Raw genomic sequence first — 111,200 nt, forward strand, 5'->3', positions numbered from 1 at the left:
GGGAGCGCCCGCTGACCGTGCAGGTGACCTCGGTGGGGGTTCCGCCGGTGGCGACGATCTCGCAGGCGGGGCCGGGGTTCTGCCAGTCGACGAGCCAGTCCCCGGCGGCGCGCAGGAAGGTGGTGGCCCGGTCCCGGCCGGCGCCAGCCGGGGCGTCGAGCCCGCGCTGGGCGTTCACCCCGCTCTGCGCCGCGTTGAGGGCGGTGGACCGGGCGACGAACCAGACGGCGAGCTGGATCGAGGCGAAGAGCAGCACGAGGATCGCCGGCATCACCACCGCCAGCTCGACCGGGTTGGCTCCCCGCTCGGACCCGCCCGCGGCGAGCCGTCCGCGGAGGACGCCGGTGATCCGCCCCGGGCCGCAGCGGCCGGTGGGCCGGCCGGCGGCTGCCGGCCGGCTCCGGTCCGTACGGGCGGGGCGGGGCATCACGGGGCCTGCGGCGCCGTGTTGTTGGGGATGGCGTTCATCCAGTTGTTGGCCTTGGCCAGGGCGAGCGCGGTGACCGCCATGGCCACCGCGACCAGGCCGAAGATGATCACGGCGGTCGGCACGGGGCTGTCGCCCCGCTCGCCGTCCCGCCGCAGCTCGGCCAGGCGGCTGCTCACCGCGGCGTAGAGATAGGTGTAGAGGTGCACGGTCGTCTCCTTCTCGGGGTCGGTTCACAGGCGGGCGAGGAACGGGTAGACGGCGAAGCCGAGCAGGACGAAGACCAGCAGCGAGCCGGGGATGTCCAGCCGGCTGGTCACCCCCTCGGCGCGGGCCAGGTTGTCGGTGCGGATCTGGTCGCGCAGCGAGTCGGCGCGGCTGCGCAGGGTCTCGTGCACCTGCGCGCCCTCGCTGCCGGAGGAGCGCATGATGGCCCCTACGTCGCCCAGCTCCGGGATGCCGATCCGGTCGGCCAGCTCCTGGAGCTCGTCCCAGGGGGAGTGCATCTGGAGCTGGGCGATCCGCAGCGCCTCCCGGATCCGGTCGAACACCCAGCCGTCGCAGACCGCCGCCGCGCGCTCCAGCGACTGCACCGGTCCGTGCGCGGCGGAGAGCTGCAACGCCACCAGGTCCAGGTAGGTGCAGACCGCCTGGCGGAACTCGTCCCGTGCGGCGTCCGCCCTGGCCAGCACCGCGCGGTGCGCGAGCAGGCCGGCCACCAGGGCCAGCCCCAGGCTGCCGAGCACCGGTACGACCACCGGCAGCCCCACCCCGCCCAGGAAGAGCACGGCCGAGGCGACCACCGGGGTGGCGAACCCGACCAGCGCGGAGAGCAGCACGGACAGGGCGTACTGCTCGGGGGTCCGGTCGAGCAGCGCGAGCTGCCGGTGCGGCGGACGCAGCCAGCGGGAGACCCCGCCGAGCCAGTCCGGCCCCCTCCCGGCGACCGCGGCCTGGCCGGGTGGCTGGTGCAGCCGGCGCAGCGCCGGACCGAGCGCGGGGGTGGCCGGCAGCGCCTCGCGCACCACCAGGAACAGGCCCAGCCCCACGGCCACCCCGCCGAGGACGGCGACGGCCAGCTGCCAGTTCAGGATCATGCGATCGCCTCCTCCGGGTCGGGCTCCGGCAGGAAGCGCGCCGGGCGGGGCGGCTGGCTCATCGACCGCACCCAGACCAGCAGCCCGACGAAGGCCGCCCCGAGCGCCCCCATGACCAGCTGCCCGAAGACCGTCCCGTAGGGACGGACGTAGTCGCTGTTGACCAGCCCGTACGCGAGCGTGGCCAGGGTCATTCCGGTGAGGAAGCGGACGGCGAACCGGGGCTGGGTCCGCTTCGCCTCGACCTCCCGCCGGGTGGCCACCTCGGCCGACGCGGCGGTGGCGATCGAGCCGAGCACGTCGCCGAGGCGCTCACCCCGGTCGGTGAGGTGCAGGATCAGCGCTGCGACCACCTGGTCGCAGACCGGGTCGGCGATCTCGTCGGCGAAGGCGAGCAGAGCCGACTTCGCCAGCCAGCCGGCCTGGAGGCGGGCTGCCAGGGTGCGTACCTCGTCCTGGATCTCCTCCGGCGCGGTGGCGATCGTGCCGATGATGGCCTGCTGGAGACCCTGCCCGGTGCCGGAGATGTCCTTGAGCCGCCGGGTCCACTCGCCGACGGCCTCGATGCGGGCGATGGCCCGCTGCTCGGCCCGGCCGACCGCGAACAGCCACGGCACCCCGGGCACCGCCAGCGCCACCAGCAGACCGACCACCGGCAGCCCGGTGAGCAGGAAGGCCAGCGCGCCGACGACCACGGCCGCACCGAGCAGGAGCCGGTGGCGGCGCCGGTCCTGCCGGCTCGCGCCGGAACCGGTCCAGAGCCGGCTCAGGCCCGGCCCGGCGCCCGGAGCCGAACGGGGCGGCCGGCGGGTGCCGACCAGCGCGACCGCCGCCAGGACCAGCCCGGCCGCGCACGCCGCGCCGGAGACCAGCGCGATCAGCTCGATGGAGGTCATGGGGTCACCGCCGTCCGAGCCGGGTGTGCCGGGGACGCCGCCAGGCGCCCGTGCCGGCCTCGATGAACCGGGTCAGCAGCCGGGCGTCATACCCGACCCGGAGCAACTGGTCGCGGATCCGCTCGGGGAGGTGGCGGGGCACCGCCCGGCCGTCCGGACCCGGGCCGAAGACGCTGGTGGTGGTGATCCGGTTGCCCTCGCCGACGCCGATGACCTCCTCGACGTGCGACACGAAGCGGTGCTTGCGGCCGCCGATCGCGGTCTCGTCCTCGACCGTCACGTAGACGATCAGGTCCAGCGCGTTGCCGGCCATCCGGCGGGCCTGGTCGACCGTCATCTCGCGGCCGTGGGCCAGCGCCAGCTCGATGATCCGCTCGCCCACCCCGGCCGGGGTACGCGCGTGGATCGTGCACATCGACCCGCGGCTGGTGGTCATGGCCTGGAGCATCGGCACGATCTCCCGGGACCGCACCTCGCCGACGATGATCCGCAGCACGCCCATCCGCAGCGACACCGGGATCAGGTCGGCGATGCTGACCTCACCGGCCGGGCGACCGTCGAGCCCGCGCTCACCGTGCCCCTCCCGGGACTCGAAGCTCATCACCGCCCGGTGCTTGTGCCCGCGGCGGGCCGGCAGCAGCTCCCGGCTCTCCTCCAGCAGCACGTACGGCTCGTCGGCCGGGATCTCGTCCATGAGCGCCCGGATGACCGTGGTCTTCCCGGCGCCGGCCAGCCCGGCGACCATGATGTTCAGCCCGGCCCGCATGGCCGCGCGGAGGAAGTCGCGCAGCAGCGGGTCGATCATCTCGTCCAGGTCGGCCCGGCCGCCGGCGATGTCCTCCAGGCTCACGGTGAGTGTGTTGTGCTTGCGGATCACCGCGTACGGGCGGTGGCTGACCAGGAACACCGCGGCGAGCCGGCTGCCGTCGGGCAGTTGCAGGTCGAGCGTCGGCTTCGAGGTGGACAGGGAACGCTCGGTCGCCCCGGCCCGGCGGGCCGCCGCCTGGAGGATCTCCACGAGCTCGTCGTCGCTGTCGGCGATCGGCTCGGCCCAGTCGACGCCGCCGCCGTGCCGGGTGATGCGCACCTGGTCGCAGCCCAGGATGTGCACCTCCTCGATGGTGTCGTCGACCAGCAGCGTCTGGAGCCGGCCCAGGCCGACCAGCTCGGCGGTCACCTGGTCGAGCAGCAGCCGTTCCTCGTCGGCGGCCATCGGCGTGCCGGCGCGGCGCACGGAGTCCGCGTACGCGGAGACCACCGCGACGGCCAGCCGGGCGCGCTCGACCTCCTCGGCGTCCGCGTCGAACTCCCGGCCGCGCTGCCAGAGGGTGAGCCGCTCGCTGAGTTCCCGGCGTAGCTCGCGGACCACCGCGAAGTCGACCCGGGGACGGGGCGGCGGGGGCGGTGGTGCGACCGCGGCGGCCGGCGCGGACAGGTGTTGCCGCCCGTTCGGCGGGGCCAGCGGCGGCGCCGTCGAGGTGGCGCCGGGCTGCTGCCCGCGGGGGTCGTGGGAGACCGGTTCAAACCGCACCGGACACCCCCGGCGTGCTCGGGGCGGTCACCGCGCGCGGGGCCGGGCCTCCCGGCCAGGCCAGCCGCGCCCGCCGCCGGTCCAGCAGCGCCCGGACGGGCACCTCCAACTGGCCGGCCGCGCGCATGAGGGGCCGGTTGGCGCGCACGGTGCCGCCGTGGGTGAGCACCCCGGCGGTACGCGGATCGTGCGGCAGCCGCGCGATCACCGGCAGCCGCAGCGCCTTGCTGATCTCGCTGCTGCCGTGCCCGTCCCCGACCACCAGCAGGCGGAGGGTGCCGGGCGGGATCCGGTGCTCGGTGAAGTCCCGCTCGATGGCCTTGACGGTGGCGCGGGTCGCGGACAGGTCGGGCAGGTGCGCGCGGGTGACCAGCAGCACCACGGCCGCGGCGCGCAACACCGGCCACGGTGGACCGCCGACCTGCAACCGGCCACAGTCGACCAGCACGTCGTACGGCGGAACGCCTCTCTCGAGGCTCGTGAAGAAGTCGGCGAAGCGCTGCCAGAGCGGGGTGACGCTGCCGGCCTGGGCCGGGTCGACGACGCCGGGCAGCAGCAGCCGCTCCCGCCTGGGCGCGTCCAGGTCGACGAGCTGCGACCAGAAGGCGCTCTCCAGGTTGCCGTCGCGCAACTCCCCGACCGCCAGCTCGCCGAGGCCGCGCGGGCCGTCGAGCGCGCCGCCCAGGTAGCCGGCCAGGACCGAACCGCCCGCCGGGTCGCACTCGGCCAGCACCAGCCGCCGGTGCCAGCTCAGCGCGGCGGCCAGCGCGGCCGTGGTGACGCCCGGCGAGCCCTTCGCCGAGACCAGGGCGATGACCGCCATCAGGCCGCTCCGGTGAGCACGAGCGCGATCCGGTCGTCCGCGGCGAGCGCGACCACGGCCGGCACGTCCCGGACGGCCAGCGCCAGGTAGACGATCACGTCGTCGTTCTCCGGCACGGCGGTGTCGATGACCGTGGCGTCGAACCGGGTGCCGCCGCCGCGGTTGGTGCCGGCGCTGCCGGCGCTGGTGTCCGGGGTGCTGATCAGGAGCACCGTGTCACCGGGGTGCAGCTTGCGGGCGGGCACCCGGCTCGGCTCCAGCCCCAGCGCGAGCTGCTGCTGCCCGGGGCCGAGCAGCGGCGCCTCGGTGAGCTGGGCCGGGGTCAGCAGCGTGCCGGGGGTGAGCCGGACGGCGGCCCGCAGGCCCAGCACCTCCTTGATCCGGTCGGCGCGTACCGGCTGGAGTTCCCGCCCGCCGGAGACGCGCACCGGGACCAGGTCGTCGGCGGTGAGCTGCCGGCCCGCCTCGACCGGCCGGGCCACCGCGAGGTAGCTCCCGGTGGACCGGACCGAGGTGACCGCGAACGCCGCACCGAGGCCGCCGAGGGCGATCAGCAGCACGGCCAGGCCGAGCAGGCCGGGACGGATCCGCCGCTGCCGGACCACCTTGGGCGGCGCCACGGGCGCGTCCAGGGGAGTCCCGTTCCGCGTCACCACACTCATCGCGTCACCACCTGCAGTTCGTTGATCTGGACCGGGACGGTTCCGCTGACCCGGCTCTGGGCGATCTCGCCGCTCTCGCCGCCGCCGGACCACTCGACGGTCCAGAACGTGGTGGCGCTGACCTGGTAGGTGCTGGCCTTCGGGTAGCCGAGGTCGTAGCCGCAGTCGGGCGAGGTCCGCCCGGCCCGCGGACCGTCGGCGTCGTACGGCGTGCCCGGCCCCGTGCAGGTGACCTCGGTGCCGTCGCCCATGTCCCAGACGATCCGGGTCACGCTCGCGGTGATGCGGACGGTCAGCCCGCGGTCCGAGGCGGAGGCGTGCAGCGGCCCGAAGTAGGAGGCCCCACCGCTGGCCCACATCCAGACCGGCAGGCCGACGAGACCGGGGCCCTTGCTGCGCCGGGGCGCCACGGCGACCCGGGGCGGCAGCAGCGAGATCGAGGCCAGCGCGCGGCGGGCCAGCTCCTCCGGGTCGGGCGGCGCGCCGAAGCCGGGCGGCGGCGCGGCGAGCAGCACCACGGTCTGCGCGCCCAGGTCACCGCCGTTGCAGGTTCTGACGTACCACTGCCGGCCCTCGGGAGCCGCGGGCTGGGGCTCGGCCAGCTTGTAGTAGCAGCCGTCGCCGTTGTTGAACCAGCCGAGATCCGGGTTGTAGCAGGGGATGACCCGGCCGTTCCACTGGCACTTCGCGGCGGCGCCGCCGTCTCCGCCGCCCCCGCCACCGTTCCCGCCCCCGCCGCCGCCCGGACCGCCCGGAGTGCCGGGCTCGTCGTCCCAGACGTTGCAGTCGTCCTGCCCGGGCGGGCACTCGCCGCCCGGGTTGCCGGCGCGGGCGGGCGAGCCGGTCACCAGCAGCGCGGGCGCGCAGGTCAGGGCGAGCAGCAGCGCGAGGCCGGCGGTGAGCAGCAGCCGCCGGGGCGTCCCGGCCCGGGTCGGGCGGGCCGGGACACCCCTTCCTCCCCAGGTCAACACGGCTGGTCCTGGTGTCCGGCGCCGGCGCTGATCAGCCATCGGCCGTCGGGGTAGCGGGTCGCGGTGGCGGTGGCCAGGTAGCGCCCGCCGCGGGTGCCGGGGACGACCCGGTGGTCCTTGGCGTAGACGAGGCGGTAGCGGGTCGCGTCCAGGCAGTCCTGGATCTCCACGGTGGGCGGATCGGCGGCCAGGTCGACCGACACCACGGTGGGATCGGAAACAAGCGTTCCGGTACGCATCGCGCCGTGCTCCTTCGCGTTCCGAATTGCCACCCGCACCCGGGTCAGCAACGGATCCGCCACGAATCGGGTCAGTGCGGGATGGCCCGGATCGCTGCGCGCGCTCGCCGCCCGGGACGCGTCGAGATAGCCGGAATAGGTGGCGAGAGCGGCTTTTCCGGCCGCCTCCTCCTCGGCGGTGGAATGCGCCGCGGGCGCGGCGGCGCGCCCGACCAGCGGGCCGGCCGCCGCCTCGGGCTCGCTGCCGCAGCCGGGGGTCGCGGTCAGCAGAGCAAGGCTGAGCAGGCAGATTTCCCATCGGCGGGAATGCCGTGTGCGCAACGCCGGGCCCTCCTCGGTGCCGGCCCGGAGCCGTCGCGTCAACGAACTCCGGGCATGCGGAAGCGCGCCCGGATGTGTACGGCCGGGTCGCAACTGCTACCGCTGCATTTACCTGTACGGATCTCTACTGAATTCGAACGGTGAAGTCTCCGGTTGGCCTCCGACGCCAATTGCTCGGGGGTTGCGTCGTACCCAAGGGGCGAGCATAGGCTGACGTCCGCCGATGCAACAGAGGCAATTCACTCGAACACTCTCAGTGATGACAGGTGGTGGCGACCGGTGGGTGTCCGGACGGCGACGAACGGCCCTCGGGCGGGTCGGCCGGCGGCAGGAGTACGTTCACCCGCACGCGACATCCCGTGTCCCGGGTGCGGGACACCGGGCGGTGGAATGGGGGGCAACCGCCCCGCTGGTCCGATCCGTCCCCCCGGTCGCCGGGCCGCCCGGCCGTCGCCGGCCGCCGGCCGCCGCGGCCCCGCCCGCCCTCGGCAGGACGCCGGTTTCCGCGCCATCCGCGACACGGCAACGGGGCCGGTTTCACTCTGCGTGCTCCAGAGTGGAACACTCCGCGACCGTTGGGGGGAACCGGCGTGACCGCCGAACGGCTCCGCGCCGACGCTCCGCCGGCTCCGGCCCGCCGCCCGGGCGTACGGCTGCTGGCCGCCCTGACGGTCGTACCGCTGCTGCGACTCGCGGTCGCGCGGTACGCCGTACCCCCGGGGTCGCCCGACCGGACGGGGTGTGACGGCTGCGGGGTGCCGGTCGGCCTGGACCGGCCACTGCCGGCGCTCGGGCCGGCCGCCCGCTGCCCGACCTGCCGGGCGCGGGTCGGCGCGGCGCCGATGGTGGTGGAGGCCGCCCTGGTCGCAGCGGCGGTGGCGCTGGCGCTCACGGGCGGGCCGCCCGCCGCACGGGTGGCGGTCGCCTGGTGGCTCGCCTGGGCGGTGCCGCTGGCCCTGGTCGACGCGGCGGTGCACCGGCTCCCCGACCGGCTGACCTGGCCGGCGGCGGCCGGCGTGTGGGTGCTGCTCGGGGTGGCCGCGCCGGCCGGGGCCGGGCCGGAGCCCTGGCTGCGGGCCACGGCCGCGGGGCTCGCCCTCGGCGCGGGCTTCGCGGCGACCACCCTGCTGCTCGGCCGGCGCGGGTTCGGCCTCGGCGACGCCAAGCTGGCGCTCGGCGCCGGGGCGCTGCTCGGCTGGTACGGCTGGCCGGTGCTGGTGGCGGGCCTGGTGCTCGCGGTCACGCTCTCCGCGGTGGCCGGCCTGGCGTTGCTGGCCGCCCGCCGGGTCCGCTGGTCCAGCCACCTGCCGTTCGGCCCGTTCCTCATCCTCGGCACCGCCGTCACCCTCGTCCTGACGACGTGAGCGCCGGCGAGGGAGTCAGCGCCGGGCGGGCCCGACGGCCGGACGGGCGGAAGCACGGCGGATCCGCCGGCGCAGGACCTCGGCCACCGGGCGGGCCAGCACCGGGGTGAGCAGCGTGCCCACCAGCGCGCCGAGCAGCAGCCCGGCGGCCACGTCGTGCGGGTAGTGCACGCCCACGAAGGTGCGCGAGACCGCGGCCAGCACGGCGAGCGGGACGGCCACCAGGCCGATCCGGCGGTGCAGCAGCAGCGCGGTGGCGGCCAGCGCCCCCGCGATGGTGGCGTGGTTGCTCGGGAACGACCAGTCGCCGACCGGCGGGCAGTGCCCGGCCACGATGACCAGGTCGGCCGGGCTGCGGCACGGCCGGTCCTCGGCGATCAGGGTCTTCAACCCCTCACTCGACAGGTACGCGCAGACCACCGCCAGCGGGGCGGCCAGAGCGAGCGCCCGGCCCCGGAGGTCGCCGCCGACCAGCCGGGCCAGCGCGGCCACCACCAGCAGGACCCCGAGCAGGACGATCGCCCCCTCGGTGAAGTGCACGGCGAACCAGTGCACCGGTTCCGGTGTGCGGTCGGCGAACTGGACGATGTCGTGGTACCAGTCGGTACTGACATCCGGGACATCGGTCACCAGGGCGTCGGTCATGAATCACCTCACCAACTGTTCATACTCCGTTCACCTTGAGGGTGGTGGGGGAATGACTGTCGGGGCACCGAAGTCTCAGCCGCCTCTCAGCCGCGTCTGATTCGGTGGCCGCGACGCACCGACCTCGGGAGGACCCGTGCCGCACCGGCCCCAGGGCGACGACAGCTGGCGGATCCGCCGCACCGGGGCGGACCTGCACCGGCTCGGCGAGACCGAGTCGATCTTCGCGCTGGGCAACGGCTGGGTGGGCTGGCGCGGCACCCTCGACGAGGGCGAGCCGTACGAGATGCCCGGCACCTACCTCAACGGGTTCCACGAGCAGCGCGAGGTGAGCTACCCCGAGAGCGGGTACGCCTTCCCCGAGCACAGCGACACCGTCATCAGCGCCCCGAACGCCGCGCTGGTCCGGCTCTGGGTCGGCGGCGAGCCGCTGGACCTGCGGACCGGGACCGTCCGGCGGCACGAGCGGATCCTCGACCTGCGCGCCGGGGTGATCCGCCGGGAGACCGAGTGGATCTCGCCGGGCGGGCAGGGCGTGCGGGTGCGCAGCACCCGGCTCGTCTCGCTGCCCCGCCGGCCGGTCGCCGCCGTGGACTACCAGGTCGAGCCGCTGGACGGCCCGGTCGAGGTGCGGGTCGACGCCGACCTGCTCGCCAACGAACGGGTGCCGGAACGGGCCGACGACCCGCGCGCCGCCTCGGTGATCCACGACCCGCTCGTCGCCGAGGCCGGCCGGCACAACGGCACCGACGCCGTACTGGTGCACCGCACCGAGCGCAGCGCCCAGCGGGTCGCCGTCGCGGTCGCCCACCGGGTCGACGCGCCGGACACCGCCGCGACCGACACCGAGCTGACGGCCGACCGGTTCCGGCTGGCGGTCACCGGCCCGCTGCGTCCCGGCGAGCGGATCCACGTCACGAAGTTCGCCGCGTACGAGTGCGCCCACGTCGACGGCACCCCGGCCGGCGAACTGGCCGACCTGGTCGTCGCCGAGGCCGACGCGGCCCGGGCCGAGGGGTTCGCCGCGCTGCTCGACGCGCAGCGCGCCGCCCTCGACGCCGCCTGGGCCACCGCCGACGTCGAGCTCGACGGCGACCCGGAACTCCAGCAGGCGCTCCGGTTCGCGGTGTTCCACCTGCTCCAGTCCGGCCGGGCCGACGGCGACCGGACCATCCCGGCCAAGGGCCTGACCGGCAACGGCTACGACGGCCACGTGCTCTGGGACACCGAGGGCTACGTGCTGCCGGTGCTCACGTACCTGGCGCCCGGGCTGGCCCGCTCGGCGCTGCGCTGGCGGCACGCGCACCTGCCCGAGGCCCGGGACCGCGCCGCCGAGCTGCGACTGGCCGGAGCCACCTTCCCGTGGCGGACCCTCGGCGGCCGCGAGTGCTCCGGCTACTGGCCGGCCGGCACCGCCGGGCTGCACGTGAACGCAGACATCGCCGACGCCGTGCTCCGGTACGTCGCGGCCACCGGCGACATCGGGTTCCTCGGCGAGTGCGGCGTGGAGCTGCTGGTGGAGACCGCCCGGCTCTGGCACGGGTACGGCCACTGGTCGGACACCGGCACCTTCCACCTGACCGGGCTCACCGGCCCCGACGAGTACTCCGCGCTGGTCGACGACAACCTCTTCACCAACCTGATGGCCCGGCGCAACCTGCGCGGCGCGGCCGACGCCGCCGAGCGCTTCCCCGAGGCGGCCGCCCGGCTCGGCGTCGACACGGCCGAGGTGGCCGGCTGGCGAGCCGCCGCCGACGCCGTGCACGTCCCCTACGACGGCAAGCGCGGGGTGCACCAGCAGTCGGCCGGCTTCACCGAGCAGCCCGAGTGGGACTTCGCGAACACCCGGGCGGACGACTACCCGCTGCTGCTGCACTTCCCCTACCTGGAGCTGTACCGCCGGCAGGTGGTCAAGCAGGCCGACCTCGTGCTGGCCATGCTGCGCTGCACCGGCGAGTTCACCGCCGAGGAGAAGGCCCGCAACGTCGCGTACTACGAGGCCCGGACCGTCCGGGACTCGTCGCTGTCGGCGTCCGTGCAGGCCGTCCTCGCCGCCGAGGTCGGCCACCTGGACCTGGCGTACGACCTGTTCGCCGAGACGGCCCTGCAGGATCTCGAGGACCTCGGCGACAAGACCGCCGACGGGTTGCACCTGGCCTCGCTGGCCGGCGCGTGGCTGGTGGTGGCGCAGGGCTTCGGCGGGCTGCGCGACGACCGGGGCGTGCTCTCCTTCGACCCGCGGCTGCCCCGCCGGATCACCCGGCTCGCCTTCCACCTGCGCTGGCACGGGCACCGGCTGCGGATCGAGCTGACCCCGGACACGGCCCGCTACGAGCTGCCCGACGGCGGCCCGGCGGACGCGGTCGAGCTGTGGCACCACGGCGAACGGATCCGGGTCACCGGGGCGGCGCCGGTCACCCGGCCCATGCCGCCCGTGCCGGACCCCGGGCCCGAGCCGCCGTCACCACCCGGCCGCCGGCCGGCGCGGCGTGCTCAGGCGGAGGTGGGCGGCGCCGGCTGACTCGGCACGCCGGACATCCGCCCGACGATCTCCTCCAGCGCCTCGAAGGCGTACGCCCAGTTGTGGCACTTGAAGCTGCGCAGCCCCTCGATCGGGGTGCGGCAGTCGGCGCAGTGCACGCCGGGGATGGCCTCCGGCACCTCGGTGTTGACGTACTTGCGCTCGCCGAGGATGACCCGCGCGATCATGCCCCGGTCGTGCACCCCGTGCAGCGCCGAGGACACGATGTCGTACCAGTTCACCCGGCGGCCGCACTTCGGACAGTCCGGCTCGTCACCGCTGACCCAGAGCGGGGCGCCGATGCTGCGCGCCGGCATGTTCAGCAGCTTCTCCAGCCGGCGTACGTCCGGCTCCGGCGTCGTCCAGCGGTGCCGGCCCGGCAGCGAGGCCGGCGAATCGTAGACGGCGCGGAACACTTCCGGGCCGACCTCCACGGTCTCCCGCCCACTGGTCATCGGTACCTCCTCGGCTCGGCTGGTCCCACCGTCGTACCAGGTGGAGGCCGCCCACAGCCGGATCACGGACACGACGCGCCCTCGACGGGGCCACAAGCATCCGATGGTCGCCTCTCCGGTCAGTTGCCGGTCGACACCATCCGGGCAGCCGTCGCCGACCGGCCGGGCAAGATCTCCCGGAAAACTTTCCCCGTGGCAACAATTCTCGGCATCCCGGCTCTACGATCTTGGCGCCCGTGCGTCGAGCAGGGCATCCCGTCGGCGATGGGTTCCGCCGGCGGCGACTTCCCAGTACAAGGGGGAACCACGTGAACAAGCGATTGATCAGCATCGTTTCGGCGCTCGCCATCGCGGTGGGCGGATCCCTGGCCGCCGCTGCGCCGGCCCAGGCCGCCACCCCGCCGGTCATGATCACCAAGGTCTACTACAACTCCCCGGGCAGCGACACCGGGTCGAACACCAGCCTCAACGCGGAGTACGTCCGGCTGACCAACAAGCGCAGCACGGTCATCAACCTCAAGGGTTACTACGTGCGCGACAAGGCCGGTTACGTCTACTCCTTCACGAGCGACTTCAAGGTCGCGGCCGGAAACAGCATCCTGATCCACACCGGCAAGGGCACCAACGCCGGTACCCACCGCTACTGGGGCCGCTCCTGGTACGTGTGGAACAACACCGGCGACACCGCGTACCTGCGGAACTCGTCCGGGACGCTCGTGGACAGCTGCTCGTGGGGAAGCAGCGGTAGCTACACCAACTGCTGACGGCACGCCGCAGGCGCCCCTGGCCCCCGTGGCCAGGGGCGCTTCCCGTCACCCCGGCGATCCCACCGGCTCCGCCAAGCCGCCATCGATGCGTGTGGCGTCACAGGGGGGAGCGGACGGTGTTCGCGGGGCAGCGCGGAGTGGTCGAACCTGAGATCATTGACGCCGCTCGCCGAGGCCGGCACCTGGGGCCGCGAGCACGGCGATGGAACGCCCGTCGCGAAGGCGCAGGAAATCGGGGGAGATCTCGTTGCGTACCAGAACGTCCATTGTGTTGGCTGCTGTCCTCGGCCTCACCGCCGCCCTGCCGGTGGCGGCGGGGCCCGCCCAGGCCGCGTCCACCCGATCGACCGCCACGGTCGCCGACCGGCTCGTCCTCGAACCGACCGACCGCGGCTACCGCGGTTCGCTCGAGGTCGACCTGACCTACCGTGGTGCGGAGCCCGGCCGCGCCACCTATGTGGTCACGGAGCCGATCCCCGGTTCCTACGAGAACGTCGCGTGGGGCGTCAACTGCTACAGCGGTGGTGAGCTCCTGCCCGACGGGCGGATCCGGGTGGAGTGCGACGTCCCGGGCGGTGAGCTGAGTCCGGGCGAGCAACGGACCTTCACCGTCGACTTCCAGGTGCTGACCACGGTCCAGCCCTACGCGATGAAGGCCGGTGACGGCGAACTCGCCGTGAAGGTCGACGGCACGGAGGTCACCGACGAGCGCTTCTCGACCCGGTTCCGCTCCACCACCGGCTCCCTCACCAACCCGGTGCGTTACGTCCAGGACCAGCAACCGGACGCCGCGGTCACCGTCTCGGGCGACCTCGTCATGGTCCGGCAGCCCGAGGGCTACTTCGAGGGTCGCCTGCCGGTGACCGTCCGGTACGACAGCGACGCCCGGCACGGCACGATGTCCATCGTCGGCGTGAACCTCCCGGCGGGCTTCGGCCCGCCCTGGTCGCTGGAGTGCAGCCACGAGTGCGTGCCGGGTGGCGAGTTCATGGAGGGCGAGGAGCGCACCTTCGACCTCTACTTCTCCGCTCCGCCGGACACCCCGATCGGCGACCTGGGTCAGGCCGGCGTCGAGGTGAGCGCCACGGCGTGGATCAACGGGGCCCCGGACTCCGACCCGGCCGACAACGTCGCCACCTTCTCCATCATCACGACCGAGGCGCCCTGAGCCCGCTGCGGGTACGCGGCCACGGCCGCGTACCCGCAGTCGTCAGGCGTCGCTTCAGACCTTCTGCTCGGTGAAGAGGCGCTGCACGTCGACGTCGCTCAACTTGCCCTGGTACACGCCGAGGTCGTCGACCTGGCCGTACAGCCATCCGTCCGGTCCCGCCGGCGTGGTCGACCGGCCGACCAGCATCGCGCCCGGCGCCTGCCGGGGCTGCCAGGCGGCGTTCAGCCCGACCGTCTCGGCCAAGGTCCCGTCGACATAGAGCCGGGCCTGCCGCTGCGTGGCCTCGAGGACCGCGACAAGGTGGTGCCACTGGTCGACGCCGGTCGCCGGCGCGGCCGCGTAAGTGGCAGCGGCGTCATCCGCGCCGGCCCTCACACCGAACACCCACTGCCCGCCGTTGTCCGGCTCGTACCCGAGCCGGAAGGCGCTGCGCTCGGCGTCGTCCTGCGAGATGACCGTCTGCGCGCCGCGCGCCGGGTCGAGCCGCACCCAGGTCGCCACCGTGAACGACTGGTCGGTGCGGAGCACCGGCCCGTCCTGCCAGACCGGGTTCCAGTCCTCGCCCACGTTGTGCTGGGTGCGGGCGTACTCCCGGGTGGCCTCGCCGTAGTGCGGGTCGGACGGGTCGTCGATCCAGTGGGTGCCGTCGAGAGTGAGGGCCAGGCCCCGGTGGCCGGAGTCGACAAAGCTGCCCTGCGTGAGGGCGAGCTGGCGTCCAAAGGCGGTGAAGTCCGGTGCGGAGCAGAGGGTCGGGTCGAGGTTCTCCTCGTAGCACGGAGTCGCCGCCTCGAAGTTCCACCCACCGACCTGCCAGGGCCGCAGCAGACCCGGCTCGTTGAAACCTCCGGAGGCCGGGTCGTCGGCGAACCAGCCGGTGAAGTCCTGGCCGACCAGCACCCGGTCGTACACCCGGACGTCGGCCAGGTTGCCCTGCCACCAGGCGGTGTCACCGCGGCCCAGCCGGAACTCGCCGGCCGGGTCGTTGACGGCGGTCACGTTGCCTACCGTCGCCTCGGCCACCCCGTCCACCCACACCGTGAGCGTCCGTGCGGTGGCGTCGTGCACAACTGCCAGGTGCGTCCAGAGCCCGACCTGAGGGGCGGAGGTCGACCGGGCGACGGACACCTTGCCGCCCTTGCCGGTCTTCGACGGCATCTGGACCTGCCACCGGTTGCTGGCCTTGTCGTAGCCGACGGAGAGGGTGGCCTGGCCGGCGCCGGCCTTACTGGCGAAGACCCGGCTGGCCGAGGTGTCGGTGAGCCGCACCCAGGCCGCGAGAGAGAAGGACCCCGCCGTGCTCAGGGTCGAGGGCGACGCCGACAGGTACGACGACGTGCCGTCGAAGGCGACCGTCTCGCCGCCGAGGAACCGGGCGTCGTTCTGCCAGCCAATGCTGGTGCCGGTCAGCGGTGTGTCGCCGCCGCGCGCAGGCTGCCGGTCGGCGAGCCCTTGCGCCTGGGTGATCCCCGGATACGCCTCCAGCCCCCACATCGCCGTCGCCGCGGACGGCCGGTCGACGGTGGTGGTGGCGCGGGGCTTCGCGTCCGCCGAAGTGGCTGCGGCGAGGGGCAGCAGCGCGGCGGCAGAGGCCACAGCAAGGCGCAACGCGGCCCGACCGGCCGGACCCTGGACCGGGCCGAAGATAGAGTTGTTGTTGGTCATCGAACCTTCCCCGTGAAGATCTTTGGGCGGGACCGGCCGACAATGATGATCATCTAACCGGGTCGCGGGACAGTGTCACAGGACGGCAGGCGCGCCGCCACCCCCTATTCGCCCTGACTGCATCGACGACCGCCCACCCGCTCCGCGGGGAGCAGCTTCGACCCCCGCCAGGTGAGTGAGCCCACCCGCCGCCAGGCTTCCCGTCCCGGTGCCCGGCTGCCAGGGTGGCGTCATGATTGACAGCGCGGTGACCCGTCGCGTCGTGGGCGACTTCCTCCGGTACGTACGCTCCGGGCAGGAGCCGCAGCGGGCGGCGGAGTTCATGGCACCGACGGTGCGTGCCCACCAGGTGCAGTCCGAGGACCTGGCCACGGTTGAACGGACTCCGGACGACTACGCCGAGCACGTCCGGGAGATGACCGCCACCTGGGGCGCGTTCGACCTCACGATCGAAGAGTTCCTGGTCGACGGTGCGCGGGCGCATGTCCGGCTGGCCCAGGTGGGCCACCACCTCGCGCCGGTGGACGGCATCGCGCCGACCGGCCGGACCGTCCGCCAGATCAACTCGGTCGTCTATAACGTGGAGGACGGACTGATCACCGAGTACTGGATCCAGATCGATCGAGCCGGTCTGCTGGCCCAACTCAGGGACGGTTCCTGACGGCATCGCCCCAGGTGCGAGTGCAATCTGTCCGAGAATGTATGCCGACCCCGTGCAGGACCCGAGGATGCCGCAGCGGTCGGCAGTGAGCGAGGACAGACGATGACGCGGGTGGGCACGGCGGAGACCGGACACGGCGGCGCCGGCCGCCGGGACACCGAACTCCGTACCTGGCGCGCGCACCTCCGCCGGGCGATGACCGCCCTCCGCCGGCCCGGCCCCTGGAAGCGCGGCCGGGTGCTCGCGGCGCTGGCCCTGCTGCTCGGGCTGCTCATGCTGCTGCACGCGAAGGTCCCGAACCGGATCGGAAACCTCGGCAGCCTGGTGGAGACCTTCCTGCCGTGGTTCGGCCTGTTCATCCCCGTACTGCTGATCGGGGCGCTGTGGCGCCGCTCGGCCTCCGCGGTGGCCGCGCTGCTGTTGCCGGTCCTGGTGTGGCTGAACCTGTTCGGCGGGCTGCTCGGCGACAGGTCCCACCCGGGTGGCGGCCTCACCGTGGCCGAGCACAACGTCGGCGCCGGCAACCCCGACCCGGCCGGCACCGCCCGCGAGCTGGCCGCCTCCGAGGCCGACGTGCTGGCCCTGGTGGAGGTGACCGAGCAGGCCCGGGGCACCTACGAGAACGAGCTGGCGAAGGCGTACCCCTACCACGCGGTGCAGGGGACGGTCGGGCTGTGGAGCAAGCTGCCGCTGTCGGACACCCAGCTGGTCGACACCAAGATGGACTACGGGCCGCTGGCGGAGACCAAGCCACTCGACGTCAAGATGGCCTACAACCGGGCGCTGCGCGCCACGGTGACCACGAACCAGGGCCCCGTGGCGGTGTATGTGGCCCACCTGGGGTCCGCACGGGTGAACCCCCGGGCGGGCTTCTGGACGACCCACCGGGACAGGAATGCGCAGGCGCTCGGCGAGGCGATCGCCGCCGAGCGGAACGAGCGGGTGGTGCTGCTCGGCGACCTGAACGGCGCCATGGACGACCGCGCGTTCGCCGGCATCACCGCGCAGCTGCGCTCGGCCCAGGACGAGGCCGGGAACGGCTTCGGCTTCACCTGGCCGGCGCAGTTCCCGGTGGTGCGGATCGACCAGATCCTGGTGCGCGGCGTACAGCCGGAGAGTTCGTGGGTGCTGCCGGCCACCGGCAGCGACCACCTGCCGGTGGCGGCCCGGATCACGCCATGATCACCGAGGCCCGGTCAGGACGCTGACCAGCGGAGGAGTGGGCCGCCAGGGACTCGAACCCTGAACCTATGGATTAAAAGTCCACAGCTCTGCCATTGAGCTAGCGGCCCGTCCGACCAGGCTACCGGAACCCGCCCGTGCGGGCCTTCCGCCTCCGCCACCTGTCGATCTTCAGACTGCCAAGGAACGCCGGGTGGGCATGACACCGCCCGCCGGGGGAACCGGGACACGCATGAGGGTGGGCAGCACGGCCGCGGTGGCGGCATCCGGCGAGGTGGCCGGGGACGACGGCGTACGCCGTCCCGGTGGCGAGGTGCACGCCTGGTTGCCGGGCCAGAACCAGACCGTCTGCGGGCTCCAGCTCAGCCGCACCCGGCTGCGCCGCTTCCCCCACGTGCCGTTCGACTACTCGGGCACCGACGTGCTCACCGAGGCCGACCCCGAGGGCTACATCTGCCCCCGCTGCCTGGCCGCCGTGTCGGGCCGCCGCGAGGGGGAGAAGGGCTGGGTGCGGACGAACCCCCGTCCGTGAGCGGTTGCTGTCCGCATCAACGGGTACGGCACCGGTATGCGGATCGTGATCGTGGGGGCCACCGGCAACGTGGGGACGGCGCTGCTGCGCCGGCTGCGGCGGGAGGCCGGGGCGGAGCTGGTCGGGGTGGCGCGCCGGATGCCCGGTCCGGACGCCGGTGAGCCGTACGACGGGGTGGAGTGGCACTCCTGCGACGTGGGGGCGCCGGACGCGGTGGAGAAGCTGTCGGTGGCCTTCGCCGGGGCGCGGGCTGTCGTGCACCTGGCCTGGCAGATCCAGCCCAGTCACGACCAGCGCATTCTGCACCGGACCAACGTCGACGGCAGCCGCGCGGTGGTCGAGGCGACCGTCCGGGCCGGTGTGCCCGCCCTGGTGTACGCCTCGTCGGTCGGCACCTATGCGCCCGGCCCCAAGGACCGTCCGGTGAGCGAGAACTGGCCGGCCACCGGGGTGGAGACCTCGTCGTACAGCCGGGACAAGGCCGAGGTGGAGGAGCTGCTGGACGTGGTGCAGCGGGAACACCCGGAGCTGCGGGTGGTCCGGCTGCGGCCGGGGCTGACGTTCCAGCGGGACGCGGGCACGGAGATCCGCCGCTACTTCATCGGCCCGCTCGCGCCGGTACGCCTGCTCCGGTACGGCCGGATCCCGCTGGTGCCGACGCACCGGCGGCTGCGCATGCAGGCGGTGCACGCCGACGACGTGGCTGACGCGTACGCCCGGGCGGTGCTGGGTGACGCGCGCGGCGCCTTCAACGTGGCCGCGGACCCGGTGCTCACCCCGGAGCTGCTGGCCCGGCACTTCCACGGCTGGACGGTGCCGGTGGCCACCCCGGTGCTGCGCGCGGCGGCGGCGCTGACCTGGCGGGCGCGGCTGCAACCCATCGACACCGGCTGGGTCGACCTGGCGTTGAACGCCCCGCTCATGTCCAGCGAGCGCGCCGAGCGCGAACTCGGCTGGACCCCGAAGGTCGACAGCGTCACCGCGCTGAAGGAGCTGTTCGACGGCATGTCGAGCCGCACCGGCACCACCAGCCCGCCGATGTCGGCGAACCCGACCCTCCCCGGCCGCCCGAAGGCCCTCCTGAAGGCCCGCCTCCCCGGCCACCCCAACCCCTACTGAGGCGCACGGGGTCAGCGGGTCAGCCGGGAGCCGGTCACCGTGGGTGGGCGGGCGCCCAGGAAGAAGATGCCGGGGTAGCCCTTCGTCTCGAAGCCCTTGCTCGGGTTGCGGCGGAGCGTCGACGCTTCGATCTTCATGGTGCCGGTGCGGTTGTTGCTGACGAAGAAGACGGCGCCGCCGCCCTCGTTCGCCGTGTTGCCCTCGATGATCGTGCCGGCGATCCGGACGGTGAACTCGTTGCCGTCGCAGTAGATGGCGCCGCCGCTGCCGCCGCCGGGGGTGCCGGCCCGGGACGGGTTCGCGCCGGTGCCGACCGCCCGGTTGTCGCGGAAGACGCTGTTCAGCACGGTCCAGGAGACGCCGATGCTGCTGGTCGCCGCGCCGTTCGCGCACACCCCGCCGGTGAAGGTGCTGTTCACGACGTACACCGGCTTGTTCTCGTGCTGGCTGAGCACGCGCAGCGCCGCGCCGCCCAGGTCCGGGCCGGTCCGGTCGCAGCGGTTGTCCACGAAGCGGCTGTTGACCACCTTGAACCGGCCGCCGCGTACGAAGATCGCGCCGCCCCCGCCACCCTCGGTGCGGTCGCCGGTGGAGTTGCCGTCGGCGAAGGTCAGGTTCTGCACGGTGAGCTGCGGGTGGTCCTGGTTCTGGCAGTGCGAGGTGGTCCAGCCCTGGGCCTGGTCGCAGGTGTTCTGGTAGAGGATCCGGCGCTGGCCGCCCCCGCTCAGGGTGACCTTGCCGCCGCCGTCCAGCACGACGCGGGGGCCGTGCGAGTTGACCACCTTCGCGGTGGCCGTCATCCGGATGGTCACCGGGGCCGGGCCGCAGTCGAAGGTGATGATCCCGCCAGCGGCAACGGCCTTCACCACGGCCTCCGAGGTGCAGCTCGCCGGGGTGCCGGTGCCGACCGTACGGGTCGGGCGCGACGTGTCCACGGCCCGCGCCTCGGCGGGCACGGCGGCGTGCCCGTCCGGGTTGCCGGCGTGGAACGCGGCCGCCGAGGGAGCGGTGCCCGGCTTGGCGGTGCCGAGACCGGCCCGCGCGCTGGGGACGCCGGTCGCGGGTGGCGTCGGGCCGGCGGCGGCGGTGCCGGTGGCGGCGACCGGCGCGGGCGAGCCGGCCGGATGGTCACCCCCGCACGCCGGCAGGGTCGCGGTGGCGACAGCGAGGACGAGGAGGGTGACAGCGGACTTCACGCGCACCGCCCGATGCTAGGAGGACCGCCCGCCGCCGCACGACTCCGGACGCGATCCTTAACCCGCCGCTAAGCCGCGTCAGGCGTGGGACAGGGCGAACGCCACCAGGAAGCCGAGGACGGTGATGAGGCCGACCAGCAGGTGGGCGTCCTCGTACGCCTCCGGGACCATGGTGTCGGTGATCATCGCGAGGATCGCGCCGGCCGCGAGCGCCGTGATGCCCGCCAGCAGCGCGGGCGGGGCACCGCCGAGCAGGGCATACCCGGCCAGGGCCGCCGCGCCGGAGACCAGGGCGATCGCCGTCCAGAGCAGGAAGACGTAGCGGCGGCTCCGGCCGGCCTGGCGCATGCCGGCCGCACTGGACATGCCCTCGGGCACGTTGCTGAGGAAGACCGCGAGCACCGTGACCAGGCTGACCGGCCCGCCGGCCAGCAGGCTCGCGCCGATGACCACCGATTCGGGTACGCCGTCCAGCACCGCGCCCACGGCGATGGCGGCACCCGAACCGGGCTGCTCCTGTTCGGAGGGCTGCTCGTCGCCGGAGCGCTTGCGATGCCGCGCCCCGCGCCGGGCCAGCAGGATGTTCGCTCCGGTGTAGGCGAGCGCCCCGAGCGCCGCGCCGATCACCACGGGCCTCAAGCCGCCCTGCTCGTGCGCCTCGGCGATCAGCTCGAAGGAGACCGCCGAGAGCAGCACCCCGGCGCCGAACGCCATGACCGACGCGATGGCGCGCCGGGGCACCCGTGCGAAGAACCCGACGGCCGCCCCGATCAGCAGGGCGGATCCGGCGACCAGCCCCCAGAATCCCGCTTCCAACCACTCCGGCACCCGCAGGACCCTACCCCCGGGCCGAGATCGGAAACCGGCTCAGAAGTCGGCGAACAGGTACGGCAGCTCCCGCGGGAAGATCCGGCGCAGCTCGGCGGCCGCGTCGGCCGGCACCTCGCCGAGCCCGCGCACCGCCACCTCGGCCGGGTCGAGCACCCCGTACGCCAGGGCGGAGAGCCCGGCGGCGGTGAGCCGTGCCGCCGGCACGGTGCCCGCGGCGGCGGTCTCCGCCGGCAGCACCTCCAGCGTGCCCGTGGCGCCGTCGAGCAGGTGGGTGCCGGCGAGCCAGCGGTCGCCGACCAGGTCGACGGTGACCCGGCCGGTGCCGACGGGCCGGCCGGCGAGCGCCTCCAGGCTGAGCAGCCGGGCCATGGGGGCCGGTGAGCCGGGCCGGGACACCCGCGCCTCCACGTGCACGGCGAGGTCGGTGAGCCACAGCTCGGGCAGCTCGTCGGCGGGCAGCTCGACGCTGATCCGGTCGACCTGGTCGACGTGGCGGGCGAAGAACTGGAGCAGCGACGCCCGGGCGTACGGGTCGGCGGCCAGCAGGTCGTCGGCGATCAGCGTGCCGCCGTGGTCGTCGATCCGGTAGGTGACCGCGCCGACCGTCTCGCCGTCCCGGACGGCGGTGAGCAGCCACCGGTCGTCCCGGTCGCGCAGCCCGGCCGCCCGGAAGTCCGGGAAGATCGCGAACCCGTGCCGCTCGCGCAGGCAGCGTTCGGTGTACGCCCGCCACCGCTCGTAGCCGGCGCCGATCCGCTCCCACACCACCTCGCCGGGCAGCTCGGCCCGGAGCAGCGGGGCCAGGTCCGCGGGGGAGAACACCGCGGTACGCCGGCGGGGCAGCCCCACGTAGCCGAAGCGCTCGTAGAACGAGGCGCGGAACGGGTAGAGCGCGGTCAGGGGGTGCCCCTCGTCCCGCATCTCGTCGAGGAGCCGGTCCAGCAGCGCGCGCACGTGCCCGCGCCGGCGGGCCAGCGGGTGGGTGGACACCCCGGCGACGCCGGCCATCGGCAGCACGGCCCCGCGCAGGTTCTGCCGCATCGGGACGGCCGAGACCGCGGCCGTGGTGACCCCGTCCTCCTCGACCACCAGCGTCCGGTTGCCCGCGTTGTACGGCAGGTACTCGCGGAACTCCTCGGTCCGAGACGCCGCCATCGGCGATGCCTCGAAGGCGTACGCCTGGAGGGGGAAGCTGGTGGTCAGGCGTTCCTCGGCGGCCAACCGGCGAATGCGCATCCGTTCATCCCAACGGCACCGGCCCGGTGGCGCAACCCGAATTGAACGGGGTCAGGCCTCGGTGACGTCGGAGACGACCACGGTGACGTTGTCCGGCGCGCCGGCCTGGTGGGCGAGCTTCACCAGTTGCTCGCCGCACTGCTGCCGGTCGCCGTAGGTGCCCAGCGCCGAGGCGATGGCGGCGTCCTCCACGTAGTCGGAGAGACCGTCGCTGCACAGCAGCAGCCGGTCGCCGGCGAACACGGTGAGCACCCCGATGGCCGGCGGCGCGTCCGAGCCCTGCACCGCCCGGGTGACCAGCGACCGCTGCGGGTGGTGGCGGGCCTGGTCGGGGGAGAGCGCGCCCTGGTCGACCAGCGCCTGCACGAAGGTGTCGTCCCGGGTGAGCTGGGTCAACTCGTTGTCGCGTAGCAGGTAGCAGCGGGAGTCGCCGACCTGGGCGAGGACCAGGGTGTCGCCGGCGAGCAGGGCCGCCGTCAGGGTGGTGCCCATGCCGTCGCGGGCCGGGTCGACCGTGATGGCCGCGCGGATGCGCTGGTTGGCGGTGCTCACCACGGCGCGCAGCGCGTCGGCGGCCTCGTCCGGCACGGTCGGCGGGGTGAGCTCGTCCAGGATGCGGATGACGATCTCGCTGGCCACCTCGCCGGCCGGGAGGCCGCCCATGCCGTCGGCCACCGCCACCAGGCGGTCACCGGCGAGGGCGGAGTCCTCGTTGTTGGTCCGGACGAGGCCGACGTCGTTCAGGATGGCCGAGCGGAGGATCAGCGTCATGGGGACAAGCTTGCCAAGAACACCCGCTCCGCGTCTCTACGGACTGCGGGGTCTGCGGAAAGAAATGTCATCGGCTTGCACACGGGGTATGTATCAGGGCTCCACTGTGGCCGGTCGCGGGTAGCGCAGCAGCAGGCTCGCCCGGACCTCCTCGTCGCCCACCGCGGCGTAGCTGTGCGGCACGTCGGAGGCCCAGCGGAGGTATTCCCCCGGGCCGGCGGTGAGCGGGGCGGTCGCCGGGCCGGCCCGGAGCACGCCGGAGAAGACGGTGACGTGTTCGGTGACACCGGCCTGGTGCGCGGGGGAGAGCTGCGCCGGGCCGGGGCTGACCCGCATCCGGTACAGCTCGTAGGTCGCGTCGGTGTCGCTGAAGACCTCCAGCAGGGTCGCTCCCACCGCGGCACCGCGGACGGTCGGCGTCTCGGCCGGCCCGGAGAGCACGGCGGTGAGGGGCACGCCGAGCTGGGCGGTGATCGCGTACAGGGTCTCCAGGGTCGGGTTTCGGGTGCCGTTCTCCAGGCCGGAGAGGGTGGCCTTCCCGACGCCGGCCAGCCGGGCGAGGGTGGACAGGGACATGCCGCGCTCCTCGCGGAGGGCGCGGATCCGCCGGCCGACGGCGTCGGTGGTCCGGTCACCGGCTGGTGGGGCAGCTGCCATGGGGCTATGGTGCTACATCGGCTCGTTCCGTAAACGGAACGGTGGTGAGGGAGGCAAGCATGGCCGGTCGGCTGCAACCCGTTCTGGCCGGCGTGGTGACCGCCCTGGTCGGCTTCGCCAGCTCGTTCACGGTCGTGCTGGCCGGGCTGCGCGCCGTGGGCGCGGACCAGGCCCAGGCCGCCTCCGGCCTGCTCGCCCTCTGCGTCGCCAGCGGCTGCTGCGCCGTCTGGCTCGGCCTGCGGCACCGGCTGCCGCTGGCCATCGCCTGGTCCACCCCGGGCGCCGCGCTGCTCGTCGCCACCGGGCCGGTGCCCGGTGGATGGCCGGCCGCGGTCGGCGCCTTCCTGCTCGCCGGCCTGCTGATCGTCGCGGCCGGGCTCGTCCCCGCGCTCGGCCGGGCCGTCGCCGCGATCCCCGCCCCGATCGCCAGCGCCATGCTCGCCGGGGTGCTGCTGCCGCTCTGCACCGCGCCCGTCCGGGCCCTGGTCGAGGTGCCCCGGCTGGCCGGGCCGGTGGTGCTCGCCTGGCTCCTGCTGCACCGGTTCGCCCGCCGCTGGGCGGTGCCGGGCGCACTCGCCGTGGCGGTGGTGGCGATCGCGCTGACCACCACCGGGCCCGCCCGGATCGACGCCGCGCCGGCCGTCGTGCTGACCGCGCCGGCCTGGACGCTGCCGGCGATCGTCGGGCTGGCCCTGCCGCTCTTCCTCGTCACCATGGCGGCGCAGAACGTGCCGGGGACGGCCGTGCTGGCCGGCTACGGCTACCGCGCCCCGCTGGGCTCGGCGCTGCGGGTGACCGGGCTCGCCACCGTGCTGGGTGCGCCGGCCGGCGGGCACGCCGTGAACCTGGCCGCGATCACCGCCGCGCTGGCGGCCGGCCCGGACGCCCACCCCGACCCGGAGCGTCGCTGGATCGCCTCGGTCACCGCCGGGATCGGCCTGGCGCTGCTCGGCCTGGGCGCCGGCGTGGCGACCGCCCTGGTGCTGCTCTCCCCGCCGGTCCTCGTCGAGGCGGTGGCCGGGCTCGCGCTGCTCGGCGCGCTGGCCGGTGCCGTCGCGGCGGCGGTCGCCCAGCCGGACGCCCGGGAGGCCGCCGTGGTCACCCTCGTGGTCACCGCCTCCGGGGTGAGCCTGCTCGGTGTGGGCGGCGCGTTCTGGGGGCTGGTCGCCGGCTGGCTTATGCTCCTGCTGTTCCGCCGTCGCCCGGCCCCGCCACCGGCGCCCGAGCCGGAACCGCAGCCGGCCGCGCCGGCCCGCGTGGGCTGATCAGGAGGTGCCTTCCGCTTCGACGCCGATCTCCATGATCCGTAGGCGGGCGCCGCTGACGTTCTCCTCGACCATCCGCCGGAGCGCCCGCGCGTCCTCCAGCGTGTCGAGCACGACCAGCACGTGGCTGAGGTCGGAATCGTCGTCGTCCGAGCCCCACCAGCCCCGGACGAAGCCCGGGCTCCGCCGGGTCACCTCGGCCATGTGCGCGAACTGGGCGGCCCGCGCCGCCGCCTCGGTCGGCGTGCCGCCCTGCTCTCCGATCACCATCCACATGCCGCCCACCGTAGGCGGGAAGTCACTCCTCCGGGGGGAGTTCGCCGGCCGGGACGGTGAGGCGTACGCCGTCGTCGGTGACCGCCGCGATCCGGTCGGCCAGCACGTAGACGGCGCCGGTACGGGCCAGTTCGGTGGAGACCTTGAGGTAGCCCTCGCGCAGCAGCCGGGCGGCCAGGTCGGCCGGGACGTCCGGTTCCTCGGCGGCGGCCGACCCGATCAGCTCGTCCAGGCTGCTGCCCGGGTCCACCGGGGCGGGCGCCTGCACGGTCACGGCGGCCGGGTCGCCGCGCTGGACGAGATCCACGGTGCCCACCTCGACGCCGGTGGAGTCGATCACCCGCATGCCGGTGGTGACCCGGGAGACGGTGTCCTGCTGCTGGCTCATACAGGCGCGGTTCCCGGGGCGCGCGGGCGCTAAACGGGCGGGGCCCAGCCGCTCGGTGGGCGGGGGGACAGCTCGCGCCAGCTGTCCGGCCCCTCCAGCAGGGCCCGGACGGTCTCCTCGGCCTCGTCGACGCTGGCGTACTCGTAGAACTGGGAGACCCCCTCGGCGCCGCCGGCGCGCTGCTCGACGTGCCAGCGGTCGCCGTCGACCCGGAGGAAGACGTCCCGCCGGGCCAGCCGCCCCCATTTCCCGTTCCACCAGTGCCTGCGCTGCTCCATGCCCGGACTCTATCGAACATGTGTTCGACACGCGTCGGCCCCCGCGGGATTCCCACGGGGGCCGATCGGCTATGGGTCAGCGCGCGGCCGGGGGCTCCTGCCGGCGGCCGAGCACGTCGTCCAGCGCGCCGCGCTGGCCCGGGGTGGCGTGGTTGCCGGCGAGCAGCGCGTCCCGGATCTCGGTGAGCAGCCGCACCTCTTCGCTGGGGGCCTTCGGCGGCGGCTCCTCGCCGCGCTTGCGCCGCTCGGCGAGCCGGTTCATCGGGTAGACGACCAGGAAGTACAGCGCCGCCGCGGTGAGCAGGAAGGTGATCGCGGCGTTGACGAAGGCCACCCAGTCGAACGGGATGCCCCGGAACTTCGGGGTGGAGCCGCCGATGCCGTCCTCGCTGCCGGTGATCAGCGCGATGAACACCCGGACCAGCGGTTCCAGGAACGACTTGGTGAGCTGGGTGACCACGCCGGTGAAGGCCGCGCCGATGACGACACCGACCGCGAGGTCCACGACGTTGCCGCGCATGATGAAGTCTTTGAAGCCCTTGAGCATCCGCTCTCCCGTGCTGTCCGGATTTCTGTCCGGGACAACCTACGCCCCGGAGGGGGCCTCGAGAAAAGCACCGGCCTCGATCGCCGCCCGGGCCGGGTCGCCGTCCCGGATGGCCGCGACCAGCCGGCCGTGGTCCACGTACCGCTCGGGCTCCAGGGTCTCGCCCATCGCCTGCGCCACGGTGCTGCGCAGCGCGGCGCCGACCGAGGCGTAGAGCTCGGCCAGCATGGCGTTGTGCGCGGCGGCCACGACCGCGGTGTGCAGCGCGGCGTCCGCCTCGACGAACTCACCCACCCGGCCGGAGCGCCAGGCGGCCTCCCGGGCGGCGAGCGCGCCGTCGAGCGCCGCCAGGTCATCCGGGGTACGCCGCAGCGCGGCGAGCCGGGCCGCCTCCACCTCGAAGGCGCGCCGGACCTCGATCACCTCGGCCATCCGGTCGTCGGTGAGCCGGCGGGCCACCACCGGGGCCAGCTCGTCGGTCGACACCACGTAGGTGCCGGAGCCCTGCCGGCACTCCAGCACCCCGGCGTGCACCAGCGCCCGGACCGCCTCGCGGACCGTGTTCCGCCCGACGCCGAGCGCGGCGACGAGCTGCGGCTCGGTGGGGATCTTCCCGCCCACCGGCCACTCGCCGCCGAGGATCCGGGCCCGGAGCTGCTCGATCGTCTGGCGCACGCGGTGGCCGCGCGGCGGCACGGCGACGGAATCGACGGCGGGTGTCACCGGTTACACCTCCTGCCGAAATTCATCCCATGATTGTAGGTTCGAGGTCATGACCCCGCCACCCCCGCCCACCGCGGCCGCCGTCACCGACGCGCCCACCACCGACGTGACCCCCGGGCCGGCCCCGGCCGCCGCACCCGTGCCGCAGACCACCCCGGTCCGCGGCGGGCTGCTGGTCCTGGTCGGCATGCTGCTGGTCGCCGTCAACCTGCGCGCCGCGGTGACCAGCCTGGGTGCCCTGCTCGACGAGATCCGCGACGGGCTGGGCCTCTCCGGCGCGATGGCCGGCCTGGTCACCACGCTGCCCACCATCGCCTTCGCCGGGCTCGGCGCGCTCACCCCGTGGCTGGTCCGCCGCTGGCCCGCCGCCCGGGTGCTGGTGGTGGCCATGCTCGCCCTGACCGTCGGGCAGGTGCTCCGCGTGGTCACCGGCTCGGCGGCGGTCTTCGTGCTCACCAGCGCGCTCGCGCTGGCCGGCATCGCGGTCGCGAACATCCTGCTGCCGATGCTGGTCAAGCAGCACTTCCCGCACCGCACCGGGCTGGTCACCGGGGCGTACACCATGGCCCTGACGGTGGGCACGACGGTGGCGGCCGCCTCGGCGGTGCCGATCGCCCACGCCTTCGGCTCGTGGCGGGCCGGGCTCGGCGTCTGGGCCGGGCTGGCCGCGGTGGCCGTACTCCCGTGGGTGCCGTTGGCGCTGCGGACCCGGGCCGCGCGACGCGCGGCGAGCCCCGCGGCGGCCGCCGCCGGGCCGGCGCGGGTGCGGCCGGCGCGGACCCGGCTCGGCTGGGCCATGGCGGTGTACTTCGGGGCGCAGTCGCTCAGCGGGTACGCGATCATGGGCTGGCTGGCTCAGCTCTTCCGGGACGCCGGCTACGCGCCGGAGGCGGCCGGCCTGCTGCTCGCCGGGGTGACCGCGCTCGGCGTGCCGGTGGCGCTCATGATGCCGGCCCTGGCCGGCCGACTGCCCACGCTGCGCCCGCTGGTCCTGTCGCTGACCGCGTTCTCGACGGCCGCCTACGTCGGCCTGGCGCTCGCGCCGCACGGCCTCGCGCCGCTCTGGGTGCTGCTGCTGGCCTTCGGTCAGGGCGCGTTCCCGCTGATCCTCACCACGATCGGGCTGCGCGCCCGGACCGCCGAGGGCACCGTCGCGCTCTCCGCCTTCGCGCAGAGCACCGGCTACGTCATCGCCGCGCTCGGCCCGCTGCTGGTCGGCATCCTCTACGAGGCGACCGGGGGCTGGACCGCGCCGATCGGGTTCCTGCTGGTGGCGCTGGCCGTGCAGACGGCGGCGGGCATCGTGATCGCTCGTCCCCGCTACATCGAGGACGAGCGCTGAGGAGGAACGGTCAGGAGGAGGCCGGCGTGGGGTCGCCCGCCACGGCCTGCTCCACCGTCGGATAGGTGTGCAGCACCTCGACCAGGCCGCTCACCTCGAGGATGCGGAGCACGCCGCGCTGCGGGGCGGCCAACCGGACCACGCCGCCGGCCTCGTCGCAGCTGTTCTTGGCGCGCACGAACACCGACAGCCCGGTGGAGTCGCAGAACGACACCTCGGCCAGGTCGAACACGAGGCGGTTGCGCCCCTTGTCCAGCAGGTCCGTGATCTGGTCCTGGAGCTGCGGTGCCGTCGCCATGTCCAGCTCGCCCGCGACCGACACGACGACCACGTCGCCGCGCTGTTCCGTGTGCACCGTCAGGGACATTCGCCGACCTCCTGTGTTCGGTGGAACCGTATCCCACGAAGCTGGCAACGTGCAGAACGGGAGCGGAGAAGGGTGCCGACGATCATTCCTTTGCTCTGCGGCAACTAGTGCCGCAGGCCCCGGTGATAGAGTCCGCCCGTCCAAAGTTCAGGGAGGTCAAGATGGCGTTGAGCGCCGAACAGAGTGGTCGGCTCGCCCGCCTGCTGACTGAGCACGCCGACCGGCTGATCGTGCGCTGGACGGAGATCGTGGCCGGCTCGCTGCGCGGCCGGCTCAGCCAGGCGGAACTGTCCCGGCAGGGGCGGGAGTTGCACCGCAGCATCGTCGACGCCGGGCAGCACGGTCTCACCGACCTTGCCGACGAGCACGGCGGCGAGTTGCGGGCCGTGCTGGCCGAACTCTCCGCGAGCCGGGCCCGGCAGGGCTTCAGCGCCACCGAGACCGCGATCAGCGTGTTCGCGCTCAAGGACGCGCTGCTGGAGCTGATGGAGGAGAGCAAGGACGCGGACACCCTCCGCGACTTCGTCGCCTACTCCGCCCTCGTCGACCAGATGGGGCTGTTCACCTTCGAGAGCTTCGTACGCACCCGCGAGGGCCTGATCGCCGACCAGGCCGAGCAGCTGCTGGAGCTGTCCACCCCGGTGGTGAAACTGTGGGAGGGCGTGGTCGCCGTCCCGCTGGTCGGCACCCTCGACTCGGCCCGCGCCCAGGTGGTGATGGAGCGGCTGCTCCAGACGCTGGTCGACACCGGCTCGCCGTACGCGATCATCGACATCACCGGCGTGCCGGCGGTGGACACCCAGGTCGCCCAGCACATCCTCAAGACCGTGGTGGCCGCCCGGCTGATGGGCGCCGACTGCATCATCTCCGGCATCCGGCCGCAGATCGCCCAGACGATCGTCGCCCTCGGCATCGAGTTCGGTGACATCGCCACCAAGGCGAGCCTGGCCGACGCGCTGCGCCACGTGCTGCGCCTGACCGGCGTCGAGACCACCTCCCGCCGCGCACGTCGGGAGTCCTGATGGAGCGGGTGCCGATCCTCAAGATCGGTGACATCCTGCTGGTCTCCATCCAGGTCGACATGTCCGACCAGACGGCGGTCCAGCTCCAGGAGGACCTGGCCGAGCGGATCGTCGCCACCGGCTGCCACGGCGTGATCATCGACATCACGGCGCTGGACATCGTCGACTCCTTCGTCGGCCGCATGCTCTCCACCATCGCGTCCATCTCCAAGGTGCTGGACGCCGAGACGGTCGTGGTCGGGATGCGTCCCGCCGTCGCCATCACCCTGGTCGAGCTCGGGCTGTCGCTCAACGGCATCCGTACCGCGCTGAACGTCGAGCGCGGCATGGAGCTGGTCGCGGCGAGCCGGGCCGACGAGTGGGACGAGGCGGACGTCGACGAGGACGCCGAGACGACGGCCACGTCATGACCTCCGGCGTCGACCTGGGGGTGCCGGCGACCCAGGCGATCCGCAGCGACGAGGACGTGGTCCGGGTGCGGCAGCTGGTACGCACCACCGCCGTCGCGACCCGGCTCTCGCTGGTCGACCAGACCAAGCTGGTCACCGCCGCCAGCGAGCTGGCCCGCAACACGCTGATCTACGGCGGCGGGGGCAGCGCCGAGGTGACCACCGTGGAGGACGGCCGCCGCCGCGGCGTCCGCATCGTCTTCGCCGACCAGGGGCCGGGCATCCCCGACCTCGACGCGGCCTTCACCGACGGCTTCACCACCGGCGGCGGGCTCGGCCTGGGGCTCAGCGGGGCCCGTCGGCTGGTCGACGACTTCGACATCTGGACCGCCGTGGGTGAGGGCACCCGGATCACCGTCACCAAGTGGTCCCGATGAACGCCGACGTGGTCGCCGACCACGGTCTCTGGTTCCGGGTGGAGAGCGGCGCCACGGCGAGCAGCGTGCGGCGGGCCGCCGAGCGGCTCGGCCGGCAGGTGGAACTCTCCGAGCCGCGCGTCGCCGATCTGGCCATCGTCACCGCCGAGATCACCAGCAACCTGGTGAAGCACGCCCAGGAGGGCGCCCTGCTGCTCCGCCCGGTGCGCCGGGGCGGGCGGGCCGGCGTGGAACTGGTCGCCATCGACTCCGGCCCGGGCATGGCCGACCTCGCGCTCTCCTCGGCCGACGGGCACTCCACCACCGGCACCCTCGGCATCGGCCTCGGCGCCATCGTCCGGCAGGCGAGCCGGTTCGACGGCTACTCGCTGCCCGGCCGGGGCACCGTGCTGACCGTCCAGGTCTGGGACGGTGCGGTCCCCGAGCCGGACTGGGCCGGTGCGCTGGCCCGGCCGATCACCGGCGAGCAGGTCACCGGCGACGGGTACGCGGTGCGGGTGACCGACGGCCGGCGGCAGGTGCTGGTCTGCGACGGCCTGGGACACGGTCCGTTGGCCGCCGCCGCGACCGGTGCCGCGCTGGCCGCGTTCCGGGCCGCGCCCGCCGGCTCGCCGGGCAGCGTGGTGCAGCACCTGCACCGCTCCATCGCACACACCCGCGGCGCCGCGCTGGCGGTCGCCGAACCGGATCCCGTGTCGGGCTTGCTGCGGTACGCCGGGCTGGGCAACATCGCAGCCATGATCGTGGCCGCGGGCGAGCGGCGGCGGGGCCTCGTCTCGCTGCCCGGCATCGCCGGACACCAGCGCCCCTCGGTGCGGGAGTACGACTACCCGTTCCCGTCCGGGGCGACCCTGGTCATGCACAGCGACGGCGTGGTGGACCGCTGGGACCTGGCCGACTACCCCGGCCTCACCGGCCGCGCGCCGCTGCTGGTCGCCGCCACCCTGCTGCGTGACGCCGGTATCCGCCGCGACGACGCCTGCGTCCTGGTCGCCCGGGCCGAGTCATGACCCGCCCCGACGGCCCGGACCCGCTGCTGCAGATGGCGCTCCGGGTGGAGCACGACATCTTCCTGGTCCGGCAGCGCGGCCGGGAGGTGGCCGCCGCGGTCGGGCTGGAGCACCAGGACCAGGTACGCCTGGCCACCGCGCTCAGCGAGGTGGCCCGGGACCTGCTGCGCGCGGTCGACGGCGCGGACGTCACCTTCACGGTCGTCCTCGACACCCACACCGGCCAGCGGGTGCTCCGGGTCGACCTGGCGCCGGTGCGCCCGCTGCCCGGCGGCCGGTACGAGCCGCAGTCCGGCGCGGTGGCGCGGCTGGTGGACATGCTGGGCGTGGCGACCCACGAGGGCGATACGGTCGTGAGGATGTCCCGACGAATTCCGGCAACCGCGTCACCGCTCACGCCGGAGCGCCTCGCCCAGCTCCGCGCCGAGCTGGCTACCAGCGCTCCGGGCACCGCGCTGGACGAGCTGGCCGCGCAGAACGCGCAGCTCATCGCCGCCCTCGACGAGGTGCGCAGCCATCGCGACGAGCTGGAGGTGCTCAACTCCGAGCTCCAGGAGACCAACCGGGGCGTGATGGCGCTCTACAACCAGCTCACCGAGGAGCTGGAGGAGACCAACCGCGGTGTGGTGGCGCTCTACGCCGAGCTCGACGAGAAGTCCGCCCAGCTCCGCGCCGCGAGCGAGTCGAAGAGCCGGTTCCTGGCCAACGTGAGCCACGAGCTGCGCGCCCCGGTGACCGCGGTCATCGGGCTGGCCCGCCTGCTCGCCGACTCCGCCTCCGACCCGCTCACCGGCGAGCAGGCCCGGCAGGTGGGGCTGATCCGGTCGTCCGCGGCCGACCTGCTCGGCCTGGTCAACGAGCTGCTCGACCTGGCCAAGGCCGAGTCCGGCCGGCTCGAACCCAACTGGGCCGAGGTGGACCTGCGCGGGCTCTTCGGGCAGCTCCGCGGCACGCTGCGGGCGCTGGCCACCCGGCCCGAGGTGGAGCTGGTGGTGGAGGAGCCGCCGGCGCCCGTGACCCTCCGCTCGGACGAGGTGCTGCTCGCCCAGGTGCTGCGCAATCTCCTGCACAACGGTCTCAAGTTCACCGAGCGGGGTGAGGTGCGGCTGCGGGCGGAACGCCGGGGCGACCTCTGGGCGCTGTCGGTCACCGACACCGGTGCGGGCATCCCGCCGGAGCTGCACGAGCGGATCTTCGAGGAGTTCTACCAGGTGCCGGGCGCGACCCGGGTCGGCGGCACCGGCCTCGGCCTGCCGTACGCGCGGCGGCTCGTCACGCTACTGGGCGGAACGCTCGAGCTGGCCAGCCAACCGGGCCGGGGCAGTACCTTCACCGTGGTCCTTCCCGTGGGCGGAGCGTGACGGTGGAGGGCGGCCCGGCGACCGTGCTGGTGGTCGACGACAGCGGTCCGAAGCGGTACCTGCTGGTGAACTGGCTGACCCGGGCGGGCTTCACCACCCTGGAGGCGCAGAACGGCGCCGAGGCGCTGGACCGGGTGCGCAAGGACCGGATCGACCTCGTGGTGCTCGACGTCCGGCTGCCGGACATGAGCGGCTTCGAGGTCTGCGAGCTGATCAAGGACTTCCGCCCGTCGACCCCGGTCATCCACGTCTCGGCACACGCCGTGGACGTGGTGGACCGGGCGCACGGGCTGACCCGGGGCGCCGACGCGTACCTGGCCGAGCCGATCGAGCCGGAGGAACTGGTCGCCACCGCGCACGCGGTGCTCCGCTACTACCAGGCCCGGCAGCGGGCCGAACTGCTCGCCGAGCGGCTCGCCGCGCTGGCCGACGCCACCGTCGAGATGCACGCCGCGCCGAACTTCGTCCGCCTGCTGGAGAAGGCGACGGCCGGTGCGGCGCGGATCTTCAAGAGCCCGGCGGCCGTCGTCGCCGAGACGTTCGACGGGGACTGCCTGGCGGGCGTGACCGTCGGGCCGGAGGCGCCGCCGGTGATCGTGCCGTGGACGGTGGACGACACCGGCCAGCCGATCGGCACCCGGGTCCGGGTCGACGAACCGGACGCGTGGGACCTGACCGCCTGGCCCGACGGCGACACGGTGACCGTGGCCGCGACCCGGCTGCGCGAGGACCGCGCCCCGCTCTACGTGGTGGTGCCGACCGCCACCCAGACCGTGCGCACCCCCGTGCTGGTGCAGCTCGCGCAGGCGGTCGCGTCGGCCGTCGAGGCCCAGCGCTCCTTCGACCAGGAGCACCGCATCGCGGTGACCCTCCAGCGCAGCCTGCTGCCCCGCCGGCTGCCCGACGTCGCCGGTCTCGACCTGGCCGTCCGCTACGAGCCGGCGAGCTCGCAGACCGAGGTGGGCGGCGACTTCTACGAGCTGGTGGTGCTCGACGGTCAGCTGCTGGTGGCGATCGGCGACGTGGCCGGGCACTCCCTGCACGCCGCCACGGTGATGGCCGAGCTGCGGCACGCGGTGCGCGCGTACGCGGTCGAGGGGCATCCGCCGGGGGTGATCCTGGACCGGGTCAACGAGCTGATGCGTACCCTCCTGCCGACCGAGCTGGCCACCCTCTGCGTGCTGCTGCTCGACCCGGGCAGCGGGCTGATCCGCCTGGCCAGCGCCGGGCACCTGCCCGCCCTCATCAGCAACGACGGGCGGATCGAGTTCGTGCAGCAGTCCGCCGCGCTGCTCGGGGTGCGCGCGCCCCGCCCGCCGGACCTGGAGTTCGTGCTGCCGGCCGGGGCCACGCTGGTCCTCTACACCGACGGGCTGATCGAACGGCGGGACGCCACCATCGACGAGGGCATGGCGGCGCTCGGCGTGGTCGCCACCCGGGTGGACGCCGACCTCGACCAGTTCTGCCAGCGGCTGCTGGTCGAGCTCGCCCCGCCGGAGATCCAGGACGACGTCGCGGTGGTCGCCGTCCGCCGCCGCTGAGCCGTCACCCGCCGCGCGAATCGGCCAGCGAGCGGGCGTACGCCGCCGGCGACACCCCGGCCACCGCGGTGAACTCGCGGACCAGGTGGGCCTGGTCGGCGTACCCCAGGTCGGCGGCGACCCGCGACCAGTCCAGCGGCCCGGCGGCGGCCTGCTCGATCGCCTCCTGGAGCCGATAGCGGCGGATGACCCACTTCGGACCGACGCCCACCTGGTCCAGGAACAGCCGCTGGAGGCGCCGGGTGGAGGTCCCGTGCCGCCGGGCGAAGTCGTCGACGCGCAGGACGCTCCGGTCGGCGCGGATCTCCTCGACCAGGGCGGTGGCCTCGGCGGCGAGCGGGTCCGGCACCGGCTGCCAGGCGGTGAGCAGCTCGTCGAGCCGGCGGCACCGCTCGTCGTCGGAACCGGGGCAGACCGGCCCGGCGGCGAACGGCGTGCCGGTGAGCGGTGACCCCGCGGGCAGCGGGAGGCGCCGGCCGGTCAGCTCGGAGACCGGGCGGGGCCAGAAGGGGCGGAAGCCGCCCGGCCGGAACTGCACGCCGGTGACCCGGCCGGTGCCGTGCAGGGTGACGGTGAACAGCCCGGTGTCCACGCCGGCGATCTCGCCGTGCTCCGCCTCGACCTCCCGGGCCTGGAACACCAGGTTGACCGCCGGGTGCGGGACGATCCGCTGGTCGAACGGGTCGGTCAGCGCCCAGTCGATCAGCCAGTAGTGCTCCACCCAGGGGCGCAGCGCCGGTGCGGGCAGCCGGCGTCGGAAGTGGACCCGCCGCCGGAGCCGACCGGGGTCGAGGATGCCCCGGTTGTCCCGCCGCGGTTCGTGTCGCATTTCTTCAAGACCGCCCTCATACGCTGGCCCTATGACCACGAAGACTAGTGAGCTGCTGGCCGCCGCCGCGCCCCGGACGGTGGCGGTGGTCCAGGGCATCTCCGACGACCAGCTCGGCCTGCCCACCCCGTGCCCGGACTACACCGTGCGCGACCTGCTCAACCACCTCTTCGACGTGGTGGTCAACTTCCAGGCGCTGGCCGGCCGGCGGGAGGTCGACTGGGCGGCCAAGACCGACCACCTCACCGAGGGCTGGCGCGACCGGTTCGCGACCGAGGCCGACCGCCTGACGCGGGCGTGGTCGGACCCGGCGGCGCTGGAGGGCGTCTCGCCGGGCATGGGGCTGCCGCAGGAGACCGTCGGCGACATGGCGCTCATCGACCTCACCGTGCACGGCTGGGACCTCGCCCGGGCCACCGGCCAGCGGCTGGAGGTCGACCCGGCGGTGCTGGCGGCGGGGCACGGCTTCATGGACCGGATGGGCGACACCGGGCAGAAGATGGGCGCCTTCGGCGAGCCGGTGCCGACGAGTGGAGAGCCCACCACGCTGGACGCCCTGCTCGGGCGGACCGGCCGCGACCCCGCCTGGACCCCCTGACCCGACCGGCTACCTGCTCGTCCGGGGTCTGTTCCCCGCACCGAGGGGCGGGGGCTACGCGCAGGAGTTCTGCGACGCGGGCGAGCGGCTCTGCGGTGACCCGGCCACCCGCGCCCGCTACGTCCGCACCGAATGGGTGCCCGAGGTGACCGTCCCGCCGCACGTACCGTGGGAGCAGCTGGCCTGGTTCGCGGCCGGCGGGCTGGCCGCGGTGCTGCTCACCGTCGGCGTCGGCCTGCTCTTCCTGCGTGCCGGCACGACGGTAGAGGAGCTGCGCGCGACCTGACGTGACGCGAACGGCGCCGGCGGCGCTGTTTGCGTCGGGAGGCCCGGGGAGTGGCCTCCCGAGCCGGCGCCCAGCCGGCGGGAGCGCGAACAGCGGGAGACCAGCACCATGCCGAACCAGCCGAACGCCGCGCCGCCGGTGTTCGTCGACCGGACCGGCCGGCGTCGCCGGCTGACCGTGATCGCCGGCGTGGCGATGGGCCTCGGCCTGCTGACCAGCTTCGGTCTGATCCTGGCCGGGCTGTTCTTCGACTCGACGGTGCCGCTGCCCGGCTGGTCCGACACGAAGCCGCCGCCCATCGAGGCCGGGGTCGACGCGCCGCCCCGGGACCGGGAGCCGACCGCCCCGAGCCCTCGGCCCTCGTCGGCCACCCGCACCGGCCCGTCGGCGTCCGCGCCGTCGGCCACGCACACGACCGTCCCCACCCGGGCCGCCACGACGGCCGCGCCCCGCCCGACCGCCAGCGTGCCGGGGCAGGGCGACGAGCGCCGCAACAGCGCCAGGCCGAGCCGGTCGCCGGGCAAGCCCTGACCATGGCGCGACACATCGCCCGCCGCGACCCCCGGGCGCACTGGGTGCTGCTCCTGCTGGGCCTCGTCGCCCTGCTCGCCGCGTTGAGCTTCCACGGCCTGGTCAGCGCCGTCGGCGGCGGCTCCGGACCGGACCAGGCGCCCGCCTCGCCCGCGCCGCGCGCGGTCGCCACCGGCGGGCCGGTGCTGCGGCTGGACGGCCCCACGCCGGTGAGCCGGCGGCTGCCGGCGCGCACCCTGGCGCTCACCTTCGACGACGGCCCCGACCCGCGGTGGACCCCGCAGATCCTCGACGTGCTGCGCCGGCACCACGCCCACGCCACGTTCTTCGTGGTCGGCGCGCGGGTGGACGAGCACCCCGACCTGGTCCGGCGGATCCTCGCCGAGGGGCACGAGATCGGCTCGCACACCTTCACCCACACCGACCTGACCACCGCCCCCGGCTGGCGCGCCGGGGCCGAGCTCTCCTGGACGCGCAACGCCGTCGCCGGGGTGACCGGCCGCGAGGTGACGCTGTTCCGGCCGCCCTTCTCGTCGACTCCGGCCGCCGTCACCGACGCGCAGTACCGGGCGCTGCGGGCGGCCGCCGTCAGCGGGCACGTGGCGGTGCTCGCCGACCGGGACGCCAAGGACTGGCAGCGCCCCGGCGTGCCGGCCATCGTGCGGGCCGCCACCCCGACGGGCGGCGCCGGCGCGGTGGTGCTCATGCACGACGGCGGCGGGGACCGCGGCCAGACCGTGGCCGCCCTGGACCAGTTGCTGCCCCGGCTGGCCGCGCAGGGCTACCGGTTCACCACGGTCTCCGCCGGGATCGGCGCGCCCGACTCGATGGTGCCGGCCACCGCCGGCGCCCGGCTGAGCGGCACGGCGCTGCGCTGGGCGCAGACCGGCGCCGACTGGCTGACCTCCGCCATGAACCTGCTGCTCGCGGTGGCCCTGGTGCTCGGCGTGGTCCGCCTCGGCGTGCAGGTGGTCTGCGCCCGCCGGCACGTCCGCCGGGTACGCCGGCCGCGGCGCCGGTGGCCCGAGGTGGTCGCACCCGTGTCGGTGATCGTGCCGGCCTACAACGAGGCCGCGAACATCGCCGCCACCGTGCGGTCCCTGGTCGCCAGCGCGTACCCGGCGCTGGAGGTGATCGTGGTGGACGACGGCTCCAGCGACGGCACGGCCGACATCGTCGAACGCATGCGGCTGCGCGGGGTACGCGTCATCCGGCAGGCCAACGCCGGCAAGCCGGCCGCGTTGAACACCGGGATCCGGGCCGCCCGGGCCGAACTGCTGGTGCTGGTCGACGGGGACACCGTCTTCCAACCGGACACCGTCTACCGGCTGGTCCAGGGCTTCGCCGACCCGACCGTCGGGGCCATCAGCGGCAACACCAAGGTGGCCAACCGGCGTCGGCTGCTCGGCCGCTGGCAGCACCTGGAGTACGTGATCGGCTTCAACCTCGACCGCCGGATGTACGACGTGCTGGAGTGCATGCCCACCATCCCCGGCGCGATCGGCGCGTTCCGCCGCCAGGTGCTGTTCGCGGTCGGCGGCGTGCCCGCCGACACCCTGGCCGAGGACACCGACCTCACCATGAAGGTGCTCCGGGCCGGCTGGCGGGTGGTGTACGAGGAGAGCGCCATCGCCTGGACCGAGGCGCCCTCGTCGCTGCGCCAGCTCTGGCGGCAGCGCTACCGCTGGTGCTACGGGACCATGCAGGCCATGTGGAAGCACCGGCACGCGCTGCGCGAGGCGGGCGCCGGCGGGAAGCTGGGCCGGCGAGGGCTGCCGTACCTGACCGTGTTCCAGATCGTGCTGCCGCTGGCCGCGCCGGCCGTCGACGTCTTCGCCCTCTTCGGGCTGCTCTTCCTGCCCTGGTCCGAGCTGGCGCTGGCCTGGCTGGGCCTGCTCCTGCTCCAGGGCGGCACCGCCGCGTACGCGCTGCGCCTGGACCGGGAGCGGTTCGGCCCGCTCTGGACGCTGCCGTTCCAGCAGCTCGTCTACCGGCAGGTCATGTACCTGGTGGTCGTGCAGTCGGTGGTGACCGCGGTGGTCGGCAACCGGCTGCGCTGGCAGCGGATGGTGCGCACCGGCGAGGCGGCGGCGCTGGTCGGCGGGGCGCCGGCCCGCTGAGTCACCGCGGGCCGAACAGCCCGGCGGCCCAGGAGACGGTCAGGCCGATCAGCGCCGAACAGCAGCACACCACCAGGGCGGAGGCGACCACCCCGAGGATCAGCCACACGGGCGCGCGCCGGGCCGGCCCCGGCCCGCCCTCCGCCCGCTGCTCGTCGTCGCTCACCCGGGCAGTCTAGGGCCGGGCGCGGGGCGGCGGACCCTCCGGCGGCGCGGCAGGATGGGGCGATGGACCTGGTCACGATCGCGGACGTCCGGGCCGCGGCCGAGGACGTGGCGGGCGCCGTGGTGCGTACCCCCCTGGTGCCGACGCTCTGGGACGACGAGCTGTGGCTCAAACCGGAGAGCCTGCAACCGGTCGGCTCGTTCAAGCTGCGCGGGGCGACGCACGCGGTGGCGCGGCTGGACCCGGCCGCCCGCTCCCGGGGCGTGGTGACCCACTCCTCCGGCAACCACGGCCAGGCCCTGGCGTACGCGGCCCGCACGTTCGGCGTGCCGTGCACCGTGGTCGTGCCGGAGGGCGCGCCGCGGGTGAAGGTGGAACGGATGCGGGCGCTCGGCGCCGACGTGCGGCTCGTGCCGCCGGCCCGCCGGCTCGTCGAGGCCGAGCGGATCGTCGCCGACACCGGGGCCACGCTGGTGCCGCCCTTCGACCACCCGTGGATCATCGCGGGGCAGGGCACGATCGGCCTGGAGATCGTCGCCGACCTGCCCGACGTCGACGTGGTGCTGGTGCCCGTGGGTGGCGGCGGGCTCTCCGCGGGCGTGGCCACCGCCGTCAAGGCGCTGCGCCCGTCGGCCGCCGTGATCGGGGTGGAGCCGCTGCTCGCCGCCGACGCTCGCGACTCCCTGGCGGCCGGGGAGGTGGTGGTCTGGGAGGTCGAACGCACCTACCGGACCTGCGCGGACGGGCTGCGTACCAACCTGTCCGAACTGACCCTGGCCCACCTGCGGGACCGGCTCGACGGCATCGTCACGGTGGCCGAGGACGAGATCCTCGCGGCGACGGGGCGGCTGCTCCGCGAGGCCCGGCTCGTGGCCGAGCCGAGCGGCGCGGTCGCGCTGGCCGCTCGGCTGTTCCACCGGGACGCGCTGCCTCCAGGGCGTACCGTCGCGGTGGTCACCGGCGGCAACGCGGACCCGCACGTGCTGGGCCCGCTGCTGGGCTGAGGGGCCGGCGCGGCCCCTCAGCCCGACGGGTCAGGCGCGGCCCAGACGGTCCAGGGTCCAGGCGTTGACGAACGCCTCCTCGCGCCAGGCGTCGTAGCGGCCGCTCGGGCCGCCGTGGCCCGCGCCCATCTCGGTCTTGAGCAGGTAGTCGCCCTGCGGGGCGACCGCGCGCAGCCGGGCGATCCACTTGGCCGGCTCGTGGTAGAGCACCCGGGTGTCGTTGAGGCTGGTCACCGCGAGGATCGCCGGGTAGTCCACCGCGGCCACGTTCTCGTACGGCGTGTAGGACTTCATGTACGCGTAGACCTCGGGGTCGTCGAGCGGGTTGCCCCACTCCTCCCACTCGGTGACCGTCAGCGGCAGCGACGGGTCGAGGATCGAGGTGAGCGCGTCCACGAACGGCACCTGCGCGACGATCCCGGCGAACGCGTCCGGGGCGAGGTTGGCCACGGCGCCCATCAGCAGGCCGCCGGCCGAGGCGCCCCGGGCGACCAGCCGGTCGCTGGCCGTCCAGCCGGCCTTGACCAGGTGCCGGGCGCACGCCACGAAGTCGGTGAAGGTGTTCTTCTTGGCCAGCAGCTTGCCCTCGTCGTACCAGCGCCGGCCCAGCTCGCCCCCGCCGCGGATGTGCGCCACCGCGAAGATCACGCCCCGGTCGAGCAGGCTGAGCCGGGCGATGGAGAACCACGGGTCCATGCTCGCCTCGTAGGACCCGTAGCCGTAGATGACCGCGGGAGCGGAGCCGTCGCGCGGGGTGCCCGCGCGGCAGACCAGCGAGATGGGTACCCGGGTGCCGTCGTCGGCGAGCGCCCAGTCCCGGTGCTGCTCGTAGTCGGCCGGGTCGTACTCCCGCCCGTCCGGACCGGGCCGGACCGGCTTCCGCCGGCGCAGCACCATCTGGCGGGTGACCAGGTCGTAGTCGTAGACCGAGTCCGGGGTGACCAGCGAGGTGTAGCGCAGCCGCACCTCGCTCGTGCGGTATTCCGGGTTGGCGTCGAGCCCGACGCTGTAGATCGGCTCGGGGAAGTCGATGTCGAAACTGTCACCGCCGCCCACGGGCAGCACCCGCAGCCCGGTCAGCCCGTTGCTGCGCAGCGAGACGACCAGGTGGTTCTCGAACGCGTCCACGGACTCCAGCCGGGTGCCGGGGGTGTGCGGGATCAGCGGCGTCCAGTCGCCCGGCGCGTCCGCCGACGTGTACGCCAGCGCGAAGTCCTCGGCGCCGTCGTTGTGCAGGATCAGGAAGCGGTGGCCGTGGTGCTCCACCGCGTACTCCACGCCCTGCCGGCGCGGCGCGATGATCGCCGGCTCGCCGGTGGGGTTGGCGGCCGGGATGACCCGGACCTCGCTGGTGACCTTGCTGTGGATGTCGATGACGACGAACCGCTCGGAGCGGGTCAGCTCGACGCCCACCCAGAACCGCTCGTCGTCCTCCTGGTGCACCACCCCGTCCTCGCTCGACGGGGTGCCCACGGTGTGCCGCCAGACCCGGTTCGGCCGCCAGGCGTCGTCGACCGTGACGTAGAACAGCGTGGAGGCGTCGCTCGACCAGGCGGTGCCGTAGAAGGTGTCCGGGACCTCGTCGGGGAGCGCCTCGCCGGTCTGCAGATCCTTGATCCGCAGCGTGAAGCGCTCGTCTCCGGAGAAGTCGGTCGAGTAGGCCAGCCAGCGCCCGTCGGGGCTCACGTCGAACGCGCCGAGGGCGAAGAAGTCGTGCCCCTCGGCGAGCTGGTTGCCGTCCAGCAGCACCTCCTCGCCGTCGAGCGGGGCGCCGTCCGCGCTGACCGGCGGCGTGGTCTCGCCGTCGCGGACGGCCCGGCGGCAGTGCACGCCGTACTGCTGGCCCTCCACCGTGCGGGTGTAGTACCAGTAGCCGTCCTTGCGGGTCGGCACCGACAGGTCGGTCTCCTGGGTGCGCCGGCGGGTCTCCTCGAACAGCTCGGCGCGCAGCCCCGCCAGGTGCGCGGTGCGTGCCTCGGTGTATGCGTTCTCCGCGGTCAGGTAGGCGATCGTCTCGGGGTCGTCCTTGGCGGCGAGCCAGGCGTACTCGTCGACGACGGTGTCGCCGTGGTGGGTCCGGTCGGCCGGAACGCGCTTCGCGACGGGGGCAGGCGACGGCTCCGGGCCGGAGTTGTCGGAAGTCTCGGTGGTCACGGGCGTCACGTTACCGGCCGGCATGCCGCCGATCGGGCCGCGCGCCGCCGAAGTGCCGCGACTCGCCGGCAAGGCTTTCGAACATGTGTACGATAACCGCCATGGCGGCTGCAGCGCGTTCCACCGATCGACCCGGAGCCCTCGAGATCACCCGGAAGCTGGCGGAGATCTGCGGGCCGCCGTTCGCACGTTTCGCCGGCCCGGCCGACGAGGTGGCCGGGCGGACGGCCCGCTGGGTGGCCGTGCCGGGCGGCCCGCACGCCGCGGCCGAGGTGCTCCGGCTGGCCGCGGCGCACGACCTGACCGTGGTGCCCCGGGGCGCCGGCACGAAGATCGACTGGGGTGCCGCCCCGGCACAGGTCGACATCATGCTCGACACCGGCCGGCTGGCCGGGGTCTGGCACGAGCCGCACGCCGCGGCGGTGGCCGAGATCGGTGCCGGCACCCCGCTGCGGGCCGTGCAGGCCACCCTGGAGCGCACCGGCCGGCGCCTCCCGGTCGACGCGCCCTCTCCCGGGGCGACGCTGGGCGGGGTGCTGGCTGCCGACGAGGCCGGCCCGCTGCGCCACCGGCACGGCAGTCCCTGCGCCCAGCTCGTCGGGGTGCGCTACCTCGACGCCGACGGTGAGCTGGTCAGCGTGGGGGAGCCGGGCACTGCGCTGCTCGGCCGCGCCGGGCCGCGGCTGGGCGGGGCGGCGCCGAGCGGCGGGGCTTCCGGCGCGGCCTCGGGTGGTGCGGCGTTGGGTGGTGCGGTGCCGGGCGGTGGGGTGTTCGGTGGTGCGGTGCCAGGCGGTGGTGCGGTGTCGGGCGGCGGGGCGTTCGGTGGTGGCGCGGCGGCCGTCTTCGGTACGGGCGAGGTACCGGGGCTCGACGTGGCCCGGCTGCTCTGCGGCTCGCAGGGCGGCCTCGGGGTGCTGGTGTCCGCCACCATGCGGGTGCAGGCCGTGCCCGCCGGCCGGGTCTGGGTGTCGCGTCCGGTGTGGACGCCCCTCGAGGTGCACGACCTGGTCCGGGCCGTGCTCGCCGCCCGGCTCGATCCGGCGGCCGTCGAGCTGGACCTGCCGGTGCCCGTGCCGCTGCCGCGCCGGCGGCGGATTCCCGCGTCCCACCCGTCCGTGGCCAACCGGCCCGACCATCCGTCGGTGACCGGCCGGCCGGGGCGACCGGCTGCCGCGGGCAGCCTCGTGGTGCTGCTGGAAGGCGGCCCGGCCGACGTGGCGGAACGCGCCGACCGGCTCGTCGCGCTGCTCGGCCCCGAGGCCGTGGTCAACCACGCCGCCCCCGAGTGGTGGGGCCGCTACCCGTTCGCCCCCGGCGACACGGCCCTGCGGATCGAGGTGCCCATCAACGACCTGCACGCCGCCGTCTACGCGCTGCGCGACGCGGCCGGCACCCCCGTCCCGGTCCGCGGCTCGGCCGGGATCGGCGCCGTGCACGCGGCACTGCCCGGCTCGCTGCCGCCCGAGCGGGTCGCCTCGATCCTCGCCGCAGTCCGGGTTGTGCTCCTCGCCCGCCAGGGCCGCTGCGTGGTGGTCTCCGCCCCAGCGCCGGTCCGCCGGGCCGTCGACCTCTGGGGCGAGCTGCCCACCCTGCCGCGCCTCCGCACGGCCAAGGCCCACCTCGACCCCCACCACCGCCTGTCCCCCGGCCGCCTCCCGGGCGGCCTGTAACCGGCCGCCGCCCGTCCTTTGTCGGTGATCATGAGGTTGGCGGCGACAAAACGGGCTTAGGGTCAAGGGGTGAGTGCAATCGTTAGCTGGCGATGAGTTGATCGAGACGCTCGGCTGGGGTGTCCCAGCCGAGCGTTTGGCGGGGTCGGGTGTTCAGTTCGTGGGCGACTTCGTCGAGGCCGGGTTGGTCGATGGTGCGGAAGTCGTAGCTGCCTTTGGGGAAGTACTGGCGTAGCAGTCCGTTGGTGTTTTCGTTGGTGCCGCGTTGCCAGGGGCTGTGGGGGTCGCAGAAGTAGACCGGGCAGCCGGTGGTGACGGTGAACTGGGCGTGGGCGGCCAGTTCGTTGCCCTGGTCCCAGGTCAGGGAGCGGCGTAGATGTGCGGGCAGTCGCTGGGTCAGGCTGGTGAGCACGGTGATGACGGCCTCGGTGTCACGGCCCTGCGGGAGGGCCCCGAGCATCACATAGCGGGTAGCCCGTTCCACGAGGGTGACGATGGCGGACTTGCCGGCCTTGCCGATGACCAGGTCGCCTTCCCAGTGTCCGGGCACGGCCCGATCATCGGCTTCGGCGGGGCGGGCGCTGATGTGCAGGTCACCGATCCACGGTCGCCGGGAACGCAGCGCGCCCGCGGCCCGTGCCTGAGGGCGCCGGTCGGCCCGACCGGACCGCAACGCGACCTGCCGAGTCAACTCCTCCCGCAGGCTTCCCCGCGACTGCACATAGATCGCCTGATAGATCGTTTCGTGCGACACCCACAACTCCGGCCGGTCAGCAAACGTGGCCCGCAACCACGCGGCGATCTGCTGCGGAGACCACCTGCGTGCCAGTCTGCCCGCCACCACCTCACGCAGCCGCCCACCCCGATCCAACTTCGCCGCCTTAGGCCGACACCGGGCCGCGTCCGAGCGCCGCTGCGCCCACTGCGCCTGATACCCCCACCGATACGGCCGGCGAGCCCGCCCCGGCGGCAACAACCGCCCGAGCGGATTCTTCGTCCCGTGCCGCGCGCTGTTGTTCCGCGCCACCTCCCGCGACACCGTGCACACCGGCACCCCAAGAAGCCCCGCGATCTGCGTGATCGTCTGACCCGCACCCCACAGATGCTCCAACACCTGCCGATGCCCAAACGTCAACACACCCGGTCTGGCCACCACACCCCCCAGCACAACCAAGATCAGTTGCACTGAACCCTAGAAACCACCGGGCACGGACTGCCGCCAACCTCATGATCGACGGTGACCGCCCGCTGGCCGGTCAGAGGGCGTCGTTGCGGAGGACCAGGATGGCTATGTCGTCGCGTGGGGGTTCCACCGAGAAGGCGATCGTGGTGGCGCGGAGGCGGGCCGCGACCACGTCCGCCGAGTAGCCGGCCAGGGGTGCCGCCGCCTCGCGCAGGCGGTCGGTGCCGAACAGCTCCCGGCCGCGCCGCCGCTCGGTTACCCCGTCGGTGAAGAAGATCAGTGCGTCACCCGGCTCGAGCACGAGCTCGGCGGTCGGGGTGGCGATCGAGTCGAGCAGCCCGAGGGCCGTGCCGCCGGTGCCGACGAAGCCCGCCCCGCCGCCACCGTGCAGCAGTACGGGCCGGTCGTGCCCGGCCAGGTGCAGGGAGACGTCGAGCTGGTCGCCGTCGCCCGGCCCGACCGCCGCCAGCGCCAGCGTGCAGTAGCGGCCACCACCGCGCTCGACCAGCGTCTCGTTGAGCCGGCCGAGCACCTCCGGCAGCGGCTTGCCGTCGCCGACCAGCACCCGGATCACGTCCCGGACCAGCCCGGTCACCGCCGCCGCCTGCACGCCCTTGCCGGAGACGTCGCCGACCACCACGAGCCAGCGGCCGTCCGGCAGCGGCACCACGTCGTAGAAGTCGCCGCCGACCTCGGCGTCGTCGCCGGTCGGGACGTACTCGGCGGCGAAGCCGATGCCCTCGACCACGGGGAGCACCGGCGGCAGCAGCGACTGCTGGAGGGTCTGCGCGACCCGCCGGCGCTCGGCGTGGATCCGGGCGTTCTCGATGGCCAGGGCGGCCCGCCGGGCCACGTCCTCCAGCACCGAGACCTCGTCGGGGTCGTGCCGGTGCCGCTGGTGGCGGCCCACGGCCAGGGTGCCGAGCCGCTGACCGCGGGCGATCAGGGGTACGGCGAAGCCCTCCATCGGCCCGCTGAGCGGCACCTGCGCGGCGCTCCGCGACGCCTCCCGCAGCCGGGCCTGGATCGAGTCGGGCCCGGTCTCCTGGAGCACCCGGTGCAGCTGCGGCAGCACCGCCTCGTCGGCGTGGCTGGCCGCGGCGAGCCGCAGCCGCCCCCACTCGTCGGTGGTGTGCACGGCGCACCACTGGCCGAGCCGGGGCACCACGAGCTGCGGGACGAGCGCCATGGTCAGCTCGACGTCCAGCGACTGGGCCAGCAGTTCGCTCGCCTCGGCCAGGAAGGTCAGCCAGGCCGACCGGCGTACGTCGGCCCGGCGCAGCCGGTCGTTCTCCAGGTGCAGGGAGAGCCGCTCGGCGGCCAGCACCGCGAGCGGCCGGGCGTACGCCGACGGCGCCGCATCCAGCTCCAGCTCCCCGGCGTAGGGGCGGTGCACGGCGAGCGGGACGCGCAGCAGCTCGTTGCCCTCGCGGGGCTGCCGGCCGTAGCGGGCGAGCACCTGGCTGCCCTGCCCGTCGCCGCGGTCCAGCCGCACCACGCCGCCGGCCGCTCCCACCATCTCGGCGACCCGGCTCAGCAGCCCGGCGGCGAACTCGGGCAGCGGGTCGTCCGCGTACGGGTCGGGGGTGGTCTGCATGAGCTCGCTCATCGCGGCGGCGCTCGGGCTGCCCCCGTCGGTCGGTGCGGTGGTGGTGGGCACCGGGCGCGCCTCGGCCGGCTGGGAGGTCGCACCGAGGCCGGGCCGGTCGAGCCGGAACCAGACCCCCTTGCCCGTGGGCAGGTAGGTCGTGCCCCACCGGCTGGCGAAGTGGTCGACCAGCAGCAGCCCCCGGCCGCGCTCGGCCACCTCGGTGATGTCGGAGGTGGTGTTGCGGACGCCGACCATCAGCTCGTCGACCGGGCCGGAGGCGAAGTCGGTCACCGTGACGGTGAGCCCCGCCGCGTCGGCTTCGACCTCGATGTCCAGTTCGGTGCGCGCGTGCTCGACCGCGTTCGTGGTGAGTTCGGTGGTCAGCAGGAGCGCCTCGTTGAGCAGCTCGGGCAGGTCCGCCTCGGCGAGCACGGACCGTACGAGGGCACGGGCGGCCGCGGGCGTGCGCCGGTCGGCGGGAAGGCGAACCTGCCGGACGTGCTTGTCCGACCCGCCGTTCATGGCCGGCCCCGCCTCCGCTGACACCTTCGTATCCTCCACCGCCGCCGCCCCGGGTGCCAAGCCGCTCGGCCGATCCGGTCGGCGTGGGACAGATCGGGCGCGGCGTCAGCTCGGCGTCGCCGCCCTCGACGTGACACGCGGCAGAATGGTGGGATGGCCGCGTGTCGGCACGAGCCTGATGGCCCCCGAGCTGAGCGAGGAACTGAATGACCACGGCGAAACAACAGGTAGCCGGGGACGACCACGAGGTGCTCCTCGGTGAGCTGGTCGAGGCGCTGCGACGGGTCCGTCGCGGCGACCTCCGGGTCCGCCTGCCCCGACGGGCCGGCCTGGCGGGCGAGGTGGCGGACTCCTTCAACGACGTGGTGTCGCTCCAGGAGCGGCAGCACCTGGACCTGCGCCGGATCAGCCGGGTGGTCGGCCGCGACGGCCGGCTCACCGAACGGCTCGACGACGAGGGCCTGGACGGCTCCTGGGCCGAGGGGCAGCGGGCGGTCAACTCGCTGATCGACGACCTGGGCCGCCCGACCACGGAGATCGCCCGGGTGATCGTGGCGGTGGCCGACGGCGACCTGTCCCAGCACATGGCGCTGGAGATCGACGGCCGGCCGCTGCGCGGTGAGTACCTGCGCATCGGGCGGACCGTGAACACGATGGTCGACCAGCTGTCGTCGTTCGCCGACGAGGTGACCCGGGTGGCCCGGGAGGTGGGCACCGAGGGCAAGCTGGGCGGCCAGGCGGACGTGCGCGGCGTCGCCGGCACCTGGAAGGACCTCACCGACTCGGTGAACACCATGGCGTCGAACCTCACCGGCCAGGTGCGGTCGATCTCGCAGGTGGCGACGGCCGTGGCGAAGGGTGACCTGTCGCAGAAGATCACGGTCGGCGCGCGCGGCGAGGTGGCCGAGCTGGCCGACACGATGAACTCGCTCACCGACACACTGCGGCTCTTCGCCGAGCAGGTGACCCGGGTGGCCCGCGAGGTGGGCACCGAGGGCAAGCTCGGCGGCCAGGCGGACGTGCCGAACGTGGCCGGCACGTGGAAGGACCTCACCGACAGCGTCAACTCGATGGCGTCGAACCTGACCAGCCAGGTCCGCAACATCGCCCAGGTCTCCACGGCGGTGGCCCGCGGTGACCTCTCCCAGAAGATCACGGTGGCCGCCCAGGGCGAGATCCTGGAGCTGAAGGACACCGTGAACACGATGGTCGACCAGCTGTCGTCGTTCGCCGACGAGGTGACCCGGGTGGCCCGCGAGGTGGGCATCGAGGGCAAGCTGGGCGGCCAGGCCCAGGTACGCGGGGTCTCCGGCACCTGGCGGGACCTGACCGAGAACGTGAACCAGCTCGCCGGCAACCTGACCAGCCAGGTGCGGAACATCTCGCAGGTGTCGACGGCGGTGGCCAAGGGCGACCTGTCGCAGAAGATCACGGTGGACGCGCAGGGCGAGATCCTGGAGCTGAAGAACACCGTGAACACCATGGTCGACCAGCTCTCCTCGTTCGCCGACGAGGTCACGCGTGTGGCCCGCGAAGTGGGCACGGAGGGCAAGCTCGGCGGCCAGGCGCAGGTGAAGGGTGTCTCCGGCACCTGGCGGGACCTGACCGACAACGTGAACTCGATGGCGTCGAACCTGACCAGCCAGGTGCGGAACATCGCCTCGGTCACCACCGCCGTCGCCAAGGGCGACCTGTCGCAGAAGATCACGGTGGACGCCCGGGGCGAGATCCTGGAGCTGAAGTCGACGGTCAACACGATGGTGGACCAGCTGTCGTCGTTCGCCGACGAGGTGACCCGGGTGGCCCGCGAGGTGGGCACCGAGGGCAAGCTCGGCGGCCAGGCCCAGGTACGCGGCGTCGCCGGCACCTGGCGCGACCTCACGGACAACGTGAACTCGATGGCGTCGAACCTGACCGCTCAGGTGCGGAACATCGCCCAGGTGTCGACGGCGGTGGCCAAGGGTGACCTGTCGCAGAAGATCACGGTGGACGCGCAGGGCGAGATCCTGGAGCTGAAGTCGACGGTCAACACGATGGTGGACCAGCTGTCGTCGTTCGCCGACGAGGTGACGCGGGTGGCCCGCGAGGTGGGCACCGAGGGCAAGCTGGGCGGTCAGGCGCAGGTGAAGGGTGTCTCCGGCACCTGGCGGGACCTGACCGACAACGTGAACTCGATGGCGTCGAACCTGACCAGCCAGGTGCGGAACATCGCCTCGGTCACCACGGCCGTCGCCAAGGGCGACCTGGGCCAGAAGATCACGGTGGACGCGCAGGGCGAGATCCTGGAGCTGAAGAACACCGTCAACACCATGGTCGACCAGCTCTCCTCGTTCGCCGACGAGGTCACCCGGGTGGCCCGCGAGGTCGGTATCGAGGGCAAGCTGGGCGGCCAGGCCCAGGTGAAGGGGGTCAGCGGCACCTGGCGCGACCTCACCGAGAACGTCAACCAGCTCGCCTCGACCCTGACCACCCAGCTCCGGGCGATCTCCCAGGTCTCCACGTCGGTGACCCGGGGTGACCTGACCCAGCGGATCAGCGTGAAGGCGCAGGGCGAGGTCGCCGAGCTGAAGGACAACATCAACCAGATGATCGTCACCCTCCGGGAGACGACCAAGAAGAACGCCGAGCAGGGCTGGCTCGACTCGAACCTGGCCCGCATCGGTGGCCTGCTCCAGGGCCAGCGGGACCTCGGCGAGGTCTGCCGCATGATCATGATGGAGGTGACCCCGCTGGTCGACGCGCAGCTCGGCGCGTTCTTCCTGGCGGACAGCTCCGAGGGCAGCATGCGGCTGCGGCTCACCGCCTCCTACGGTTACGTCGCCCGCGGGCACGACGTGACCTTCGGGCCGGGCGAGGGGCTGGTCGGGCAGGCCGCCCTGTCCCGGCGGACCATCCGGGTCAACACCCAGCCCGACGGGCGCCTGGTGCTCCGTTCCGGCCTGGCCGAGACGCCCCCGGCCGACCTCGTGGTGCTGCCGGTCCTCTTCGAGGGCGAGCTGCTCGGCGTGATCGAGTTCGCCGGCGTGACCACCTTCTCCGAGCTGCACCTGGCGTTCCTGGAGCGGCTCGTGCTCACCATCGGCGTCGCGGTCAACACGATCCAGGCCAACCGGCGTACGGAGGAACTGCTCGCGCAGTCGCAGCGGCTGGCGCACGAGATGCAGGAACAGTCGGCGGAGCTCCAGCGCACCAACGCCGAACTGGAGGACAAGGCGAAGCTGCTCTCCGAGCAGAAGACCAACATCGAGACGCAGAACCGGGAGATCGAGCTGGCCCGGCTCGGCCTGGAGGAGAAGGCGCAGCAGCTCACCCGGGCGTCGGCGTACAAGTCGGAGTTCCTGGCCAACATGAGCCACGAGCTGCGTACGCCGTTGAACTCGCTGCTCCTGCTGGCCCGGCTGCTCGCCGAGAACCCGGAGCAGAACCTGAGCCCGAAGCAGATCGAGTTCGCCCGGACCATCCACGGCGCCGGGTCGGACCTGCTCTCCCTGATCGACGACATCCTCGACCTGTCGAAGATCGAGGCGGGCCGGATGGACGTGGAGCCGACCGAGATCCACTTCTCGGAGATCCGCAGCTACGTCGAGCAGGCGTTCGCGCCGCAGGCCGAGGAGAAGGGCCTCGACTTCCAGGTACGCATCAGCAAGGATCTGCCGCCGGCGCTGGTCACCGACGCCCAGCGGTTGCAGCAGATCCTGCGCAACCTGCTCTCCAACGCGGTGAAGTTCACCGACAACGGCGCGGTCACCCTGCGCATCGCGCCGGCCGCCGAGAACGCGGTGTTCGACGTGCCGGCGCTGACCAACGCCCGGCAGGTCATCGCGTTCACCGTGATCGACACCGGCATCGGCATCTCGGACGACAAGCTCTCGCTGATCTTCGAGGCGTTCCAGCAGGCCGACGGCACCACGAGCCGGCGTTACGGCGGCACGGGCCTGGGCCTGTCGATCAGCCGGGACCTGGCCCGCCTGCTCGGCGGCACGATCACCGTGTCCTCCGCGCCCGGGCAGGGGTCGACGTTCACCCTCTTCGTACCCGATGTGCTGGCACCGGACGCGGTGGTGGCGCCGGCGCCACCCTCGCCGCAGCGCGCGGGCCTGCCGTCTTCCCTGCTCATGCCCATGGAGCTGCCGCAGCCGCAGGAGACTCCGGCGACCCGCCGGCTGGAGGGCGTGACCGTTCTGATCATCGACGACGACGTCCGGAACGTGTTCGCGCTGACCTCCGCGTTGGAACTCCACGGTATGACCGTGTTGTACTCGGACAACGGGGCGGACGGCGTTCGCCAACTGGCCGAGCATCCGGAGGTGGACATCGTGTTGATGGACGCGATGATGCCGGACCAGGACGGCTACGAGACGACCGCGCAGATCCGCCGCAACCACCGCTTCGCGGACCTGCCCATCGTGTTCCTGACGGCGAAGGCCATGCCCGGTGACCGGGAGTCGGCGATCGCGGCCGGGGGCAGCGACTACATCACCAAACCGGTGGATCTGGACGAGCTCATCGAGCTGATGGCGTCCTGGATCGGCCGGAGCCGAGGCGAGGAGAATCCGTGACCCAGATGGCCAAGGCGCTGCTGGTGGACGACCGGCGGGAGAATCTGATGGCCCTGGAGGCGATCCTCCAGGGGCTGCCGGTGCAGTCGGTCGCCGTCGAGAGCGGCGAGGCGGCGCTCAAGCAGCTCCTGGTGGACGACTTCGCGGTGATCCTGCTGGACGCCCAGATGCCGGACATGGACGGCTTCGAGACCGCCACCCACATCAAGCGGCGCGAACGGACCCGGCACGTGCCGATCATCTTCCTCACCGCCGCGGACAAGGACGCCCAGCTCGCCCTGCGGGGCTACGCGGTCGGCGCCGTGGACTACCTGACCAAGCCCTTCGACCCGTGGGTGCTGCGGGCGAAGGTGTCGGTGTTCGTCGAGCTGTGGGTGAAGACCCGGCAGCTCGCCGCCCAGTCGGACCTGGTGCGGGAGCGCGACGCGCAGTGGCGGGTGCTCACCGACGCGGTCGACGAGGCGACCGCGCTGCTGCGCGGCGCCGACGATCCCGAGTCCCGGGAGCGTGCGGTGGACCTGCTGGAGCAGGCCCGCTGGGGCAACAACGCCTGAGGCGCTCAGGCGTCGGCCCGGTCGCCGTGTCCCGTCGCGGCGCGCCGGGCCCGCCATCGTTCGCCGAGGGCGTCGATCTCCTCCTGTACGAAGAGGAAGAAGTCCCGCATCTCGGCCACGCGCTCGCCCGCCGGGGTGTCCCGGCCCAACAGCGCGTCCACCCCGCCGTTGGCGATGTCGATGAAGTTCTTGTAGAGGCCGGTCTTGGTGATGGTGGCCTCGTACCAGGGGTTGGCCGGCATCCGGTAGCGGTCCCGGCGGGAGCCCTTGACGGGCTCGCGGACCAGCATGGCGAACTGGGTGAGGTAGCGCACGGCGCCGGAAACGGCCGCCGCGCTCACCCCCAGCCGCTCGGCGATCTCGGCGGCGGTCAGCGGCTCGTCGGCGCTCATCACCGTGAACAGCACCCGGCCGGCCATCCGGGGGAAGCCGACCTCCGCGAAGGCCATCGCCATCCGTTCGACGAAGAGGTGGACCTCTTCCTCGTCCCGGCCGGGCGGCTCGGTCATGGGTGTCGTCTCGCTCATCACACCTGATCGTCTCTCAGATCTCACTGTCTTCACAAGTTTGTGAAACGAGCGTAGCTTCCGAAGTATGGAAACTCCCATTGAGGTGTCCGGCCTGGTGAAGACCTTCGGCCGCACCCGAGCCCTCGACGGACTCGACCTGACCGTCCGCGCCGGCGAGGTGCACGGCTTCCTGGGCCCCAACGGCTCCGGCAAGTCGACCACGATCCGGGTGCTGCTCGGTCTGCTGCGGGCGGACGCGGGGGCCGTCCGGCTGCTCGGCGGCGACCCCTGGCGGGACGCCGTCGCCCTGCACCGCCGGCTCGCGTACGTGCCCGGCGACGTCACCCTCTGGCCCAACCTGAGCGGCGGCGAGGTGATCGACCTGCTCGGCCGGCTGCGCGGCGGGCTCGACCCGAAGCGCCGGGCCGAGCTGCTGGAGTCCTTCGAGCTGGACCCGCGCAAGAAGGGCCGGGCCTACTCCAAGGGCAACCGGCAGAAGGTCGGCCTGGTCGCGGCGCTCGCCTCCGACGTCGAGCTGCTCATCCTCGACGAGCCCACCTCCGGGCTCGACCCCCTCATGGAGGAGGTCTTCCAGCACTGGGTACGCCGGGCCAAGCAGGACGGACGCACCGTGCTGCTCTCCAGCCACATCCTGGCCGAGGTGGAGGCGCTCTGCGACCGGGTGACGATCATCCGGAACGGCCGCGCCGTCGAGTCCGGCACCCTCACCGAGCTGCGCCACCTGCACCGCACCTCGATCGACGCCGAGGTGGCCGCCCCGCTCGACGGGCTGGCCGACCTGGCCGGCGTGCACGACCTGCGGGTGGACGGCAACCGGGTGCGCTTCGACGTGGACTCCGCGGCGCTGGACGTCGCCCTGCGGCGCCTCACCGAACTGGGCGTCCGCAGCCTGGTCAGCACGCCGCCCACGCTGGAGGAGCTGTTCCTGCGGCACTACGAGGCGGTTCCCGAGGAGCTGAGCGCATGAGCACCTTCACTGGCACGTGGCACCTGGCCCGGCTGGTCCTGCGGCGGGACCGCCTCGTGCTCCCGCTCTGGGTGCTGGTCCTCGCCGTGCTGCCCATGACGTACGCGACCAGCTTCTTCGAGCTGTTCCCAACCGACGCCGAGCGGGCCGCGTACGCCGCCGGCACCGCCCGCAACCCCTCGATCGTCGCGCTGCTCGGCCCGGTCTACGGGGAGAGCGTCGGCGCGCTGACCGCCCAGCGGTGCGGCTTCCTGCTGGTCATCGTCGCGCTGGCCAGCCTGCTCACCGTGATCCGGCACACCCGCGTCGAGGAGGAGGCCGGCCGGCGGGAGCTGCTCGGTGGGGCGGTGCTGGGCCGGCACGCCGGGCTGACCGCCGCGCTGCTCGTCACGTACGCGGCCGACCTGGTGCTCGGCCTGCTCAGCGCGGCCGGGCTGGCGTCCACCGGGCTGCCGGCCGCCGGCTCCTGGGCGTACGGCCTCGGCGCCGCGCTCACCGGCGTGGTCTTCGCCACCCTCGGAGGGCTGGCCGCCCAGCTCACCGAGACGGCGGGCGGGGCACGGGGCATCGGCATCGCCGTCCTCGGCGCCGCGTTCGCGCTGCGGATGGTCGGTGACACGGCCAGCAACGACTGGCCGAGCTGGCTCTCCCCGCTGGGCTGGGCGCCCCGGATCCGGCCGTTCGAGGGTGAGCGGTGGTGGGTGCTGGCGCTGCCGCTGCTCGCGTCGGCGCTGCTCGCCGCGGTCGCGTACCCGGTCTCGGTCCGCCGCGACCTGGGCGCGGGGGTGCTGCCGCCCCGGCTCGGGCCGGCCGGCGCCGGCCGGGGGCTCGCCGGACCGTTCGGGCTGGCCTGGCGGCTGCACCGCGGGCAGATCCTCTGGTGGTCGGTCGGCTTCGGCCTGCTCGGGCTGATCCTGGGCGGCGCCGCGGAGGCGGCCGGCCGCTCGGTTGAGGGCAACCCGCAGCTGGAGGACATCATGGCCCGGATCGGCGGGGCGTCCGGCCTGGCCGACGCCTACCTGGGCGCCACGCTCAGTCTGGCCGGGCTGGCCGCGGCGGGCTACGGCATCCAGGCCGCGCTGCGGATGCGCGCCGAGGAGTCCGCCGGGCACGCCGAACCGGTGCTCGCCACCGGCACGCACCGCTCTACCTGGGTGCTGTCACACGTTGTGTTCGCGCTGATCGGCCCCGTCGTGGTGCTCGCCGTGACCGGCCTGGCCACCGGCCTGACGTACGGCCTCAGCGTGCACGACGTGCCCCGGGAGCTGGGCCGGATGCTCGGTCTGGGGCTGGCCCAGGTGCCCGCCGCCTGGGTGCTGGCCGGGCTCGCCGTGCTGCTCTACGGCCTGCTGCCCCGGCTCGCCCCGGTGACCTGGGCGGTGCTGGCGGTCTGTGTGCTGCTCGGCCAGCTCGGCGCGGTGCTCGAACTCGACCAGTGGCTGCTGGACGTGTCCCCGTTCACGCACACCCCGCAGGTCCTCCGGGACACCTGGAGCGCAACCCCGCTGGTGGCTCTGGCCCTGGTGGCCCTGGCCCTGGCGGCAGCCGGCCTGACGGCCTTCCGCCGCCGCGACGTCCCGGTCACCTGACCCCCGCCCCGTTGATCATGAGGTTGGCGGCACCTGTGGAGATCCACATCGCCGTCAACCTCATGATCGACGCGAGAAGAGGCGCCTCAGGGGGCGGTTTCGTTGCGGATCATCAGGGCTGAGCGGAGGCCGGTGATGTCCAGGACCCGCAGGAGGAAGTCGCCGACGTTGCTCAGGACCAGCAGGCTCTGGGCGTGACTGGCCTTACGGCTGAGCACCACGAGGGTGCCGAGCCCCTGCGAGTCACAGAAGGTGACCCCGCCCAGGTCGAGCACGATGCGCGGCGGGGGATCAGCCAGCACCTCGTTGACGACCGTCGACAGCTGGGCGGCCGTGAGCATGTCGATCTCACCGGCGAGGCGAAGCACGGCTTCGTCACCCGTCCGGTGTAGCGTGATGGACAGTTCGGCACGATCCACCCGGTCAGCCTATCGCGATCTCGACCAACGGGCCCGTCGAGCGACCCGCCGGTCGCTGGCCCACGCCGAACGGACGAGGGCGTGAGCCCGGTAACCCTCGGTGCGGGGTGCCTGCCGATCAGCCGCCCGGCGCTGACACAATGGCGGCATCGTGACCGATACCTTTTCCGCCGGATCCGGCCGCTACCCGGCCGACGCACCGGCCTCCGAGGCCCTGTTCGACCGCGCCAAGGCCATCGTGCCCGGCGGGGTCAACTCCCCCGTGCGCGCGTTCCGTGCCGTCGGCGGCACCCCGCGCTTCATGGTCCGGGGGGAGGGGCCCTGGCTCTTCGACGCCGACGGTCGCCGCTACGTCGACCTGGTCTGCTCCTGGGGCCCGCTGATCCTCGGTCACGCCCACCCGGCGGTGGTCGAGGCGCTGCGCGAGGCGGCCGCCCTGGGTACCAGCTTCGGCACCCCGACCCCGGGTGAGGTCGACCTGGCCGCGGAGATCGTCGCGCGTACCCCGGTGGAGCAGGTCCGCCTGGTCAACTCGGGCACCGAGGCGACCATGTCGGCGATCCGGCTGGCCCGCGGCTTCACCGGCCGGGCCAAGATCGTCAAGTTCTCCGGCTGCTACCACGGCCACTCCGACGCGCTGCTCGCCGCCGCCGGCTCGGGCGTGGCCACCTTCGGGCTGCCCGATTCGCCGGGCGTGACGGGGGCGGCGGCGGGCGACACCATCGTGCTGCCGTACAACGACCTGCGCGCCGTCGAGGAGGTCTTCGCCGCCGAGGGCCCGCACATCGCGGCGATCATCACCGAGGCGGCCGCCGGCAACATGGGCGTGATCGCCCCGCGCGGTGACTTCAACCAGCAGCTCGCCCGGATCGCCCACGCGCACGGCGCGCTGCTGATCGTCGACGAGGTCATGACCGGGTTCCGGGTCTCCCGCGCCGGCTGGCACGGCCTCGACCCCTCCGACGCCGACCTGTGGACGTACGGGAAGGTCATGGGTGGTGGCCTGCCCGCCGCGGCGTTCGGCGGGCGCGCGGAGATCATGGCGAAGCTGGCTCCGGCCGGCCCGGTCTACCAGGCCGGCACGCTCTCCGGTAACCCGCTGGCCTGCGCCGCCGGCCTGGCCACGCTGCGGCTGGCCGACGACGCCCTCTACCGCCGCCTCGACGAGACGGCCGCCGCCGTGGGCAAGCTCGCCACCGAGGCGCTGGCCGCCGCGGGGGTCCCGCACCGGCTGTCGTACGCGGGCAACATGTTCTCGATCTTCTTCACCGACGCCGACGTGGCCGACTACGACAGCGCGCGTACCCAGCAGGTGCCGGCGTTCAAGGCGTTCTTCCACGCCATGCTTGCCGCCGGCGTCTACCTGCCGCCGAGCGCGTTCGAGTCGTGGTTCGTGTCGGCGGCGATCGACGACGCCGCCCTGGAGCAGATCGCCGCGGCCCTGCCCGGGGCGGCGAACGCGGCGGCAGCAGCGGGACACGGGGGGTAGCAATCGTGAGCGAGACGGTGGTCCACGTGCTGCGGCACGGCGAGGTGCACAACCCGGACGGGATCCTCTACGGCCGGCTGCCCGGCTTCCGCCTCTCCGAGCTGGGCGTCCAGATGGCCAAGGCGGCCGCGCAGGCGCTCGCCGAGCGCACCGTGGTGCACGTGGTGGCCAGCCCGCTCGAGCGTGCCCAGCAGACCGCCGAGCCGATCGCCGCCCAGTTCGGCCTGCCGGTCGGGGTGGACGAGCGGCTCATCGAGAGCGCGAACTGGTTCGAGGGCAAGAGGGTCTCGCCGGGCGACGGCTCGTTCCGCGACCCGCGCAACTGGTGGGTGCTGCGCGACCCGGTGACCCCGTCCTGGGGCGAGGCCTACCGGGTGATCGCCGAGCGGATGTTCGCCGCGCTGCACGCCGCCCGGATCGCCGCCGAGGGCCGGGAGGCCGTGCTCGTCTCCCACCAGCTCCCCATCTGGACCCTGCGCCGCTACGTCGAGCGCAAGCGGCTCTGGCACGACCCGCGCAAGCGGCAGTGCGGCCTGGCCAGCCTCACCTCGTTCCACTTCGACGGCGCCAAGATCGTCGGCATCGGCTACTCCGAGCCCGCGGCCCACCTGGTCTCGATCTCGCCGACCGCGCGGACGGCCAAGGGAGCCTGATGCCCAGCCGGAGGCTCGTCGCCGCCCTGCTCGCCGCCGTCACCGCCGTGACGGCGCTGGCCGGCTGCTCCTCCGGTAGCGAGGAGAGCCGCTGCGCGAGCGACGGCGTCACCATCACCTGCGCACCCGACCAGCGGTCGAAGACGCCGAAGGTGAGCGGTGAGCTGCTCACCGGCGGCAGCTACGACATCTCCCAGGCCCGCGGCCAGGTCGTCGTGGTCAACTTCTGGGGCTCCTGGTGCGCGCCCTGCCGGGCCGAGGTCGACGACCTGGAGGCGGCGTACCAGGCCACCAAGGCGTCCGGCGTGACCTTCCTCGGCATCAACGTGCAGGACAGCAAGGACAAGGCGATCGCCTTCGAGGAGGGCCGGGTCACCTACCCGAGCCTCTTCGACCCGGCCAGCCGGCAGGCGCTCAACTTCGACATCCCGCCCAACACCACCCCGGCGACCGTCGTCCTCGACCGGGACGGCCGGGTCGCCGTGGTGATCCGCCGGGCGATCACCCGCGACGAACTCCAGCCCATCGTCGAGCGGATCGCGGCCGAGCAGCCCGCGTCCGGTTCCCGCTGATGGGCGAGACCTTCCGCCAGCTCGCCGAGTCCGGCCCGCTGCTGCTGGCCGTCGGCGCCGCGGCGCTCGCCGGGCTGGTCAGCTTCCTGTCCCCGTGCGTCCTGCCGCTGATGCCCGGCTACCTGTCGTACGTCACCGGGCTGGCCGGCGCGGACCTGGAGGGCCGGACTGCACGGAAGGACCCGGTCGAGGACAGGCCCCAGGTCAACCCCTCCGGCGGCGCGGGGGTCGCCCTGGCGGCGCCACCGGCCACCCGGTCGGCGGTCGCCGTCAAGGGGCGGGTGCTGGCCGGGACGATGCTCTTCATCGCCGGCTTCACCGCCGTGTTCGTCGCGACCGCGATCCTCTTCTCCAGCGTCGGCAGGCTCTTCTTCCAGTACGAGCGCACGTTGGAGATCGTCATCGGCGCCCTGGTCGTCGTGCTCGGCCTCGGCTACCTGGGCGTGATCCCCGGGCTGCAGCGCGAGTTCCGCATCCGGCGGCTCCCCGCCGCCGGGCTGCTCGGCGCCCCGGTGCTCGGCGCGGTCTTCGCGCTGAGCTGGCTGCCGTGCACCGGCCCGACCCTCGGGGCCGTGCTCGGCATGGCCACCGTCGACGGGCGGACCGACCGGGCCGTGCTGCTCGCCGTGGCGTACTGCCTCGGGCTGGGGGTACCGTTCGTCGTCTTCGGGCTGGGCTTCCACCGCCTGCTCGGGGTGTTCCGCGCCGTCCGGCGCAACAGCCGCTGGGTGACCCGGATCGGCGGTGCGCTCTTGATCCTGATCGGCGTGGCGCTGGTCACCGGCGGCTGGCAGGACTTCGTGATCTGGCTGCAGACGCACGTGGGCGTGGGCGAGGTGAGCATCTGATGACGACCGTGGACGACCGGCCGGCCGCGCCGCCCGCCGGCGCGCCCCGGCGACGGGTCAACCCCGTGCTGGCCCTGCTGCGCAACTCGTGGCGGCAGCTCACCAGCATGCGTACGGCGCTGATCCTGCTCTTCCTGCTGGCCATCGCCGCCATCCCCGGCTCGGTCCTGCCGCAGCGCGGGGTCAGCCCCGAGAAGGTCAACCAGTACTTCGTCGACCACCCCGACCTGGCGCCCCGGCTCCAGCAGCTCGGCATGTTCGAGGTGTTCGGCTCGGTCTGGTTCTCCGCCATCTACCTGCTGCTGTTCACCTCGCTGATCGGCTGCATCCTGCCCCGGGCCCGCGACCACGTCCGCGCGCTGCGGATGCGGCCGCCCGCCGCTCCCAAGCGGCTGGAGCGGCTGCCCCAGCACGCGGTGCTGGAGGCCCCGGCCGCCGCCGACCCGGAGGCCATCGCGGCGGTGCTGCGCCGCCGCCGCTGGCGGGTCACCGTCCGCGGCAACGAGGTCTCCGCCGAGAAGGGCTACCTCAAGGAGACCGGCAACCTGCTCTTCCACGTCTCGCTGGTCGCCGTCCTGCTCGGGGTCGCGACCGGGTCGTGGTACGGCTGGCACGGCAACAAGCTGCTCACGGCCGGCGCGGACAACGCCTTCTGCAACAGCAGGCAGCAGTACGCGGAGGCGACGCTCGGCCCGCGGGTGGACAGCGCCGACCTGCCGCCGTTCTGCCTCACCCTGGACCGGTTCGACGCGCGGTACCTGTCGAGCGGGCAGCCGTCGCGCTACGCGGCCACCGTCACGGTCGACCACCTCGACGGCCGGCCGGTGCGGGCCGAGAGCTTCTCGGTCAACTCACCGCTGCGGCTCGGCTCGGCCAACGTCTACCTGCTCGGCCACGGTTACGCGCCCGTCCTCCGGTACACCGACCGGTACGGCCGCAGCCAGACCAGCGACGAGCCGTTTCTGACCACCGGCGACGCCACCGTCACGGAGGAGGGCGTCGCCGCCTTCCCGGACGCGAACGTCGACCCGAAGACCCGCACCCGCGCCCCGGACCAGCAGGTCGCGTTCGACGGCATCTACATGCCCACCACGCCGGACGAGGGGCCGTTCAACCGCTCGACCTGGCCGGAGGAGCGCAACCCGGGGATCTTCCTGGTCGCGTACCGGGGCAACCTCGGTCTGGACGCGGGAATCCCCGGCTCGGTCTACAAGCTCGACCAGCGGCAGATCGACAACGGCAAGCTCAAGCAGGTCGGCGAGAAGCTGCTGCGCCCCGGCGAGAAGTGGACCCTCGACGACGGCAGCACGCTCGAGTTCGTGGGCACGAAGCCCTACGTCAACATCTCGGTGCGGTACGCCCCCGGTCAGACGCTGCTGCTGGTCGCCTGCGTGACGCTGCTGCTCGGGCTCATGGGCTCGCTCTTCGCCCGGCGGCGACGGGTCTGGTTCCGGGTTTCACCCCCGGTGGGTGGATCTCCGACGAGCGGTAGTAGTTTGGTGGAGGCCGGTGGGCTGCCGCGCACCGAGCATCCAGGGTTCGCCGACGAGTTCGCACAGCTCGTCGCCGCGGTCAGCGACGACGGGCGGGACGACCCGCGGGCGCGAGAAGGAGAAGAGTGATGTCCGCACTCTCCGACCAGCTGGTCACGTTCGCGATCCTGGCGTACCTGGTCGCGATGATCAGCCACGCCGTCGAGTACGCCCTGGGTAACGCCCGGAAGGTGCCGGCCGCGGCCCCGGCCCGGGAGCTCGTGGGCGCCGGTGTGGGCTCCACCGGCGGGACGGTCGAGGAGTCGGCCACCCCGGTCCCGCCGGCCGGCACCCGCGCCGACCGCTCCACCGCGCGGGCCGAGCTGGCCGGGCGGATCGCCGCCTGGCTCACCGCGCTCGCCGCCGCGCTGCACCTGGGCGCGGTCGTGACCCGGGGCATCGCCGCCGAGCGGATGCCCTGGGGCAACATGTACGAGTTCGTGCTGACGGTCACCTGGATCGGGGCGGCGGCCTGGCTCGCGGTGCTCTGGAAGCAGCCGTCGCTGCGCCGGCTCGGGCTCTTCCTGACCCTGGTCATGGTGCTGCTGCTGGCGTTCGCCGAGCTGAAGCTCTATGTGCAGGTCGTGCCGCTCATGCCGGCGCTCCAGTCCTACTGGTTCATCATCCACGTGTCGACGATCATCTTCGCCTCCGGCATCTTCCTGCTGGGCGTGGTGCCGGCCGTGGCCTACCTCATGCGGGCCGGCTGGGAGCAGGGGAAGCGCAGCTTCCCGTACACCCTGGCCCGGCGGCTGCCGGCGGCGGCCGGCCTGGAGCGGCTGACCTTCACGCTGCACGCCTTCGCCTTCCCGGTCTTCACCTTCGCGGTGATCGCCGGTGCGATCTGGGCCGAGGCGGCCTGGGGCCGGGCCTGGGGCTGGGACCCGAAGGAGACCTGGGCGTTCATCTCCTGGGTGGTCTACGCGGGCTACCTGCACGCCCGGGCCACCCCGAGCGTCAAGCGCAACGTGGCCACCTGGATCTCGGTCGTGGGCTTCCTGACCATGCTCATGAACCTGTTCGGGGTCAACTTCTTCTTCACCGGCCTGCACTCCTACGCCGGCGTCAACTGAGCCGTCCGCGCTGACCGCCGGGAGCCGCGTGGCTCCCGGCGGTCGCGGTTTCCGGGTCAGCTCAGGGTCACCGGTGCGGCGTCGTTGGCCGGGTGGTCATCCACCCGGGGGAAGTTGTCCGCGCGACGGACCTCGCCGGGCGCACCGAGCGGGCCGTCAACTCGCAGGTCGAAGTCGAGGAGCCAGGTCTCGCCCGCTGGGAAGACCCCACCGGGCCTGGTGCAGTACCAGCCGCTCGGCACCGACTCCTCGGTGGCCTCCTCGTCGCCCCCGATCGGCCAGCAGGCCGACGGGGACCTGGTCACCGCCGTGCCGGCTGGCGGCGTGAAGACGAGCCGCGCCGCGCTGTCACCGGAGACCGTGCCGTCCGGCACGCCGGGGCCGTCGTTGCGCAGGCCGACCTGGACCTGGACGCTGTCGCCGGGTACACCGGTGGCCGCCGCCCCCAGGGCGACGACGTCGTACGCCCCGTGGATCGCCCGCAGGAAGTACTGGCCGGACGGAGACTGGTGCTCGGGGCCGATCACGTCCACCGGGTCGCCGACCTGGCGCAGCCGCAGCGGCTGGTCGGCCTGCCGCTTGCCGAACGTCACGCCGGTGGGCAGTGGCCCCGCCGTGGCGGTGGGCGCCACGCTCTGCATGATCCGCTTGTCGCCGATCGCCTCCGGCCCGACCGTGGTGGCGAACCCGCCCGGCACCTCGTAGCGGCGGCCGGGGGCGAGCTGGTCGGTGACGGTGCAGACGACGATGGTGCTCAGTTGGTCGCCGGCGCCGTACCGACAGTTCCGGTAGGCGGCGGGTTCCAGCCCTACCGGGAAGCGCAGGGTGATGCGCAGGCCGTCCACGGCCTGGTCGCCGGAGCTCACCAACGCCACCGGCATGGCCAGCCGGTCGCCGGTGCCGGCGTTGTCGACGTACCGGTCGACCAGGTCGATCGCGTCCGGTCCGGCGTGCACCGTCACCGTCGCCTGCTGTGCCCAGCCGTCGAGGCCGTCGGCCAGGGTGGTGTAGCCGATGGCGCCGCTGGCTCCGTCGGCGGCTCCCGGGGCGGCACGGAGCACGATCGGCATCGTTCCGTTGACCGTGCCCCACTCGTCCGTGGTGGCGTCCGGGGGCATCGGGCAGGTGACCGAGTCGGCGTCGCTGACGCACCAGTCCGGGAAGGTGGCGGTGGCGACGCCGGCCAGGCCGGACAGGTCGAACGTGGTCCGCGGGTGGAGGGCGTCGGTGCTGCTGCTGATGGAGAGGGCGGCGGTGCGGGCGGGTGCGCCGGCCGTGCCGACGACGGTGTCGCCGAGCCAGCCGCTCACCCAGCCAGGGCCGGTGTCGGCCGACGCAGGGGTGGGCAGGGCGGTGACCGCGCCCAGGGTGGCCATCGCGACGGCGCCGGCCTGGATCGCGCGAGAAGCGCGCAGTGGTCTCATCGAACTCCTCGAAGGACGGTGGGCCGTCCGGGCTGGTCGGCCGGACGGCGCGCTGATCCTACGGAGATGAGCCGACGGAAGCTGCCCGGCTCTACGGTCTTCGCCGGCCCAGCAGGTCGACGACCCGGAGGGTCACCTGGTACGCCACCTCCGGCAGGTCGGCCAGGTCGAGGCGGTCGGCCCGCAACGCGAACTGAGCGTGCAGCTCGCGGGCCACCGCGTCCCGGATCTCGGCCTGCAAGGGGCTGAGCCCGTCCGGATCACCCACCACGTACGCGTCCATTCGCTCATCGTGGCAGAACGGCGCGGCACTGAGCGGGACCGCAAAATGTAGGACTACACTTCTAAGAAATGTAGTTCTACGAGATGCGGTGGCGATGTGGCGCTTCCGGTAAAGCCGACGGAGATCTTCGATCGGGACGTCGAGTGGGGCGAACTGGCCCGGTTCGTCGCAGATGAACGGCCCGGTGCCACCCTCGGCGTGGTCAGCGGACGCTGGCGTCAAGGCAAGACGCTGTTGCTGTACGAGCTGGCGCGGGTCAGCGGCGGCTTCTACTTCGGCGCCACCGAGGCGACGGAGACCGAGTCGCTCCGCCGCCTGGGGGGCGCGCTGGGCGCGCACACGGGCGCTCCCGGTCCGGTCCACCTCGCCGACTGGGGTGCCGCCATCGACGCCCTGCTCGCACTGGGGCGGGACCGCCCGGTGACTGTCGTTCTGGACGAGTTTCCGTACCTCGTGCGCGCTGCAAGGGACCTGCCCTCGATCATCCAGCACGCGCTGACCCCAGGGCGCCCGGAGCGCACGGAGTCCCGCACGCGGCTGCTGCTGTGCGGGTCGGCGCTCTCCTTCATGGGTGGCCTGCTCGCCGGATCGGCGCCGCTGCGCGGGCGCGCCGGGTTGGAACTGCCGGTACAGCCTCTGGACTATCGGGCCGCCGCCGCCTTCTGGCAGATCGAGGATCCCCGGCTGGCGGTCCGGGTCTTCGCCATCGTCGGCGGCACCCCCGCGTACCGCCGGGAGTACGTCCAGGACGACGCGCCCGCCGGCCCGGACGACTTCGACGACTGGGTCGTGCGGGCGGTGCTGAATCCAGCCCGTCCGCTGTTCCGCGAGGCTCGCTATCTGCTGGCCGAGGATCCAGACCTCCGGGACACCGCGCTGTATCACTCCGTCCTCGCCGCCGTCGCCGAGGGCAACGCCAGCCGCGGTGGCATCGCGGGCTACATCGGGCGGAAGGCCAACGATCTGCAGCACCCGCTGACCGTGCTGGAGGACGCTGGCCTGTTGCTGCGGGAACCTGATCCGCTCCGGAGCGGCCGCAGCAGCTACCGGATCACCGAACCGCTGATCACCTTCTACCAGGCGATCATGCGACCGGCCTGGACGGCGCTCGAGCAGCGCCGGGGCGCGGATGTCTGGCGCCGGTCCCAGCGCCGGTACGCCAGCGCTGTCCTCGGGCCCCGCTTCGAGGAGATCGTCCGGCAGTGGGCCGTGCGCTTCGCCGATCCCGACACTCTCAGTGGGCTCGTCGCGGAGGCGAGCGCTGCCACGCTCACCGACCCGGCAAGCCGGACCAGCCACGAACTCGACCTGGTCGCCCTCGGCGAACCACCGCTGGGGGACGGGCCGCGCCCGTTGCTCGCGATCGGTGAGGTCAAGTGGGGAAGGCAGCTGGGGAGGGCGGATCTGGAGCGGTTGGAGCGGATCAGGGAGCTGCTCGTCCGGCGGCCGGGATTCGACACGACTGACACCAGGTTGCTGCTGGCGAGCGGCCAGGGCTTCACCGAGGGGCTCGGCGAGACGGCATCGGCCCGGGCGGATGTGGTCCTGCTGGATCCCTCCCGCCTCTACGGCGACTGAGGCAATTCACCCGCCGAACCAGCCGGGGACGTCGAGGCGGAAGACGTCGGACGGGACCATCCGGCGCAGGTCGTCCTCGATGGCCGCGACCCGGCCCGCGCCCAGGGTCGCCGCCCAGCGGTCGCGCAGTTCGTCGAAGACGACCACCGAGCGGCGCAGCCCGTCGTGGCCCTTCGCCGTCATCCGGACCAGCTTGCGCCGGGCGTCGGCGGGGTCGTCGGCGCGTTCCAGGTAGCCGAGCGCGACCAGCCGGTCCACCGTCTTGCCGGCCGCCTGCTTCGAGACGCCCAGGCGCTGGCCCAGGTCGGAGGCGGTGGTGCCGGCGTTGCCGACGGCCTGGAGCACGAAGCCGTGTGCCGGCCGCAGCTCGGGGTGCCCCTGCCGGGCCAGTTCGGCGTGCAGGTCGTCGATGAGCGTGCGGAAGCCGGCGAGCAGGAGCAGTGGGAGCACGAAGCCCGGGCGGTCAGGCGTTGCCATGTTCGACAACCCCGTTTACTATTTCGTCAACCACGTTGACTATCGTACGTGAGGGGTACCCGTCATGTCCCGTCCGGTCTTCACCGCCCACACGCCCGACACCGCGCCCGCCGCCGCCCGGCCGACGATGGCCACGGTCCACCGCAAGCTCGGCCACCTGCCCGGCGCGGTGGCCCTCATGGCCGAGTCGCCCGAACTGCTCAAGGGCTTCCTCACCGCCAACGCCGTCTTCGAATCCACCGACCTCGACCCGGTCGCCCGGGAGGTCGTGGTGCTGACCGTGGCCACCCGCAACGAGTGCCACCTCTGCGTGGCCATGCACACCGCGACGCTCACCCGGCACGGCGCCGCGCCCGAGCTGATCGAGGCGCTGCGGGCCGGCGCCGCCCTGCCCGACCCGCGCCTGGAGGCGCTGCGCCGGTTCACCGTCGCCGTCCTCGACCACCGGGGCGCGGTTCCGGACGGCGACCTGGACGCCTTCCTGGCCGGCGGCTGGCAGCCCCGGCACGCGCTGGACGTGGTGCTCGGCGTCGGCACGTACACGATCTCGACCTTCGCCAACCGGCTCACCGACGCCCCGCTCGACCCGCCGCTGGCCGCGTACGCCTGGTCCCCGGCCTCCTGACCGGCGGCCTCAGTTCCGCAGGAACGGCAGCAGCAGGTCCGCCAGATCGGCCGGCCGCTCCTCGAAGAGCCAGTGGCCGCACTCCTCCACCACCTCGCCGGTGACCGTGTCGGCGTACCGCCGGACCTGCTCGGCCACCTGCTCACCGAGGCTGGCCCGGGCACCGACGGCGAGGACCGGCATCGGCAGCTTCGTCGCTCGGTACGCGGCGTTGTCCGCCACGTCCTGTCCGAACGCCCGGAAGTAGGCGAAGCTCGCCCAGAGGTGGGCCGGGTCCCGCAGGTGCCGGGCGTACTCCGCCGTCTCCTCCGGACCGATGCTGCCCTTGTTGACCATGATCGAGTCGGTGAACCGATCCACCCAGAGCGGTTCCCGGCCGGTGACGAGTTGCTCCGGCAGGCCGTTGGTCAGATTGAAGAAGCCGAAGTTCCACACGGCCGGGCCGGCGGCGGTGAGGGCCGGAATCGTGTAGATGCTCTCGTCGGGGATCGGCGCCTCGGTGAGCGCCAGCCGGGACACCCGGTCGGGATGGGCGGCGGCGTAGGCGTAGGCGACCATCGTGCCGAGGTCGTGACCGACCAGGCGGATGTCCTCGGCCAGGCCGAGCCCGGTCAGCAGCCCGTGCAGGTCGGCGGCGACGGTCTTCTTGTCGTAGCCGTCGGTCGGGGCGTCGCTGTCGCCGAAGCCGCGCAGGTCGGGCGCGACCACCTCGAACGACTCGGCGAGCACCGGCAGCAGGTGCCGCCACATCCGCCAGCACTGCGGGTAGCCGTGGAGCAGCACCAGGGTGGGCCCGCTGCCCCCGCGGACGTGGTTGATCGTGACGTCACCGACCCGGGTCCGCTGCTCGGTGAACCCTGCCGGGACCCGTCCGTCGCCCATCGACGCCCCCTCTCGTCCGGCGGCTCGACTACCCGCTGAGCGGGGAGCCATGCCGGGCCGCCGACCGCGCCGGGTGCGCTCGCCCGACGCCACGGCTCAGCTCACACCACCCGGCTTGGACGCTGAGAACACCGGTGCGGGAGACTGGCGGGCATGGCGGCTCGTGGCTTCCCGTACACCGATCTCAAGGATTTCCTCGCGGCCCTGGAGGCCGCGGGTGAGCTGCGGCGGGTGGGCGTTCCGGTCGACCCCACGCTGGAGATCAGCGAGGTGGTCACCCGGACCGTCCGCGACGGCGGGCCGGCGCTGCTCTTCGAGCGGCCCACCCGGGGTGAGATGCCGGTCGCGATCAACCTGTTCGGCACCGAGAAGCGGATGGCCATGGCGCTCGGCGTCGAGACGCTGGACGAGATCGGCGAGCGGATCGGCGCGATGATCAAGCCGGAGCTGCCGGTCGGCTGGTCCGGCATCCGCGACGGCCTGGGCAAGGTCATGCAGCTCAAGTCGCTGCCGCCGCGCAAGGTCAAGACCGCGCCGTGCCAGCAGGTGGTCTACCGCGGTGACGACGTCGACCTCAACCGGCTGCCCGGCCTCCAGGTCTGGCCCGGCGACGGCGGGATCTTCCACAACTTCGGGCTGACCCACACCAAGCATCCGGAGACCGGCAAGCGCAACCTCGGCCTCTACCGGCTCCAGCAGCACAGCCGGAACACCCTCGGCATGCACTGGCAGATCCACAAGGACTCCACGGCGCACCACGCCGTCGCCGAGCGGCTCGGCCAGCGGCTGCCGGTGGCCATCGCCATCGGCTGCGACCCGGTCGTCTCGTACGCGGCGACCGCGCCGCTGCCCAGCGACATCGACGAGTACCTGTTCGCGGGCTTCCTGCGCGGCGAGCGGGTGGAGATGGTCGACTGCCTCACCGTGCCCCTGCAGGTGCCGGCGAACGCCCAGGTGGTGCTGGAGGGTTATCTGGAGCCCGGCGAGCGGCTGCCCGAGGGCCCGTTCGGCGACCACACCGGCTTCTACACGCCGGTCGAGCCGTTCCCGGTGCTGCACGTCGAGACCATGACCATGCAGCGCGACCCGGTCTACCACTCGATCATCACCTCGAAGCCGCCGCAGGAGGACCACGGCCTCGGCAAGGCCACCGAGCGGATCTTCCTGCCGCTGCTCAAGATGATGATCCCCGACATCGTCGACTACGACCTGCCGGCCGCCGGCGTCTTCCACAACTGCGCGATCGTCTCCATCCGCAAGCGCTACCCGAAGCACGCGCAGAAGGTGATGAACGCGATCTGGGGCGCGCACCTCATGTCGCTCACCAAGCTGATCGTGATCGTCGACGAGGACTGCGACGTGCACGACTACAACGAGGTCGCGTTCCGCGCGTTCGGCAACGTCGACTACGCCCGGGACCTGCTGGTCACCGAGGGCCCGGTGGACCACCTGGACCACGCCTCGTACCAGCAGTTCTGGGGTGGCAAGGCGGGCCTCGACGCGACCCGCAAGCTGCCCACCGAGGGCTACACCCGGGGCTGGCCCGAGGAGATGACCATGTCGCCCGAGGTGGTCTCGCTGGTCGACAAGCGCTGGAAGGAGTACGGCATCTGATGGCCACCGTCGCCGAGGTCCCGGTGGAACGCCCGGGCCGGGTCAAGTCGTTCCTCAAGCTCGTCACGATCGAGCACTCGGTCTTCGCGCTGCCGTTCGCGTACCTGTCGGCGCTGACCGCCATGCAGGTCCACGGCGGGCGGGTGCGCTGGCTCGACCTGCTGCTCATCACCGTGGCGATGGTCGGGGCGCGGACGTTCGCCATGGCCGCCAACCGGATCCTCGACCGGCGGATCGACGCGCGGAACCCGCGTACCGCCAACCGGGAGCTGGTGACCGGTGCCGTGAGCGTGCGGACGGCCTGGACCGGCGCGGTCGTCGCCCTGGTGGTCTTCCTGGCCGCCGCCGCCCTGCTCAACCCGCTCTGCCTGGCGCTCGCCCCGCTCGCCGTGGTGCCGCTGGTCGTCTACCCCTACGGCAAGCGGTTCACCAACTGGCCGCACGCCATCCTGGCCGTCGCCCAGGCGGTCGGCCCGGTCGGCGCCTGGCTCGCGGTGACCGGCACCCTCGCCGGCTCCGGGCCGGCCTGGCTGCTGGGCGCGGCCGTCGGCCTCTGGATCGGCGGCTTCGACCTGATCTACGCCTGCCAGGACTCCGAGATCGACCGGGAGATCGGGGTGCACAGCGTCCCGGCCCGCTACGGCCGGCGCTTCGCGCTCCACGCCTCGACCGTCGCGCACGTGGTGACCTTCGCGCTGTTCATCTGGTTCGGCGCGCTGGTCGGCTTCGGCTGGCTCTGGTGGATCGGGCTGGCGCTCACCGCGGTCGCGTTCGGCTACCAGCACCTGGTGGTCAGCCCGACCGACCTGAGCAAGGTCAACCGGGCGTTCTTCACCGCCAACGGCTTCGTCGGCATCGCGCTGTTCGTCTTCGCCCTGCTCGACCTGGTGATCCGCCTGGGCCTGCGCGCCTGAGCGGGCGTCACCCCGCCACCGGGTAGCGGGCGCTCTCCAGCGTCCAGTCGACCGTGCCGCGGACCGCGTTGGCCAGCCCGTCGAGGTGGGCGGTGACCGCCTCGTCCAGCGCCGGCCCGAACGACGGCACCGCGGCGCGCAGCGCCACGAAGCGGGCCATCTCCGCGCGCCAGCGCGCGGCGACCAGGTCCACGGCGGCGGGTACCGGCACGCCCCGCTCGGCGGCCACCGCCAGCACCAGGTTGTGGCCGCCGGCGCCGGCCCGGTCCCGCTCCAGCGAGGCCAGGTCGTTGTACCAGGACAGGAGGTCGTTGGCGAGGTCCGCGAGCCGGCGCAGGGCGGGGTAGTGGTAGACCGCGTCCGGCATCGGCCGCCCGGCGGCGAACTCGATCAGGGGGTACGAGACGTAGGCCGCCGAGGTGGCCCGGCGCAGCCGCACGTACTCGGCGACGCCCGGTGGCCGTCCCGCGACCGTGGCGACCGCCTCCCGCTCGGCGCCGTCGAGGTGGTCGGCCACGGCGTCGGCGAAGCGCAGCCGCCAGCGGGCCGGCATCCGGCGCCGGGGCTCCCGCCACGCCTGGACCAGCAGCCGGCGCAGCGGGCCGGAGAAGCCGGGGTGCCGGGCCCGGGGGCCCACCCGGAGCAGGGCCAGCGCCCCGTCGCGAAGCGCCCGGATCTGCGCGGGGGCCAGCCGGTCCGGCCCCTCGCAGGCGTCGTCCACCAAAAAGAACCAGGTGAACAGGGCGGCCAGCGCCCGCAGGTCGGGCTCGCTGGCGTCCGGGTAGAGGCGGCCGGCGTAGCGGGCGAAGCCGGCCCGGGCCAGCCGCTCCCGCATCGCCGGATCCAGCGGCAGGCCGAGCCGGACCAGTTGGTCGACGAGCCACTCCTGCACCGGGTCCGCGTGCGGGGAGAGCCGGGGCGGGATCGGGCAATCGGCTCGCAACGCCCGCAGCACCGCCGCCGTCATCTCCGGCCCCTTCCATCGACGTGGATCGCCGGAGGAAGAATCCCATGTTCGCGGGGCGGCCGCCGACCCGGGCGGGCAACGCCGGGGGTGGCCGCCCGCCGTCCGGCCCGACCAGGCAGTCTGGACGGCATGCGCGAACCATGGGTGGTCGGCGTCTCCGGGGCCTCCGGTACGCCGTACGCGGCCGCGGTCGTCCGGGGCCTGCTCGACGCCGGCCAGGCGGTGGACCTGATCGTCTCCCGGGCCGCCCGGCTGACCATCCTCGACGAGACCGGCCGGCCGTTCCGGGACGGGCACTGGGCCGAGGACCTGGCCGCCTGGCTGGGCCGCGACCTCGCCGACGCGGACCTGCGGCACTGGCCGGCCGGTGACCTGGCCGCCGGCCCGAGCAGCGGCTCCTACCGGGTACGCGGCATGGCTGTCGTCCCGGCCAGCACGGCGGCCTGCGCCGGCATCGCCATCGGGCTCTCGAAGGACCTGTTGCAGCGCGCCGCCGAGGTGAACCTCAAGGAGCGGCGGCCCGTGGTGGTGGTGCCCCGGGAGACCCCGGTGACGCGCAGTCACCTGGAACACCTCATCGCGCTGCACGACGCCGGCGCCGTGGTGCTGCCGGCGAGCCCCGGCTTCTACGGTGCCGGGGCGGCGGCGTCCGCCCAGCAGCTTGTCGACTTCGTGGCCGGCAAGGTGCTCGACGCGCTCGGCGTGCCGCACACGCTGTTCCGCCGCTGGTCCGGTGAGCTGGCCGCCGCCCGCCGGGACGCGGAGGGGACCTGACGGCGCCGATCGGGACGCGGGCCAGGAGCGGGCCGCGTCCCGATCGGTGTCGCCTCAGTACATTCCGGCGTTCGCCGGCCCCGGGCCGGTCGAGGCGGTCGGGCCCATGTTGCGTGCCTTGCCCATGTCCTCCGCCTCGTCCAGCATGCCCTCCCCCTCAAGCAGGGCCCGCACCTCGGATTCCCGAAACCGGCGATGCCCGCCTGGAGTCCGGATGCTGCCGATCCGGCCGGCCGCTGCCCATCTGGTGACGGTCTTCGGGTCAACCCGAAACAGCGCGGCGACCTCACCCGGTGTCAGCAGGCGATCTCCAGTGTCCACAGCCCCCTCCTCGCGTCGACGAAGCCCCCGGCTGAACACACTGCCCCCGGCCGGTGCGAGCCCAGAGCCGTCATGAGGGACGTATGGCAATTACAGCACCAGCGACCTGGCGTGTCCGCCAAACGCGAAAAACGCACACAGTGAGAAGTTAGTAAATGCTACCGGCGTAGAACCCCCGTGACTGCACGTTTGTGAACGGCAACGTGACGTCATGTTCAACTGATGCCGCGTGCCGGGCGTTACGCCCGAAAGGATAGGGTCACTCTCCGTGGATGCGATCGACCTGAGCCTCGTGGAGCTGTTGCGCGGCAACGCCCGCCTGTCGTACGCCGAACTGGCCCGCCAGGTCGGCCTCTCCGCCCCGGCCGTGCACGAGCGGGTCGGCAAGCTGGAGTCGGGCGGCGTCATCCGGGCGTACCGGGCCGAGGTGGAGCCGGAGGCGATCGGGCTCGGCGTGACCGCGCTGATCGGCATCGTGGAGGACTCGACCGCCGACACCGACGACGTGCTGGAGGCGTTCCGCCAGATGCCGGAGATCGAGTCCTGCTATTTCATGGCGGGCGTCGAGTCCTTCCTGCTGAAGGCCCGGGTGGGCACCATCGCCGAGCTCGAACAGCTGATCGTCCGGCTGAACCGGACCGCCGGGGTGGCCTCCACCCGCACCGGCATCGCCCTGTCGACCAAGTGGGAGAACCGGCCCCAGCCGCTCGAATCCACCGCCTCCTGACCGTCGCGCTCTGGCCCCGGCCCGCCCGGGGCGTTACCGTGCGCCGATGACGACTCCGGGGCGGGGCGCCGCCGTGGTGACCGGGGCGGCCCGCGGCCTGGGCCGCGCCATCGCCGCCGCGCTGCACGCCGACGGGTGGCGGGTGCTGCTCACCGATGTGGACGCCGACGCCGTGGCCGCCGCGGCGGCGCCGCTCGGTGGCTGGTCCCGCGTACTCGACGTGCGCGACGAGGCGGCCTGCACGGCCGTGGCCGCCGAAGCGGCCGGTACGCCGGACGGGCTGGGGCTCTGGGTCAACAACGCCGGCATCCTGGCCACCGGGCCCGCCTGGACGCACGACGCGGCCACCCGGCGCCGGCTCGTCGAGGTGAACACGCTGGGCGCCATGAACGGCACCCACGCGGCCCTGACGGTCATGCGGGCGCAGGGCCGCGGCCACGTGCTCAACATCGTCTCGCTGGCCGGGCTCATCGCCGCCCCCGGCGAGACCGTGTACGCGGCCAGCAAGCACGCCCTGCTGGCGTTCAGCCTCGGCACCCTGTCCGACCTGCGGATGGCCGGCGTCCGGGGCGTACACGTGTCGTGTCTGTGCCCGGACGGGATCTGGACGCCGATGCTGCACGACAAGCTCGACGACCCCGGCGCGCTGGCGTCCTTCACGGGGGCGCTGCTGACCCCGGAGCGGGTCGCCGCGCGGGCCGTACGGCTGGCCCGGCGGCCCCGGCCGGTGGTCAGCCTGCCGCGCTGGCGCGGCGCCCAGGTGCGGCTCCTCGACGCGTTCCCCCGGTTCGCCCTGGCCCTCACCCCGGTGGTCCGGGCCGCCGGCCGCGCCGGCCAGCGGCGGCAGGCGCGCCGGACCCGCCCGGCCGCCGGCCCACCCCGCTTGTAACGTTGCCGGCGTGACTCATCTCGACCGGTGTGACGAGGCCAGCCGGAGCTGGGTGACCGAGGCGATCGCCACGGTCGAGGCGGACGCCAACCGCTCCGCCGACACCCACCTCCTGCCCTTCCCGCTGCCGCGGGAGTGGGGCATCGACCTCTACCTCAAGGACGAGTCGGTGCACCCCACCGGCTCGCTCAAGCACCGGCTGGCCCGCTCGCTCTTCCTGTACGGGCTCTGCAACGGCTGGATCGGCCCGGAGACCACCATCGTCGAGGCGTCGTCCGGCTCGACCGCAGTCTCCGAGGCGTACTTCGCGCGAATGCTCGGGCTGCCGTTCATCGCCGTCATGCCCGCCTCCACCTCGCCCGAGAAGATCGCCCAGATCGAGTTCCAGGGCGGCCGCTGCCACCTGGTGACCGACCCGGCCAAGGTGGTCATCGAGGCGCGCTGGCTCGCCGAGGACACCGGCGGGCACTACATGGACCAGTTCACCTACGCCGAGCGGGCCACCGACTGGCGGGGCAACAACAACATCGCCGAGTCGATCTACGCGCAGCTCGCCCTGGAACGGCACCCCGTGCCGGCCTGGATCGTGGTGGGCGCCGGCACCGGCGGCACGAGCGCCACGATCGGCCGGTACGCCCGCTACCGCCGGCTGCCCACGAAGCTCTGCGTGGTCGACCCCGAGAACTCCGCGTTCTATCCGGCCTGGCAGGCCGGCGACTGGTCGGTCCGCACCGACAAGGGTTCGCGAATCGAGGGGATCGGGCGGCCCTGCGTCGAGGCGTCCTTCCTGCCCAGCGTGGTCGACCGGATGATGCAGGTGCCGGACGCCGCGTCGCTGGCCGCCATGCGGGCCGGCTCCGCGGTGCTCGGCCGACGGGTGGGCGGCTCCACCGGCACCAACCTCTGGGGTGCCTTCGGGCTGATCGCGGAACTGCTCGCCACCGGCCGGACCGGCTCGGTGGTCACGCTGATCTGCGATCCGGGCGACCGCTACGCGCACACCTACTACGACGACGAGTGGGTGGCCGGGCAGGGCCTCGACCTCGCCCCGCACCTCGCCACCATCGACCGCTTCCTGGCTGGCGGCGCCTGGCCGGCCTGAGGGGTCAACGGGGGTCGATCCGCTCGGCCAGCCCCGGGTAGCGCACCACGAAACCCTCCGGGTCGACGTCCAGGTCGGCCGTGAAGGAGTCGCTGGCGTAGCGGACCCGGCCCGGGCCCAGCGAGGTGTAGACCTGCTGGGCGGGGAGCACCGCCAGGCCGGGCAGCAGCACCCAGGCGGCGGTGATGGTCCGCGGCTGGTCGGCCGGGGCCCGGCCCAGGTTGAGCCGGCGCACCGGCAGCGTGTTGGTCAGCGGTGAGCCGCCCAGGTCGACGTCGAGCGCCTCGGCCAGCCGGTCCGGGTCGTCGGTGCCCGGCAGCCCGGCCGGCGGATGCCCGGCCGCGCGCAACGCCGCGTCGAGGTCACCCTCCTCGCCGGTGCGCACCCGCCACCCGTCCCCACCCCGTTCCAGGCGTACGCTCCGCGACCAGCCCGCGCCCTCGGCGGTGACCTCCAGCCGGCTGGTCGACCAGTCCGCGCCCACGGTCAGCTGGTAGCGGCAGGTGTAGGGGATCGGGTCGACCGCCAGCGCCACGCCCTGCGCGGTGAGCCCCTGCCGGTCGTCGAGCACCACGTGCTCTGAGCCGGCGGTGTCGGTCCGGGTCCAGAAGAGCGACTTCGGCATGGTGGGCATGAACCGGACGTTACGCGACTCGGCGGACACCGGCAGCGGATGCACGAACGCCGCCGCCGAGCGGTGGCTCGACGGCGGCGTCGGTGTGCTGGTGTCGCCGGATCAGTGGGTGCGGGCCGGCGGGCGGCCGCCGAAACCGCGCCGGTCGTCGCGCGGGCGGTCGTCCCGGCCGCGCGCCTCCGGCCGGAAGCCGCCCCGGCGCTCGGCCGGACGGAACTCGCCCCGCTCGCCGAAGCGCCGCTCGCCCCGGGCGTCGCGGTCGCCGAAGCGCCGCTCGCCCTGCGGGCGGTCCTCGTAGCGGCGGCCGTGGTCGCCGTGGCCGCGCCCGCCGTCCCGGTCGCCGTAGCCGCGGCCCTCGGTGGGCCGGTCGCCGTAGGTGCGCCCGCCGGTGGGCCGGTCGTCGTGCCGCCGGTCGCCGTAGGCGCGCCCGCCGTCCCGGTCGCCGTAGCCGCGGCCCTCGGTGGGCCGGTCGCCGTAGGTGCGCCCGCCGGTGGGCCGGTCGTCGTGCCGCCGGTCGCCGCGGGCGTCCCGGTCGTAGCCGCGACCCGCGCCGGTCGGCCGGTGCTGGTCGCGCCCGGCCCGGTCGGCGAAGGGGCGGTCGCCCGAGGGCCGGCCGTTGCCGCGCTCGTCGAAGCGCCGCTCACCACGGTCGCCGAAGCGCCGCTCACCGCGCGCGTCCCGGTCGAAGCCACCCCGGTCGAAGCTGCCCCGGTCGGCCTGGCGCCGCTCGCCGAAGCCGCGGTCGTCGCGGTCGAAGCGCCGCTCGCCGAAGGGCCGGTCCTGACCGCGGCCGCCCGCCGGCCGGTCGTCGGTACGGCGGTCACCCCGGTCGAAGCTCCGGCCGGCCGGCCGGTCGCTGAAGCGGCGCTCGCCGCGCCCGTCCCGGTCGCCCGAGCGGCGCGGGCCGCCCCGGCGCGGCTCCGGCTCGTCGCGGACCGGCACACCGCTGGGCTCGCGGGCACCCGTCAGCTCGGTCAGCGCCGCGTCGCCGGCGCGGACCCGGGACTCGGCCGGCTCGACGCCCGCCTTCTCCAGCATGGCGAGCGTGGTCCGGCGCTGCTTCGGCAGCACCAGCGTCGCGACCGCGCCGGACTCACCGGCCCGCGCGGTGCGACCCGCCCGGTGCAGGTAGTCCTTCGGGTCCTTCGGCGGGTCCACGTGCAGCACCAGCGTCACGCCGTCGACGTGGATGCCCCGGGCCGCCACGTCGGTGGCGACCAGCACGTTCATCCGGCCCTCGCGGAAATCGGCCAGGGTGCGGGTGCGCATCCGCTGGGTCTTGCCGCCGTGCAGGCCGCCGGCCCGTACGCCGACGGCGGCGAGCTGCTCGACCAGCCGGTCGACACCGAGCTGGGTACGCGCGAAGAGCATGGTGCGACCCTCGCGGGCCGCGATGGACGCCGCGACGGCGAACTTGTCGTGCGGCGGGATCAGCAGCAGGTGGTGATCCATGGTGGACACGGCGGCGGTCGGCGGCGCGGTCGAGTGGGTGACCGGGTCGGTCATGAACCGCTTGACCAGGGTGTCGACGTCGTTGTCCAGAGTGGCCGAGAAGAGCAGCCGCTGGGCGTCCGCGGGGGTCTTAGCCAGCAGCTCGGTGACCTCGGGCAGGAAGCCCATGTCGGCCATCTGGTCGGCCTCGTCCAGCACGGTGATCTCGACGTCGTCGAGGTTGCAGACGCCCCGCTCGATCAGGTCGCCGAGCCGGCCCGGGGTGGCCACGACGATCTCCACACCGCGGCGCAGCGCGTCGATCTGCCGGTCGTACGGGACGCCGCCGACGGCGGTCTTCAGGAAGATGCCGACCGCCTTGCCGAGCGGCATCAGCGCGTCGTTGACCTGCATGGCCAGCTCGCGGGTCGGCACCAGGACCAGGGCGCGCGGGTGCAGCGGCCGGGCCCGGTTCCGCTCGGCGAGGCGGGCGATCACCGGCAGGCCGAAGGCGAGGGTCTTGCCCGAGCCGGTCTGGCCCCGGCCGAGCACGTCGCGGCCCGCGAGGGCGTCCGGCACGGTGGCCCGCTGGATCTCGAACGGGGTGGTGATGCCCTGCCGGGCGAGCGCCTCGACCAGCTGGCGGGGCAGGCCGAGGGCGGCGAAGTCAGGGGTGTCGATGGTCGGGTCGGCGGACGGGGACGTGCCAGGGGCAGCGAACGTGGTCAAGAAATGCCTTTCGAGCGGGGCGCATCTTCGCGATGGCCCGCCGCGGCTTCGTGACGCCGCCGATTCGCCCGCAAGATCGCCCATGGGCGCGCGCATCGGGCGCGCCAGGTCAGTGATCTCCACAAGTGTACGGCGGTCCGGCGAACCCGCCACCGCACCGCGCGGCCGTAGTGGGCGGGCTCACCCCGGTCACCTGGTCAGCGCGTTGCCGGTGAGCCCACTCAGCGCGTCGTTGGCCAGGAAGACCACCACCAGGCTGATCGCGACCAGCAGCGCCAGCGCGCCGGCCAGCACGAGCACCACCCTGGTGTTGCGCGACCGGGTCGCCGGGGCGTCCTCGGACCAGCCCTGGGCCAGGATGTGCCCGGTCAGCGAGCCGGAGTTCTCCAGCGGGTTGCCCTGGGGGAAGGAGACCGTGGCGAAGCCCGGCCCCTCGGTGCCGCCGTACGTGGTGCCGGCCAGCTCGGGGCCGGTCCGCGGGCGGCTCACCGGGTGCGCCGGCTCCGGGTGGCCGGCCGACCCGGACCGGTACTCGGTCGGGTTGGCGGACGGCGGCCAGGTCGGCAGCGCCGGCGCGGGCACCGCCGGCGGAGCGGTGGGGAGCGGCGCCGCGGCCGACTGTGCGGCGGCCCACGGCGCGCCCGGCTGGCCGGCGGCCGGGAACGGGGTCGATCCCGGTGCCCCGGCCATGGCGGGCGGCGGCGGGAACGGCGGTGCCGGCATCGGGCCGGGCGGCGGCGGGGGTGGGGGCACCGGTGGGCCCGGCGGGGGTGCCGGTGGGCCCGGCACCGGGGGCACGGGTGCCGGTGGGGTCGGGCCGGGCGGCGGTGCGGGCACCGGCGGCGTGGGCACCGGCGGCGTCGGCCGGAACGGGGGCTCGGGCACCGGCCCGGGCGGTGCCGGGGAGGGCGGGGTCGGACCCGGTACGGGAGTCGGCGCCGGCTCGGGTTCCGGCACGGGCGGTGTCGGGGGCTGGGCCGGCTCCGGCGGCTGGGCCGGCTCGGGCGGCTCGGGGTTGACCGGGCCCGCCCGGTAGACCTTGGCGCTGCCCGGCGTTCCGGCGGCCGCCACGGCGGCGACCTCCTCGGCCGAGACCCGGGTCAGCCCGGGAACCGACGCGCTGGCCCGGGCGTGTCCCTGTGCGGGGACCGGGGCCTTCGTGGCAGGCGGCCGGCCGGCATCCGCATCCGGCGCCTCGGCTGGCGGCGTGGGCAGCCCGGGCGCGCCGGCGACATTCGCGGAAGCGGGCTCGGTGGCCGGGGCGGCGCCGGCGGCGGGAGAGTGCTCGGCGGCGGCGAAGGCGGACCAGGTCGAGGCCGGCGGGACGGACGCGCCCGGGCGGCGCCGGTCCAGCGCCGGGACGGCCTCGGCCGGTCCGTTCGCGCGGTAGGTGCCGGTGGCGGGCGGGCTCGGCGACTGCTCGGACGGTGGGGCCACGGCGCCGGCGACGCTGACCCGGGCCCGCGCGACGGTCACCGGAGCAACCGCGCCCGGCCGTTCCTCGGCGGCGTCGGCCGGCCGCTTCTCGACGGCGGGGTCGGCCGGCCGATCGGCGGCGTCGGGCGCGGATCCGGGGTGGACCGTCTCCGCCGGAACGTCCTGCTCGCCCATCTCGCCCCTCCGCGCCCACGCTCGCCCCCGACCGGTGGCGCCGGTCGGGCGTGCCTGGATCTCACCGTGCCACATTCCGGCCCGGGAGCACAGCCGGAGTGGACGGTTGGGGTCAGTCGGTGGCGCTCGGGCTCGCCGAGGTGCTCTCGGCCGAGCTGCCGGTCGGCTCGGCCGCGTCACCGGTCGGGTCGGCGCCGGCGGTGCTGGTCGGCGCCGAGGTCGGCGAGTCGGTCGGGCTCGGCGGCGCGGACGTCGGCGGCGGCGGTGTCGTGGTGCTCGGCGCGGTCGACGGGGTGGGCGTCGGGCTCGACGTGCTGGGCGTGGGCTTCGGCGTCGCCGTCTTCGTCGGCTTGGGCGTCGCCGTCTTCGTGGGCTTCGGCGTCGAGCCGGGCTTCGACGGGGTGGCCGGCGGAGTGGTCGGCGGGGTGCTGGGAACCGTCGGCGCCGGGGTGGCCGGAGCGGGGACCGCGCCGAGCACCCGGGTGGCGGCGTAGAGCCGGGACCACCGGACCACCGAGATCTTGACGACGTCGCCGGTCCGCGGCGCCTCGACCATCTTGCCGTTGCCGATGTACATGGCGACGTGGTGGATGGACGTCCAGCTGCTGCTCGAGGCGAAGAAGAGCAGGTCACCGGGGAGGAGCGCGTTGGGGTCGACCGTGCGCGAGCGGGTCGCGTAGTACTGGTCGCGGGAGACCCGGGGCAGCCCGCGGTAGCCGGCCGACTGGTAGGCGGCGAGCACCAGGCCGGAGCAGTCGAACCGGTCCGGCCCCTCGGCCGCCCAGAGGTAGGGGTCGCCGAGCTGGGCGAGGGCGTAGCGCACCGCGGCCAGGGCCCTCGGGTCGGCGACCCGGCCGCTGACGCTCTGGTTCACGACGTACGAGCTGCCCAGCTGCTGCTCGGCGGCGTCCTCGCGGCGCTCGATGTCGCGCAGCTTGGCGGCGTTGTCCTTGCGGAGCTTGAGCAGCGTGGCTTCCTGCTTGTGCAGGTCGGTCTCGACCCGGGTGTACTCCGCCGCCTTCTCGGTGGCGCGTCGCTCGGCCGAGGCGTGGGCCTCGCGGGCGACCTGCTCGGCGGCGGTGGCCCGGGCGAGTTCGCCGGTCACCGCGGTCGTGGTGCCCTCGGCCTTGTCGCCCCGGGTGATCCGCTGGAGGTTGGCGAGCTCGCGCAGGCTGGCCCCGAACTCGCCGGGCGGCAGCGCGGCGTCGGCCTTGACGGCGTCGGCGGCGGCGGCCTTCGCGTTCTCCTGGGCCCGGAGGAGCGCGTCCTGGGCCTCCTTCAGCCGGGTGGCGGCGAGGGTCAGGTCCGCCTGCGCGGTGTCCCGTTCGCCCTTGACGCTGAGCAGCGTGTCGCCGAGCTGGGCGACCTGGGCGTCGGCCTGATTGATCTGGGCGATCAGCGGGCCGTCGGCCGGGTTGGTGACGGCCGGCGTGGTGCCGGGGAGACCGGGCGTGCGGCCGGGCGCGCCTGGCACCGTGCCGGGCAGGCCGGGAACGGCGCCGGGCACGGTGGGGAGCTGGAGGGTGCCGGCGACCTGGGGGCGGGAGCCGGTGCTGGGGACCGTGTCGGGCAGCGGGTCGGCCCAGGCCGGCGTGGCGAGCGCCGCGGCCGCGACCGCCCCGAGCAGGGCGGACCAGAGCGCCGGGCGCAGCACCGGTGAGATCACCGGATAGCGGCGTCCTCGGCGTCGGCCCTGGGTGCTGTCGACCATTCCGCTCCCCGTCCGGTCTGGTGTCTTCCGCGCCAGGTGGGCGCGGTGAGGCAGGACGGTACCGGTGTGTGTTCCGCCCCATCCTGTCTTACCTCACCAACGCAGCTATGTCGATGCGCGGAGCGTGACGGTCGACCGGGCGACCGGTGAAGTAGGTCGCTGCGGTTGACCGGGTCACCGGTTCGTCCAGCCCGCGACGTACGCTCGACCGGGACCGCAGGTGGAAGGGACGTGGCTTTCGGATGGACGCCGGACTCAAGCGTGAGCTCGAGGCGAAGGTCTACGCGGGGGAGCGGCTGACCCGCGAGGACGGGATCGCCCTCTACGAGAGCGACGACCTCGCCTGGCTGGGGCGGCTCGCCCACCACAAGCGCACCGAGCTGAACGGCGACCGGGTGATGTTCAACGTCAACCGGCACCTCAACCTGACCAACGTCTGTTCCGCCTCGTGCGCGTACTGCTCGTTCCAGCGCAAGCCGGGCGAGAAGGACGCCTACACGATGCGCATCGACGAGGCGGTCCGCAAGGCCAAGGAGATGGAGGATGAGCAGCTCACCGAGCTGCACATCGTCAACGGCCTGCACCCGACCCTGCCGTGGCGCTACTACCCGAAGGTGCTCCGCGAGCTGAAGGCGGCGCTGCCGAAGGTCAACCTGAAGGCGTTCACCGCCACCGAGGTGCAGTGGTTCGAGAAGATCAGCGGCCTGGGCGCCGACCAGATCCTCGACGAGCTGATGGACGCCGGCCTGGAGTCGCTCACCGGCGGCGGCGCGGAGATCTTCGACTGGGAGGTCCGGCAGCACATCGTCGACCACGCCTGCCACTGGGAGGACTGGTCGCGCATCCACCGGCTGGCCCACTCGAAGGGCATGAAGACGCCGTCCACGATGCTCTACGGCCACATCGAGGAGCCCCGGCACCGGGTCGACCACGTGCTGCGGCTGCGCGAGCTGCAGGACGAGACCGGCGGCTTCCAGGTCTTCATCCCGCTGCGCTACCAGCACGACTTCGTCGACTCGGCGGACGGCAAGGTCCGCAACCGGATCCAGGCGCAGACCACGATGGCCTCGCCGGCCGAGTCGCTCAAGACGTTCGCCGTGTCCCGGCTGCTCTTCGACAACGTGCCGCACGTGAAGTGCTTCTGGGTCATGCACGGCCTCTCGGTGGCCCAGCTGTCGCTCAACTTCGGTGTCGACGACCTGGACGGCTCGGTCGTGGAATACAAGATCACCCACGACGCCGACTCGTACGGCACGCCGAACACCATGCACCGCGAGGACCTGCTCGACCTGATCTGGGACGCGGGCTTCCGCCCGGTCGAGCGGAACACCCGCTACGAGATCGTCCGCGAGTACGACGCGGCCCCGTCGCTGGCGGAGCGCCGCGCCGAGCCGCAGCAGGTCTGGGCCTGACCGCACGTCGATGAGCACCGAGGAGCAGCAGCGCAGCTTCCCCCGGCGGGACGCCGAGGGGCGCATCCTCACCCTGGGCGACCTGCTCGGGGTGAGTCTCGCCGGGCTGGTGATCGGGGTGCTGGCGCTGGTGCTCTTCGAGTGGGCCTTCGCCACCATGGGCGCGGGCGACTTCGGGCGGACCAACGGCTGGCTCGCGGTGATCCTGCCCCTCTGGCTGTTCTGGGACGACTTCCGGGCCTGGGAGTTCGGCGCGGCCCGGGTGCTCGCGGCGCTGGCCGGGCTCGCGCTCGGCGTCTTCGCCGGCCTGCTGGCGGCCGGCCTCGCCGCCGGCCTGCCGGCGCTGGTCTCCGGCGCGCTGGCGGCGGCGGTGTTCACGGTGGTCTACGCGGTGGTCTGGTTTCATGGCGTGCACTGGCTGGCCCGGCGGACGGGCTGAGGCGTGAGAGCGAAGGAAGTGGCGGCGTGAGCGCGAGGAGTGAGCCGGGTTTGCGAGCCCCGCAGTCGCGAACCGAGGCGTCGCAGTGAGCGCGGCGGTCAAGTACACGCTGGGCCGGATCGGGCTGTTCGTCGGCGTGCTGGCGGCCCTCTGGTTCGTCGAGATGAACATGTTCCTGCGGCTGATGCTGGCGCTGGTCTTCTCCGCGGCGCTGTCGTTCTTCCTGCTCCGCGGCTGGCGGGACGAGATGGCCGGGGAGATGGCCGAGGCGTCGGAGCGGCGCCGCGCGGAGAAGGACCGGCTGCGCTCCGCGCTGGCCGGTGAGGACCAGGCCGAGCGCTCCGACGAGCGCCGGGAGAGCTGACCGCCCGGAACGGGGCAGCGGGAAACGCCGCGGGCCGCTAGGGTCTGCCGCCGTGAGTTTCCTGAACACGATCAACGGGTGGCGGACGAAGGTCTTCGTCTGGATCGGCCTGCCGGTCATCGCCGCCATCGGACTGATGCTGAGCGTCACCGACCTCGCCCCGGCCTGGGAGGCGAAGAACGGTGGCGGCACGCCGGGCACCTTCACCGCGGTGAACGAGGAATGCGGCCGGCGTAACTGCGAGTGGCACGGGACCTTCGTCGCCACCGAGGGCGGCGCCAAGCGCGCCGACGTGATCCTCTACGACGCGCCGGACGAGCTGGCCGCGGGAGCCACCGCCCCGGCGCGCGACTCCGGTGCCCGGAAGGGCGTCTTCTCCACCGCGGGCGGCTCGACGTACCTGCTGGTCACCGGGCTCGCCCTGGCCGGCGTGGCCGCCCTGGTGGCCTGGGTGTGGATCATCGTGCGGGCGATCCGCAACCGCCGCCGGGCGAAGGAGCCCACGGCCCCGCCGGCCTCGTTCGCCCCGTCCGTCTGACCAGACCCGGGCCCGGCGCGATCCCCCAACGGGGGAACGCGCCGGGCCCGGGCGTTTCACCAGTTGGTCGAGCCCGGCACGACCGGCCAGGCCTTGTCGGTCGGCTTGATGAGGTACGCGATGCCGCCGGAGCCGGAGGCCACCGTGCCGTTCGCCCGGTACCGCTTGGTGCGCAGCCAGATCTGCTCGAACTGCTCCCGCTTGTACACGTTGCGCACGGCGTCGTTGGACGACGAGGCCGGGTCGTTGACGATCACGTCGCCGTCGGCGGTGAAGCCGACGATCACGAACAGGTGCCCGGAGGTGCCGTAGTTGGCCGTGTCCAGCTCGCTGGCCAGGAAGGACTGCGAGGTGATCACCGGGATGCCGGCCTTGATGAAGCGTTCCACCTCGTCCAGCGAGTGCATCCGGGTGACCCGGGCGTCCAGGCCCGGGAAGCTGGCCGCGTACGCGGTGTTGAACGGCCAGTTGCCGGCGCCCTCGTACTCGTAGTCGTAGGTCATCCGGGCCGCGTGGTCGACCGTGGGGTCGGCGTAGCTCGGGTCGACCCAGGCGGTGTCCTCGGCGGAGGGCTTACGGCCCCAGTACTCGACCACCATCTCGGTCGAGGTGGGCGAGCACCAGGCCTCCCCGCCGTTGTCGAACTCGGGGTACTCGCCGATGTGGACGTTCTGCGAGTAGCGCGGCACGGCCAGTTCGGTGCCCCAGGCGATGCCGCCCTTGCTCGGGGCGACGGTGAACCGGTCCGGCACGTTGGAGCTCATGGCGCCGAGCATCCAGACCCGCGGCGAGGCGGTCTGCCCCGGCGCGCGGTAGAGGGTCAGCCGGAGCTGGTACGACCGCAGCAGCACACCCGCCTTGGCGTTGTCGATGGAGAACGTGTCGGTCCAGATGGTCGACCAGGGGTCACCCTGGCCGTCCAGCGTCGACCGCTTGATGTCCTGGTCGCCGGAGGCCCAGCGGCCCATGACGTACCAGCCGTCCCTGCCGGCCCCCTCGTCGGTGTGCTGCCCGTTGTTGTAGGTGCCGTGCAGCTCGACCTGGATCCAGGTGCCGGCCGGGGTCGCGGCGTTCCACGACGCGACCAGCTCGCTGGCGTCGAAGCCGACCTGCCGCTCGGGCGAGGTCCAGGTCGCGTACTCCCAGGTCCGGGTCGTGCCGGTGTGCTCGTCGGTGAACTCGGTGGTGCCGGCCGGCTGACCGATGGTGATGCCGGTGCGGTGCCCCGGGATGGCGTACGTGCCCTGGTGGGTGCCGCCGCTCCAGTCCGGGTACTTGGACCACTCCTGGAAGGTGATCTGCTCGTCGTGCGAGACGACCGGCAGGTTGTTGTCGGCGTGGGCGGGCGCCGTCACACCGGCGAGGGCGAGCGCGGCGGTGCCGATGAGGGCGACCGCACGCAGGACTGGTCTGACCATGTGCACTCCGTTGGGTGGGTAGGGATGGATCACCAGTTGGTGGAACCGGCCACGGCGGGCCAGGCCACGTCGGTCGGTTTGATCAGGTAGACGACGCCGCCGGAGCCGCTGCCGGTGCCGCCGCTCGCGGTGGTACGCCGGGTCCGCTGCCAGATCTGCTCGAACTGGTCGCGCCGGTAGACGTGCCGGACGGCGGCGTCGCTGGGCGAGGCCGGGTCGTTGGCGATCACGTCGCCGGTGGCCGTGAAGCCGACCACCACCATGAGGTGCCCCGCCGTGCCGTAGCCCGCCCCGTCCAGCTCGCTGGCGAGGAAGGACTGGCTGGTCACCACGGGGATGCCGGCGGCGATGAAGTGCTCCAGCTCGTCCAGCGAGTGCAGCCGGGTCACCTTGGCCTCCAGGCCCGGGAAGCCGGCCGCGTACGCCGTGTTGAACGGCCAGTTGCCGGTGCCGCCGTACTGCCAGTCGTAGGCCATCCGGGCGGCGTGGTCGACGGTCGGGTCGGCGTAGCCCGGGTCCACCCAGGAGGTGTCGGCCGGGGAGGGTTTGCGGCCCCAGTACTCGACCACCATCTCGGTGGAGGTGGGCGAGCACCACGCCTCGCCGCCGCCGCCGTACTCCGGGTACTGGCCGGCGTGGATGTTCTGCGAGTAGCGCGGCACGGCCAGCTCGGTGCCCCAGGCGATGTGCCCGGCGCTGGGTGCGACGGTGAACCGGTCCGGCACGTTCGAGCTCATCGCGCCGACCGAGCGGAGCACCGGCGTGGCGGTCGACGCCGGGTCCCGGTAGAGGGTCACCCGCAGCTGGTACGCCCGCAGCAGCATTCCGGCGGACGGGTTGGTGATCGCGAAGGTGTCGGTCAGGACGCTGGAGGTCTTGTCGCCCTGCCGGTCGACGCTGGTGCGGCGGATGTCCCCGTCGCCGGAGGCCCAGCGGCCCATGACGTACCAGGGGGTGCGGGTGCCGCTCGTGTAGGTGCCCTGGAGTTCGACCTGGAGCCAGGTGCCGGCCGGGGTGTCGGCGTTCCACGAGGTGACCAGCTCGGTGGCGGAGAAGCCGACCTGGGTGAGCGGAGAGGTCCACGTCCCGTAGGCCCAGGTGCGCCGGGTGTTGCTGTGCGGGTCCTTGTAGAGGATGGTGCCGACCGGGGTGGCCAGGGTGAGGCCGGCCGCCGTGCCGGTGGTGCCGGCGGCGGTGCCGGTCGACCAGGCCGGGCCGGACCAGCCCTGCCAGGTGATCTGCTCGTCGTGCGTGACGGTGGTGGTGGTCGCGCCGGCCGGCGCGGTGGTGCCGAGGAGGGCGAGCGTGGTGGCGCCGGCCACGGCGGCCGTGCGCAGGGATGTCCGGTCCATGGCAGCTCCTCCAGGTGAACCGCATCGTTGCCGTTCACTGTCGCGCCTGGAGGGAAGTTTCGCCAGAGGTTCAGGCATGGAAAATCATTGCCGGGGTGAGGATGCGGTCGGGATGGAACGACGACAGTGATGAATGTTGATATGACCATGTGACTCCTGGTGAAGTGTGCGGACAACGGGACCGCCCGTACCCCGAGGAGGTTGTCCATGGCCCTCCGCACGTCCCCGCTCCGCCGCCGGCTGGCCCTCGCCGCCGCCGCCGGCCTGACCCTCGTCGCCGCGATCACCGGCCCGGCCGCCGCCCGGCCCGCGCCGGACGGCGAACCGGCCGCCGTCGCCTACCGGGTGCTCGGCCCGCGTACGGTCGCCGACCGCAGTGCCGTGGCCCGCACCGGCGCGGCGATCGACCACTCCGAACACGGCGTACTGCACGTCACGGCCACCACCGCCGAGGCCGCCGCCATCACCCGGCTCGGCTTCCGGCTGGAGAAGGACGTCGCCCCGGCCCCGGCCGCCGGAGCCGTCGCCTACGCCTTCCCGCCCGCCGACTCGAACTACCACGACTACGCCGAGTTGACCGCGGTGGTGAACACGGTCGTCGCCGACCACCCGGCCATCGCCCGCAAGCTCAGCATCGGGCGGTCCTACCAGGGCCGGGACCTGATGGCCGTGAAGATCTCCGACAACGTCGGCACGGACGAGAGCGAGCCGGAGATCCTCTTCAACGCCCAGCAGCACGCCCGCGAGCACCTGACCGTCGAGATGGCGATCTACCTGCTCAACCTGTTCACCGACAACTACGGCAGCGACTCCCGGATCACCAACCTCGTCAACTCGCGGGAGATCTGGATCGTCCCCACGGTCAACCCGGACGGCAGCGAGTACGACATCGCCACCGGCTCCTACCGCTCGTGGCGGAAGAACCGGCAGCCGAACAGCGGCTCGACGGCCGTCGGCACCGACCTGAACCGGAACTGGTCCTACCAGTGGGGCTGCTGCGGCGGCTCGTCCGGCTCGACCTCGTCGGAGACCTACCGCGGGCCGTCCGCCTTCTCCGCCCCCGAGACGGCGGCGCTGCGCTCCTTCGTCAACAGCCGGGTGGTCGGCGGCGTGCAGCAGATCAAAGCGAACATCGACTTCCACACCTACTCGCAGCTGGTGCTCTGGCCGTACGGCTACACGTACAGCAACACCGCCACGGGGATGAACGCCGACCAGTACAACACCTTCGCCACCATCGGGCGGCAGATGGCGTCCAGCAACGGCTACACCCCGGAACAGTCCAGCGACCTCTACATCGCCGACGGCACCAGCATCGACTGGATGTGGGGGACCCACAAGATCTGGGCGTACACCTTCGAGATGTACCCCGGGTCGGCCTCCGGTGGCGGCTTCTACCCGCCCGACGAGGTGATCCCGGCGCAGACCTCCCGCAACCGGGAGGCCGTGCTGCTCCTCTCCGAGTACGCCGACTGCCCGTACCGGGCCATCGGCAAGCAGAGCCAGTACTGCTGACCGCGAACCACGGTGGGGCCTGTCACCCGGGTCCCACCGTGCCTCCCGTCCGGACGATCTCCGCTGGTCATGCGCTACCGTGGCACCGACCACCCCGCAGCGAAGCCGGTGCGAAACCGGCGCTGTCCCGCAACTGTGATGCCCCGCACACGGCGCCGGCCCCGCCCGGCGCCGGCACCTGTGGGGGGACGAGCCAGGTCGCCTGCGGCACGGTCGCGACTCGCGCTCTCGAGGAAGGGCGCCTCGCGGACGGGCCCGCCCAGGTCCCTGTCGGCGAAGCACCACGCTCCTCGACCGACAGGAGGACCGATGTCCAGACGTACCCCCCGGCTCTTCGCCGCCGCCCTCGCGGTCGGCGCCCTGCTCCTCGGCGGCTGCGCCGAGAAGACCTCGAACGACACCCCCGCCAGCGGCGGTGGCTCGCAGGCGGCCGCCTTCCCGGTCACCGTCGGCAAGCTGACCCTGGACAAGCGGCCCGAGAAGATCGTCTCGCTGTCGCCGTCGGCGACCGAGATGCTCTTCGCCATCGGCGCCGGCAAGCAGGTCACCGCCGTGGACGACCAGTCGAACTACCCGCCGGAGGCACCGAAGAGCGACCTCTCCGGCTACCAGCCGAACGCCGAGGCCATCGCCGGCCGCAGCCCCGACCTCGTGGTGCTCGCCAACGACACCAACAAGATCGTCGACCAGCTCACCACGCTGAAGATCCCGGTGCTGCTCACCCCGGCCGCGGCCACTCTGGACGACACGTACCAGCAGATCACCGACCTGGGCAAGCTCACCGGCCACCCGGCCGAGGCGGACGCCGTCACGAAGAAGATGAAGGACGACGTCACCGCCCTCACGAAGGACCTGCCGAAGCGGGCCACGAAGCTCACCTACTACCACGAGCTGGGCCCGGAGCTGTACAGCGCGACCAGCAAGACCTTCATCGGCTCGATCTACGCCCTCGCCGGCCTGGAGAACATCGCCGACCCGGCGGACGCCGACGGGAAGAACGGCGGCTACCCGCAGCTCTCCCAGGAGGTCATCGTCAAGGCGAACCCCGACTTCGTCTTCCTGGCCGACACCAAGTGCTGCAAGCAGACCCCGGAGACGGTCAAGGCCCGCAGCGGCTGGGCCGGCGTCACCGCCGTGAAGAACAACCAGATCGTGGCGTTGGACGACGACATCGCCTCGCGCTGGGGCCCGCGGGTCGTCGACCTGCTCAAGGCGATCGTCGACGCCACCGCCAAGGTCCCGGCCTGACGGTGACCGTGCGACCGGCGGACAACCCGCACCGGCCGGCCGGGACGCCCGACGCGTCCCGGCCCGCCGGCGTGCCCCGCGCAACCCGCCGTGCGCCGGCCGGACCGGATGCGACGGTCCGGCCGGCCGGGCTGCGCACCCGCTGGCTGCTCGCCGGCATCGGCGCGGTGCTGGTCGCCCTGGTGGCCGGCGTCTCGCTCGGCCCGGTCAGCCTGCCGCCGGGCAGCGTCGCCGCCGAACTGCTCAACCTGCTGCCCGGGGTGCACCTCGACAGCGGGCTCACCGAGCGGGAGATCGCCATCGTCACCGAGCTGCGGCTGCCCCGGGTCGTGCTCGGGCTGCTCGTCGGCGCCCTGCTCGCCCTGGCCGGCGGCTGCTACCAGGGCGTCTTCCGCAACCCCCTCGCCGACCCGTACCTGCTCGGGGTGGCGGCCGGGGCTGGGCTCGCGGTGACCGCGGTCATCACGCTGGGCGCCGGTGCGGGCGGGGCGATCACGGGGCTGCCGGTCACCATCCCGCTCGCCGCGTTCGTCGGGTCGCTCGGCGCGGTCGCCATGACGTACGGGCTCGGCGCGGCAGGTGGCAGATCCCGGTCACCGGCCACGCTGATCCTGGCCGGGGTGGCGGTCTCGGCGTTCCTCTCCGCCGGGCAGACGTACCTGCTGCAACGGCACTCCGACAGCATCCAGCAGGTCTACTCCTGGCTGCTCGGCCGGCTGGCCACCGCCGGCTGGCACGACGTCCGGCTGGTCCTGCCCTACTTCGTGCTCACCGCCGTGGTGGTGCTCCTGCACCGGCGCGAGCTGGACGTGCTCTCCGTCGGCGACGACGAGGCCACCAGCCTCGGGCTGCACCCGCAGCGCTCCCGCTACCTGCTGATCGCCGCCGCCTCGCTGGGCACCGCCGCCGCGGTCTCCGCCTCCGGCCTGATCGGCTTCGTCGGCATCATCGTGCCGCACACCGTACGGCTGCTCGCCGGGTCCAGCTACCGGGTGATCCTGCCCCTGTCGATGCTCTTCGGCGGGGCGTTCCTGGCGCTGACCGACGTGGTCGCCCGCACCGCCGCGGCCCCCGCCGAGGTCCCCATCGGCGTGGTCACCGCGCTGCTCGGCGGCCCGTTCTTCGTGCTGGTCCTGCGTACCGCCCGCCGGGTGCTGACATGACCGCCCCCGCCGTGGAGCTGCGCGACCTCCGGGTCGAGCTGGGTGGCAACCCGATCCTGGCCGGCGTCGACCTGACGGTCGCGGTGGGCGAGTGGGTCACCGTGATCGGCCCGAACGGCGCCGGCAAGTCGACCCTGCTGCGCGCCGTCGGCGGCCTGCTGCCCGCGCCGGGCGCGGTCTCCCTCTTCGGTACGCCGATCAACTCCCTCCGCCGCCGCGACCGGGCCCGGGTGGTGGCCACCGTGGCGCAGTCCCCGGTGGTGCCGGCCGGCATGTCGGTCTTCGACTACGTGCTGCTGGGGCGCACCCCGTACATCCCGGCGCTGGGCCGGGAGTCGGCGGCCGACCTGGCCGCCGTGCACGAGGTGCTGGACGGGCTCGACCTGGGCGGGTTCGGGCGCCGCGAGCTGGCCACGCTCTCCGGTGGCGAGCGGCAGCGGGTCTTCCTGGCCCGGGCGCTGGCCCAGGGCGCCACCCTGCTGCTGCTCGACGAGCCCACGAGCGCCCTGGACATCGGCCACCAGCAGGAGGTGCTGGAGCTGGTCGACCAGCTCCGCCGCGAGCACGACCTCACGGTGCTCGCCACCATGCACGACCTCTCCATCGCCGGCGAGTACGCCGACCGCCTGGTCCTGCTCGCCGACGGCCGGGTCGCCGCGGCCGGCCCGCCGCAGGAGGTCCTCACCGAGACCATGCTGGCCCGCCACTACCGCGCCAACGTCCGCGTCATCCCCGGCGACCACGGCCCCCTGGTAGTCCCCGTCCGCCCCCGCTGACCCGACCCACCCGCGATCTTGCACTTTGTGCCCCGACGAAAGGGGCGTACACCGCGTTGCGAGGGCCGCAACTGCACGATCGGCGAGAGCGGGAGCCGAGAGCCCGCGCGCGGGTCAGGGTGCTCGTCAGCGGAGGGCTGTGACGGAGAACAGGGCGCCCTGGGGGTCGCGGAGCGCGGCGCTGCGGCCGGCCGGGTTGTCCCGGGGCGGCACGAGGATGGTGCCGCCCAGCTCGGCGGCCCGGGCCGCCGTGGCGTCCGCGTCCTCGACCGCGAAGTAGACCGACCAGTACGCCGGCAGGTCCTCGGGCAGCGGCTCCAGCTGGGGCAGCATGCCCGCGACGATCCGGGCGCCGCACCGCCACCCCGTGTAGGTGACCGGGCCGGCCGCCCGCTCCTCGGGATGCCAGCCGAAGACCAGCGCGTAGAAGTCCTTCGCCCCCTCGGGGTCGGGCGTCACCAGCTCGTTCCAGCACATCGAGCCCGGGGCGTTGAACAGCTCCGCCCCACGCATGGCCATCGGCTGCCAGACGCTGAACACCGCACCGGCGGGATCCGAGAGGACCGCCATCCGGCCCTGGTCGAGGACGTCGAACGGGGAGACGACCACCTGACCGCCGGCCGCCTCCACCCGGGTGGCGACCAGGTCGGCGTCGTCGGTCGCCACGTACGTCGACCAGACCGGCACCTGGTCCTCGGCGGCGGGCGGCCCGGCACCGGCGACGGCCCGGCCGTCCTTGAGGAACGTGGTGTAGCCACCGGCGGTGGGCTCTGCGGCCATCCGGCCGGTCCAGCCGAACAGCTCCGGGTAGAACCGCTTCGCGTCGTCCAGCCCGGGTGTGGCCAGGTCGGCCCAGCAGGGCGTGCCGGGCTCCACGCCGTCCACGCTGACCCCTCTCGCCGGGAGCGGCCCCGGTGGCACGCCCTGCCGGAATCGTGGCACCGTCCCACCGGCCGCCGGGCCGGATTCGGACAAAAGGTCAGGTGAAGCGGCGTCCCTCGTCCCGCCGGTACGCCCACCCGGCGACCGCCGCGAGCGCCACCACCCAGACGCCGAGCATGACCATGGAGACCGGGTTCGGCCGCCAGTCGGTCACAGCCGCCCACATCAGCTCCAGTGCACCGCGGGTGGGCAGGTAGGGCGCGATCGCGTCGACGAAGCCGGGCGCGTTGTCCGGGCCGAAGAGCAGTCCGCCGCCGAAGGCGAGCGGGAAGAAGATGAGCTGAGCGACCACGATCGCCGCCTTGCTCGGCAGCGAGTAACCGATGGCCAGCCCGAGCAGCGTGAACGGGATCGAGATCAGCGCCACCCCGCCGGCGGCGAGCAGGAACTGCGCCGGGGTGACCCGGGCCGCGGTGGCCACCGCCGCGATCACCACCACCGGGAGCATGGAGAAGTAGGTGATGGCCAGACCGGCCAGGATCCGGCCGGCGAAGCGCGGGCCAGGCCCGGCGGGCAGGGTCCGGCTGTACACGCTCCACGGCTGGTCGCGGTCCTCAGCGACGCCGATCCCGTACTGGAAGATGTTGGCGCTCATCACCGCGAAGGTGACCATCGCGGCGGTGGCGTAGGTGGCGGCGGTGGGATCGTCACCGGCGAACGGCACGACGAAGAAGAGCATCGTGGCGGCCGGGAAGAACGCGCTGCCGAAGATCGCGACCGGGATCCGGACGATCTCCAGGAGCTGGTAGCGGGCGTGGACCAGGGCGAGCGGCACGGTGTCTCCTAGGCGGGGGTGGGTGCGGGCCGGTCGCCGGCGGTCAGCGCGAGGAACGCCTCCTCCAGCGAGGTGGGCCGGACCTCCAGGTCGCGGAACGTCACGCCGGCCGTGACCAGGTCCCGGACGAGCTGGTCGGCGTCGGCGGTGAGCAGGTGGGTGCGTCCCTCGGTCTGCTCGGTGGCCAGGACACCGGGCAGCGGCGGCAGGTCGTCGGCGACCAGGCTGACCCGGCGTACGCCCACGATGCCGCGGATCGCCGCCACCGAGTCGTCGGCGAGGACGCGGCCCTGCCCGATCACCACCACCCGCTGCGCCAGCGCCTCCACCTCCTCCAGATAGTGGCTGCTCAGGAGGACCGTGCCGCCCTCGGCGTGGAAGCCGCGTACGGCCTCCCACAGGGTGTGCCGGGCCTCCACGTCCAGCCCGGTGGTGGGTTCGTCGAGGACCACGAGCCGGGGCCGGCCGACGAAGGCGAGCGCCACCGCCAGCCGGCGGCGCTGCCCGCCGGAGAGGCCACCGGTCTGCCGGCGCACCTGGTCGGCCAGGCCGAACCGGGCGAGCAGCTCGTCCCGGGGCACCGGGTCGGGGAAGTGCGCGGAGACGAAGTCGACGACCTCGCCGACCCGCAGGGTGCCCGGCAGGCCGGTCTCCTGCGGGGTCACCCCGAGCTGCCGCCGGCTCGCGTGGTCGCGCGGGTCGCCGCCGAACAGCTCGACCCGGCCGGCGGTGGGGCGGCGCAGCCCGATCAGCAGGTTGAGCAGGGTGCTCTTGCCGGCGCCGTTCGGGCCGAGCAGGCCCACCAGCTCTCCGGCGCGGACGGTCAGGTCGACCCGGTCCAGGGCCAGCACCTCGCCGTAGCGGCGGCTGACCTGGTCGGCGCGGGCCAGGATCATCGTCGGGCTCCTCAGGGTTGCGGTCCCGGGCGGGCGTGCCGTCCCCTGTCTACCGTGCCGGTGCCAGTTCCACCGCCCCGCGCGGACGGGTGCCCATCGCCTACTGTGGTAATCCCGTTGTCCGCTCTGGCCGACGACGGATGACTGGCGACTGGACACTGGGGAGGGTCCATGACGAGTCCGAGCCGGAACCTCGAGGTCCAGCCGGAGGCGTTGACCGCCTTCGCCGCCGCGTCCCGGGACCGGGCCGGCCGCTTCCGCGAGCTGCGCCGGGTCTTCCACGACGGGCACGTGCCCCGGCACGCCTTCGGCATCATGCCGGCGTCCTTCAGCCTCGCCGCCGCGTACGCCGAGCAGTTCGAGGCGTGCCTGCAGGGGTTGGAGGACGGCGCCGAGGTGATGGCCGACATCGCCGAGGGGATCAGCGACACCGCCGAGGCCTACACCGGGACCGACGTGGCGAACACCGACATGTTCACGCCGGGCGGCTGAGGGGGCCTGATGAGCACCGAGGCGTTGCAGCGCAACAAGACCTACTTCGAGCAGATCGTGTCGGGCACGCCCGACCCGTTCAAGCCGCTCTCCAACGCGGTGCTCTGGCCGTTCGAGCAACTGCTCGAACTGGTCGCCGGCGAGCCCGACGACCTCATGCAGGCGGCCCAGCTCGCCCTCACCACCGGCGAGGCGGTGCGCCAGATCGCCGGCGACCAGATCGCCGACCGGGCGCGGCTGCGCGGTGCCTGGGACGGCGACGCGGCGGAGAAGTTCCACGCCTCGATGGAGTCCGTCGAGGAGGCGATCGAGGAGCTGGCCAAGGGGCTGGACGGCACCAAGGAGGTGCTGGTCGACGCCGCGAACGCGGCCGTCGACGCGTTCAACCTGCTGGTCGAGCTGATCCTGGAGTTCCTGCTCTGGTTCCTGACCGAGGTGATCATCGCGGCCGTGGCCGCCGTGCTCAGCGCGGGCGTGACGCTGGCCGCCACGGTCGTCCGGGTGCTGGCCCGGCTGGCCACCACGGTCGGCCGCATGGTCAAGATCGTGGCGCGGTTCGCGGAGATCCTCACCAAGCTGGTCACGAAGCTGGAGCGGGTCGCCGCCCTGCTCATGAAGTACCGCCAGGTGGTGCTGGAGCTGAAGCAGGCCAAGAAGGCGTACCGGCTCTGGAACAAGTCCGGCTACGGCAAGGAGGCCTTCTCGTTCATGGCGAAACGGACGGCCATCCTCTTCCCTGGCAAGTTCGCCATCAACCAGGCGTCACCGGTCAACATCCCCGGCATCGGCGGCGCGCTGCTCGACACCGGGGTCGGCCTGCACGACGTCTCCGACGGCCACAAGGACCGCAACTACCTGGTGGACGGCACCTACTCGGAGGATCTGGGGCCGTACACCAAGGGTGTGCAGAACGTCTTCGACTCGATCGTGAACTGAGAGGCAGCCATGACCTTCCCGGCCCTGGACCGGATCGAGGCGCTGGCCCGCAACCTGGACGGGTGGCAGCGCGAACTCGGCGCGCGGATGGCCGAGCTGGAGCAGAGCAGCGCCGAAGGGGTGAGCGACTCCGGCCTGGTCACCGTCACGGCGGCCGCCGACGGCAGGATCCTCTCCACCGAGATCAACGCGCGGGCCATGCGGCTCGACTCCTACACCCTGGCCGAGGAGTTCACCGCCGCGGCGAACCGGGCCCAGGAGGCCGCCGCCGCCCGCGTCCGGGAGATCGTCGGCGAGGTCATGGGCAACACGCCGGCCGCGGAGCGCCGCACCGACGACGGCCACGACCACGACCACGACCGATACTGAGCCGATGGACGGGACGGGATACCGCGACCGGATCGGCCAGCTCGTCGAGCCGGGGGAGCACGTGCTGGCCTTCGCGAAGGCCGAGGCGGCCCACGGCGCGACGCCGCCCCCGCCGCCGGACGCGGCGAAGCCGGACGCCCACGCCGGTGGGGTGAGCGCCGGGGCGGTGCTGCTCAACCTGATCTCCCCGCTGATCAGCTCCGAGCGGGGCGACCGGCTGGTCGACCGGGTGTTCTGGGGCATCGCGGGGCGTGGCGCCCCGGGGTCCGCCGCCTCCCGGCTGCACCGCGCGCTGCGTCCGCCCAAGCCGGATCTGGCGGCACGGGACACGCTGCTGGTGGCCACCGACCGGCGGCTGCTGGTCTGCGTGAGCGGCCCGATGAAGGTGCTGTCCAGCCGGCAGGACGACGAGCGGGCCGTGGCGGAGACCGGGGTCGCCTGGTCGGCGTCGCGGGCGGAGGTGGCCTCGGCCCGGGTGGGCTGGCACCGGCTCAACCCGAAGCGCCTGCGCCTCGACTTCACCGACGGCTCCTGGCTCGCCTTCACCGTGCCGATCGCCGAGTCCGGCCGCCCGCTGCGGGACGTCGCCGCCGCCCTGTCCGCCTGAGCCGCCGGCCGCTGCCACGTCGGCGGCGACCGGTCAGCCGGCCAGCGGGGCGGGCAGCGGCTCGCGGTGCAGCACGGCAAGCCGGGACACCGCCCGGGTCAGCACCACGTAGAGGCGGTGCAGGCCGCGCGGCTCCGCGGCCACGATCGCGGCCGGCTCGACGACGACCACGTGGTCGTACTCCAGGCCCTTGACCAGGGTCGCCGGAACCACGGTGACGCGCTCCGCGGCCTCCACGTCGTCGGCGGTCGCGGTCCGGACGCCCGCGTCGGCGAGGGCCGCGCGGAGCCGGTCCACCGTGTCGTCGGCGGCGATCACGCCGACCGAGCCGTCGTGCGCCAGCGCCGCCCGCACCTCGGCCACCGCCGCCGCCGTCAGGTCCTCGACGGTACGCACGTCGAGCGCCCCGTCGCGCCGCAGCGACTGCGCCGGGGGCACGTCCACGGCGAGCGCCGGCAGCAGCCGGTTGGCGAAGGCGACCACCGCGGCGGGCACCCGGAAGCCGATGCTCAGCGGCACCACGGCCGCGTCCGGCTTGCCGAGGTGGGCGAGGGACTCCCGCCAGTCGGTGGCCGCCCAGGGCGCGGTGCCCTGGGCGAGGTCGCCGAGGAGGGTGATCGAGCCGTGCTCGCTGCGCCGGGCGATGGCCCGGCACTGCATCGGGGAGAGGTCCTGCGCCTCGTCGACCACCACGTGCCCGAAGCCGCCGGGCCGTTCCAGCAGCCCGGCGGCCTCGTCGATGAGCACCGCGTCCGCGGCGGTCCACCGGGTCGCCTTCGGGGTACGCCCCACCGGGCCGGACCGGAACAGGTCCTGTTCCTCGGCCGTGAGCAGGCCGTCCGCGGCGGCGGCGAGCGCCTCGGGGTCGGTGCGCAGCCGGTGCAGCAGCCCCTCGGGAGTGAGGGCCGGCCACACCGCGTCGAGGAACTCGGTGACCGGCTTCGCCCGGCTCATCCGCCGCAGCCAGGCGTCGCTGGGCGACTCGGCCCGGCGCGCCTCGGACTGGCGTTGCAGCAGCCCCACCACGCGGGCGCGGACCCGGTCCCGGCCGGTCCCGTAGGGCAGGTCCTCCCGGCGGGTCTCCTCGACCAGCCGGTGCAGCGGGTCGAGGCCGATGCGCCAGCGGAACGACCCGTCCGAGACCATGATCGGCTCGGTGGGCGCGCCGATGTGCGCGTCGACCGCGCGGCGCAGCACCTCGGCCATCCGGACGTCGTGCTTGAGGGCGGCCACGGCCGGCGCGTCGACGGCGCGGACGGGCACCCGGGCGACCAGATCCTCCACCGTGGCCTGCTCGACCTCCACCTCACCGAGCGCCGGCAGCACGGCCGCGATGTAGGACAGGAACGCCCGGTTCGGTCCGACGATCAGCACGCCCGACCGGCGCAGGCGCTCCCGGTGCAGGTAGAGCAGGTACGCGGCCCGGTGCAGCCCGACGGCCGTCTTACCGGTGCCCGGCGCGCCCTGGACGCAGATCGAGTCGGCCAGGTCGGCCCGGACCAGCTCGTCCTGCTCCGGCTGGATGGTGGCGACGATGTCGCGCATCGGGCCGACGCGGGGGCGCTCGATCTCGGCCGTGAGGATGCGGCTGGCGGCGCCCAGCTCCTCGCCGCGATCCAGGCGCTCGTCCTCGAAGCTGGTCAGCACCCCCGTGCTGAACCCGAACCGGCGCCGGACCGCGACGCCCTGGGGATCCCGGGCGCTGGCCCGGTAGAACGACCGGGAGACCGGCGCCCGCCAGTCCAGCACGAGCGGTTCGCCCAGCTCGTCGGTGACGTGCCGGCGCCCGACGTGGTAGTCCCGTCCCGCGTGGTCCGGATCGGCCTCGCCGAAGTCGAGGCGGCCGAAGAAGAGCGGGGTGGTCGGGTCGTCGGCGAGTTCCTTGACCCGGCGGGCCATGTGCCGGCCGAGCTGCTCGGCGGTGTACGCGTCCCCGGCCACCTTGTCGCCGGTGGCGAAGAGGGACTCGGCGCGCTCGCGCATCCGGCGCAGCGCCTCGCGGGAGGTGTCCAGGTGGGCGCGCTCGGCGACCAACTCGGCATCGAGGGTCTGTTCTTGGGCGTGCAGGGTCATCCACGTACTCCTCGTCACGGGGAACAACGCTGCCGCTCGCGTTTCCGACCTCGGGTCGGCGCGGGGACGTCCTGTGCGGTGCTACTCACCACGGCCGTCAGGCGGGACAGAGCAGCTTACTCCGGTCGGGTCGGCGGGCAACCGAATTTCCCCGGGGGCCGTCCGGCGCGGAATCATGGGTGACATGACCGAGGCGCGTCCGGAGCAGCGCCGGGTGACGATCAGCGACCCGCAGGTGATGCGGGCGCTGGCCCACCCGGCCCGTATGGCGATCATGGAGCATCTCAGCACGGTGGAGGGCGGTGCGACCGCCACCGAGTGTGCCGAGATCGCCGGGCTGTCGCCCAGCGCCACGAGCTATCACCTGCGGGAGCTGGCGAAGTTCGGCCTCATCGAGGAGGCCCCGAGCCGGGGCGACGCCCGGGAGCGGGTGTGGCAGGCGTTCAGCCCGTCCTACTACGTCGAGTCCGGGCAGGACGCGGACTCCGAGGCCCGCGCCGCCGAGCTGGCCCTGGTCGACGCACACCTGGCCCGGGACAGCCAGCGTGCCCGGGACTGGATCCGCCGCGCCCCGGACGAGCCGCGCGACTGGTATCAGGCGGCCTGGTTCAGCGACAGCCTGCTCCAGGTGACCGCGGAGGAGCTGACCGAGCTGAACGAGGCCGTCCAGGCGCTGCTGGCCCCCTATCGGCGCCGGCTGCGCAGCGATCCGCCGGAGGGCTCCCGGACCGTCGCCGTGCAGTACCGGGCGCTGCCGATCGACTGATCGGGGGTTGCGCCGAACAGGTATGAAGGATTATTTTCGAAATATGTCCTTCGCATCTGGCTCCTCACGCTGGTCGGACGTCTGGCTCGCCACCGCCGCCCGGGGCACCTCCAGCTGCGGGGACTTCCTCGCCGCGAGCGCGCTGACCCTGGCGCTCCAGTCGGCCGGGGCCGGCGGGCTCGCCGTCTCCGGGCTGCTGCTCGCCGCCACGCTGCCGCTGGTCGCGCTCGCCCCGCTGACCGGCCGGCTCGCCGACCGCGTGGACAGCCGGGTCCTGCTGGTGACCGCCGGGCTCGGCCAGGCCGCGATCTGCCTGGCGCTCGCGTACGCCGGGCACCCGGCCCTGGTCATCGCGCTGGTGGCGCTGCTCGCGGCCGGGCTCGCGGTCACCCAGCCGGTGCTCTCGGCGCTGGTGCCGGTCATGGTCCGCGCCGAGGACCTGCCCCGGGCCGGCGCGCTGAACCAGACCGCCGGCACCCTGGGCGCACTCGCCGGTCCGGCGCTGGCCGGGCTGCTCGTCGGCCAGTTCGGCACCCGGGTGCCGCTGCTCGTCGACGCCGCGAGCTACCTCGCCCTGGTGGCGGCCGGCCTGCTCATCCGTACCCGACGGGGTGGCCGGCGGTCGACGGCGCCGGCCGCCGGCGCGACGCCGCCGCCCGCCTGGCGGTTCCGGCGCGACCCGCTGCTCATGGTGATGGTGGGCAGCCTCGCCGCGGTGGTCGCCGCGGTCGGCGCCATCAACGTCATCGAGGTCTTCTTCATCCGGGAGACGCTGCACAGCACCACCACGGTCTACGGCCTGGTCACCGGCGCCTGGCCGCTGGGGATCGTGCTGGGCGGCTGGCTGTTCGCCCGGCTCGCCCGCCGGCTCACCGACGACGGGTCGCTGCTCGGTGCCGGGCTGGTCCTGCTCGGCGGCTGCTGCCTCGCGGTGCTCGCCTCGGCCGCGGTGCCGTCGGCCTGGCTGCTCGTGCCGATCTGGCTGGTCGGCGGGGTGGGCAACGGTGGCGACAACGTCTTCAACAACCTCCTGCTGGCCCGGCGGGTGCCCGAGGCGGCCCGCGGCCGGGCCTACGCCGTCTTCGGCGCCGCGGTCCAGGGCGCCGGGATGGCGGGCTACCTGATCGGCGGCCTGCTGCTGGAGGTGGCCGCGCCCCGGCCGCTGGTCGCCGCCTGCGGAGTGGCCGGTGTGCTGGTGGTCGTGGCGGCGGCCTGGCCGGTATGGCGGGCGGTCCGTGCCGAGCGCTCCGCACGTCCGGTCGCCGGAGTCGTGGCCGAGCGGCGTGCGGAGTTGGCCACTCCGACCCCCTCCCGCTGACCCGGCCCGGTGCGGCAGGGATACGGTCGGGTCATGGCCGATCGCATCGCCCGCCCCCGGGTGGGGCACATCCAGTTCCTCAACTGCCTGCCCATCTACTGGGGGCTCATGCGGTCCGGCGCGCTGATCGACGTCGACCTGCACAAGGACTCGCCGGACCGGCTGAACGCCGCGCTGGTCGCCGGTGACCTGGACATCGGCCCGATCTCCCAGGTGGAATACCTGCGGCACGCCGACGAGCTGCTGCTCCTGCCGGACCTGGCGGTCGGCAGCGACGGCCCGGTGCTCTCGGTCAACGTGGTCTCCACCCGCCCCCTCACCGAGCTGGACGGCGCCCGGGTGGCGCTCGGCTCCACGTCGCGCACCGGCGTGCTGCTGGCCCAGCTCCTGCTCGCGGAGCGGTACGGGGTACGCCCCGACTACTTCCGCTGCCCGCCGGACCTCACCCAGATGCTGCTCGAGGCCGACGCCGGGGTGGTGATCGGCGACGTGGCGTTGCGCGCGCTCTACGAGGCCCCGCGCAAGGGGCTGGCGGTGACCGACCTCGGGCAGGCCTGGCGCGAGTGGACCGGGCTGCCCATGGTCTTCGCCGTCTGGGCGGTACGCCGCGACTTCGCCGCCGCCCACCCCGGCCGGGTCAAGGAGGTGCACGAGGCGTTCCTGCGCTCACGCGACCTGTGCCTGGCCGAGCTGGACCAGGTGGCCGAGGCCGGGGCTCGCTGGGAGCCGTTCGACGCGGAGACGCTGGCGACCTACTTCCGTACCCTCGACTTCTCCCTCGGCGAGCGGCAGGTGGCCGGCCTGCGCGAGTTCGCCCGCCGCGCCGCGGCGATGGGCGAGGCGCCGCCGCTGCCCGAGGGTGGCCCGGAGTTCTTCCAGGGCTGACGCCCTCCCTCCCACGACGAAGCGGCGGTGTCCCGGCGGACCGGGGCACCGCCGCTTCGCGCAGCGGGTGGGATCAGGTGGCGTCGCGGAGCAGCGCCTCGGTGATCTTCTCGCAGGCGTCCATGCCGTACTGCCACGAGCTGGCGGCGCTGAACGGGGTCTTGACCATCACGCCCATCGTCCAGGTGTCGCCGATCGCCAGGCAGTTGACGTGGTATTCCCGCTCCTTCTGCCGGTCGATCCAGCCGTTCTTGATGGCGATCTGCTTCTGCTCGGCGGCGGGGAAGGCCTTGCGGATGCCGAAGTCGCCGTCACCGCGGACGAGCCGCATCTCGTTGAGCAGCCACTTGGTCCACTTCGGCCCGGCGGCCCGGCCGTCGTCGATGCAGAGGCCTAGCCGCGCCGTGTCGCGAGGCGACAGCATCGTCCGGCTCCAGCCGCCGTCACTGGCCACCTTGCTGTCGGTCAGCTTGCAGATCGAGATCAGCCGCTTGATCGATGCCGAACCGCCCACGCTCTCGTAGAACTCCTGGGCCCGGGTGTTGTCGCTGTCCCGGATGATCTGCGTGGCGTCGTCCAGCTTCGCCTGGCTCGGGGTCCTGCCCGCCTCGGCGCTACGCCGCAGGTAGTCGGCGACCACCCAGGACTTGATCATCGACGCGGTGGTGCTGGTCTCGCCCATGTTCTCCGAGCCGATGATCTTGCCGGTCCGCTTGTCCAGCACGGCCCACGAGTACCAGCCCTTGATGCCGAGGTCGTCGAGGTCCTGCGCCTCGAACGGCAGCGGCTCCAGCGAGGGCGAGGGGGCCGACTCGGGACGCGCGTCGCGGTCGGTCGGGGCGCCCGTGGACCGGCCGGCGGCGCTCGGGGCCGGGTGCGACGCGGCCGTCGGCCGCAGCGGCGAGCCGGGGACCAGCCGGAGCGCGACGAGCACCACGCCGACCAGGATCACGGCGACCGCGCTGTAGGCCAGCGGGCGGCGGTCACTGCCCGGCCGGCGCCGGCTGCCCGCCATCAGAGCTTCCCGACCGGCTGCTGCGGGACCTTGAGGGCGGCGCCCGGCTGCGGGGTCACGAGCTGGGTGGCGACGCTCGCGCAGACCTTGGCCCCGTACGAGGGGGTCCTCGGGTCGCCGGCGCCGGGATAACGCATCATCACGGCCAGGGTCCAGTCGTCGGCGATCGCCAGGCAGTTGACGTGCCACTGGCCGTCCGCCCAGAGCATGGTGAAGCCGTTCTTGATGCTGACCGGCCCCTGCGACGTGATCGACTCGGGCAGGCCGTCGACGATGCCCCAGTGGCCGCCCTGGACGGCGGTGGACTTCTGGTCCTTGACGCCGCCGCGCACGTGAGCCATCTGGTCCAACACCCACTTCGTCCACTTGGGTCCGGCGGCCGTGCCGTCACCGATGCAGTCGCCCATGCGCACCGCGTCGCGCGGCGACATCTGGGTGTACGCCCACTTGGCCTTGGTGGGTTCAATCTTCGTGTCGGTCAGCTTGCACATCTTGATCAGCCGGGTCAGCACCGGCTTGCGGCCACCGGCGTTGTAGAGCGCCTCGGCCGAGATGTCGTTGCTGTCCCGGATCGCGGTCTCGGCCTGCTTCTTACGCGCGGCGCTCGGCTCCTTGCCGTCGAGTTCGCGCAGGTAGTCGGAGACGATCCACGCCTTGATCATCGACTCGGTCGAGTTGGTGGAGGACATGTTCGGCGCGCCGTCGATCTTGCCGGTCTTCCGGTCCATCAGCGCCCAGGAGAAGAACTTGCCCTTGAAGTTCACCGATACCGGCCCGGCGGCCAGCGTCGGCTCCGGAGGCGCGGTCGGTGCGGGCGTGGGCACCTGCGCCACACCGCCGCCGATGCCGCCGAGTCCGCTGATCCCGTCGCCACCGGAGAGCTTGGCGTACGCGGCGGGGACCAGCATGCCGCCGCCGAGAAGCACCGCCACGACGGCGAGCACCATGGTCACGCGAGGTCGCATGAGTGGGTGAACTCCAGATTGTCTGGCCGGGGGGACCGGCGCTTTCCGAATGTGTTTCGGCCTGATCGCCGAGGCCGGGGGAATGGCCTGGAGCCGGTGGCGATCGTCAGCAGCCGATCGGTGTGCCGGGCGAAGTCTACTTCCGGACAGGCGGGATGCCAGATCCCGGAGCCCGGCAACTCGCCGTGAAGGCGGGACATTGGACCGCTATGCCGCCCTTGTGAGGATTCATCTTCTCCGGGTGGCGGACGTCACAGCGTTCCGGCAGGTCAGGGGTTGTCACCGGAAGCGGTCGACCGGTGACGGAAGGTGGGTCGGGAAACCTGTTACACCCTCTGGTGCCATCGGGCGCGAGCTGTAACACTGGCCTCATGTATGGCAATGACTTCGCCCCGCCCGAGGACGGCCCGGGCGGCGGCCTGCTCGGCGAGGTGGAGGCGGCGGAGGCCGCGCTGCGCGAGGCGGCGGCACGCGCCCGGCGCGGTGGGCCGGCGCCGGACGAGGACCTCGCGGCGTACTTCGCGGACGTGATCGACGCCGACCAGAAGATCGAGCCGCGGGACTGGATGCCGGAGGCGTACCGGAAGACGCTGATCCGGCAGATCGCCCAGCACGCGCATTCCGAGATCATCGGCATGCAGCCGGAGGGGAACTGGATCAGCCGGGCCCCCTCGCTCAAGCGCAAGGCGATCCTGCTGGCCAAGGTGCAGGACGAGGCCGGCCACGGCCTCTACCTCTACGCCGCCGCGGAGACGCTCGGCGTCAGCCGCGACGAGCTGGTCGAGCTGCTGATCGACGGCCGGCAGAAGTACAGCTCGATCTTCAACTACCCGACCCTGACCTGGGCCGACGTGGGCGCGATCGGCTGGCTGGTCGACGGCGCCGCGATCGTCAACCAGGTCCCGCTGTGCCGCTGCTCCTACGGCCCCTACGCCCGCGCCATGATCCGGGTCTGCAAGGAGGAGTCGTTCCACCAGCGCCAGGGCTACGAGATCCTGCACACGCTGGCCCACGGCACCCCGGAGCAGAAGGCCATGGCCCAGGACGCGGTGGACCGCTGGTGGTACCCGTCACTGGCCATGTTCGGCCCGCCGGACGGAGATTCGACGCACAGCGCCCAGTCGATGGCCTGGAAGATCAAGCGCTTCTCCAACGACGAGCTGCGCCAGCGCTTCGTGGACATGTGCGTACAGCAGGCGGAGATCCTCGGTCTCACCATCCCCGACCCGGACCTGCGGTGGAACGAGCAGCGGCAGGCCCACGACTACAGCCAGCCCGACTACGACGAGCTGATGCAGGTGATCAAGGGCAACGGACCGTGCAACCGGCAGCGGATGGAGCACCGGCGCCGGGCCCACGCCGACGGCGCCTGGGTGCGGGAGGCCGCCGCGGCGTACGCGGCGAAGCGGAACAGCAGGGAGAAGGTGGCGGCATGAGCGAACGCACCGAGCGAAGCGAGGGCCGTGAGGGCATGCCCGGCCAGCACGGCATGACCGAGCGGACCCCGTTGTGGGAGGTCTTCGTGCGGGCGCGCCGGGGGTTGTCGCACACCCACGTCGGCAGCCTGCACGCCCCCGACGCCGAGCTGGCCCTGCGCAACGCCCGGGACCTCTACACGCGGCGCCAGGAGGGCGTGTCCATCTGGGTGGTGCCGGCGAGCGCGATCACCGCGTCCAGCCCGGACGAGAAGGACGCCTTCTTCGACCCGGCGGCCGACAAGGTCTACCGCCACCCCACCTTCTACGAGGTGCCGGACGGGGTGGCGCACCTGTGAGCGAGCTGTTCGACTTCGCCCTCGCCCTCGGCGACGACGCGCTGATCGCGGCGCAGCGGCTCGGCGAGTGGACCTCTCGTGCGCCGGAGATGGAGGAGGACATCGCGCTGGCCAACATCGCCCTCGACCAGCTCGGCGCGGCCCGCCTGCTGCTTACGTACGCGGGCGAGCTGGAGGGCGCCGGCCGGGACGAGGACGCGCTGGCCTACCTGCGCGGCGACCGGGAGTTCCGGAACTGCCTCCTGGTCGAGCTGCCCAACGGCGACTTCGCGGTGACGATGGCGAAGCTGTTCTTCCTGGCCGCCTACCAGCTCCCGCTCTACACCGCGCTGAGCGGGTGCGCCGACGAGCGGCTGGCCGCCATCGGGGCGAAGGCGCGCAAGGAGTCGGCGTACCACCTGGACCACGGCTCGCTGTGGGTGAAGCGGCTCGGCGACGGCACCGACGAGTCGCACCGGCGCATGCAGGACGCGGTCGACCAGGTGTGGCCGTACACCCACGAGCTGTTCACCGCGGACCCGGCGGCGCCGGTCGACCCGGCCACCCTGCGGGCCGACTTCGACGCCGTCGTGTCCGCGGTGCTCGACGAGGCGACGCTGACCCGGCCGGCCGACGGCTGGGCACCGGGTGGCGGCCGGGCCGGCGTCCATACCGAACACCTCTCCTACCTGCTGGCCGAGATGCAGGTGCTGCACCGCGCCCACCCGGGGGCGAAGTGGTGAGCGCGAGGAGTGCAGCGAAGCGGAGTCCCGCAGTCGCGAACGAAAGGCGGCACCGGTGACCGACCCCAGGGCGGCCGTGGCGGCGGTGGTGGACCCGGAGATCCGGGTCGTCACCATCGACGAGCTGGGCATCCTGCGGTCGGTGGACGAGGACCCGGCCACCGGCCGGGTGGTCGTCACCATCACCCCCACCTACACCGGCTGCCCGGCCATGGACGTGATCCGGGCGGACATCCGCCGCGCGCTCGCCGCGGCCGGCCACTCCGACGCCGAGGTCCGCACGGTGTACGCCCCGGCGTGGAGCACCGACTGGATCTCCGAGGGCGGCCGGGCCAAGCTGGCCGCCGCCGGCATCGCCCCACCCGCGCCGGCCGCGCGCGGCGGCGCCGTCCCGCTCACCCTGGCCGTCCGCTGCCCGCGCTGCGGCTCCCCGGAGACCGAGCAGGTCAGCCGGTTCGGCTCCACCGCGTGCAAGGCCCTGTGGCGCTGCCGCTCCTGCTCCGAACCCTTCGACCACCTGAAGGCGCTGTGACTGTCACGATCACCCGACCGGTCCGTCGCCGGCCGGTCTTCCACCCGCTGCCCGTCGCCGCCGTCGACCGGCTCACCGACGACGCCGTGGCGATCACCTTCGCCGTGCCCGAGGAGCTGCGGGAGACGTTCGCGTTCTCCGCCGGGCAGCACCTGACCGTGCGGCTTCCCGCCGGAGGCGGGCTCACCGGCTCCGCCGGTGAAGGCGGTGCGGACGTGCGGCGGTCGTACTCGATCTGCTCGACCCCCGACGACCTGGCCCGGCACGGCCGGCTGCGGATCGGGGTGCGCGAGGTTCCCGGCGGCGTTTTCTCGGCGTACGCCTGCGGCGGCCTGCGCGGCGGCGACACGGTCGAGGTGCTGCCCCCGCTCGGGCACTTCACCAGCGCGTTCGCCCCGGACCGGGTCCGCCACTACGGCGCGGTGGTCGCCGGTTCCGGCATCACCCCGGTGCTCTCGCTGGTCGCGACCGCGCTGTCCGTCGAGCCGGCCAGCACCTTCACCCTGGTGTACGGCAACCGCACGGCGAACACGGTGATGTTCGCCGAGGAGCTGGCCGACCTGAAGGACCGCTGGCCGACCCGGCTGCACCTGGTGCACGTGCTCTCCCGGGAGATGGGCGAGTCCGCGCTGCTCTCCGGGCGGATCGACGCCGACCGGCTGACCCGGCTGCTCGACACCGTGGTCCCCGCCGACGTGATCGAGGAGTGGTTCCTCTGCGGTCCGTACGGGATGGTGCTGGACGCCAAGGAGGTGTTCGCCGGCCGGGGCGTGCCCGACTCGGCGGTCCACGCCGAGCTGTTCCACGTCGACGCGCCGCCGGAGCCGATCCGCCGCCCGACCGACGAGCCCGGCGCCGGCGCCGAGGTGACGATCGTGCTGGACGGGCGCTCGTCGAGCTTCACGATGGGCCGTGACGAGCGGGTGCTGGACGCCGCCCTCAAGGTCCGTGGCGAGCTGCCCTACGCCTGCAAGGGCGGGGTCTGCTCGACCTGCAAGGCCAAGGTGGTCGCCGGCGAGGTGACCATGGCCCGCAACTACGCGCTGGAGCCCGACGAGGTGGCCGCCGGCTACGTCCTCACCTGCCAGTCCAGCCCGGTCACCGACAAACTCACCATCGACTACGACGCCTGACGGCACGCAGCGTGCCGGCCCGGCCCGGCCCGGGGCGGGGACCGGCACGCGGCGGTGACCGTCAGCGGTTGAGGAAACCCTGGTGCCCGTGGAGCGTTGCCTTGATCCTCTTGATCACCGCCGCGGTGCGAACGGGTCACATCGGCTAACACCCCTGGCGGGGTCGGCGTCACAGCGGCGTACCCTCGGGTACGTGACGGTGAGCCGGGAGATCGACGACATCCTGCAGCGCGGCGCGGACGGCGGGCGGATCACGCCCGAGGAGGCCCTGCTGCTCTACACCGAGGCGCCCTTCCACCCGCTGGGTGAGGCGGCCGACGCGGTGCGCCGGCGGCGCTACCCGGACAACATCGTCACCTACCTGATCGACCGCAACATCAACTACACGAACGTCTGCGTGACGGCGTGCAAGTTCTGCGCCTTCTACCGTGCGCCCAAGCACAAGGAGGGCTGGACCCACCCGACCGAGGAGATCCTGCGGCGGTGCGGCGAGGCGGTCGAGCTGGGCGCCACCCAGGTGATGCTCCAGGGCGGCCACCACCCGGACTACGGCGTGGAGTACTACGAGGAGCTCTTCTCCGCCGTCAAGCAGGCGTACCCGCAGCTCGCCATCCACTCGATCGGGCCGAGCGAGATCCTGCACATGGCCAAGGTCTCCGGGGTGAGCCTGGACGAGGCGATCGCCCGGATCAAGGCCGCCGGGCTGGACTCGATCGCCGGCGCCGGCGCCGAGATGCTGCCGGACCGGCCACGCAAGGCGATCGCGCCGCTCAAGGAGTCCGGCGCGCGCTGGCTGGAGGTCATGGAGCTGGCGCACCGGCAGGGCCTGGAGTCGACGGCGACCATGATGATGGGCACCGGCGAGACCCACGCCGAGCGGATCGAGCACCTGCGGATGATCCGCGACGTGCAGGACCGCACCGGCGGCTTCCGCGCGTTCATCCCGTGGACGTACCAGCCGGAGAACAACCACCTGAAGGGCCGCACCCAGGCGACCACCCTGGAGTACCTGCGGCTGATCGCGGTGGCCCGGCTCTTCTTCGAGACCGTGCCGCACCTGCAGGCGTCGTGGCTGACCACCGGCAAGGACGTCGGTCAGCTCGCCCTGCACATGGGCGTCGACGACCTCGGCTCGATCATGCTCGAGGAGAACGTCATCTCCTCGGCCGGCGCCCGGCACCGCTCGAACCTGCACGAGCTGATCTCGATGATCCGCACCGCCGACCGGATCCCGGCCCAGCGGGACACGCTCTACAACCGGCTCGCGGTTCATCACACCCCGGCCGACGACCCGAGCGACGAGCGGGTGGTCTCGCACTTCTCGTCGATCGCCCTGCCGGGCGGCGGGGCCGGGAAGTCCCTTCCGCTGGTCGAGGTCAACTGATCTCCACCGAACGGCCGAGCCGACGGCCGCCCAGGTAACAGGACGGCCGCGACCAGCGCGACCCTGGCCCGCGCGACGCCGCCGGCGGCTACGCTGCGCCTGACGGTCGTCCTCCATCGGCCCGCGAGGGTCGTTCACATAACGCACGGCAGCAGGGGCGGGATGGGTCACCATCCCGCCCCTGCTGTCGATGCTCCGCAGAGGACGGAGGAATTCATGCAGGGGTTCTGGCGCGTCGCGACGTCGCTCCGGTAGCGTCCTTTCGTTCCGCAACCATCGACGCGTCCCTTTACCCCGGGGGATTCATGACTTTCCTGCACCGATCGGCGCTGGCCCGTGCCGGCGTCGTCACCCTCCTGGCCGCGGGCGGTCTCGGTGTCGTCGCCGGCCCCGCGCAGGCCGCCGACCAGGCCGACCTCCAGCTCATCCCGCTCAGCTACCAGCTGGCCAAGGGCGTCGAGGAGGCCAGGGCCAAGCCCTTCAAGTTCCAGGTGGACAACACCACGGGCACCGCCGGCGCCAAGGACGTCCGGGTCACTGTGGAGACCAAGGGTCTCAAGCCCCGGAAGGTCGGCGTCGTGGTGCCCGAGGGCTGCGAGGTCGACGGCACCGAGTTCTCCTGCCTGCTCGGTGACCTGGCCGCCGGCACCACTGAGGACTTCGGCATCCCGCTCTTCTCCACCGGCGGCAAGGGCGCCGCGGGCACGCTGCGGGTCACCATCAGCGCGGCCACCGCCGATCCCGACCTGGAGAACAACACCGTCGAGCACGACATCACCGTCACCGAGCCCGGCTACGACCTCACCACGTGGGTGCAGGACGTGTACGCGGACGTGCAGGTCGACGGCGACGAGGCCGGTGAGTCCGGCCTGAAGCCGGTGCGGCCGGGCGAGACCGCCCCGCTGGACTGGGCGGTCTTCAACGACGGCAGCCGCCGCGCCACGGGCGTCGCGTACGGCATCGCGCTGCCGGCCGGCGTCACCTTCGCCGAGCTGCCCGAGGGCTGCGTGGAGCAGGACCTGGGCGGCCTGGCCACGGCGTACTGCGAGGACGGTGGCGCGGTGCTGAAGCCGGGCGAGTACTACACCGCCGGTGTCCGGGTGAAGGTCCGCGCGGACGTCACCGAGCCGGTGCTCCGTCCCGGCTTCGTGTTCGCCTCCGGGCTCGACGCCGCCTCCGGCGAGCCCGAGGAGGAGCCCCGGGTGGCCAGCTCGGCGCAGCGGCGCACCTTCACCGAGACCGACGACGGCGACAACACGGCCCAGTTCGACGTCTTCGTCGACCTGACCACGCAGCCCACCCCGACCCCGACCCCGACCGCGCAGCCGACTCCGACCGCGGAGCCGACCCCCAGCGGTGGCGCGACGGCGAGTCCCGCGCCGACCGCGGGCGGTGGTGCCGGCGGCGGCCTCCCGGTGACCGGTGTGCAGGTCGGGCTGATCGGTGGGATCGGCGCGGCCATCCTGCTGGCCGGCGGGGCGCTGCTGATGCTCTCGCGCCGCCGGAAGGTGGTTCTCGTCACGCCGACCGACGAGCGGGCCGAGGACTGACCGACCTGGACAGCGACAGGGCGGGGTGGGTGACCACCCCGCCCTTTCGCGTACCCGGGAGGAGCCGGGCGCGGGCCGGCTGGCAGAGTGGAGGGGTGAGCCGTACCCCGCAGGGCCAGCGCGCCAGCCTGGACAAGCAGCCGCACGAGGTCGCCGCGATGTTCGACGGCGTGGCCGCCCGCTACGACCTGACCAACACCGTGCTCTCCTTCGGGCAGGACCGGTTCTGGCGGCGGGCCACCCGGGCGGCGCTGGGGCTGCGGCCCGGCGAGCGGGTGCTGGACGTGGGCGCCGGCACCGGCGTCTCGACCGAGGAACTGGCCCACTCCGGGGCGTACGCGGTGGGCGCCGACCTGTCGCTCGGGATGCTGCACGCCGGCAAGCGCACCCGGCCGGGGGTGCCGCTGCTGGCCGGGGACGCCCTGCGGCTGCCCTTCGCCGACGCCAGCTTCGACGCGGTCACCATCTCCTTCGCGCTGCGCAACGTCAACGACACCGACGCGGCGCTGCGTGAGCTCGCCCGGGTCACCCGCCCGGGCGGCCGGCTGGTGGTCTGCGAGTTCAGTACCCCGGTGAACCCGGCGTTCCGCACGGTCTACCTGTCGTACCTCATGCGGTCGCTGCCGGCGGTGGCCCGCACTGTCTCGAGCAACCCCGACGCCTACGTCTACCTCGCCGAGTCGATCCGCGCCTGGCCGGACCAGGCGGCGCTGGCCGCGCGCATCGGCGCGGCCGGGTGGGGCCGGGTGGCCTGGCGGAACCTGACCGGCGGCGTCGTGGCGCTGCACCGCGCGATCCGGGACTGACCCGCGGGCCAGGACAATATGGCCATTTCGTGAATATCCGTTTTGGCTCTACTTTGTCCCGTAAGCTCGCCCCCATGACGGGACCAGACCAGGCGACCACCGACGACGACGCGGCCGAACTGATCGCCCAGCTCCGGGAGCTGGCCGGTGCGGACCCCGCCGACGTCCGCCAGGTGGTCGCCGAGGTGCTGGCCGCGCTCGACCGTGCGGCCGGCGGCGC

General features: G+C 73.5%; 111 protein-coding genes, 1 tRNA gene and 1 pseudogene (2 of these 113 only partly in view). 64 read left to right on the top strand and 49 right to left on the bottom strand.

Annotated elements, in window-relative coordinates; genetic code table 11:
• The 9 genes in view from GCE86_RS26795 to GCE86_RS26835 are tightly spaced (at most 24 nt apart) and all read right to left on the bottom strand, a layout consistent with a single transcriptional unit that may run on beyond the window.
• Positions 1–427, bottom strand: partial view of a TadE/TadG family type IV pilus assembly protein gene (locus GCE86_RS26795; RefSeq protein ID WP_154229469.1) — the 5' portion only. 77 nt of this gene lie to the left of the window's left edge; only the first 427 of its 504 coding nucleotides appear in the window; the start codon lies at positions 425–427; the stop codon falls past the left edge of the window.
• On the bottom strand, positions 427–636 hold the full coding sequence (locus GCE86_RS26800) for a hypothetical protein (protein ID WP_154229470.1): 210 nt from the start codon (positions 634–636) through the stop codon (positions 427–429). Before GCE86_RS26800 ends, GCE86_RS26795 begins: the two co-directional genes overlap by 1 nt.
• A 24-nt stretch (positions 637–660) precedes the next feature.
• Positions 661–1,521, bottom strand: a complete 861-nt coding sequence (locus tag GCE86_RS26805; protein ID WP_420846450.1) for a type II secretion system F family protein — start codon at positions 1,519–1,521, stop codon at positions 661–663.
• Positions 1,521–2,420: a type II secretion system F family protein gene (locus GCE86_RS26810; protein WP_154229472.1), complete on the bottom strand. Its 900-nt coding sequence runs from the start codon at positions 2,418–2,420 to the stop codon at positions 1,521–1,523. Before GCE86_RS26810 ends, GCE86_RS26805 begins: the two co-directional genes overlap by 1 nt.
• Positions 2,421–2,424: 4 nt before the next feature.
• A complete protein-coding gene (locus tag GCE86_RS26815; RefSeq protein WP_154229473.1) occupies positions 2,425–3,951 on the bottom strand; it encodes a TadA family conjugal transfer-associated ATPase in 1,527 nt (508 codons plus the stop codon).
• Positions 3,941–4,774: a CpaE/TadZ family protein gene (locus tag GCE86_RS26820; RefSeq protein ID WP_154229474.1), complete on the bottom strand. Its 834-nt coding sequence runs from the start codon at positions 4,772–4,774 to the stop codon at positions 3,941–3,943. The genes GCE86_RS26815 and GCE86_RS26820 overlap by 11 nt, the downstream gene beginning before the upstream one ends.
• The gene (locus tag GCE86_RS26825; RefSeq protein ID WP_154229475.1) at positions 4,774–5,436 is read right to left on the bottom strand and encodes an SAF domain-containing protein; all 663 of its coding nucleotides are present in this window, start codon (positions 5,434–5,436) and stop codon (positions 4,774–4,776) included. The genes GCE86_RS26820 and GCE86_RS26825 overlap by 1 nt, the downstream gene beginning before the upstream one ends.
• Complete coding sequence (locus tag GCE86_RS26830; protein WP_204341657.1) at positions 5,433–6,446, bottom strand: hypothetical protein; 1,014 nt, start codon at positions 6,444–6,446, stop codon at positions 5,433–5,435. Before GCE86_RS26830 ends, GCE86_RS26825 begins: the two co-directional genes overlap by 4 nt.
• Positions 6,401–6,967: a hypothetical protein gene (locus tag GCE86_RS26835; protein ID WP_154229477.1), complete on the bottom strand. Its 567-nt coding sequence runs from the start codon at positions 6,965–6,967 to the stop codon at positions 6,401–6,403. The genes GCE86_RS26830 and GCE86_RS26835 overlap by 46 nt, the downstream gene beginning before the upstream one ends.
• Before the next feature lie 590 nt (positions 6,968–7,557).
• Here GCE86_RS26835 and GCE86_RS26840 point away from each other — a divergent pair.
• Positions 7,558–8,331, top strand: a complete 774-nt coding sequence (locus tag GCE86_RS26840) for a prepilin peptidase (RefSeq protein WP_154229478.1) — start codon at positions 7,558–7,560, stop codon at positions 8,329–8,331.
• Positions 8,332–8,346: 15 nt separating this feature from the next.
• Here GCE86_RS26840 and GCE86_RS26845 read toward each other — a convergent pair whose 3' ends face one another.
• Positions 8,347–8,976: a phosphatase PAP2 family protein gene (locus GCE86_RS26845; RefSeq protein ID WP_154229479.1), complete on the bottom strand. Its 630-nt coding sequence runs from the start codon at positions 8,974–8,976 to the stop codon at positions 8,347–8,349.
• Between the two features lie 136 nt (positions 8,977–9,112).
• Between GCE86_RS26845 and GCE86_RS26850 the strand changes: the two genes are divergently transcribed.
• On the top strand, positions 9,113–11,497 hold the full coding sequence (locus tag GCE86_RS26850; RefSeq protein WP_154229480.1) for a glycoside hydrolase family 65 protein: 2,385 nt from the start codon (positions 9,113–9,115) through the stop codon (positions 11,495–11,497).
• On the opposite strand, the gene GCE86_RS26855 is transcribed toward GCE86_RS26850, so the two are convergent.
• Entirely contained in the window at positions 11,470–11,952 is a 483-nt protein-coding gene (locus tag GCE86_RS26855; RefSeq protein ID WP_154229481.1) for a hypothetical protein, read from the bottom strand. The two genes, GCE86_RS26850 and GCE86_RS26855, sit on opposite strands and share 28 nt — an antisense overlap.
• A gap of 308 nt (positions 11,953–12,260) precedes the next feature.
• On the opposite strand from GCE86_RS26855, the gene GCE86_RS26860 reads away from it, so the two are divergent.
• Positions 12,261–12,716 carry a lamin tail domain-containing protein gene (locus GCE86_RS26860; RefSeq protein ID WP_244317083.1) on the top strand — a complete coding sequence of 152 codons (456 nt, stop codon included), beginning with the start codon at positions 12,261–12,263 and terminating at the stop codon, positions 12,714–12,716.
• A gap of 271 nt (positions 12,717–12,987) precedes the next feature.
• A complete protein-coding gene (locus tag GCE86_RS26865) occupies positions 12,988–13,887 on the top strand; it encodes a hypothetical protein (RefSeq protein ID WP_154229482.1) in 900 nt (299 codons plus the stop codon).
• 54 nt (positions 13,888–13,941) lie between these two features.
• Here GCE86_RS26865 and GCE86_RS26870 read toward each other — a convergent pair whose 3' ends face one another.
• A complete protein-coding gene (locus GCE86_RS26870) occupies positions 13,942–15,552 on the bottom strand; it encodes a LamG domain-containing protein (protein ID WP_154229483.1) in 1,611 nt (536 codons plus the stop codon).
• Positions 15,553–15,784: 232 nt separating this feature from the next.
• On the opposite strand from GCE86_RS26870, the gene GCE86_RS26875 reads away from it, so the two are divergent.
• Both GCE86_RS26875 and GCE86_RS26880 read left to right on the top strand, forming a co-directional pair.
• Complete coding sequence (locus GCE86_RS26875; protein ID WP_154229484.1) at positions 15,785–16,213, top strand: ester cyclase; 429 nt, start codon at positions 15,785–15,787, stop codon at positions 16,211–16,213.
• Between the two features lie 195 nt (positions 16,214–16,408).
• Positions 16,409–17,395 carry an endonuclease/exonuclease/phosphatase family protein gene (locus GCE86_RS26880; protein ID WP_420846451.1) on the top strand — a complete coding sequence of 329 codons (987 nt, stop codon included), beginning with the start codon at positions 16,409–16,411 and terminating at the stop codon, positions 17,393–17,395.
• A gap of 38 nt (positions 17,396–17,433) precedes the next feature.
• Here GCE86_RS26880 and GCE86_RS26885 read toward each other — a convergent pair.
• Positions 17,434–17,505 (bottom strand) — tRNA-Lys (locus GCE86_RS26885).
• Between the two features lie 122 nt (positions 17,506–17,627).
• Between GCE86_RS26885 and GCE86_RS26890 the strand changes: the two genes are divergently transcribed.
• Both GCE86_RS26890 and GCE86_RS26895 read left to right on the top strand, forming a co-directional pair.
• Complete coding sequence (locus GCE86_RS26890; protein ID WP_154229486.1) at positions 17,628–17,927, top strand: hypothetical protein; 300 nt, start codon at positions 17,628–17,630, stop codon at positions 17,925–17,927.
• Positions 17,928–17,963: 36 nt separating this feature from the next.
• On the top strand, positions 17,964–19,046 hold the full coding sequence (locus GCE86_RS26895; protein WP_154229487.1) for an NAD-dependent epimerase/dehydratase family protein: 1,083 nt from the start codon (positions 17,964–17,966) through the stop codon (positions 19,044–19,046).
• 11 nt (positions 19,047–19,057) lie between these two features.
• Here GCE86_RS26895 and GCE86_RS26900 read toward each other — a convergent pair whose 3' ends face one another.
• The 5 genes from GCE86_RS26900 to GCE86_RS26920 all read right to left on the bottom strand — a co-directional run bounded on the left by GCE86_RS26900 (position 19,058) and on the right by GCE86_RS26920 (position 23,737).
• Entirely contained in the window at positions 19,058–20,248 is a 1,191-nt protein-coding gene (locus GCE86_RS26900) for a hypothetical protein (protein ID WP_244317085.1), read from the bottom strand.
• Between the two features lie 72 nt (positions 20,249–20,320).
• Positions 20,321–21,070, bottom strand: coding sequence for a ZIP family metal transporter (locus GCE86_RS26905; RefSeq protein WP_154229488.1), 750 nt, complete (start codon positions 21,068–21,070; stop codon positions 20,321–20,323).
• A 39-nt stretch (positions 21,071–21,109) separates the two neighbouring features.
• On the bottom strand, positions 21,110–22,309 hold the full coding sequence (locus GCE86_RS26910) for a GNAT family N-acetyltransferase (RefSeq protein ID WP_154229489.1): 1,200 nt from the start codon (positions 22,307–22,309) through the stop codon (positions 21,110–21,112).
• 51 nt (positions 22,310–22,360) lie between these two features.
• On the bottom strand, positions 22,361–23,080 hold the full coding sequence (locus GCE86_RS26915) for a PP2C family protein-serine/threonine phosphatase (RefSeq protein WP_154229490.1): 720 nt from the start codon (positions 23,078–23,080) through the stop codon (positions 22,361–22,363).
• Positions 23,081–23,173: 93 nt separating this feature from the next.
• Positions 23,174–23,737 (bottom strand): helix-turn-helix domain-containing protein, encoded by a 564-nt coding sequence (locus GCE86_RS26920; protein ID WP_154229491.1) that lies wholly within the window; start codon positions 23,735–23,737, stop codon positions 23,174–23,176.
• 59 nt (positions 23,738–23,796) lie between these two features.
• On the opposite strand from GCE86_RS26920, the gene GCE86_RS26925 reads away from it, so the two are divergent.
• Positions 23,797–25,002: a benzoate/H(+) symporter BenE family transporter gene (locus tag GCE86_RS26925; protein ID WP_154229492.1), complete on the top strand. Its 1,206-nt coding sequence runs from the start codon at positions 23,797–23,799 to the stop codon at positions 25,000–25,002.
• Here the strand turns inward: GCE86_RS26925 and GCE86_RS26930 are convergent, their stop codons facing one another.
• From GCE86_RS26930 to GCE86_RS26950, 5 genes are all read right to left on the bottom strand, one after another.
• The gene (locus GCE86_RS26930; RefSeq protein WP_154229493.1) at positions 25,003–25,278 is read right to left on the bottom strand and encodes a hypothetical protein; all 276 of its coding nucleotides are present in this window, start codon (positions 25,276–25,278) and stop codon (positions 25,003–25,005) included.
• Positions 25,279–25,300: 22 nt separating this feature from the next.
• Positions 25,301–25,666, bottom strand: a complete 366-nt coding sequence (locus GCE86_RS26935; RefSeq protein WP_154229494.1) for a hypothetical protein — start codon at positions 25,664–25,666, stop codon at positions 25,301–25,303.
• A 29-nt stretch (positions 25,667–25,695) separates the two neighbouring features.
• Positions 25,696–25,944 carry a hypothetical protein gene (locus GCE86_RS26940; RefSeq protein ID WP_154229495.1) on the bottom strand — a complete coding sequence of 83 codons (249 nt, stop codon included), beginning with the start codon at positions 25,942–25,944 and terminating at the stop codon, positions 25,696–25,698.
• A 76-nt stretch (positions 25,945–26,020) separates the two neighbouring features.
• Positions 26,021–26,491 (bottom strand): large conductance mechanosensitive channel protein MscL, encoded by a 471-nt coding sequence (gene mscL / locus GCE86_RS26945; RefSeq protein ID WP_154229496.1) that lies wholly within the window; start codon positions 26,489–26,491, stop codon positions 26,021–26,023.
• Positions 26,492–26,530: 39 nt separating this feature from the next.
• Positions 26,531–27,214 carry a FadR/GntR family transcriptional regulator gene (locus GCE86_RS26950; RefSeq protein WP_154229497.1) on the bottom strand — a complete coding sequence of 228 codons (684 nt, stop codon included), beginning with the start codon at positions 27,212–27,214 and terminating at the stop codon, positions 26,531–26,533.
• A 49-nt stretch (positions 27,215–27,263) separates the two neighbouring features.
• On the opposite strand from GCE86_RS26950, the gene GCE86_RS26955 reads away from it, so the two are divergent.
• The gene (locus tag GCE86_RS26955; protein WP_239542171.1) at positions 27,264–28,556 is read left to right on the top strand and encodes an MFS transporter; all 1,293 of its coding nucleotides are present in this window, start codon (positions 27,264–27,266) and stop codon (positions 28,554–28,556) included.
• A gap of 10 nt (positions 28,557–28,566) precedes the next feature.
• Here GCE86_RS26955 and GCE86_RS26960 read toward each other — a convergent pair whose 3' ends face one another.
• Positions 28,567–28,923: an STAS domain-containing protein gene (locus GCE86_RS26960; RefSeq protein WP_091315546.1), complete on the bottom strand. Its 357-nt coding sequence runs from the start codon at positions 28,921–28,923 to the stop codon at positions 28,567–28,569.
• Positions 28,924–29,084: 161 nt separating this feature from the next.
• On the opposite strand from GCE86_RS26960, the gene GCE86_RS26965 reads away from it, so the two are divergent.
• The 6 genes from GCE86_RS26965 to GCE86_RS26990 are packed head-to-tail and all read left to right on the top strand — an operon-like array spanning position 29,085 to position 34,683.
• Entirely contained in the window at positions 29,085–29,945 is an 861-nt protein-coding gene (locus GCE86_RS26965; protein ID WP_154229498.1) for an STAS domain-containing protein, read from the top strand.
• Positions 29,945–30,355 (top strand): STAS domain-containing protein, encoded by a 411-nt coding sequence (locus GCE86_RS26970; RefSeq protein WP_154229499.1) that lies wholly within the window; start codon positions 29,945–29,947, stop codon positions 30,353–30,355. The genes GCE86_RS26965 and GCE86_RS26970 overlap by 1 nt, the downstream gene beginning before the upstream one ends.
• Positions 30,352–30,771, top strand: a complete 420-nt coding sequence (locus GCE86_RS26975) for an ATP-binding protein (RefSeq protein WP_154229500.1) — start codon at positions 30,352–30,354, stop codon at positions 30,769–30,771. Before GCE86_RS26970 ends, GCE86_RS26975 begins: the two co-directional genes overlap by 4 nt.
• Positions 30,768–31,781, top strand: a complete 1,014-nt coding sequence (locus tag GCE86_RS26980; protein ID WP_154230692.1) for a SpoIIE family protein phosphatase — start codon at positions 30,768–30,770, stop codon at positions 31,779–31,781. The genes GCE86_RS26975 and GCE86_RS26980 overlap by 4 nt, the downstream gene beginning before the upstream one ends.
• A complete protein-coding gene (locus GCE86_RS26985; protein WP_154229501.1) occupies positions 31,778–33,142 on the top strand; it encodes a sensor histidine kinase in 1,365 nt (454 codons plus the stop codon). The genes GCE86_RS26980 and GCE86_RS26985 overlap by 4 nt, the downstream gene beginning before the upstream one ends.
• 2 nt (positions 33,143–33,144) lie before the next feature.
• Complete coding sequence (locus tag GCE86_RS26990) at positions 33,145–34,683, top strand: SpoIIE family protein phosphatase (protein ID WP_154230693.1); 1,539 nt, start codon at positions 33,145–33,147, stop codon at positions 34,681–34,683.
• A 4-nt stretch (positions 34,684–34,687) separates the two neighbouring features.
• Here the strand turns inward: GCE86_RS26990 and GCE86_RS26995 are convergent, their stop codons facing one another.
• Positions 34,688–35,512 (bottom strand): helix-turn-helix domain-containing protein, encoded by an 825-nt coding sequence (locus GCE86_RS26995; RefSeq protein ID WP_154229502.1) that lies wholly within the window; start codon positions 35,510–35,512, stop codon positions 34,688–34,690.
• 31 nt (positions 35,513–35,543) lie between these two features.
• On the opposite strand from GCE86_RS26995, the gene GCE86_RS27000 reads away from it, so the two are divergent.
• From GCE86_RS27000 to GCE86_RS27015, 4 genes are all read left to right on the top strand, one after another.
• Positions 35,544–36,110, top strand: a complete 567-nt coding sequence (locus GCE86_RS27000) for a TIGR03086 family metal-binding protein (protein WP_154229503.1) — start codon at positions 35,544–35,546, stop codon at positions 36,108–36,110.
• Positions 36,043–36,396 carry a hypothetical protein gene (locus tag GCE86_RS27005; RefSeq protein WP_204341958.1) on the top strand — a complete coding sequence of 118 codons (354 nt, stop codon included), beginning with the start codon at positions 36,043–36,045 and terminating at the stop codon, positions 36,394–36,396. The genes GCE86_RS27000 and GCE86_RS27005 overlap by 68 nt, the downstream gene beginning before the upstream one ends.
• 108 nt (positions 36,397–36,504) lie before the next feature.
• Positions 36,505–36,927 carry a superantigen-like protein SSL4 gene (locus tag GCE86_RS27010; protein WP_154229504.1) on the top strand — a complete coding sequence of 141 codons (423 nt, stop codon included), beginning with the start codon at positions 36,505–36,507 and terminating at the stop codon, positions 36,925–36,927.
• Positions 36,928–36,929: 2 nt separating this feature from the next.
• Positions 36,930–39,047 (top strand): bifunctional polysaccharide deacetylase/glycosyltransferase family 2 protein, encoded by a 2,118-nt coding sequence (locus GCE86_RS27015; RefSeq protein WP_154229505.1) that lies wholly within the window; start codon positions 36,930–36,932, stop codon positions 39,045–39,047.
• Position 39,048: 1 nt separating this feature from the next.
• Here the strand turns inward: GCE86_RS27015 and GCE86_RS27020 are convergent, their stop codons facing one another.
• Positions 39,049–39,213, bottom strand: a complete 165-nt coding sequence (locus tag GCE86_RS27020; protein ID WP_154229506.1) for a hypothetical protein — start codon at positions 39,211–39,213, stop codon at positions 39,049–39,051.
• A 62-nt stretch (positions 39,214–39,275) separates the two neighbouring features.
• On the opposite strand from GCE86_RS27020, the gene GCE86_RS27025 reads away from it, so the two are divergent.
• A complete protein-coding gene (locus tag GCE86_RS27025) occupies positions 39,276–40,217 on the top strand; it encodes a threonine ammonia-lyase (protein ID WP_154229507.1) in 942 nt (313 codons plus the stop codon).
• A 30-nt stretch (positions 40,218–40,247) separates the two neighbouring features.
• Here GCE86_RS27025 and GCE86_RS27030 read toward each other — a convergent pair whose 3' ends face one another.
• Positions 40,248–42,380, bottom strand: coding sequence for a S9 family peptidase (locus GCE86_RS27030; RefSeq protein ID WP_420846452.1), 2,133 nt, complete (start codon positions 42,378–42,380; stop codon positions 40,248–40,250).
• A 92-nt stretch (positions 42,381–42,472) separates the two neighbouring features.
• Between GCE86_RS27030 and GCE86_RS27035 the strand changes: the two genes are divergently transcribed.
• On the top strand, positions 42,473–44,041 hold the full coding sequence (locus GCE86_RS27035; protein WP_239542173.1) for an FAD-binding oxidoreductase: 1,569 nt from the start codon (positions 42,473–42,475) through the stop codon (positions 44,039–44,041).
• Positions 44,042–44,123: 82 nt separating this feature from the next.
• Here GCE86_RS27035 and GCE86_RS27040 read toward each other — a convergent pair whose 3' ends face one another.
• On the bottom strand, positions 44,124–45,227 hold the full coding sequence (locus GCE86_RS27040) for an IS30 family transposase (RefSeq protein WP_154229510.1): 1,104 nt from the start codon (positions 45,225–45,227) through the stop codon (positions 44,124–44,126).
• Positions 45,228–45,297: 70 nt separating this feature from the next.
• A complete protein-coding gene (locus GCE86_RS27045) occupies positions 45,298–47,361 on the bottom strand; it encodes a SpoIIE family protein phosphatase (protein ID WP_154229511.1) in 2,064 nt (687 codons plus the stop codon).
• A 182-nt stretch (positions 47,362–47,543) separates the two neighbouring features.
• On the opposite strand from GCE86_RS27045, the gene GCE86_RS27050 reads away from it, so the two are divergent.
• Positions 47,544–51,896, top strand: a complete 4,353-nt coding sequence (locus GCE86_RS27050) for a hybrid sensor histidine kinase/response regulator (RefSeq protein ID WP_154229512.1) — start codon at positions 47,544–47,546, stop codon at positions 51,894–51,896.
• Positions 51,893–52,450 (top strand): response regulator, encoded by a 558-nt coding sequence (locus GCE86_RS27055; RefSeq protein WP_154229513.1) that lies wholly within the window; start codon positions 51,893–51,895, stop codon positions 52,448–52,450. The genes GCE86_RS27050 and GCE86_RS27055 overlap by 4 nt, the downstream gene beginning before the upstream one ends.
• 5 nt (positions 52,451–52,455) lie before the next feature.
• On the opposite strand, the gene GCE86_RS27060 is transcribed toward GCE86_RS27055, so the two are convergent.
• Positions 52,456–52,977: a GbsR/MarR family transcriptional regulator gene (locus GCE86_RS27060; protein WP_239542175.1), complete on the bottom strand. Its 522-nt coding sequence runs from the start codon at positions 52,975–52,977 to the stop codon at positions 52,456–52,458.
• A 67-nt stretch (positions 52,978–53,044) separates the two neighbouring features.
• Between GCE86_RS27060 and GCE86_RS27065 the strand changes: the two genes are divergently transcribed.
• A complete protein-coding gene (locus GCE86_RS27065) occupies positions 53,045–53,947 on the top strand; it encodes an ABC transporter ATP-binding protein (RefSeq protein ID WP_154229514.1) in 903 nt (300 codons plus the stop codon).
• Positions 53,944–55,536, top strand: coding sequence for an ABC transporter permease (locus GCE86_RS27070; protein WP_154229515.1), 1,593 nt, complete (start codon positions 53,944–53,946; stop codon positions 55,534–55,536). Before GCE86_RS27065 ends, GCE86_RS27070 begins: the two co-directional genes overlap by 4 nt.
• A gap of 86 nt (positions 55,537–55,622) precedes the next feature.
• Here GCE86_RS27070 and GCE86_RS27075 read toward each other — a convergent pair whose 3' ends face one another.
• Positions 55,623–55,955, bottom strand: a complete 333-nt coding sequence (locus GCE86_RS27075) for an STAS domain-containing protein (RefSeq protein ID WP_091261368.1) — start codon at positions 55,953–55,955, stop codon at positions 55,623–55,625.
• 151 nt (positions 55,956–56,106) lie between these two features.
• Here GCE86_RS27075 and hemL point away from each other — a divergent pair, with 151 nt between their 5' ends.
• The 6 genes from hemL to ccsB are packed head-to-tail and all read left to right on the top strand — an operon-like array spanning position 56,107 to position 62,122.
• Complete coding sequence (hemL, locus tag GCE86_RS27080; RefSeq protein WP_154229516.1) at positions 56,107–57,444, top strand: glutamate-1-semialdehyde 2,1-aminomutase; 1,338 nt, start codon at positions 56,107–56,109, stop codon at positions 57,442–57,444.
• A gap of 5 nt (positions 57,445–57,449) precedes the next feature.
• On the top strand, positions 57,450–58,097 hold the full coding sequence (locus tag GCE86_RS27085) for a histidine phosphatase family protein (protein ID WP_154229517.1): 648 nt from the start codon (positions 57,450–57,452) through the stop codon (positions 58,095–58,097).
• Positions 58,097–58,669: a TlpA family protein disulfide reductase gene (locus GCE86_RS27090; RefSeq protein WP_154229518.1), complete on the top strand. Its 573-nt coding sequence runs from the start codon at positions 58,097–58,099 to the stop codon at positions 58,667–58,669. The genes GCE86_RS27085 and GCE86_RS27090 overlap by 1 nt, the downstream gene beginning before the upstream one ends.
• Positions 58,669–59,517 (top strand): cytochrome c biogenesis CcdA family protein, encoded by an 849-nt coding sequence (locus GCE86_RS27095; protein ID WP_154229519.1) that lies wholly within the window; start codon positions 58,669–58,671, stop codon positions 59,515–59,517. Before GCE86_RS27090 ends, GCE86_RS27095 begins: the two co-directional genes overlap by 1 nt.
• Positions 59,517–61,139 carry a cytochrome c biogenesis protein ResB gene (locus GCE86_RS27100; RefSeq protein WP_154229520.1) on the top strand — a complete coding sequence of 541 codons (1,623 nt, stop codon included), beginning with the start codon at positions 59,517–59,519 and terminating at the stop codon, positions 61,137–61,139. The genes GCE86_RS27095 and GCE86_RS27100 overlap by 1 nt, the downstream gene beginning before the upstream one ends.
• On the top strand, positions 61,139–62,122 hold the full coding sequence (ccsB, locus tag GCE86_RS27105; protein WP_154229521.1) for a c-type cytochrome biogenesis protein CcsB: 984 nt from the start codon (positions 61,139–61,141) through the stop codon (positions 62,120–62,122). Before GCE86_RS27100 ends, ccsB begins: the two co-directional genes overlap by 1 nt.
• Positions 62,123–62,178: 56 nt before the next feature.
• On the opposite strand, the gene GCE86_RS27110 is transcribed toward ccsB, so the two are convergent.
• Entirely contained in the window at positions 62,179–63,546 is a 1,368-nt protein-coding gene (locus GCE86_RS27110) for a hypothetical protein (RefSeq protein WP_154229522.1), read from the bottom strand.
• 91 nt (positions 63,547–63,637) lie between these two features.
• Positions 63,638–63,829, bottom strand: coding sequence for a hypothetical protein (locus tag GCE86_RS27115; RefSeq protein WP_154229523.1), 192 nt, complete (start codon positions 63,827–63,829; stop codon positions 63,638–63,640).
• A 96-nt stretch (positions 63,830–63,925) separates the two neighbouring features.
• On the opposite strand from GCE86_RS27115, the gene GCE86_RS27120 reads away from it, so the two are divergent.
• Positions 63,926–65,407, top strand: coding sequence for an AAA family ATPase (locus GCE86_RS27120; protein WP_154229524.1), 1,482 nt, complete (start codon positions 63,926–63,928; stop codon positions 65,405–65,407).
• A 6-nt stretch (positions 65,408–65,413) separates the two neighbouring features.
• Here GCE86_RS27120 and GCE86_RS27125 read toward each other — a convergent pair whose 3' ends face one another.
• Positions 65,414–65,884 (bottom strand): MarR family winged helix-turn-helix transcriptional regulator, encoded by a 471-nt coding sequence (locus GCE86_RS27125; RefSeq protein ID WP_154229525.1) that lies wholly within the window; start codon positions 65,882–65,884, stop codon positions 65,414–65,416.
• Positions 65,885–65,948: 64 nt separating this feature from the next.
• Here GCE86_RS27125 and GCE86_RS27130 point away from each other — a divergent pair, with 64 nt between their 5' ends.
• Positions 65,949–66,509, top strand: coding sequence for a carboxymuconolactone decarboxylase family protein (locus GCE86_RS27130; RefSeq protein ID WP_154229526.1), 561 nt, complete (start codon positions 65,949–65,951; stop codon positions 66,507–66,509).
• Between the two features lie 9 nt (positions 66,510–66,518).
• On the opposite strand, the gene GCE86_RS27135 is transcribed toward GCE86_RS27130, so the two are convergent.
• Complete coding sequence (locus tag GCE86_RS27135) at positions 66,519–67,391, bottom strand: alpha/beta fold hydrolase (RefSeq protein ID WP_154229527.1); 873 nt, start codon at positions 67,389–67,391, stop codon at positions 66,519–66,521.
• 153 nt (positions 67,392–67,544) lie between these two features.
• Between GCE86_RS27135 and GCE86_RS27140 the strand changes: the two genes are divergently transcribed.
• The gene (locus GCE86_RS27140; RefSeq protein WP_154229528.1) at positions 67,545–69,005 is read left to right on the top strand and encodes a menaquinone biosynthesis decarboxylase; all 1,461 of its coding nucleotides are present in this window, start codon (positions 67,545–67,547) and stop codon (positions 69,003–69,005) included.
• The gene (gene mqnP / locus GCE86_RS27145; RefSeq protein WP_154229529.1) at positions 69,005–69,919 is read left to right on the top strand and encodes a menaquinone biosynthesis prenyltransferase MqnP; all 915 of its coding nucleotides are present in this window, start codon (positions 69,005–69,007) and stop codon (positions 69,917–69,919) included. Before GCE86_RS27140 ends, mqnP begins: the two co-directional genes overlap by 1 nt.
• Before the next feature lie 7 nt (positions 69,920–69,926).
• Here mqnP and GCE86_RS27150 read toward each other — a convergent pair whose 3' ends face one another.
• On the bottom strand, positions 69,927–70,886 hold the full coding sequence (locus GCE86_RS27150; RefSeq protein ID WP_154229530.1) for a terpene synthase family protein: 960 nt from the start codon (positions 70,884–70,886) through the stop codon (positions 69,927–69,929).
• Positions 70,887–71,015: 129 nt separating this feature from the next.
• Between GCE86_RS27150 and GCE86_RS27155 the strand changes: the two genes are divergently transcribed.
• Positions 71,016–71,660, top strand: a complete 645-nt coding sequence (locus GCE86_RS27155; protein WP_154229531.1) for a UbiX family flavin prenyltransferase — start codon at positions 71,016–71,018, stop codon at positions 71,658–71,660.
• Between the two features lie 54 nt (positions 71,661–71,714).
• Here GCE86_RS27155 and GCE86_RS27160 read toward each other — a convergent pair whose 3' ends face one another.
• Entirely contained in the window at positions 71,715–71,981 is a 267-nt protein-coding gene (locus GCE86_RS27160) for a BldC family transcriptional regulator (RefSeq protein WP_013473529.1), read from the bottom strand.
• A gap of 268 nt (positions 71,982–72,249) precedes the next feature.
• Here GCE86_RS27160 and GCE86_RS27165 point away from each other — a divergent pair, with 268 nt between their 5' ends.
• From GCE86_RS27165 to cds1, 3 genes are read left to right on the top strand one after another with little or no spacing between them, the layout of a single operon-like run.
• Positions 72,250–72,708, top strand: coding sequence for an Lrp/AsnC family transcriptional regulator (locus tag GCE86_RS27165; protein WP_154229532.1), 459 nt, complete (start codon positions 72,250–72,252; stop codon positions 72,706–72,708).
• Positions 72,709–72,754: 46 nt separating this feature from the next.
• Entirely contained in the window at positions 72,755–73,597 is an 843-nt protein-coding gene (locus GCE86_RS27170) for an SDR family oxidoreductase (RefSeq protein ID WP_154229533.1), read from the top strand.
• Between the two features lie 10 nt (positions 73,598–73,607).
• Entirely contained in the window at positions 73,608–74,699 is a 1,092-nt protein-coding gene (cds1, locus tag GCE86_RS27175) for an L-cysteine desulfhydrase Cds1 (protein WP_154229534.1), read from the top strand.
• 4 nt (positions 74,700–74,703) lie between these two features.
• On the opposite strand, the gene GCE86_RS27180 is transcribed toward cds1, so the two are convergent.
• The 4 genes from GCE86_RS27180 to GCE86_RS27195 form a co-directional block, all read right to left on the bottom strand.
• Positions 74,704–75,324, bottom strand: coding sequence for a putative glycolipid-binding domain-containing protein (locus GCE86_RS27180; protein WP_154230695.1), 621 nt, complete (start codon positions 75,322–75,324; stop codon positions 74,704–74,706).
• Between the two features lie 111 nt (positions 75,325–75,435).
• The gene (locus GCE86_RS27185; protein ID WP_239542177.1) at positions 75,436–77,493 is read right to left on the bottom strand and encodes a DEAD/DEAH box helicase; all 2,058 of its coding nucleotides are present in this window, start codon (positions 77,491–77,493) and stop codon (positions 75,436–75,438) included.
• Positions 77,494–77,682: 189 nt separating this feature from the next.
• Positions 77,683–79,104: a hypothetical protein gene (locus GCE86_RS27190; RefSeq protein ID WP_154229535.1), complete on the bottom strand. Its 1,422-nt coding sequence runs from the start codon at positions 79,102–79,104 to the stop codon at positions 77,683–77,685.
• A 112-nt stretch (positions 79,105–79,216) separates the two neighbouring features.
• On the bottom strand, positions 79,217–80,815 hold the full coding sequence (locus GCE86_RS27195; protein WP_167537077.1) for a C40 family peptidase: 1,599 nt from the start codon (positions 80,813–80,815) through the stop codon (positions 79,217–79,219).
• Between the two features lie 242 nt (positions 80,816–81,057).
• Between GCE86_RS27195 and mqnE the strand changes: the two genes are divergently transcribed.
• The 4 genes from mqnE (at position 81,058) to GCE86_RS27215 (ending at position 83,568) form a co-directional block, all read left to right on the top strand.
• Positions 81,058–82,227 carry an aminofutalosine synthase MqnE gene (gene mqnE, locus GCE86_RS27200; RefSeq protein WP_154229536.1) on the top strand — a complete coding sequence of 390 codons (1,170 nt, stop codon included), beginning with the start codon at positions 81,058–81,060 and terminating at the stop codon, positions 82,225–82,227.
• Between the two features lie 10 nt (positions 82,228–82,237).
• The gene (locus GCE86_RS27205; protein ID WP_154229537.1) at positions 82,238–82,666 is read left to right on the top strand and encodes a hypothetical protein; all 429 of its coding nucleotides are present in this window, start codon (positions 82,238–82,240) and stop codon (positions 82,664–82,666) included.
• Positions 82,667–82,751: 85 nt separating this feature from the next.
• Positions 82,752–83,030 carry a DUF4229 domain-containing protein gene (locus GCE86_RS27210; RefSeq protein WP_154229538.1) on the top strand — a complete coding sequence of 93 codons (279 nt, stop codon included), beginning with the start codon at positions 82,752–82,754 and terminating at the stop codon, positions 83,028–83,030.
• 52 nt (positions 83,031–83,082) lie between these two features.
• The gene (locus tag GCE86_RS27215; RefSeq protein ID WP_154229539.1) at positions 83,083–83,568 is read left to right on the top strand and encodes a hypothetical protein; all 486 of its coding nucleotides are present in this window, start codon (positions 83,083–83,085) and stop codon (positions 83,566–83,568) included.
• Between the two features lie 56 nt (positions 83,569–83,624).
• On the opposite strand, the gene GCE86_RS27220 is transcribed toward GCE86_RS27215, so the two are convergent.
• Entirely contained in the window at positions 83,625–84,986 is a 1,362-nt protein-coding gene (locus tag GCE86_RS27220; RefSeq protein WP_154229540.1) for a C39 family peptidase, read from the bottom strand.
• Between the two features lie 29 nt (positions 84,987–85,015).
• Entirely contained in the window at positions 85,016–86,338 is a 1,323-nt protein-coding gene (locus tag GCE86_RS27225) for a C39 family peptidase (protein ID WP_154229541.1), read from the bottom strand.
• 207 nt (positions 86,339–86,545) lie between these two features.
• On the opposite strand from GCE86_RS27225, the pseudogene GCE86_RS27230 reads away from it, so the two are divergent.
• The 4 genes and pseudogenes from GCE86_RS27230 to GCE86_RS27245 all read left to right on the top strand — a co-directional run.
• Positions 86,546–87,850 (top strand): annotated as a pseudogene (locus GCE86_RS27230) (M14 family metallopeptidase); the annotation flags it as partial.
• Between the two features lie 312 nt (positions 87,851–88,162).
• Positions 88,163–89,101, top strand: coding sequence for an ABC transporter substrate-binding protein (locus GCE86_RS27235; protein ID WP_154229543.1), 939 nt, complete (start codon positions 88,163–88,165; stop codon positions 89,099–89,101).
• A gap of 71 nt (positions 89,102–89,172) precedes the next feature.
• Entirely contained in the window at positions 89,173–90,264 is a 1,092-nt protein-coding gene (locus tag GCE86_RS27240; protein ID WP_154230698.1) for a FecCD family ABC transporter permease, read from the top strand.
• The gene (locus tag GCE86_RS27245) at positions 90,261–91,040 is read left to right on the top strand and encodes an ABC transporter ATP-binding protein (protein WP_154229544.1); all 780 of its coding nucleotides are present in this window, start codon (positions 90,261–90,263) and stop codon (positions 91,038–91,040) included. Before GCE86_RS27240 ends, GCE86_RS27245 begins: the two co-directional genes overlap by 4 nt.
• Positions 91,041–91,166: 126 nt before the next feature.
• Here GCE86_RS27245 and GCE86_RS27250 read toward each other — a convergent pair whose 3' ends face one another.
• From GCE86_RS27250 to GCE86_RS27260, 3 genes are all read right to left on the bottom strand, one after another.
• Positions 91,167–91,925, bottom strand: coding sequence for a VOC family protein (locus GCE86_RS27250; protein WP_154229545.1), 759 nt, complete (start codon positions 91,923–91,925; stop codon positions 91,167–91,169).
• A 94-nt stretch (positions 91,926–92,019) separates the two neighbouring features.
• Positions 92,020–92,757 carry an ABC transporter permease gene (locus GCE86_RS27255; protein WP_154229546.1) on the bottom strand — a complete coding sequence of 246 codons (738 nt, stop codon included), beginning with the start codon at positions 92,755–92,757 and terminating at the stop codon, positions 92,020–92,022.
• Between the two features lie 8 nt (positions 92,758–92,765).
• A complete protein-coding gene (locus GCE86_RS27260; RefSeq protein ID WP_154229547.1) occupies positions 92,766–93,653 on the bottom strand; it encodes an ABC transporter ATP-binding protein in 888 nt (295 codons plus the stop codon).
• 171 nt (positions 93,654–93,824) lie between these two features.
• On the opposite strand from GCE86_RS27260, the gene GCE86_RS27265 reads away from it, so the two are divergent.
• The 4 genes from GCE86_RS27265 to GCE86_RS27280 are packed head-to-tail and all read left to right on the top strand — an operon-like array spanning position 93,825 to position 96,057.
• On the top strand, positions 93,825–94,145 hold the full coding sequence (locus GCE86_RS27265) for a type VII secretion target (protein ID WP_154229548.1): 321 nt from the start codon (positions 93,825–93,827) through the stop codon (positions 94,143–94,145).
• A gap of 9 nt (positions 94,146–94,154) precedes the next feature.
• Complete coding sequence (locus GCE86_RS27270) at positions 94,155–95,081, top strand: WXG100 family type VII secretion target (RefSeq protein ID WP_154229549.1); 927 nt, start codon at positions 94,155–94,157, stop codon at positions 95,079–95,081.
• A 9-nt stretch (positions 95,082–95,090) separates the two neighbouring features.
• Positions 95,091–95,450: a YbaB/EbfC family nucleoid-associated protein gene (locus tag GCE86_RS27275; protein ID WP_154229550.1), complete on the top strand. Its 360-nt coding sequence runs from the start codon at positions 95,091–95,093 to the stop codon at positions 95,448–95,450.
• A gap of 4 nt (positions 95,451–95,454) precedes the next feature.
• Complete coding sequence (locus tag GCE86_RS27280) at positions 95,455–96,057, top strand: hypothetical protein (RefSeq protein WP_154229551.1); 603 nt, start codon at positions 95,455–95,457, stop codon at positions 96,055–96,057.
• A 33-nt stretch (positions 96,058–96,090) separates the two neighbouring features.
• Here the strand turns inward: GCE86_RS27280 and GCE86_RS27285 are convergent, their stop codons facing one another.
• On the bottom strand, positions 96,091–98,130 hold the full coding sequence (locus GCE86_RS27285) for a HelD family protein (RefSeq protein ID WP_154229552.1): 2,040 nt from the start codon (positions 98,128–98,130) through the stop codon (positions 96,091–96,093).
• Positions 98,131–98,314: 184 nt separating this feature from the next.
• On the opposite strand from GCE86_RS27285, the gene GCE86_RS27290 reads away from it, so the two are divergent.
• The 3 genes from GCE86_RS27290 to GCE86_RS27300 are packed head-to-tail and all read left to right on the top strand — an operon-like array spanning position 98,315 to position 101,099.
• Positions 98,315–98,896: a winged helix-turn-helix domain-containing protein gene (locus GCE86_RS27290; RefSeq protein WP_154229553.1), complete on the top strand. Its 582-nt coding sequence runs from the start codon at positions 98,315–98,317 to the stop codon at positions 98,894–98,896.
• Positions 98,897–98,939: 43 nt separating this feature from the next.
• Complete coding sequence (locus GCE86_RS27295; RefSeq protein WP_154229554.1) at positions 98,940–100,214, top strand: MFS transporter; 1,275 nt, start codon at positions 98,940–98,942, stop codon at positions 100,212–100,214.
• Positions 100,215–100,247: 33 nt separating this feature from the next.
• Positions 100,248–101,099 carry a menaquinone biosynthetic enzyme MqnA/MqnD family protein gene (locus tag GCE86_RS27300; RefSeq protein ID WP_154229555.1) on the top strand — a complete coding sequence of 284 codons (852 nt, stop codon included), beginning with the start codon at positions 100,248–100,250 and terminating at the stop codon, positions 101,097–101,099.
• Positions 101,100–101,172: 73 nt separating this feature from the next.
• Here GCE86_RS27300 and GCE86_RS27305 read toward each other — a convergent pair whose 3' ends face one another.
• Together GCE86_RS27305 and GCE86_RS27310 are read right to left on the bottom strand one after the other, a co-directional pair.
• Positions 101,173–102,114 carry a hypothetical protein gene (locus GCE86_RS27305; RefSeq protein WP_154229556.1) on the bottom strand — a complete coding sequence of 314 codons (942 nt, stop codon included), beginning with the start codon at positions 102,112–102,114 and terminating at the stop codon, positions 101,173–101,175.
• Positions 102,114–103,079: a hypothetical protein gene (locus GCE86_RS27310; RefSeq protein ID WP_154229557.1), complete on the bottom strand. Its 966-nt coding sequence runs from the start codon at positions 103,077–103,079 to the stop codon at positions 102,114–102,116. Before GCE86_RS27310 ends, GCE86_RS27305 begins: the two co-directional genes overlap by 1 nt.
• Before the next feature lie 371 nt (positions 103,080–103,450).
• Here GCE86_RS27310 and paaA point away from each other — a divergent pair, with 371 nt between their 5' ends.
• From paaA to GCE86_RS27355, 9 genes are all read left to right on the top strand, one after another.
• Positions 103,451–104,515, top strand: a complete 1,065-nt coding sequence (gene paaA / locus GCE86_RS27315) for a 1,2-phenylacetyl-CoA epoxidase subunit PaaA (protein ID WP_154229558.1) — start codon at positions 103,451–103,453, stop codon at positions 104,513–104,515.
• Positions 104,512–104,853: a 1,2-phenylacetyl-CoA epoxidase subunit PaaB gene (gene paaB, locus GCE86_RS27320; protein ID WP_420846445.1), complete on the top strand. Its 342-nt coding sequence runs from the start codon at positions 104,512–104,514 to the stop codon at positions 104,851–104,853. Before paaA ends, paaB begins: the two co-directional genes overlap by 4 nt.
• Positions 104,850–105,575, top strand: coding sequence for a 1,2-phenylacetyl-CoA epoxidase subunit PaaC (paaC, locus tag GCE86_RS27325; protein WP_154229559.1), 726 nt, complete (start codon positions 104,850–104,852; stop codon positions 105,573–105,575). Before paaB ends, paaC begins: the two co-directional genes overlap by 4 nt.
• 55 nt (positions 105,576–105,630) lie before the next feature.
• Positions 105,631–106,107 (top strand): 1,2-phenylacetyl-CoA epoxidase subunit PaaD, encoded by a 477-nt coding sequence (paaD, locus tag GCE86_RS27330; protein ID WP_154229560.1) that lies wholly within the window; start codon positions 105,631–105,633, stop codon positions 106,105–106,107.
• Entirely contained in the window at positions 106,104–107,240 is a 1,137-nt protein-coding gene (gene paaE / locus GCE86_RS27335; RefSeq protein ID WP_154229561.1) for a 1,2-phenylacetyl-CoA epoxidase subunit PaaE, read from the top strand. The genes paaD and paaE overlap by 4 nt, the downstream gene beginning before the upstream one ends.
• A 193-nt stretch (positions 107,241–107,433) precedes the next feature.
• Entirely contained in the window at positions 107,434–108,624 is a 1,191-nt protein-coding gene (mqnC, locus tag GCE86_RS27340; protein WP_154229562.1) for a cyclic dehypoxanthinyl futalosine synthase, read from the top strand.
• 305 nt (positions 108,625–108,929) lie between these two features.
• Positions 108,930–110,174, top strand: a complete 1,245-nt coding sequence (locus tag GCE86_RS27345; RefSeq protein ID WP_154229563.1) for a cell wall anchor protein — start codon at positions 108,930–108,932, stop codon at positions 110,172–110,174.
• A gap of 158 nt (positions 110,175–110,332) precedes the next feature.
• Positions 110,333–110,980, top strand: coding sequence for a demethylmenaquinone methyltransferase (locus GCE86_RS27350; RefSeq protein ID WP_239542247.1), 648 nt, complete (start codon positions 110,333–110,335; stop codon positions 110,978–110,980).
• A gap of 74 nt (positions 110,981–111,054) precedes the next feature.
• Positions 111,055–111,200, top strand: partial view of a hypothetical protein gene (locus GCE86_RS27355; RefSeq protein WP_154229565.1) — the 5' portion only. The gene runs 73 nt beyond the window's last position; the window shows 146 of its 219 coding nt (coding positions 1–146); it begins with the start codon at positions 111,055–111,057; its stop codon lies off the right edge, out of view.

Origin of the sequence: Micromonospora terminaliae (genome assembly GCF_009671205.1) — a bacterium.
In the GTDB taxonomy this organism is placed as follows: Bacteria; Actinomycetota; Actinomycetes; order Mycobacteriales; family Micromonosporaceae; genus Micromonospora; species Micromonospora terminaliae.

Coding starts and splice junctions, on each gene's coding strand:
- GCE86_RS26995 (WP_154229502.1), bottom strand. CDS start 35,512: ATGCGACACGAACCGCGGCGGGACAACCGGGGCATCCTCGACCCCGGT.
- GCE86_RS27180 (WP_154230695.1), bottom strand. CDS start 75,324: ATGCCGAAGTCGCTCTTCTGGACCCGGACCGACACCGCCGGCTCAGAG.
- GCE86_RS26965 (WP_154229498.1), top strand. CDS start 29,085: ATGGCGTTGAGCGCCGAACAGAGTGGTCGGCTCGCCCGCCTGCTGACT.
- ccsB (WP_154229521.1), top strand. CDS start 61,139: ATGTCCGCACTCTCCGACCAGCTGGTCACGTTCGCGATCCTGGCGTAC.
- paaB (WP_420846445.1), top strand. CDS start 104,512: ATGAGCGAACGCACCGAGCGAAGCGAGGGCCGTGAGGGCATGCCCGGC.
- GCE86_RS26880 (WP_420846451.1), top strand. CDS start 16,409: ATGACCGCCCTCCGCCGGCCCGGCCCCTGGAAGCGCGGCCGGGTGCTC.
- GCE86_RS26920 (WP_154229491.1), bottom strand. CDS start 23,737: ATGGCAGCTGCCCCACCAGCCGGTGACCGGACCACCGACGCCGTCGGC.
- GCE86_RS26955 (WP_239542171.1), top strand. CDS start 27,264: ATGACCCCGCCACCCCCGCCCACCGCGGCCGCCGTCACCGACGCGCCC.
- GCE86_RS26895 (WP_154229487.1), top strand. CDS start 17,964: ATGCGGATCGTGATCGTGGGGGCCACCGGCAACGTGGGGACGGCGCTG.
- GCE86_RS27130 (WP_154229526.1), top strand. CDS start 65,949: ATGTCCCGTCCGGTCTTCACCGCCCACACGCCCGACACCGCGCCCGCC.
- GCE86_RS26970 (WP_154229499.1), top strand. CDS start 29,945: ATGGAGCGGGTGCCGATCCTCAAGATCGGTGACATCCTGCTGGTCTCC.
- GCE86_RS27280 (WP_154229551.1), top strand. CDS start 95,455: ATGGACGGGACGGGATACCGCGACCGGATCGGCCAGCTCGTCGAGCCG.
- GCE86_RS26910 (WP_154229489.1), bottom strand. CDS start 22,309: ATGCGCATTCGCCGGTTGGCCGCCGAGGAACGCCTGACCACCAGCTTC.
- mqnP (WP_154229529.1), top strand. CDS start 69,005: ATGGCCACCGTCGCCGAGGTCCCGGTGGAACGCCCGGGCCGGGTCAAG.
- GCE86_RS27305 (WP_154229556.1), bottom strand. CDS start 102,114: ATGGCGGGCAGCCGGCGCCGGCCGGGCAGTGACCGCCGCCCGCTGGCC.
- GCE86_RS26935 (WP_154229494.1), bottom strand. CDS start 25,666: ATGAGCCAGCAGCAGGACACCGTCTCCCGGGTCACCACCGGCATGCGG.
- GCE86_RS26810 (WP_154229472.1), bottom strand. CDS start 2,420: ATGACCTCCATCGAGCTGATCGCGCTGGTCTCCGGCGCGGCGTGCGCG.
- GCE86_RS27265 (WP_154229548.1), top strand. CDS start 93,825: ATGACGAGTCCGAGCCGGAACCTCGAGGTCCAGCCGGAGGCGTTGACC.
- GCE86_RS26845 (WP_154229479.1), bottom strand. CDS start 8,976: ATGACCGACGCCCTGGTGACCGATGTCCCGGATGTCAGTACCGACTGG.
- GCE86_RS27095 (WP_154229519.1), top strand. CDS start 58,669: ATGGGCGAGACCTTCCGCCAGCTCGCCGAGTCCGGCCCGCTGCTGCTG.
- GCE86_RS26915 (WP_154229490.1), bottom strand. CDS start 23,080: ATGACGCTGATCCTCCGCTCGGCCATCCTGAACGACGTCGGCCTCGTC.
- GCE86_RS27245 (WP_154229544.1), top strand. CDS start 90,261: ATGACCGCCCCCGCCGTGGAGCTGCGCGACCTCCGGGTCGAGCTGGGT.
- GCE86_RS26930 (WP_154229493.1), bottom strand. CDS start 25,278: ATGTGGATGGTGATCGGAGAGCAGGGCGGCACGCCGACCGAGGCGGCG.
- GCE86_RS26855 (WP_154229481.1), bottom strand. CDS start 11,952: ATGACCAGTGGGCGGGAGACCGTGGAGGTCGGCCCGGAAGTGTTCCGC.
- GCE86_RS26940 (WP_154229495.1), bottom strand. CDS start 25,944: ATGGAGCAGCGCAGGCACTGGTGGAACGGGAAATGGGGGCGGCTGGCC.
- GCE86_RS27065 (WP_154229514.1), top strand. CDS start 53,045: ATGGAAACTCCCATTGAGGTGTCCGGCCTGGTGAAGACCTTCGGCCGC.
- GCE86_RS27205 (WP_154229537.1), top strand. CDS start 82,238: ATGAGCACCGAGGAGCAGCAGCGCAGCTTCCCCCGGCGGGACGCCGAG.
- GCE86_RS26960 (WP_091315546.1), bottom strand. CDS start 28,923: ATGTCCCTGACGGTGCACACGGAACAGCGCGGCGACGTGGTCGTCGTG.
- mqnE (WP_154229536.1), top strand. CDS start 81,058: ATGGACGCCGGACTCAAGCGTGAGCTCGAGGCGAAGGTCTACGCGGGG.
- GCE86_RS27015 (WP_154229505.1), top strand. CDS start 36,930: ATGGCGCGACACATCGCCCGCCGCGACCCCCGGGCGCACTGGGTGCTG.
- GCE86_RS27345 (WP_154229563.1), top strand. CDS start 108,930: ATGACTTTCCTGCACCGATCGGCGCTGGCCCGTGCCGGCGTCGTCACC.
- GCE86_RS27275 (WP_154229550.1), top strand. CDS start 95,091: ATGACCTTCCCGGCCCTGGACCGGATCGAGGCGCTGGCCCGCAACCTG.
- GCE86_RS27090 (WP_154229518.1), top strand. CDS start 58,097: ATGCCCAGCCGGAGGCTCGTCGCCGCCCTGCTCGCCGCCGTCACCGCC.
- GCE86_RS26985 (WP_154229501.1), top strand. CDS start 31,778: ATGACCCGCCCCGACGGCCCGGACCCGCTGCTGCAGATGGCGCTCCGG.
- GCE86_RS27100 (WP_154229520.1), top strand. CDS start 59,517: ATGACGACCGTGGACGACCGGCCGGCCGCGCCGCCCGCCGGCGCGCCC.
- GCE86_RS27125 (WP_154229525.1), bottom strand. CDS start 65,884: ATGGCAACGCCTGACCGCCCGGGCTTCGTGCTCCCACTGCTCCTGCTC.
- GCE86_RS27300 (WP_154229555.1), top strand. CDS start 100,248: ATGGCCGATCGCATCGCCCGCCCCCGGGTGGGGCACATCCAGTTCCTC.
- GCE86_RS27050 (WP_154229512.1), top strand. CDS start 47,544: ATGACCACGGCGAAACAACAGGTAGCCGGGGACGACCACGAGGTGCTC.
- GCE86_RS27035 (WP_239542173.1), top strand. CDS start 42,473: ATGGCGGCTGCAGCGCGTTCCACCGATCGACCCGGAGCCCTCGAGATC.
- GCE86_RS27285 (WP_154229552.1), bottom strand. CDS start 98,130: ATGACCCTGCACGCCCAAGAACAGACCCTCGATGCCGAGTTGGTCGCC.
- GCE86_RS27070 (WP_154229515.1), top strand. CDS start 53,944: ATGAGCACCTTCACTGGCACGTGGCACCTGGCCCGGCTGGTCCTGCGG.
- GCE86_RS27190 (WP_154229535.1), bottom strand. CDS start 79,104: ATGGGCGAGCAGGACGTTCCGGCGGAGACGGTCCACCCCGGATCCGCG.
- GCE86_RS27110 (WP_154229522.1), bottom strand. CDS start 63,546: ATGAGACCACTGCGCGCTTCTCGCGCGATCCAGGCCGGCGCCGTCGCG.
- GCE86_RS27195 (WP_167537077.1), bottom strand. CDS start 80,815: ATGGTCGACAGCACCCAGGGCCGACGCCGAGGACGCCGCTATCCGGTG.
- GCE86_RS27350 (WP_239542247.1), top strand. CDS start 110,333: ATGTTCGACGGCGTGGCCGCCCGCTACGACCTGACCAACACCGTGCTC.
- paaA (WP_154229558.1), top strand. CDS start 103,451: ATGTATGGCAATGACTTCGCCCCGCCCGAGGACGGCCCGGGCGGCGGC.
- GCE86_RS27000 (WP_154229503.1), top strand. CDS start 35,544: ATGACCACGAAGACTAGTGAGCTGCTGGCCGCCGCCGCGCCCCGGACG.
- GCE86_RS27235 (WP_154229543.1), top strand. CDS start 88,163: ATGTCCAGACGTACCCCCCGGCTCTTCGCCGCCGCCCTCGCGGTCGGC.
- GCE86_RS26870 (WP_154229483.1), bottom strand. CDS start 15,552: ATGACCAACAACAACTCTATCTTCGGCCCGGTCCAGGGTCCGGCCGGT.
- GCE86_RS26925 (WP_154229492.1), top strand. CDS start 23,797: ATGGCCGGTCGGCTGCAACCCGTTCTGGCCGGCGTGGTGACCGCCCTG.
- GCE86_RS27025 (WP_154229507.1), top strand. CDS start 39,276: ATGGACCTGGTCACGATCGCGGACGTCCGGGCCGCGGCCGAGGACGTG.
- GCE86_RS27155 (WP_154229531.1), top strand. CDS start 71,016: ATGCGCGAACCATGGGTGGTCGGCGTCTCCGGGGCCTCCGGTACGCCG.
- GCE86_RS26975 (WP_154229500.1), top strand. CDS start 30,352: ATGACCTCCGGCGTCGACCTGGGGGTGCCGGCGACCCAGGCGATCCGC.
- GCE86_RS26830 (WP_204341657.1), bottom strand. CDS start 6,446: ATGGCTGATCAGCGCCGGCGCCGGACACCAGGACCAGCCGTGTTGACC.
- GCE86_RS26890 (WP_154229486.1), top strand. CDS start 17,628: ATGAGGGTGGGCAGCACGGCCGCGGTGGCGGCATCCGGCGAGGTGGCC.
- GCE86_RS27270 (WP_154229549.1), top strand. CDS start 94,155: ATGAGCACCGAGGCGTTGCAGCGCAACAAGACCTACTTCGAGCAGATC.
- mscL (WP_154229496.1), bottom strand. CDS start 26,491: ATGCTCAAGGGCTTCAAAGACTTCATCATGCGCGGCAACGTCGTGGAC.
- GCE86_RS27135 (WP_154229527.1), bottom strand. CDS start 67,391: ATGGGCGACGGACGGGTCCCGGCAGGGTTCACCGAGCAGCGGACCCGG.
- GCE86_RS26820 (WP_154229474.1), bottom strand. CDS start 4,774: ATGGCGGTCATCGCCCTGGTCTCGGCGAAGGGCTCGCCGGGCGTCACC.
- GCE86_RS26875 (WP_154229484.1), top strand. CDS start 15,785: ATGATTGACAGCGCGGTGACCCGTCGCGTCGTGGGCGACTTCCTCCGG.
- GCE86_RS27150 (WP_154229530.1), bottom strand. CDS start 70,886: ATGACGGCGGCGGTGCTGCGGGCGTTGCGAGCCGATTGCCCGATCCCG.
- GCE86_RS27220 (WP_154229540.1), bottom strand. CDS start 84,986: ATGGTCAGACCAGTCCTGCGTGCGGTCGCCCTCATCGGCACCGCCGCG.
- GCE86_RS26825 (WP_154229475.1), bottom strand. CDS start 5,436: ATGAGTGTGGTGACGCGGAACGGGACTCCCCTGGACGCGCCCGTGGCG.
- GCE86_RS27225 (WP_154229541.1), bottom strand. CDS start 86,338: ATGGACCGGACATCCCTGCGCACGGCCGCCGTGGCCGGCGCCACCACG.
- GCE86_RS27260 (WP_154229547.1), bottom strand. CDS start 93,653: ATGATCCTGGCCCGCGCCGACCAGGTCAGCCGCCGCTACGGCGAGGTG.
- GCE86_RS27295 (WP_154229554.1), top strand. CDS start 98,940: ATGTCCTTCGCATCTGGCTCCTCACGCTGGTCGGACGTCTGGCTCGCC.
- GCE86_RS26980 (WP_154230692.1), top strand. CDS start 30,768: ATGAACGCCGACGTGGTCGCCGACCACGGTCTCTGGTTCCGGGTGGAG.
- GCE86_RS27170 (WP_154229533.1), top strand. CDS start 72,755: ATGACGACTCCGGGGCGGGGCGCCGCCGTGGTGACCGGGGCGGCCCGC.
- GCE86_RS27115 (WP_154229523.1), bottom strand. CDS start 63,829: ATGGACGCGTACGTGGTGGGTGATCCGGACGGGCTCAGCCCCTTGCAG.
- GCE86_RS27060 (WP_239542175.1), bottom strand. CDS start 52,977: ATGAGCGAGACGACACCCATGACCGAGCCGCCCGGCCGGGACGAGGAA.
- GCE86_RS27010 (WP_154229504.1), top strand. CDS start 36,505: ATGCCGAACCAGCCGAACGCCGCGCCGCCGGTGTTCGTCGACCGGACC.
- GCE86_RS27290 (WP_154229553.1), top strand. CDS start 98,315: ATGACCGAGGCGCGTCCGGAGCAGCGCCGGGTGACGATCAGCGACCCG.
- GCE86_RS27310 (WP_154229557.1), bottom strand. CDS start 103,079: ATGCGACCTCGCGTGACCATGGTGCTCGCCGTCGTGGCGGTGCTTCTC.
- GCE86_RS27140 (WP_154229528.1), top strand. CDS start 67,545: ATGGCGGCTCGTGGCTTCCCGTACACCGATCTCAAGGATTTCCTCGCG.